Origin of the sequence: Isoptericola luteus, from assembly GCF_020297055.1 — a bacterium.
GTDB lineage: Bacteria > Actinomycetota > Actinomycetes > Actinomycetales > Cellulomonadaceae > Isoptericola > Isoptericola luteus.
In genome coordinates, this window is the sequence record NZ_JAIXCQ010000005.1 from 56,807 (window position 1) to 172,149 (window position 115,343).

97 protein-coding genes and 2 tRNA genes (2 of these 99 running past the window's edge) are annotated in these 115,343 nt (G+C 73.4%); 73 read left to right on the plus strand and 26 right to left on the minus strand.

Annotation, left to right across the window (positions count from 1 at the left end; genetic code table 11):
* The 6 genes from LEP48_RS08945 to LEP48_RS18935 all read left to right on the plus strand — a co-directional run.
* A protein-coding gene (locus LEP48_RS08945; RefSeq protein ID WP_225565247.1) for an ABC transporter ATP-binding protein crosses the window boundary here: on the plus strand, positions 1–326 show its 3' end. Its footprint begins 547 nt before the window's first position; only the last 326 of its 873 coding nucleotides appear in the window; its start codon lies off the left edge, out of view; the stop codon is at positions 324–326.
* A gap of 74 nt (positions 327–400) precedes the next feature.
* Positions 401–1,387, plus strand: a complete 987-nt coding sequence (locus LEP48_RS08950) for an ABC transporter substrate-binding protein (RefSeq protein ID WP_225565248.1) — start codon at positions 401–403, stop codon at positions 1,385–1,387.
* Between the two features lie 60 nt (positions 1,388–1,447).
* Positions 1,448–3,550 (plus strand): iron ABC transporter permease, encoded by a 2,103-nt coding sequence (locus LEP48_RS08955; RefSeq protein ID WP_255641075.1) that lies wholly within the window; start codon positions 1,448–1,450, stop codon positions 3,548–3,550.
* Between the two features lie 52 nt (positions 3,551–3,602).
* On the plus strand, positions 3,603–4,514 hold the full coding sequence (locus LEP48_RS08960) for a universal stress protein (RefSeq protein WP_225565250.1): 912 nt from the start codon (positions 3,603–3,605) through the stop codon (positions 4,512–4,514).
* A gap of 65 nt (positions 4,515–4,579) precedes the next feature.
* Positions 4,580–5,596, plus strand: a complete 1,017-nt coding sequence (locus tag LEP48_RS08965; RefSeq protein ID WP_225565251.1) for a siderophore-interacting protein — start codon at positions 4,580–4,582, stop codon at positions 5,594–5,596.
* Between the two features lie 1,031 nt (positions 5,597–6,627).
* Entirely contained in the window at positions 6,628–7,230 is a 603-nt protein-coding gene (locus LEP48_RS18935; RefSeq protein ID WP_225565405.1) for an RHS repeat-associated core domain-containing protein, read from the plus strand.
* Positions 7,231–7,748: 518 nt separating this feature from the next.
* Here LEP48_RS18935 and LEP48_RS08975 read toward each other — a convergent pair.
* Entirely contained in the window at positions 7,749–8,312 is a 564-nt protein-coding gene (locus tag LEP48_RS08975; RefSeq protein ID WP_225565252.1) for a YbaK/EbsC family protein, read from the minus strand.
* Positions 8,309–8,848 (minus strand): YbhB/YbcL family Raf kinase inhibitor-like protein, encoded by a 540-nt coding sequence (locus tag LEP48_RS08980; protein WP_225565253.1) that lies wholly within the window; start codon positions 8,846–8,848, stop codon positions 8,309–8,311. The genes LEP48_RS08975 and LEP48_RS08980 overlap by 4 nt, the downstream gene beginning before the upstream one ends.
* Before the next feature lie 129 nt (positions 8,849–8,977).
* Between LEP48_RS08980 and LEP48_RS08985 the strand changes: the two genes are divergently transcribed.
* The 9 genes from LEP48_RS08985 (at position 8,978) to LEP48_RS09025 (ending at position 17,288) form a co-directional block, all read left to right on the plus strand.
* Positions 8,978–9,721, plus strand: a complete 744-nt coding sequence (locus LEP48_RS08985) for an SDR family oxidoreductase (RefSeq protein ID WP_225565254.1) — start codon at positions 8,978–8,980, stop codon at positions 9,719–9,721.
* 11 nt (positions 9,722–9,732) lie between these two features.
* On the plus strand, positions 9,733–10,308 hold the full coding sequence (locus LEP48_RS08990; protein ID WP_225565255.1) for a TetR/AcrR family transcriptional regulator: 576 nt from the start codon (positions 9,733–9,735) through the stop codon (positions 10,306–10,308).
* Between the two features lie 71 nt (positions 10,309–10,379).
* Positions 10,380–11,441: an NADPH:quinone oxidoreductase family protein gene (locus LEP48_RS08995; protein WP_225565256.1), complete on the plus strand. Its 1,062-nt coding sequence runs from the start codon at positions 10,380–10,382 to the stop codon at positions 11,439–11,441.
* A 51-nt stretch (positions 11,442–11,492) separates the two neighbouring features.
* Entirely contained in the window at positions 11,493–12,230 is a 738-nt protein-coding gene (locus LEP48_RS09000; protein WP_225565257.1) for an SDR family oxidoreductase, read from the plus strand.
* Positions 12,231–12,401: 171 nt separating this feature from the next.
* Positions 12,402–13,190, plus strand: a complete 789-nt coding sequence (locus LEP48_RS09005) for an ABC transporter ATP-binding protein (RefSeq protein ID WP_225565258.1) — start codon at positions 12,402–12,404, stop codon at positions 13,188–13,190.
* The gene (locus tag LEP48_RS09010; protein ID WP_225565259.1) at positions 13,187–13,906 is read left to right on the plus strand and encodes an ABC transporter ATP-binding protein; all 720 of its coding nucleotides are present in this window, start codon (positions 13,187–13,189) and stop codon (positions 13,904–13,906) included. Before LEP48_RS09005 ends, LEP48_RS09010 begins: the two co-directional genes overlap by 4 nt.
* 9 nt (positions 13,907–13,915) lie before the next feature.
* On the plus strand, positions 13,916–14,794 hold the full coding sequence (locus LEP48_RS09015) for a branched-chain amino acid ABC transporter permease (protein WP_225565260.1): 879 nt from the start codon (positions 13,916–13,918) through the stop codon (positions 14,792–14,794).
* A complete protein-coding gene (locus LEP48_RS09020) occupies positions 14,791–15,978 on the plus strand; it encodes a branched-chain amino acid ABC transporter permease (RefSeq protein ID WP_225565261.1) in 1,188 nt (395 codons plus the stop codon). Before LEP48_RS09015 ends, LEP48_RS09020 begins: the two co-directional genes overlap by 4 nt.
* A gap of 5 nt (positions 15,979–15,983) precedes the next feature.
* The gene (locus LEP48_RS09025; RefSeq protein WP_225565262.1) at positions 15,984–17,288 is read left to right on the plus strand and encodes an ABC transporter substrate-binding protein; all 1,305 of its coding nucleotides are present in this window, start codon (positions 15,984–15,986) and stop codon (positions 17,286–17,288) included.
* Between the two features lie 140 nt (positions 17,289–17,428).
* Here LEP48_RS09025 and LEP48_RS09030 read toward each other — a convergent pair whose 3' ends face one another.
* The 5 genes from LEP48_RS09030 to LEP48_RS09050 all read right to left on the minus strand — a co-directional run bounded on the left by LEP48_RS09030 (position 17,429) and on the right by LEP48_RS09050 (position 22,625).
* Entirely contained in the window at positions 17,429–19,024 is a 1,596-nt protein-coding gene (locus LEP48_RS09030) for a long-chain-fatty-acid--CoA ligase (RefSeq protein WP_225565263.1), read from the minus strand.
* 58 nt (positions 19,025–19,082) lie between these two features.
* A complete protein-coding gene (locus LEP48_RS09035) occupies positions 19,083–20,306 on the minus strand; it encodes an acyl-CoA dehydrogenase family protein (protein WP_225565264.1) in 1,224 nt (407 codons plus the stop codon).
* A 1-nt stretch (position 20,307) separates the two neighbouring features.
* Complete coding sequence (locus LEP48_RS09040) at positions 20,308–21,399, minus strand: phosphotransferase family protein (RefSeq protein ID WP_225565265.1); 1,092 nt, start codon at positions 21,397–21,399, stop codon at positions 20,308–20,310.
* Between the two features lie 128 nt (positions 21,400–21,527).
* A complete protein-coding gene (locus LEP48_RS09045; protein WP_225565266.1) occupies positions 21,528–21,935 on the minus strand; it encodes an acyl-CoA thioesterase in 408 nt (135 codons plus the stop codon).
* A gap of 48 nt (positions 21,936–21,983) precedes the next feature.
* Positions 21,984–22,625, minus strand: coding sequence for a QsdR family transcriptional regulator (locus tag LEP48_RS09050; protein WP_225565267.1), 642 nt, complete (start codon positions 22,623–22,625; stop codon positions 21,984–21,986).
* Between the two features lie 184 nt (positions 22,626–22,809).
* On the opposite strand from LEP48_RS09050, the gene LEP48_RS09055 reads away from it, so the two are divergent.
* Both LEP48_RS09055 and LEP48_RS09060 read left to right on the plus strand, forming a co-directional pair.
* Positions 22,810–24,132, plus strand: coding sequence for an acyl-CoA dehydrogenase family protein (locus LEP48_RS09055; protein WP_225565268.1), 1,323 nt, complete (start codon positions 22,810–22,812; stop codon positions 24,130–24,132).
* Between the two features lie 89 nt (positions 24,133–24,221).
* Positions 24,222–25,445, plus strand: coding sequence for an acetyl-CoA C-acetyltransferase (locus LEP48_RS09060; RefSeq protein ID WP_225565269.1), 1,224 nt, complete (start codon positions 24,222–24,224; stop codon positions 25,443–25,445).
* Positions 25,446–25,566: 121 nt separating this feature from the next.
* Here the strand turns inward: LEP48_RS09060 and LEP48_RS09065 are convergent, their stop codons facing one another.
* Positions 25,567–26,082, minus strand: a complete 516-nt coding sequence (locus tag LEP48_RS09065; RefSeq protein WP_225565270.1) for a MaoC family dehydratase — start codon at positions 26,080–26,082, stop codon at positions 25,567–25,569.
* The gene (fabG, locus tag LEP48_RS09070) at positions 26,079–26,843 is read right to left on the minus strand and encodes a 3-oxoacyl-ACP reductase FabG (protein ID WP_225565271.1); all 765 of its coding nucleotides are present in this window, start codon (positions 26,841–26,843) and stop codon (positions 26,079–26,081) included. The genes LEP48_RS09065 and fabG overlap by 4 nt, the downstream gene beginning before the upstream one ends.
* 406 nt (positions 26,844–27,249) lie before the next feature.
* Between fabG and LEP48_RS09075 the strand changes: the two genes are divergently transcribed.
* The 3 genes from LEP48_RS09075 to LEP48_RS09085 are packed head-to-tail and all read left to right on the plus strand — an operon-like array spanning position 27,250 to position 33,225.
* Positions 27,250–28,104, plus strand: coding sequence for a hypothetical protein (locus LEP48_RS09075; RefSeq protein ID WP_225565272.1), 855 nt, complete (start codon positions 27,250–27,252; stop codon positions 28,102–28,104).
* Positions 28,104–29,747 carry a DNA polymerase Y family protein gene (locus tag LEP48_RS09080; RefSeq protein ID WP_225565273.1) on the plus strand — a complete coding sequence of 548 codons (1,644 nt, stop codon included), beginning with the start codon at positions 28,104–28,106 and terminating at the stop codon, positions 29,745–29,747. Before LEP48_RS09075 ends, LEP48_RS09080 begins: the two co-directional genes overlap by 1 nt.
* Positions 29,740–33,225: an error-prone DNA polymerase gene (locus LEP48_RS09085; protein WP_225565274.1), complete on the plus strand. Its 3,486-nt coding sequence runs from the start codon at positions 29,740–29,742 to the stop codon at positions 33,223–33,225. Before LEP48_RS09080 ends, LEP48_RS09085 begins: the two co-directional genes overlap by 8 nt.
* A gap of 26 nt (positions 33,226–33,251) precedes the next feature.
* Here LEP48_RS09085 and LEP48_RS09090 read toward each other — a convergent pair whose 3' ends face one another.
* The 3 genes from LEP48_RS09090 to LEP48_RS09100 all read right to left on the minus strand — a co-directional run bounded on the left by LEP48_RS09090 (position 33,252) and on the right by LEP48_RS09100 (position 35,208).
* Positions 33,252–33,869 (minus strand): GNAT family N-acetyltransferase, encoded by a 618-nt coding sequence (locus LEP48_RS09090; protein WP_225565275.1) that lies wholly within the window; start codon positions 33,867–33,869, stop codon positions 33,252–33,254.
* Between the two features lie 56 nt (positions 33,870–33,925).
* Positions 33,926–34,330, minus strand: a complete 405-nt coding sequence (locus LEP48_RS09095; RefSeq protein ID WP_225565276.1) for a hypothetical protein — start codon at positions 34,328–34,330, stop codon at positions 33,926–33,928.
* 62 nt (positions 34,331–34,392) lie between these two features.
* On the minus strand, positions 34,393–35,208 hold the full coding sequence (locus LEP48_RS09100; RefSeq protein WP_225565406.1) for a serine protein kinase RIO: 816 nt from the start codon (positions 35,206–35,208) through the stop codon (positions 34,393–34,395).
* 295 nt (positions 35,209–35,503) lie between these two features.
* On the opposite strand from LEP48_RS09100, the gene LEP48_RS09105 reads away from it, so the two are divergent.
* On the plus strand, positions 35,504–36,328 hold the full coding sequence (locus tag LEP48_RS09105; RefSeq protein WP_225565277.1) for an MBL fold metallo-hydrolase: 825 nt from the start codon (positions 35,504–35,506) through the stop codon (positions 36,326–36,328).
* An 18-nt stretch (positions 36,329–36,346) separates the two neighbouring features.
* Here LEP48_RS09105 and LEP48_RS09110 read toward each other — a convergent pair whose 3' ends face one another.
* The 3 genes from LEP48_RS09110 to LEP48_RS09120 form a co-directional block, all read right to left on the minus strand.
* The gene (locus tag LEP48_RS09110) at positions 36,347–37,174 is read right to left on the minus strand and encodes a metal-dependent hydrolase (protein WP_225565278.1); all 828 of its coding nucleotides are present in this window, start codon (positions 37,172–37,174) and stop codon (positions 36,347–36,349) included.
* Between the two features lie 80 nt (positions 37,175–37,254).
* Positions 37,255–38,310 (minus strand): glucose 1-dehydrogenase, encoded by a 1,056-nt coding sequence (locus LEP48_RS09115; protein ID WP_225565279.1) that lies wholly within the window; start codon positions 38,308–38,310, stop codon positions 37,255–37,257.
* A complete protein-coding gene (locus tag LEP48_RS09120; protein ID WP_225565280.1) occupies positions 38,307–40,133 on the minus strand; it encodes a glycoside hydrolase family 15 protein in 1,827 nt (608 codons plus the stop codon). The genes LEP48_RS09115 and LEP48_RS09120 overlap by 4 nt, the downstream gene beginning before the upstream one ends.
* 170 nt (positions 40,134–40,303) lie before the next feature.
* Between LEP48_RS09120 and LEP48_RS09125 the strand changes: the two genes are divergently transcribed.
* From LEP48_RS09125 to LEP48_RS09160, 8 genes are all read left to right on the plus strand, one after another.
* Positions 40,304–40,391, plus strand: a tRNA-Leu gene (locus tag LEP48_RS09125).
* A gap of 260 nt (positions 40,392–40,651) precedes the next feature.
* Positions 40,652–40,924: a hypothetical protein gene (locus LEP48_RS09130; protein WP_225565281.1), complete on the plus strand. Its 273-nt coding sequence runs from the start codon at positions 40,652–40,654 to the stop codon at positions 40,922–40,924.
* Between the two features lie 275 nt (positions 40,925–41,199).
* Complete coding sequence (locus LEP48_RS09135) at positions 41,200–42,351, plus strand: AI-2E family transporter (protein ID WP_308009999.1); 1,152 nt, start codon at positions 41,200–41,202, stop codon at positions 42,349–42,351.
* Positions 42,352–42,392: 41 nt separating this feature from the next.
* Positions 42,393–43,043 carry a GNAT family N-acetyltransferase gene (locus LEP48_RS09140; protein WP_225565282.1) on the plus strand — a complete coding sequence of 217 codons (651 nt, stop codon included), beginning with the start codon at positions 42,393–42,395 and terminating at the stop codon, positions 43,041–43,043.
* A 145-nt stretch (positions 43,044–43,188) separates the two neighbouring features.
* Positions 43,189–44,550 carry a flavin-containing monooxygenase gene (locus LEP48_RS09145; RefSeq protein WP_225565283.1) on the plus strand — a complete coding sequence of 454 codons (1,362 nt, stop codon included), beginning with the start codon at positions 43,189–43,191 and terminating at the stop codon, positions 44,548–44,550.
* Positions 44,547–45,473: a bile acid:sodium symporter family protein gene (locus LEP48_RS09150; protein WP_225565284.1), complete on the plus strand. Its 927-nt coding sequence runs from the start codon at positions 44,547–44,549 to the stop codon at positions 45,471–45,473. Before LEP48_RS09145 ends, LEP48_RS09150 begins: the two co-directional genes overlap by 4 nt.
* Entirely contained in the window at positions 45,470–46,408 is a 939-nt protein-coding gene (locus LEP48_RS09155) for an NAD-dependent epimerase/dehydratase family protein (RefSeq protein WP_225565285.1), read from the plus strand. The genes LEP48_RS09150 and LEP48_RS09155 overlap by 4 nt, the downstream gene beginning before the upstream one ends.
* A gap of 315 nt (positions 46,409–46,723) precedes the next feature.
* On the plus strand, positions 46,724–48,343 hold the full coding sequence (locus LEP48_RS09160) for an ABC-F family ATP-binding cassette domain-containing protein (RefSeq protein ID WP_225565286.1): 1,620 nt from the start codon (positions 46,724–46,726) through the stop codon (positions 48,341–48,343).
* A gap of 32 nt (positions 48,344–48,375) precedes the next feature.
* On the opposite strand, the gene LEP48_RS09165 is transcribed toward LEP48_RS09160, so the two are convergent.
* A complete protein-coding gene (locus LEP48_RS09165; protein WP_225565287.1) occupies positions 48,376–49,743 on the minus strand; it encodes a lytic polysaccharide monooxygenase in 1,368 nt (455 codons plus the stop codon).
* Between the two features lie 206 nt (positions 49,744–49,949).
* On the opposite strand from LEP48_RS09165, the gene LEP48_RS09170 reads away from it, so the two are divergent.
* Positions 49,950–51,260 carry a M20/M25/M40 family metallo-hydrolase gene (locus LEP48_RS09170; protein ID WP_225565408.1) on the plus strand — a complete coding sequence of 437 codons (1,311 nt, stop codon included), beginning with the start codon at positions 49,950–49,952 and terminating at the stop codon, positions 51,258–51,260.
* Positions 51,261–51,267: 7 nt separating this feature from the next.
* On the opposite strand, the gene LEP48_RS09175 is transcribed toward LEP48_RS09170, so the two are convergent.
* Positions 51,268–52,095 (minus strand): fructosamine kinase family protein, encoded by an 828-nt coding sequence (locus tag LEP48_RS09175; protein ID WP_225565288.1) that lies wholly within the window; start codon positions 52,093–52,095, stop codon positions 51,268–51,270.
* Between the two features lie 6 nt (positions 52,096–52,101).
* Positions 52,102–52,341, minus strand: a complete 240-nt coding sequence (locus LEP48_RS09180; RefSeq protein ID WP_225565289.1) for a DUF5703 family protein — start codon at positions 52,339–52,341, stop codon at positions 52,102–52,104.
* A gap of 72 nt (positions 52,342–52,413) precedes the next feature.
* On the opposite strand from LEP48_RS09180, the gene LEP48_RS09185 reads away from it, so the two are divergent.
* Positions 52,414–52,761: a primosomal protein gene (locus tag LEP48_RS09185; RefSeq protein WP_225565290.1), complete on the plus strand. Its 348-nt coding sequence runs from the start codon at positions 52,414–52,416 to the stop codon at positions 52,759–52,761.
* Positions 52,762–52,797: 36 nt separating this feature from the next.
* Here LEP48_RS09185 and LEP48_RS09190 read toward each other — a convergent pair whose 3' ends face one another.
* On the minus strand, positions 52,798–53,772 hold the full coding sequence (locus LEP48_RS09190) for an aldo/keto reductase (protein WP_225565291.1): 975 nt from the start codon (positions 53,770–53,772) through the stop codon (positions 52,798–52,800).
* A 72-nt stretch (positions 53,773–53,844) separates the two neighbouring features.
* Between LEP48_RS09190 and LEP48_RS09195 the strand changes: the two genes are divergently transcribed.
* Together LEP48_RS09195 and mshC are read left to right on the plus strand one after the other, a co-directional pair.
* The gene (locus LEP48_RS09195; RefSeq protein ID WP_225565292.1) at positions 53,845–54,717 is read left to right on the plus strand and encodes an undecaprenyl-diphosphate phosphatase; all 873 of its coding nucleotides are present in this window, start codon (positions 53,845–53,847) and stop codon (positions 54,715–54,717) included.
* 30 nt (positions 54,718–54,747) lie between these two features.
* Complete coding sequence (gene mshC / locus LEP48_RS09200; RefSeq protein WP_225565293.1) at positions 54,748–56,025, plus strand: cysteine--1-D-myo-inosityl 2-amino-2-deoxy-alpha-D-glucopyranoside ligase; 1,278 nt, start codon at positions 54,748–54,750, stop codon at positions 56,023–56,025.
* A gap of 68 nt (positions 56,026–56,093) precedes the next feature.
* On the opposite strand, the gene LEP48_RS09205 is transcribed toward mshC, so the two are convergent.
* The gene (locus tag LEP48_RS09205) at positions 56,094–56,966 is read right to left on the minus strand and encodes a PAC2 family protein (protein ID WP_225565294.1); all 873 of its coding nucleotides are present in this window, start codon (positions 56,964–56,966) and stop codon (positions 56,094–56,096) included.
* 135 nt (positions 56,967–57,101) lie between these two features.
* On the opposite strand from LEP48_RS09205, the gene LEP48_RS09210 reads away from it, so the two are divergent.
* Positions 57,102–57,815: an HAD family hydrolase gene (locus tag LEP48_RS09210; RefSeq protein WP_308010000.1), complete on the plus strand. Its 714-nt coding sequence runs from the start codon at positions 57,102–57,104 to the stop codon at positions 57,813–57,815.
* A 90-nt stretch (positions 57,816–57,905) separates the two neighbouring features.
* On the opposite strand, the gene LEP48_RS09215 is transcribed toward LEP48_RS09210, so the two are convergent.
* Entirely contained in the window at positions 57,906–58,865 is a 960-nt protein-coding gene (locus LEP48_RS09215; protein ID WP_225565295.1) for a RecB family exonuclease, read from the minus strand.
* Between the two features lie 113 nt (positions 58,866–58,978).
* On the opposite strand from LEP48_RS09215, the gene LEP48_RS09220 reads away from it, so the two are divergent.
* The 23 genes from LEP48_RS09220 to pyk all read left to right on the plus strand — a co-directional run bounded on the left by LEP48_RS09220 (position 58,979) and on the right by pyk (position 89,463).
* Entirely contained in the window at positions 58,979–60,097 is a 1,119-nt protein-coding gene (locus LEP48_RS09220) for a site-2 protease family protein (protein ID WP_225565296.1), read from the plus strand.
* Positions 60,098–60,170: 73 nt separating this feature from the next.
* On the plus strand, positions 60,171–61,217 hold the full coding sequence (locus tag LEP48_RS09225) for a tRNA (adenine-N1)-methyltransferase (protein ID WP_422723820.1): 1,047 nt from the start codon (positions 60,171–60,173) through the stop codon (positions 61,215–61,217).
* 242 nt (positions 61,218–61,459) lie between these two features.
* Positions 61,460–63,121, plus strand: a complete 1,662-nt coding sequence (gene arc, locus LEP48_RS09230; protein ID WP_225565297.1) for a proteasome ATPase — start codon at positions 61,460–61,462, stop codon at positions 63,119–63,121.
* Between the two features lie 128 nt (positions 63,122–63,249).
* Entirely contained in the window at positions 63,250–64,929 is a 1,680-nt protein-coding gene (dop, locus tag LEP48_RS09235) for a depupylase/deamidase Dop (RefSeq protein ID WP_225565411.1), read from the plus strand.
* Between the two features lie 159 nt (positions 64,930–65,088).
* Positions 65,089–65,286 carry a ubiquitin-like protein Pup gene (locus LEP48_RS09240; protein WP_225565298.1) on the plus strand — a complete coding sequence of 66 codons (198 nt, stop codon included), beginning with the start codon at positions 65,089–65,091 and terminating at the stop codon, positions 65,284–65,286.
* A gap of 6 nt (positions 65,287–65,292) precedes the next feature.
* The gene (prcB, locus tag LEP48_RS09245; RefSeq protein ID WP_225565299.1) at positions 65,293–66,219 is read left to right on the plus strand and encodes a proteasome subunit beta; all 927 of its coding nucleotides are present in this window, start codon (positions 65,293–65,295) and stop codon (positions 66,217–66,219) included.
* Positions 66,216–66,938: a proteasome subunit alpha gene (gene prcA, locus LEP48_RS09250; RefSeq protein ID WP_225565300.1), complete on the plus strand. Its 723-nt coding sequence runs from the start codon at positions 66,216–66,218 to the stop codon at positions 66,936–66,938. The genes prcB and prcA overlap by 4 nt, the downstream gene beginning before the upstream one ends.
* 40 nt (positions 66,939–66,978) lie before the next feature.
* Positions 66,979–68,340, plus strand: coding sequence for a Pup--protein ligase (pafA, locus tag LEP48_RS09255; RefSeq protein ID WP_225565301.1), 1,362 nt, complete (start codon positions 66,979–66,981; stop codon positions 68,338–68,340).
* Between the two features lie 74 nt (positions 68,341–68,414).
* Positions 68,415–69,413 (plus strand): FKBP-type peptidyl-prolyl cis-trans isomerase, encoded by a 999-nt coding sequence (locus LEP48_RS09260; RefSeq protein ID WP_225565302.1) that lies wholly within the window; start codon positions 68,415–68,417, stop codon positions 69,411–69,413.
* A 123-nt stretch (positions 69,414–69,536) separates the two neighbouring features.
* The gene (hisF, locus tag LEP48_RS09265; protein WP_225565303.1) at positions 69,537–70,310 is read left to right on the plus strand and encodes an imidazole glycerol phosphate synthase subunit HisF; all 774 of its coding nucleotides are present in this window, start codon (positions 69,537–69,539) and stop codon (positions 70,308–70,310) included.
* 28 nt (positions 70,311–70,338) lie between these two features.
* Positions 70,339–72,270 (plus strand): ABC transporter ATP-binding protein, encoded by a 1,932-nt coding sequence (locus LEP48_RS09270; RefSeq protein WP_225565304.1) that lies wholly within the window; start codon positions 70,339–70,341, stop codon positions 72,268–72,270.
* On the plus strand, positions 72,267–74,063 hold the full coding sequence (locus tag LEP48_RS09275) for an ABC transporter ATP-binding protein (protein ID WP_225565305.1): 1,797 nt from the start codon (positions 72,267–72,269) through the stop codon (positions 74,061–74,063). The genes LEP48_RS09270 and LEP48_RS09275 overlap by 4 nt, the downstream gene beginning before the upstream one ends.
* 101 nt (positions 74,064–74,164) lie before the next feature.
* Positions 74,165–74,542 carry a phosphoribosyl-AMP cyclohydrolase gene (gene hisI / locus LEP48_RS09280; RefSeq protein ID WP_225565306.1) on the plus strand — a complete coding sequence of 126 codons (378 nt, stop codon included), beginning with the start codon at positions 74,165–74,167 and terminating at the stop codon, positions 74,540–74,542.
* A 133-nt stretch (positions 74,543–74,675) separates the two neighbouring features.
* Positions 74,676–76,286, plus strand: a complete 1,611-nt coding sequence (locus LEP48_RS09285) for an anthranilate synthase component I (RefSeq protein WP_422723821.1) — start codon at positions 74,676–74,678, stop codon at positions 76,284–76,286.
* Complete coding sequence (locus tag LEP48_RS09290; protein WP_225565307.1) at positions 76,283–77,014, plus strand: Trp biosynthesis-associated membrane protein; 732 nt, start codon at positions 76,283–76,285, stop codon at positions 77,012–77,014. Before LEP48_RS09285 ends, LEP48_RS09290 begins: the two co-directional genes overlap by 4 nt.
* Positions 77,015–77,054: 40 nt before the next feature.
* Positions 77,055–77,333 (plus strand): HGxxPAAW family protein, encoded by a 279-nt coding sequence (locus LEP48_RS09295; RefSeq protein WP_225565308.1) that lies wholly within the window; start codon positions 77,055–77,057, stop codon positions 77,331–77,333.
* A gap of 188 nt (positions 77,334–77,521) precedes the next feature.
* Positions 77,522–78,346 carry an indole-3-glycerol phosphate synthase TrpC gene (trpC, locus tag LEP48_RS09300; protein WP_225565309.1) on the plus strand — a complete coding sequence of 275 codons (825 nt, stop codon included), beginning with the start codon at positions 77,522–77,524 and terminating at the stop codon, positions 78,344–78,346.
* 132 nt (positions 78,347–78,478) lie between these two features.
* Complete coding sequence (gene trpB / locus LEP48_RS09305) at positions 78,479–79,756, plus strand: tryptophan synthase subunit beta (RefSeq protein ID WP_255641085.1); 1,278 nt, start codon at positions 78,479–78,481, stop codon at positions 79,754–79,756.
* A gap of 26 nt (positions 79,757–79,782) precedes the next feature.
* A complete protein-coding gene (trpA, locus tag LEP48_RS09310) occupies positions 79,783–80,688 on the plus strand; it encodes a tryptophan synthase subunit alpha (protein WP_225565414.1) in 906 nt (301 codons plus the stop codon).
* Entirely contained in the window at positions 80,685–81,782 is a 1,098-nt protein-coding gene (gene lgt, locus LEP48_RS09315) for a prolipoprotein diacylglyceryl transferase (protein WP_422723822.1), read from the plus strand. Before trpA ends, lgt begins: the two co-directional genes overlap by 4 nt.
* Positions 81,783–81,901: 119 nt before the next feature.
* Positions 81,902–86,470 carry a glutamate synthase large subunit gene (gene gltB / locus LEP48_RS09320; RefSeq protein WP_225565310.1) on the plus strand — a complete coding sequence of 1,523 codons (4,569 nt, stop codon included), beginning with the start codon at positions 81,902–81,904 and terminating at the stop codon, positions 86,468–86,470.
* Positions 86,463–87,944: a glutamate synthase subunit beta gene (locus tag LEP48_RS09325; protein ID WP_225565311.1), complete on the plus strand. Its 1,482-nt coding sequence runs from the start codon at positions 86,463–86,465 to the stop codon at positions 87,942–87,944. Before gltB ends, LEP48_RS09325 begins: the two co-directional genes overlap by 8 nt.
* Before the next feature lie 79 nt (positions 87,945–88,023).
* Positions 88,024–89,463 carry a pyruvate kinase gene (gene pyk, locus LEP48_RS09330; RefSeq protein WP_225565312.1) on the plus strand — a complete coding sequence of 480 codons (1,440 nt, stop codon included), beginning with the start codon at positions 88,024–88,026 and terminating at the stop codon, positions 89,461–89,463.
* Positions 89,464–89,534: 71 nt separating this feature from the next.
* Here the strand turns inward: pyk and LEP48_RS09335 are convergent.
* Positions 89,535–89,608, minus strand: a tRNA-Leu gene (locus LEP48_RS09335).
* A gap of 178 nt (positions 89,609–89,786) precedes the next feature.
* Here LEP48_RS09335 and LEP48_RS09340 point away from each other — a divergent pair.
* Positions 89,787–90,407, plus strand: coding sequence for an ANTAR domain-containing response regulator (locus LEP48_RS09340; RefSeq protein WP_225565416.1), 621 nt, complete (start codon positions 89,787–89,789; stop codon positions 90,405–90,407).
* A 231-nt stretch (positions 90,408–90,638) separates the two neighbouring features.
* Positions 90,639–91,343, plus strand: a complete 705-nt coding sequence (locus tag LEP48_RS09345; protein WP_225565313.1) for a GNAT family N-acetyltransferase — start codon at positions 90,639–90,641, stop codon at positions 91,341–91,343.
* A 32-nt stretch (positions 91,344–91,375) separates the two neighbouring features.
* Here LEP48_RS09345 and LEP48_RS09350 read toward each other — a convergent pair whose 3' ends face one another.
* On the minus strand, positions 91,376–91,828 hold the full coding sequence (locus tag LEP48_RS09350) for a hotdog fold thioesterase (protein WP_422723823.1): 453 nt from the start codon (positions 91,826–91,828) through the stop codon (positions 91,376–91,378).
* 19 nt (positions 91,829–91,847) lie between these two features.
* Here LEP48_RS09350 and polA point away from each other — a divergent pair, with 19 nt between their 5' ends.
* Positions 91,848–94,571 (plus strand): DNA polymerase I, encoded by a 2,724-nt coding sequence (gene polA / locus LEP48_RS09355; RefSeq protein WP_225565314.1) that lies wholly within the window; start codon positions 91,848–91,850, stop codon positions 94,569–94,571.
* A 40-nt stretch (positions 94,572–94,611) separates the two neighbouring features.
* On the opposite strand, the gene LEP48_RS09360 is transcribed toward polA, so the two are convergent.
* A complete protein-coding gene (locus LEP48_RS09360; protein WP_225565315.1) occupies positions 94,612–95,433 on the minus strand; it encodes a class I SAM-dependent methyltransferase in 822 nt (273 codons plus the stop codon).
* Positions 95,434–95,616: 183 nt separating this feature from the next.
* Between LEP48_RS09360 and rpsA the strand changes: the two genes are divergently transcribed.
* On the plus strand, positions 95,617–97,125 hold the full coding sequence (rpsA, locus tag LEP48_RS09365) for a 30S ribosomal protein S1 (RefSeq protein WP_225565316.1): 1,509 nt from the start codon (positions 95,617–95,619) through the stop codon (positions 97,123–97,125).
* Positions 97,126–97,283: 158 nt separating this feature from the next.
* Here rpsA and LEP48_RS09370 read toward each other — a convergent pair whose 3' ends face one another.
* Positions 97,284–99,182, minus strand: a complete 1,899-nt coding sequence (locus LEP48_RS09370) for an ABC transporter ATP-binding protein (RefSeq protein ID WP_225565317.1) — start codon at positions 99,180–99,182, stop codon at positions 97,284–97,286.
* A 35-nt stretch (positions 99,183–99,217) separates the two neighbouring features.
* Between LEP48_RS09370 and coaE the strand changes: the two genes are divergently transcribed.
* The 4 genes from coaE to LEP48_RS09390 all read left to right on the plus strand — a co-directional run bounded on the left by coaE (position 99,218) and on the right by LEP48_RS09390 (position 104,294).
* Complete coding sequence (coaE, locus tag LEP48_RS09375) at positions 99,218–99,853, plus strand: dephospho-CoA kinase (RefSeq protein ID WP_225565318.1); 636 nt, start codon at positions 99,218–99,220, stop codon at positions 99,851–99,853.
* A 46-nt stretch (positions 99,854–99,899) separates the two neighbouring features.
* Positions 99,900–102,011: an excinuclease ABC subunit UvrB gene (uvrB, locus tag LEP48_RS09380; RefSeq protein ID WP_225565319.1), complete on the plus strand. Its 2,112-nt coding sequence runs from the start codon at positions 99,900–99,902 to the stop codon at positions 102,009–102,011.
* Between the two features lie 223 nt (positions 102,012–102,234).
* Positions 102,235–103,278 carry a TerC family protein gene (locus LEP48_RS09385; RefSeq protein WP_225565320.1) on the plus strand — a complete coding sequence of 348 codons (1,044 nt, stop codon included), beginning with the start codon at positions 102,235–102,237 and terminating at the stop codon, positions 103,276–103,278.
* On the plus strand, positions 103,275–104,294 hold the full coding sequence (locus tag LEP48_RS09390) for a TerC family protein (protein WP_225565321.1): 1,020 nt from the start codon (positions 103,275–103,277) through the stop codon (positions 104,292–104,294). Before LEP48_RS09385 ends, LEP48_RS09390 begins: the two co-directional genes overlap by 4 nt.
* 64 nt (positions 104,295–104,358) lie before the next feature.
* Here LEP48_RS09390 and LEP48_RS09395 read toward each other — a convergent pair whose 3' ends face one another.
* Positions 104,359–104,655 carry a YciI family protein gene (locus tag LEP48_RS09395; protein WP_225565322.1) on the minus strand — a complete coding sequence of 99 codons (297 nt, stop codon included), beginning with the start codon at positions 104,653–104,655 and terminating at the stop codon, positions 104,359–104,361.
* Positions 104,656–104,783: 128 nt separating this feature from the next.
* Between LEP48_RS09395 and uvrA the strand changes: the two genes are divergently transcribed.
* The 8 genes from uvrA to LEP48_RS09435 all read left to right on the plus strand — a co-directional run.
* Positions 104,784–107,729, plus strand: a complete 2,946-nt coding sequence (gene uvrA, locus LEP48_RS09400) for an excinuclease ABC subunit UvrA (protein WP_225565323.1) — start codon at positions 104,784–104,786, stop codon at positions 107,727–107,729.
* A 17-nt stretch (positions 107,730–107,746) separates the two neighbouring features.
* The gene (locus LEP48_RS09405; RefSeq protein ID WP_225565324.1) at positions 107,747–108,250 is read left to right on the plus strand and encodes an OsmC family protein; all 504 of its coding nucleotides are present in this window, start codon (positions 107,747–107,749) and stop codon (positions 108,248–108,250) included.
* 85 nt (positions 108,251–108,335) lie between these two features.
* Positions 108,336–110,477, plus strand: a complete 2,142-nt coding sequence (gene uvrC / locus LEP48_RS09410; protein WP_225565325.1) for an excinuclease ABC subunit UvrC — start codon at positions 108,336–108,338, stop codon at positions 110,475–110,477.
* On the plus strand, positions 110,474–111,409 hold the full coding sequence (gene rapZ / locus LEP48_RS09415) for an RNase adapter RapZ (RefSeq protein ID WP_225565326.1): 936 nt from the start codon (positions 110,474–110,476) through the stop codon (positions 111,407–111,409). Before uvrC ends, rapZ begins: the two co-directional genes overlap by 4 nt.
* Entirely contained in the window at positions 111,409–112,374 is a 966-nt protein-coding gene (locus tag LEP48_RS09420; RefSeq protein WP_225565327.1) for a gluconeogenesis factor YvcK family protein, read from the plus strand. Before rapZ ends, LEP48_RS09420 begins: the two co-directional genes overlap by 1 nt.
* Positions 112,375–112,428: 54 nt before the next feature.
* Complete coding sequence (gene whiA / locus LEP48_RS09425) at positions 112,429–113,409, plus strand: DNA-binding protein WhiA (protein ID WP_225565328.1); 981 nt, start codon at positions 112,429–112,431, stop codon at positions 113,407–113,409.
* Positions 113,410–113,653: 244 nt separating this feature from the next.
* Positions 113,654–114,658, plus strand: coding sequence for a type I glyceraldehyde-3-phosphate dehydrogenase (gene gap / locus LEP48_RS09430; RefSeq protein ID WP_225565329.1), 1,005 nt, complete (start codon positions 113,654–113,656; stop codon positions 114,656–114,658).
* Positions 114,659–114,771: 113 nt separating this feature from the next.
* A protein-coding gene (locus tag LEP48_RS09435) for a phosphoglycerate kinase (protein WP_225565330.1) crosses the window boundary here: on the plus strand, positions 114,772–115,343 show its 5' portion. The gene runs 628 nt beyond the window's last position; only the first 572 of its 1,200 coding nucleotides appear in the window; the start codon lies at positions 114,772–114,774; the stop codon falls past the right edge of the window.

Here is a 115,343-nt window from a genome sequence, read left to right on the forward strand (position 1 = left end):
GCTACCAGGTGGAGCTGCTCGACCTGGTGCGCGACCTCGCGGCCGTGCACGGCGTCGCGGTCGGCGTCGTGCTGCACGACCTCAACCAGGCCGCCCAGGTCGCCGACCACGTCGTGCTCCTGGACTCCGGCGTGGTGCGTGCCGCCGGCAGCGTCGACGACGTCCTGACCGGTGACCTGCTCACCGACGTCTACGGCATCGACGTCGCCGTCTACACCCACCCCGTGACGGGCCGCACCTGCTGCGAGGCCGTCGGCCGGCACGACGTGCGGCGTTCCGCCGACGACGACGTGCGGGTCCTCACGGACCAGGCCGTCGCGGTCTGACGGGCCTGCCGGGGCGCGACGTCCCGGCACCTCGATCCCCCCTGCTCTGCGTCACCACAACCCGAAGGACACCCATGCGCATCACCACCCGTCCCCTGGTCGCCGGCGTCACGGCGGCGCTCGCCGTCGTCGCGCTCGCCGCCTGCGGCACCACCGAGGACCCGGCTGCCGAGGCGGCCGGCGAGACCGCCGCGGCCGCCGGCCCGGTCACGTACACCGACGAGCGTGGCGAGCACACCCTCGACGCCCCGGCCGTGGACGTCGTCTCCCTCGAGTGGGGCCTCACGGAGAACCTCGTGGCGCTCGGCGTCGAGCCCGCCGGCCAGGCCGACGTCGCCGGATACAACACCTGGGACACGGTCGCGCCGATCGATGCCGGCATCCCCGACGTCGGCACGCGCGGCGAGCCGAGCCTCGACGCGATCTCCGCGCTCGAGCCGGACCTCGTCGTCACCACGACGGACATCCCCGAGAACGTCATCGCGCAGATCGAGGAGATCGCCCCCGTGCTGACCCTGCGCGGCTCGGACGGCGAGGACCCGATCGGCTACATGCGCCAGACCGTCACCACGCTGTCCGAGGTGACCGGCACCCAGGACCAGGCCGAGGCCGTCCTGGCGGACTTCGACGCCAAGGTCGTCGAGGCCACCGCGGCCCTGGAGGAGGCCGGCGTCGGCGGCGCCGAGTTCACCATGGCCGACGGCTGGCTCGCGAACGGCACCGTCTCGGTCCGCATGTACACGCCCGGCTCGTTCTTCGGCGCGCTCGGCGAGGAGATCGGGCTCGTCAACGCCTGGACCGAGGGCGGCGACCCCGACTACGGCCTGGCGCAGACCGACGTCGAGGGCCTCACCCAGCTCGGCGACGTGCAGTTCGTCTACGCCGCGAACGCCAGCGAGGCCGACCCGTTCGCCGACGGTCTCAAGGACAACAAGGTGTGGGAGCAGCTGCCCTTCGTGACCGCGGGCGACGTGCACCGCATCCCGGACGGCATCTGGATGTTCGGCGGGCCGCTGTCCGCCCAGGCGTACATCGACGCGCTCGTCGACGCCCTCGCCTGACCGCCCCCCACCCCGCGACACCCTGAGCACCCGAGAGACGGAACCCGCGTGACGGAGCTGATGAACGGTCCGACGACCCCCGGACCGGTGACGTCGGTGTCGCCCGAGCCGGTCGCGCCCGCGCGCGGCCGGCTCGGGGCGGTCTTCGCGGGGACGCTGCTCGCCGTGCTCGTCCTGGGCGCGGTGCACCTGACGCAGGGCACGGCGGACGTCGGGCCGCTCGAGGTGCTCCGGTCCCTGGTCGGCGCGTCGTCCGACGAGACGGCCGCCGTGCTGATCTCCTCCCGGCTCCCGCGCCTGCTGGCGGGGGTGCTGGTCGGTGTCGCGCTGGGCGCGGCCGGTGCGGTGCTGCAGTCAGTGGCGCGCAACCCGCTCGCCTCTCCCGACAACCTCGCCGTCAACGCCGGCGCCTACGTCACGGTGGTCGGCGTGGCGGCGCTGGGCGTGACGGTGCCGTTCTACCTCCAGGGCGGGCTCGCCTTCGCCGGCGGGCTGCTCGCCGCCGGGCTGGTCCTGGTGATCTCCCGCGGCGGCTCCGACGGGCCCACCCGGCTGGTGCTCGCCGGGTCGGCGGTCATGCTGGCGCTGCACGCGCTCACGATGGTGCTGCTCGTGCTCTTCGAGCAGGAGACCACGGGCCTGTTCGCCTGGGGCAGCGGCAGCATCGTCCAGTCCGGTTCACGGACGGTCGCGCTCGCGACCCCCGTCGTAGTGCTCGGGCTCGCCGTCTCGATGCTGCTGGTGCGCCGGCTGGACCTGCTCGCCCTCGGCGACGACGCGGCGAGCGTGCTGGGCATCGACGTGCGCCGCACGCGGGTCGTGTCCGTCGTCGTCGCCGTGCTGCTGGCGGCCGTGGCCGTCACGGTCGCCGGGCCCGTCGGCTTCGTCGGGCTGGCGGCCCCGGTCATCGCGCGCCTCGTCGGGCGCAAGGTGCCCGGCCTGGGGCGGCACGCCCTGCTGCTGCCGTTCTCCGCGCTCGTGGGCGTGGTCGTCGTGCTCGGAGCGGACGTCCTGCTGCGTGCCGTGCTCCCCGCCCAGGCCTCGCTCATCGTGCCCACCGGCGTGGTCACGACCGTCCTGGGCGCGGTGCTGCTCGTGTGGCTCGCGCGCCGCCTGCGGGACTCCGGCGCGGGAGCGCGGGGGGCCAGGGGGGCGCTGGGGCGGCCCCGCAGCCGCGCGCGCGTGGTCGTGGTGGTCGTGGTGCTCGTGGTGGCGCTCGCGGCGGCCGTCGTGGCGGGCCTGCTGCTGGGCGACCGGATCGTGCTACTCGGGGACGTGGCGAACTGGGTGTCCGGCACGGCGGGCCGCCAGGTGGGCTTCGCCCTCGACCTGCGGATGCCGCGGGTGCTGGCCGCGCTGCTCGCCGGGGCCGCGCTGGCCCTCGCCGGCACCGTCGTGCAGGCCGTGTGCCGCAACCCGCTGGCCGAGCCCAGCCTGCTGGGCGTGACGTCCGGCGCCGGGCTCGGCGCGGTGACGATGCTCCTGCTCGTGCCCGGCGTGGGTATCTGGCCGATGTCGGCCGCCGCCGTGGCCGGAGCCGTCGTCGTGTTCGGCGGCGTCTACGCGCTGTCGGCCCGCGGTGGCCTCGCCTCCGAGCGGCTGGTGCTCGTCGGCATCGGCGCGCAGGCGGGGACGACGGCGCTCATCAGCCTCGTCGTGCTGATCGTGGCGCCGTGGGACGTGAATCTCGCGCTCACCTGGCTGTCCGGTTCCACCTACGGGCGCAGCATGGCGCAGCTGCTCCCGGTGGCGCTCGCCCTGCTGGTGCTGACGCCGCTCGTCGCGGTCTCGGGCCGTCAGCTCGACGTGCTCGCGCTCGACGAGGACACCCCCCGGGTGCTCGGGGTGCCCGTGGACCGGGCCCGTCTGGTCCTGCTCGGCGCGGCGGCGCTGACGACCGCGGCCGCGGTGTGCGCCGTCGGCGTCATCGGGTTCGTCGGGCTCGTCGCCCCCCACGCCGCGCGCGCACTGGTGGGGGCGCGCCATCGCCGCGTGCTGCCCGTCGCGATGCTGCTCGGGGCGCTGCTCGTCTCCGTGGCGGACACGCTCGGCAGGGTGGTCATCGCGCCGGGACAGATCCCCGCGGGCCTCGGCACGGCGCTGCTCGGCGCCCCGTACTTCGTCTGGCTGCTGTGGCGCAGCCGGGGCGGCCGCGCCACCTGACCGCCTGGTTCCCTGACTGTCGAGCGGGGGCGCCCGGGGGCACCATGGAGGGGTGGGTGCACCGGTGGTCGTCGGCTACGACGCGTCCGAGCAGGCCGGGGCCGCCCTCCGCTGGGCGGCCCGCGAGGCGCGGGCGCGTGGCGTCACGCTGCGGGTCGTGTACGTCCGCGACGCCCACGACCTCGACGTCGCGGTCCACCCGCACGGCACCACCCTCGGTGAGCGCGGCGACGCCGGCGCCTGGCCCGTCGTCGAGGAGGCGGCCGCGCTCGCGCGGGACGTCGCGCCGGGACTGCAGGCGGAGGCCGCCGTCGAGTATGCGCCGCCGGCCACGGCCCTCGTCGAGATGTCGCGCGACGCCGGCGCGCTCGTCCTGGGTGCCAGCCGGCACGGCGGCCTGTACGAGGCGGTGCACGCCACCGTCGTGACGCAGGCGACGGCGCACGCGCACTGCCCGGTGGTGGTGGTGCCCGCGGTGGAGGAGGTGGACCTGGCTCCCGACGCCCCCGTCGTCGTGGGGTATGACGGCTCGACGCCGGCGACGCTCGCCCTGGACGCGGGCACGGAGTCCGCCTGGCTGCTGGGGCGGCCGCTGCGCGTGGTCGTGGTGTGGCGTCCGGGCGCCGCGGAGTGGGTCGCCTCCCGCGGTCCCTCGGAGCACGAGGCGCACGACGTCACGGAGGCGGACGCCGGGGTGCTCGTCGAGCGTGCGCTCGACCGCATCTCCGAGCGGCTCGGCGAGCTCGGGGCGGCGCCGGGAGCCGTCGAGGTCGCGGGCGTGGTGCACGAGGGGCAGGTCGCCCGGGTGCTGCACCGCGAGTCCGAGGCCGCCGAGCGGCTGGTGGTCGGTACGCGCGGGCGGGGCGGGTTCGCCGCCATGCTGCTGGGGAGCGCGACGCACACGCTGATGCGGACGGCGCAGTGCCCGGTGCTCGTCGTCAGGGCGGCGGCCTCAGGGATGTGACTCGCGTCACGTGAGGTGAGGCTGCCCTTGCCTCGGACCGGTGGGGTGAGGTTAGGCTAACCACCGTGACCCAGACCGTCGAGGCGACCACGCCCTCCCGCGACGCCGGCGCCGCTCCGGCTGCCCAGCCGTACCGCATGTTCGACGTCACGGTCTCCCGGGTGACGCGCCTGTGCCCGTCGTTCATCCGGGTCACGTTCACCGGCGAGGACCTGCACGAGTTCGCCGACAACGGCCGCGACCAGCGGATCAAGTTCCTGCTGCCCGCGCCGTGCGGCGGATGGGAGTACCTCGACCGGCAGAACCCGGACTGGTTCACCTCGTGGCGCTCGCTGCCGGAGGAGCGTCGGAACCCACTGCGCACCTACACGGTCCGCGCCGTCCGCCAGGACCTGCGCGAGGTGGACGTCGACATCGTGCTGCACGGCGACACCGGCCCCGCCTCCCGCTGGGCGAACGCCGCGAAGCCGGGCGCCCCGCTCGTCATCATGGGGCCCAACGCGGCCTACACCGGCGGGCCCCACGGTGGCCTGGAGTTCAAGCCGCCGGCCACGAGCCACGCACTGCTGCTCGCCGGGGACGAGACCGCCGTGCCGGCGATCGCGTCGATCTGCGAGTCGCTGCCCGACGACGCGGTCGGCGAGGTGTTCCTCGAGGTGCCGCACCGCGAGGACCGCTGGACGCTTGCAGCCCCCGCAGGGGTCCGCATCACGTGGCTGCCGCGGGAGGACCGCGAGCACGGCGATGTCCTGGTGCCCGCCGTGCAAGAGGCGGCAGACCGCATGCTCGCCATGGGCGTGCGCCCGTCGGCCGCCGCCGAGGTGCCCGAGGCGCTCGCCGTCGCAGGGCTCGACCCCGAGGGCGAGCTGCCCGACGTCGACATCGACGCGGAGATCCTCTGGGAGGTCCCCGTCGACGCAGCCGGGCACCCGCTCGCCCAGGACACCGTGCTGTACGCCTGGCTGGCGGGCGAGGCAGGGTCGATCAAGACGCTGCGCCGCTACCTCGTCTCCACCAAGGGCGTCGACCGCAAGTCCGTGGCCTTCATGGGCTACTGGCGCCGCGGCCGCGCCGAGTGCTGAGCGCCGTCGCGCACGTCCGCGCATGACCGGCTTGCCCGACGACGCGATCTGAGCGGCGGAGGCCGGCCGCCGCCGGGCTGACGCCTGGCCTTACGGCCGGGCGAGGTGTCTTGCGCCTGGAGAGCCGTGATGAGGCCTTCAGTGTGCGCCGATAAAGTCGCAGGTCACCAAGGGTTTCGGTGCGGACGGGTGAATATTGGTCGCTGCCTCGACGAACGGTCGGGTCTTGGATATCTTCGGCGCACCAGACGCGGAGCGGTAGGGCCGGTGGCACTGGGGTCAGCGTCATGAGGTGGCTGGCTGGTGGTGCCGGGTTGGCCCCCGGTGCTCGGTACGAGGGAGTGCCCGGTGGCTGCTCTGGTGGCGTTTGCTGGTGTGCCTGAGGCGTGGTTCCGTCGCGTGACGGTGACTGCGGCTGTGACTGCGGCGGCGGTAGGGGTGACGGGGACCAGTGTTCCGGTCCCGCGTGCGGTCGCTGAGGTGCCAGCGACGGCCGCGACATCGAAGGCGGTGCCGGGGGTACCGATAGCGCGGGGGCCGCAGGGTGATCTGGTTGCGTCGGATGCGGTGGCGGCGCAGGTGAATGCCCGGCTGGCGGGCGAGCGGGTGGAGGACTTGAGCCAGCGCACGGTGGACTCGTCGACGTTTGCGCTGCCGGACGGCGGCTGGGAGCTGGCGCAGGCTCCTGGGCAGGCGGGACCACCACCACCCTCACGCTCGACCCCGCGGGAAGGCGTGCTCGGGAGATCACCAGCGACGGATATAGCGCTAGTACTGTCGAGCGGCACTACACAGACACCAGCGACAACCCTGGGTGGGCCGCCAGTACACGCGGAACTACCACGACAACCAGCTGGTACGGAGCATCCGTAGGTGGTGACCTCGGCGTCGAAGCGATTCGGACTCAGGACACCTCGAACAACACGGACAGCACGAACGCGAGCCTCACCCTTGCAGACCCGCTGGGCTCGATCGCGACAACGCTCGACATCCCCATTGCCGGCACTCCTTCGCAAATCACTTCAGTCGGGATCTACGACGAGTACGGCAATACGTTCACCGTGAATGCCCCGACGAGCGGAGCGGTGAACTACGCTTGGCTTGGCGCCAAAGAGCGAGCCACGAACGCTAATACAAAGCTCATACTCATGGGCGCCCGACTCTATAGCAGCGCAACGGGCCAGTTCTCCAGCACCGACCCAGTTCGAGATGGCAACACTACTGCCTACACTTATCCTCAAGACAGCATCAACTATCATGACCTCACTGGGACGCAGTGGCAGTGCATGTGCGGTCGTTCCAGCACCTATTGGATCCCGACACGGGTCAATCGAGGCGCCACGAAATCGAAGAACTACAAGGCAAACCCAGGGCCCCGGAAAAGTAATTCGAGTGGCGCTCGTCTTACAAGCAATTCCACGTTCTCGCGGACCTATGGCAAGAACGTCGCGGATATCAAGGGACAGGCCCGGCGTTACGTCCGTCAGATGAGATCGAAGGGATATCGGGCATCCGTCCCCAACGTTCGATATGGTGAGTATGGCCACTGGGCCGATTTCACCGTGCGGGTCTATGACAAGCGAGGCAAGGTCGTCCACACGCGGCATTTCGTAACGTTGCGTTCTTATCGGTGAGGTATCTCATGCACGTCTACTATTTCTGGGAACTGACAGCGAGTTCCGATGGCCACCGGGTCGGAAACCTGCGTCCGAGTACCGCGCTCGTTCGAGCACATAACCTGAGCGACGCTAAAGCCATACTTCGGAGCGCTGGGTTGCACCCAAAGTCAAAGCGGTTTCGTAAGGCGACCACGGGGGAAGCAAAGCGGTTGCCGGAGGCTGGCGGGGCGGTAGCATTCATGTGGAGTACGCAAGATGATGATGACTGGGTCCACAACGAATCGGTCGCGACTTTCCTAGAGCGGCGCCATAGGTGCGGCGTGAGATAGGCGCAATCGGCTTGGCCGACGTGTCAACGAGCGCGGTATCATTTGGGCATGAAAGAAGACGGGTTGGCCGGCGGTGTCATACGGTGCAAGCAACACTCCTGGTCAGCGGGGGTCTGACTGGAGGGTTGCTTGCACCGTATGAGACCGCCCCACTTGAATCCGCCCTCGGCGCTGTTGGCAGGAGCGGGGTTCGCCGCTCGATCATCACCGCGCGACGCCGAGGCCGTCGACCACCTCGACGCCGGGCAGTACGCACAGCACGGTGCCGGGCATGAGCAGCTTGGAGCGCCGTAGCCCCGAGCCCATGAGCGCGAGCGCGCCGGGCTCGACGAAGCGGGCGTCGACGAGGACGCGCCAGCCCTTCGGCAGACCAACGGGTGTGATGCCGCCGTACTCCATGCCCGACTCGGTGGTCGCCCGGTCGGTCGCCATGAACGACGCCTTGCGGGCGTCGAGCAGCTTGCGCACGCGTGTGTTGACGTCGGCGAAGGTCGTGGCCGGCACCACGCACGCGGCGACACGTTCGACGTCACCGCGTCGGCCGGCGACGACGACGCAGTTGGCCGAAGCCTCCGGCGGTAGGCCGTGCACGTCGTTCAGGGTCGCCGTGTCGGCGTGGTCCGGGTCGATCTCGGTGACCGCGACCTGGGCGACGGCCTCCGGGTCGGCCCAGGACCGCAGCGCCTGCAGCACGGCGTCCGCGAGCAGCTCGGGACGGTCGAGCGCCGGTTCCCAGGCGAGGTCCCCCAGGGTGGGCAGCACGCTCATCGGCGGTAGGTGGCGGTGAGCGTGGCGCGCGCGAGCGTGTGGAACCAGGCGTTGAACGCCACGTGCACGTTCGTGTTGTCGGTCGTCAGGCCTAGGGAGGGCACGTCGAGCGCGTGCACGGCGAACACGTACCGGTGCGCGTGGTCGCCCTCGGGTGGTCCGGCGCCCTCGAACCCCTGCCGGCCGCCGTCGCTGGTCACGTGGAAGGCGCCGGCCGGCAGGCCGGAGCCGTCGGGTGCGCCGGCGCCGCGCGGCAGCGACGTCACCGTGGACGGTACGTCGACGAGGTTCCAGTGCCAGTAGCCGGACGGCGTCGGGGCGTCCGGGTCGAAGCAGCTCACGACGAAGGACCTGGTGGCCTCGGGGAAGCCGGACCACGACAGCTGGGGCGAGTCGCCCGCGCCGTCGACGGTGAAGTCGACCGCGAGGGGCTCGCCTTCGGTGACGTCCGTGCTCGTGAGCGTGAAGCCCGGTGCGGGGAGCAGCGAGTAGGGGTCGGGGGGCAGCGGCCGCTCGAAGTTCGTCGCGTCGTCCATGGCGCCATCGTGCCCGACGGTCCCGCCCGTGGCCAGGGCACCGCGCCGTGGTACGGTGCTCGCACAAACCGACTGGCCGGTACGGCTGCGCGGTGCAGCCGGTCGACGACGACGCGGGACGAGGAGCCGATGGTGCACAGGTTCGAGGGCAGGGTCGCCCTGATCACGGGCGGCAGCCGCGGCATCGGGCTGGCGGTGGCGCGGCGGTTCGTCGCCGAGGGCGGCTCGGTCGTGCTCACCGGCCGCAAGCCCGAGGCCCTGGACGCCGCCGTCGCCGAGCTCGGAGCCGAGCACGCGTCCGCCGTCGCGGGCAAGGTCGACGACCCCGCACACCGCGCGGAGGTCTTCGAGCACATCGCCCGCGCGCACGGCAGCCTCGACCACCTGGTCAACAACGCAGGGACCAACCCCGCGTGGGGCCCGGCGCTCGAGATCGACCCCGACGTCGTGCGCAAGATCCTCGAGGTGAACGTCGTCGCCGCGCTCGACTGGACGCGGGACGCCGTCGCCGCGGGCCTGAGTCGGTCGATCGTCAACGTCGCGTCGATCTCGGGGGTGTCCTCGAGCCCGAACATCGCGTTCTACGGGGTCTCCAAGGCCGCGCTCATCAACCTCACCCAGCAGCTCGCCCAGGAGCTCGCGCCCGCGCTGCGGGTCAACGCCGTGGCACCGGCCGTCGTCAAGACGCGCTTCTCGCGGGCGCTCTACGACGGCCACGAGGAGCAGGTCGCCGAGCGCTACCCGCTGGCGCGGCTCGGCGTGCCCGACGACGTCGCCGGGCCGGTCGCGTTCCTGCTGTCCGACGACGCCGCCTGGGTCACCGGCCAGAACCTCCTGATCGACGGCGGCGCGAGCATCGTGCCCGTCGGGTGAAGGATGAGGGCATGAAGACCACCCACGTCGCCGACCAGGTCCTCCAGGCTGCCCTCGAGCTGTTCGCCTCCCAGGGGTACGCCACCACGAGCGTGCAGCAGATCGTCGAGGCCGCCGGGGTCACCAAGGGCGCCATGTACCACTACTTCCAGTCCAAGGACGACCTGCTGTTCGCCATCTACGAGCGGATGCTGACGCTGCAGAAGTCGCACCTCGACGAGATCGTCGCCGTCGGTGGCCCCGTCGAGGACGTGCTGCGGGCGGTGTGCGTCGACGTCGTGGAGACGTCGATCGACTTCCTGCCCGAGGGCACCGTGTTCTTCCGCAGCCTGCACATGCTCACCGAGCCGCGGCGCAAGGAGGTCACGCGTCGTCGGCGCGAGTACCACGACGAGTTCTCCGGGCTCCTCGAGCGGGGCCAGGACGAGGGCAGGTTCCGGACCGACGTCCCGCGGTCCGTGCTGGTCGCGCACTTCTTCAGCGACGTGCACTACCTGTCGCACTGGTACTCGCCACAGGGGCCGGAGACCAAGACCGAAGTGGCCGAGCAGCTCACCGGGCTGTTCCTGCGCAGCATCGCGGCCTAGGGGCCGGTGCGCCCCAGGACCGCGACGACCTTCACGACCTTCACGGCCTTGACGACGAGGATGAGGAGCCGATGACCGAGCAGCAGACGACCGGACGGACCACCGACGCGACCGAGCGCGGGGCGGCGACCCTGCCGCAGACGATGCGCGCGTGGCAGGTGGTCCGGCACGGCGAGCCGGCGCAGGTGCTGGAGCGCGCGGACCTGCCGGTGCCGCAGCCCGCCGCCGACGAGGTGCTGGTGCGCGTGCGTGCCGTCGCCGTGAACTTCCCCGACGCGCTGCTCGCCCGCGGGCAGTACCAGGTGCAGCCCGACCTGCCGTTCGTGCCGGGCATCGAGCTGTGCGGGGACGTCGTGGCGCTCGGCGCCGACGCGCACGGGTCCGGGCTCCAGGTCGGCGACCGGGTCGTGGGGTCCAAGATCGGCGTGCTGGCGCAGTACGCCGCCGTGCCGGTCGCGGCCGTGCGCGAGGCGCCGGAGTCCCTCGACGACGCGCAGGCGTCGGCGCTCACCATCGCCTACCAGACCGCGTGGTTCGGCCTGCACCGGCGGGCGGCGCTCCAGGCGGGGGAGTGGCTGCTCGTGCACGCCGCCGCGGGCGGGGTCGGGACGGCCGCCTGCCAGCTCGGTGCGGCCGCGGGCGCTCGCGTGATCGGCGTCGTGGGCAGCGAGGCGAAGGCCGACGTGGCCCGGGCGGCCGGGGCGGAGCACGTGATCGTGCGCGACGCCGACGGCGGCATCGCCGCACGCGTCAAGGAGCTCACCGCCGGGTCCGGTGCCGACGTGGTCTTCGACCCGGTGGGCGGGGCGTCGTTCGAGCAGTCCACGCGCTGCATCGCCCTGGAGGGGCGGATCGTCGTGGTGGGCTTCGCCAGCGGCGAGATCCCCCCGGTGCGCGCCAACCACGCGCTCGTGAAGAACTACTCCGTCCTCGGGCTGCACTGGGCGCTCTACCAGCAGCGCCGCCCCGAGCTCGTCGACGCCGCCCACGCCGAGCTGGCCCGGCTCGCGGAGGCGGGCCCCGTGCGGCCCGTGATCCAGGACGTCGTGGGGTTCGACGACGCGCCGGGCGCGGTGCAGCGCCTGGCCGACGGCCGGACCACCGGCCGGCTCGTGATCCGCGTCGCCGACTGACCCCCGCACCACCGCCCGTCGACCGCCCGCCCCCGTCCCCGAGGAGTGCCCGTGTCCCACCGCCTGCCCGACCGCGTCGTGATCGTGACGGGCGGCGCCCGCGGCATCGGGGCGGCGTACGTCCGCGCCCTGCACGCCGAGGGCGCGCGCGTCGTCGTCGCCGACCTGCTCGTCGACGAGGGGTCCGCGCTCGCGGCCGAGCTCGGCGAGCGCGCGCGCTTCGAGCCGCTGGACGTGACGGACGCCGACGCGTGGGAACGTGTCGTGGCAGCGACGGTCCGGGCGTGGGGCACGGTCGACGTGCTCGTCAACAACGCGGGCATCGCGAACGCCGGGCCGCTCGAGCACTACACGCGCGCCAAGTGGGACGCGGTGATCGCGGTGAACCTCACCGGCACGTTCCTGGGGTGCCAGGCGGTGGTGCCGACCATGCGCGCCGCAGGGCGGGGGTCGATCGTCAACATCTCCTCGGTCGAGGGCCTGTTCGGCAGCGAGGGCCTGCACGGCTACGTCGCGGCCAAGTTCGGGGTGCGCGGGCTCACCAAGTCGATCGCCGTCGAGCTGGGGCGCGCCGGGATCCGCGCGAACTCCGTGCACCCGGGCTGGATCGACACCGCGATGACGGCGAAGATCGACCCCTCGCGCCTGCCCATCCCGCTGGGGCGTGGCGGCACCCCCGACGACCTCGCCGGTACCGTCGTCTTCCTCGCGAGCGACGACTCGGCCTACCTCACGGGCGCCGAGCTCGTGGTGGACGGCGGCATGACCGCCGGCGTCGGCCACCGCTGACGAACGACCGCTGCTGACGTCCGCTACGGGCGGCCCCTCGGGGCCGCCCGTTCGCCGTCGTGCCCGTCGCGCTGAGCCCTGGATCACGGCCGTGCAACATTCTCCAGAATGACATACCGGCCAGTCGGTTTTTCGGCTATCGTGGGCGTACCCCGACACAAAGAGGTGCCGATGTCCCGCTCGACGACCCCCCTGACCGCCGCCGGCCCGAGGCCGGGCGCCGCTGCGCCCTCAGGTGCGACCCCGCGCCTGGAGGTGGAGGGCCTCACCGTCACGTTCGGTGGGCTCACCGCTCTCGACGACGTGGGGTTCGCCGTGGGCGACGGCGAGGTCGTCGCGCTCATCGGGCCCAACGGCGCAGGCAAGACGACCGTCTTCAACGTCGTCTGCGGCCTGGTGCGGCCGCGCGCGGGCAGCGTGCGGATCGACGGCCGGCCCGCCCCGGCGGCGACGTCGCGGCTCCAGGGGCATGGCGTCGCGCGCACCCTGCAGGGCCTGGGCCTGTTCAGCGGGATGACCGTGGCCGAGAACGTCCTCGTCCCGCTCTCCGGTCGTGAGCGCCGCAGCGAGGACGGTCGCGCCCTGGCCGCGGCGGCGCTGGAACGGCTCGACCTGCTCCACACGGCGGACGCCGTCGTCGACGCGCTGCCGTACCCGGAGCGCAAGCGGGTCGCCCTGGCCCGCGCCCTGGTGACGAACCCCCGGCTGCTGCTGCTCGACGAGCCGGCCGGCGGCCTCGGGGCCGAGGACATCGCGGGCCTCGCCCACGTCGTGCGCGGCGTCGTGGCGAGCGGCAGCTCCGTGCTCCTGGTGGAGCACCACGTCGACTTCGTCATGGAGGTCGCCGACCGCGTGGTCGTCCTGGACTTCGGGCGCGTGGTCGCGTGCGGCACGCCCGACGAGGTCCGGTCCGACCCTGCGGTCGAGGCCGCCTACCTCGGGCTGGAGGCCGCCCGATGAGCCCGGCGCTCGCCGTCGACGGCCTCGTCGTCGGGTACGCCGGCGCGCCGGTGGTGGAGGGTCTGACCCTCGACGTCGCACCGGGCGCCGTCGTCGCGCTCCTCGGTGCGAACGGTGCGGGCAAGACGACGGTGCTGCGCACCCTGTCCGGCCTGCTCACCCCGCGCGCGGGGCGCGTGCTGCTCGACGGCGCCGACCTCGCCGCCGTGCGCGTCGAGGACCGGGTGCGCCGCGGGCTCGCCCAGGTGCCCGAGGGGCGCAGCGTGGTCACCGAGCTCACCGTCGAGGAGAACCTCCAGCTCGGGGCGCTGTGGCGCTGTGCCGGGCGGGCCGAGCGACGGGCCGCCGTCGACGAGATGTACGCCCTGTTCGAGCCGCTGGCGCGGCGCCGCACCAGCGCGGGGCACCAGCTCTCCGGCGGCGAGCGCCAGATGCTCGCCCTGGCGCGCGCCCTGATCTCCCGACCGCGGGTGCTGCTGCTCGACGAGCCGTCGCTCGGCCTGGCCCCGCGCGTCGTGGCTCAGCTGTTCGGCACCCTGCGCGACGCGGCCGACGCCACCGGGCTCACCGTGCTGCTCGCGGAGCAGAACGTCACCAGCGCGCTGTCCATCGCGGACCGCGGTGTCGTCCTCTCCCTCGGGCAGGTCGTCGCCGACGCCCCGGCGGCGGACATCGCCGCCGACCCCGCCCTGCGTCACGCCTACCTGGGCTTCTGAGAGGAACTCATGGACCGCCTCGTCCTTCTCGTCTCGACCGGCGTCGCACGCGGCCTCGTGATCGCGCTCTTCGCCCTGTCGCTCGTCATCATCTGGCGCGCCGCACGGATCGTGAACTTCGCCCAGGCGGCGATGGCGGTCGCGGCCGTCTACGTCGCCTTCGCCGTGCAGCAGGCCACCGGGTCCTACGTCCTCGCGCTCCTGTCCGCGCTCGTCGTCGGGGCGCTGCTCGGCGTCGCCGTGGAACGGGGCCTCATGCGCCACGTCGCGGGGCGCACGCCCATGCCCGGCATGATCGTCGCGATCGGCCTGGTCATGGTGCTCCAGGCGCTGCTGGGCATCTTCTTCGGCCCGAAGCACCGGCCCATGACGCCGGTGCTCTCGGAGGCGCCGCTGTACGTGGGCGACGTCCCGGTGCTGTCCCGGTACGACCTGTTCGTGCTGCTCGTGGCCCTCGTGGTCGTCGTCGGGCTGGGGGTGCTGTTCAACCGCTCCACCCTCGGGCTGCAGCTGCGGGCGTCGGCCGTCGCCCCGGAGGTGTCGCGCCTCCTCGGGGTGCGGGTGCCGCGCATGGTCACCATCGGCTGGATGCTGTCGTCCGCGGTGGCGGCGCTCGCGGTGCTGCTCCTGGTGCCCACGGAGCTCGGCCTCAACGCCCACTCCGGGGACGTGCTGTTCGTGCACGCCTTCACGGTCGCCGTGCTCGGCGGCCTCGACTCGCCCGCGGGGGCGCTCGTGGGCGGCCTCGTCGTCGGCGTCCTCATCAGCCTCGTCACCGGGTACGCGTCGGCGGGCCTGGCGCCCCTGGCCGTGCTCGCCCTGCTCACCTGCGTGCTGCTCGTCCGCCCGGGCGGCATCTTCGCCACGAAGGAGGCCCGGACCGCATGACCCGGAGCCCTGCCCGTCCCGGGACCCGAGCCCCTCGGACCACCCGCGCCATCGTCGTCCGAGCCGTGCTGCTCACGCTGCTCGCGCTCGCCCTCACGTTCGCCCTGGACCCGTTCCGCAACTACCAGCTCGCCGTGATCGCCGCGACGTTCTGCGCGACGGCGGGCCTGACGCTCCTCGTCGGGCTCACCGGCCAGCTCTCCCTGGGTCACGCCGTGCTCATGGCCGCCGGCGGCTACGGGTACGCCCTCGTGGCGGGCCCGGCCGCCGAGGCCGGCCTGGGCGGCACCGCCCGGTTCGCCCTCGGCATCCTCGGTGCTCTGGTGCTGTCCGCGGCGGTCGGAGGGCTGCTGGGGCTCGCCGGGGCACGCCTGCGTGGCCCGTACCTCGCCGGCCTGACCCTCGCCCTCGTGATCGCGCTGCCCGCGCTGACGACCCAGGTGCCCGGGCTCGGCAAGGACCAGGGGCTCGGCGTGCCGTTCGAGGCGGTGCCCGCGCCGCTGGCCGGCCTCATGGTCGTGGAGCAGTGGCACGCGTGGATCGCGGTGGTCGTGGCCGCGCTCGCCGTCACGCCCCTCGTCGTGCTGCGCTCCGGCCGCGCCGGACTGCGCATGCGCGCCACCCACGGCGACGAGGTCGCCGCCCGGCTGGCCGGCATCTCGCCGGCGCGCGTCAAGGTCGGCGCGTTCGTCGTGAGCGCCGTGGCCGCCGGCCTGGGTGGCGCCGTGCTCGCCGTCGTGACGCAGAGCGTCAGCCCCGGCCGGTACTCGCTGGCGTTCTCCCTGCTGCTCCTGGTCGCCGTCGTGGTGGGCGGGCTCGGGAGCATCGGGGGAGCGGCGGCGGGCGCCGCGCTCGTCGTGCTGCTGCCCTGGCTCGTGGAAGCCCTGACGTCCGCGGGCGGGCTGTCCGCCGACCTCGAGCAGCGGCTGTCCGGGAATCTCGCCCTCGCCGTGTTCGGCGCGCTCCTCGTCGCCGTGACCGTGGTGTGGCCGGGCGGGCTCGCCGCGGCCAGCGCCGGCCCGCGCGGCCGGCTGGCCCGCGCCCTGCGCCGAAGCCGTGCCGACGACGGGCCCGGCCCGACGTCCGACGCGGCACCTGCCCCGGCCTCCGACCCGACGTCCGACCAAGCCTCCTACCAAGCCCCCGACCAGACGCCCGACCCGCTACCGATCACAGAGAGGTGACTCCGATGCGGAATCACACGCCCGTCCCCACCCCCCAGCCCGGACGGTCCACGGCGCCGCCCGCGGTCCGGGCCACCGCCGCGGCCTCCGCCGCCGTCGTCGCGCTGACCCTGGCCGCGTGCAGCACGCCCGCCGCCGCGACGCCCGGCATCGACGACGACAGCGTCAAGGTCGGGTCGCACCAGCCCCTGACCGGGCCGGCGGCGGCCGGCTTCTCCTCGATCTCGGCCGCCACGAAGGCGTACTTCGCCTACGTCAACGACAACGGGGGGATCAACGGCCGCACGATCGACTACGTCGTCAAGGACGACGGCTACAACCCCGCCACGACGCAGAGCGTCGTGCGCGAGCTCGTGCAGGAGGACAAGGTCTTCGCGATCCTCAACGGGCTGGGCACGCCCACCCACAGCTCGGTCCTGGACTACCTGGACCAGAACGGCGTGCCGGACCTGTTCGTGGCCTCCGGCAGCACCACCTGGAACCAGCCCGACGAGTACCCGGGCACCTTCGGGTTCAACGCCGACTACGTCGTCGAGGGCGCCGCCCTGGCGCAGTACGCCCGCGACGAGGACCCCGACGCCGTCGTGTGCGTGCTGGGGCAGGACGACGACTTCGGCGAGACGTTCCTCGAGGGCGTCGAGCTCGCGCTCGGCGCGGACGGGGTGGCGAGCTACCAGACGTACACGACGTCGTCCGAGGACGTCACCGCTCAGCTCGGTGCGATGAAGGAGGCCGGCTGCGAGGTCAACCTGCTGGCCACCATCAACGGGTTCACGGCGATGGCGCTCGGCACCGCCGCGCAGATGGGCTGGTCCCCGCAGTGGTACGCCTCGTCGTCGGGCGGCGACTACCCGACGCTCGTCGGCTTCCTGGGCGAGGAGGTCGGCCCGGCGCTCCTCGAGGGCTTCGTGAGCGCGAACTACCTCCAGAACAGCCCGGGCAGCGACTGGTACGAGCTGTTCCAGCAGATCAACGACGAGTACAACGACGGCGCGCCCTTCGACGGGAACACCGTGTACGGGATGAGCGTCGGCTACCTGTTCGCCGAGGCGCTCGCCAAGGCGGGCGACGACCCGACCCGCGAGTCGCTCACCGAGGCGGTGGAGTCCGGCGCGCTCGTCGGCAACGGCATCCTGCCGCTGACCTTCGGCGCGGACGACCACGCCGCGTACGACGGGGTGGGCATCGCCGTCGTCACGGGCGGGGTGCAGGACTTCGTCGGCGCCACCTACCGGGTGGACGGCGACGCCGTCGCGGCGGCCGAGCCCGCCCCCGTGCCGCTGGAGAACGAGGGCATCCCGACCCCCTGAGGCGCGGCGAGACAGAGAGGCGAGCCCACGAGATAGAGAGGGCACGGACCGCACCGGTGCGGTCCGTGCCCTCCGCCCGCCCCCCCCCCCCCCCCCCGGGGGCGCCCCCCCCCCCCCCCCCCCCCCGCCCCCCCGCCTCTCTATCTCGCCGCAGAGGGGGCGAACTGGTCCTGCAGGGAGCGCTTGAGGATCTTGCCGCTCGGGCCGACCGGCAGCTGGTCCACCACGTGGACGACGCGCGGGTACTTGAACGCCGCGACGCGTTCGCGCACGTACTCGCGCAGCGCCTCGCCGTCGACGGAGCGGCCGTCCCTGGCCACGACGGCCGCGTGGATCTCCTGGCCGTGGATCGCGTCGTCGAGCCCGAACACGGCCGCCATCGCGACGTCGGGGTGGTCGACCAGCACCGACTCGACCTCCGTCGGGTACACGTTGTAGCCGTTGCGGATGATCATGTCCTTCTTGCGGTCGACGATCGTGATGATGCCCTCGGCGTCGACGGTGCCCAGGTCGCCCGTGCGGAACCAGCCGTCGTGCACGACGGCTGCCGACGCGTCCGGCCGGCCCAGATAGCCCTTCATGAGGTTGTGGCCCCGCACCACGATCTCGCCGAGCGTGCCCGGCTCGTCGAGCAGGTCGACGCGCCGCTCCTCGAGCGGGTCGGCGACGGCCACGTCCACCCCCCACATGCGGCGGCCCACGGTGCCGGGCCGGATCGGCTCGCCCAGCACGTTGAACGACACCGACGGCGAGGTCTCGGTGAGCCCGTACCCCTCGTGCACCTCGGCGCCGTAAGCCTCCGAGAAGGCCTCGAGCACCGCCGTCGGCAGGGCCGCGCCACCGGAGACGGCGTACCGCAACGGTGGGCGCTCGGCCGTGCGGCCGGCCGCCTCGATCATCCCCACGAACATGGTGGGCACCGCGGTGAACACCGTCGCCCGGTGGGCCACGAGCAGCTTCAGGGCCAGGTCCGGGTCGAACTGGGGCAGCAGGACGACGGAGGCGCCCACCCGGAAGGCCATGTTCATCACGGCCATCTGGCCGAACGCGTGGAACAGCGGCAGCCCGCCGAACACGACGTCGTGCGGCTTGAGGTCAAACGAGTCGATGAGGGAGCAGTGCACCTGCTCGACGGCCGCCAGGTGCGACCCGACCGCGCCCTTCGGGGTGCCTGTGGTGCCGCTCGTGTAAAGGATGGTCGCCGCGTCGGTGGGGTGCACCGGGACGTGCCGCACCAGGGGCTCGGCGGCGGCCGCCTCGTCCTCCAGGCGCGGCAGGTCGGGACCGCCGGCGCTCACGGGCGGCGCGAGCACCGTGACGAGCGGGACGCCCGCGGCACGGGCCGCGGGCAGCGCCTCGCCGAGCAGCGGTGCCGCGACGACGACGAGGTCGGCGCCGCTGTCGCGCAGCACGAACTCGATCTCGCGCGCCTTGAACAGCAGGTGCACCGGGACGACGACGGCGCCGAGCGCCTGGGCGGCGTAGAAGGCGCGCGGGAAGTCCGGCACGTTGGGCACGACGACCGCGACCCGGTCGCCCCGGCCGATGCCGCGGGCCGCCAGGGCGCCGGCGTAGGCGCGGGTCTGCTCCCACAGCTCGCCGTACCGGGTGGTGGCGCCCATGAAGTGCAGGGCGGGGCGCTCGGGGGAGCGCGTCGCCGTCTCGGCCAGGATGCTGGCCAGGGACAGCGTCCCGAAGCCGGGGCCGTCGACGGCCTCGTCGGGGCGGTGCGTCATGTCGGGTCCTCTCGTCGTCGTTGATCGTGGACGGATGCCTGCTGGGGTGGCGCGGTCGTTACCGCGGTGCGCGGAGCTGGGCCTTGCCGAGGGAGCTCAGGTGGACCTCGTCGGGGCCGTCCGCGAGGCGCAGCGACCGCGCCCCGGCGAACATCTCCGCCAGCGGCTGGTCGCCCGAGACGCCGGCGGCGCCGAAGATCTGGATGACGCGGTCGAGGATCGTCTGGACGGCGCGGGGCACGGCGATCTTGATGGCCTGGATCTCGGTCATCGCCGCCCGGTTGCCCACGGTGTCCATGAGCCAGGCGGTCTTGAGCACGAGGAGCCGCAGCGACTCGAGCTCGACGCGCGCGTTCGCGACCCACTCGCGCACCACGCCCTGGTCCGCGAGGGGCCGGCCGAACGCGACCCGGGAGCGGGCGCGCTCGCCCGCGAGCGCCAGGGCGCGCTCCGCCGTGCCGATCGCCCGCATGCAGTGGTGGATCCGGCCTGGCCCGAGCCGTGCCTGCGCGAGGGCGAACCCCTCGCCGGCGCCGCCCAGCATCGACGACGCCGGGACGCGGACGTCGTCGAACACGATCTCGGCGTGCCCGCCGTGGTCGCGGTCGTCGTAGCCGAACACCGTCAGCGGGCGCACGATCGTCACGCCCGGGGTGTCGCGCGGCACCAGCACCATGGACTGCTGCCGGTGCCGGGGCGCATCCGGGTCGGTCTTGCCCATGACGATGAGCAGCTGCGCGTCGGGGCTCATGGCGCCCGTGGACCACCACTTGCGGCCGGAGATCACGAGGTCGTCGCCGTCGCGCCGGATCCGGGTACCGATCTGGGTGGCGTCCGACGACGCGACGTCGGGCTCGGTCATGGAGAACGCCGAGCGGATGCGGGCGTCCAGCAGGGGGGCCAGCCACCGCTCGCGCTGCTCGGGGGTGCCGAAGTGGGCGAGGAGCTCCATGTTCCCGGTGTCGGGGGCCGCGCAGTTGAAGGCGACCGGGGCCAGCCGGGTGCTCCAGCCCGTGAGCTCGGCCAGGGGGGCGTACTGGAGGTTCGTCAGGCCGGCGCCGTACGGCGCGGTCGGACCGCCGGCGGGCAGGAAGAGGTTCCACAGGCCCTGCGCGCGGGCGGCGGAGCGGAGCTCGTCGACGACGGGGCGGAACGTCCAGGCCTCCGGTGCGGCCGCGAGCTGGGCGTCGAGGACGGGTTCGGCGGGCAGGACCCGCTCGTGCAGGAACGTGCGCACCTGCTCCGTGAGCTCGGTGGTGCGGGCGTCGGGGGCGAAGTCCATGTCAGACCACCGTTCCGGTCGGGTGCGAAGGAGGGGTCACGGTGCCGGCCGCGCGGGCACGTGCGAGGCCGTCCGCGGCGAGCGGTGCGACGAGCTCGCCGATGCGGTCGAACCCGTCCCCGACCGTCTCGCCCGCGCGGTAGCGGAAGTGGATGCCCTCGAGGATCACGGCGAGCTTGTACGCGGCGAAGGCGCGGTACCAGCCGAGGTCGGGCAGCGCGGTCCCGGACCGCGCGGCGTACGTGTCCGCGAGCTCGTCGAACTCGGGGTAGCCGGCGCCGGGCACGACCGCGCTCGTGGTGGCGTGGCCCTCGGTGATGGCGTTGATGTCCCAGTACAGGCCCAGCATCCCGAGGTCGACCAGGGGGTCGCCGAGGGTGGCCATCTCCCAGTCGAGGACGGCGGCGACGTACGGGGCGTGGGCCGGGCCGGCGACGATCGCGTTGTCGAGGCGGAAGTCGCCGTGCACGATGCCGGTGCGGCCGCCGTCGCGCCCGGCGGGCAGCCGCGCGGCCAGGGCCTCCTGCAGCTCGTCGAGGACGGGCAGGTCCCGGGACCGGGAGGCGTCGTACTGCCGCCGCCACGTGGACAGCTGGCGGTCCAGGTAGCCGGCGGGCCGGCCGAAGTCGGCGAGGCCGACGGCGGCCGGGTCGACGGCGTGCAGGTCGGCGAGCGTCTCGGCGAGGGAGAGGCCGAGGGCGTGCAGTCCGTCGGCGGTGTACGCGGCGTTCTGCCGTGGTCGGGCGAGGACGGTGCCGTCGACGTGCTCCATGACGAAGAACACGGTGCCGGTCACGTCGCCGGCCGTGGAGTCGTCGACGACGTCGATGGTGCGCGGGACGGGGACCGGGCTGCCGGCGAGCGCCGAGATGACCCGGTGCTCGCGGGTCATGTCGTGGGCGCTGGACAGCACGTGGCCGAGCGGCGGCCGGCGCAGCACGAGGGGCGCCCGGGCGCCGTCGACGCGGTAGGTGAGGTTGCTCCGTCCCCCGGCGATCACCTGGGCGGACAGGTCGCCGTCCGCGAGGTCCGGGTGGGCGCCGGCCAGCCAGCGGGTCAGGCCGGCGAGGTCCAGGCCGGGCACTGCGGTCATCGTCGACCTGCTTTCGTCGTCACGTCGTCGGGATGTGGCGAGCATACCGCGCGGTCGGTATGTTAGCGACCGTGCTCGCCCCCGCGTTCCCGCCCGTGACTCCGCCCGCGACCCCGCCGAGGGGTCGCTCAGTCGGTGAGCTGCGTCGTGACGGCGGCCCTCAGCCGGTCCGGGACCGGCACCGGGCGCCGGGTCGCGTCGTCCACGAAGACGTGCGTGAACCGGCCGAGCGCGATCGGCTCCGCCGGGTGGTCGGCGCGCAGGATGTGCAGGTCCCACGTGAGGCTGGTGCGCCCAAGCTTTGTGACGCCGATCGCGACCTCCAGCTGCTCCGGGTAGGACGCCGGCGCACGGAAGTCGCACGACGAGGCCACGCACAGCCCGATGACGTCGCCGGCCGGGTCCAGGCCGCCGTGGCGGATCATCCAGGCGTTGACGGCCGTGTCCATCGCCTCGTAGTAGACGGTGTTGTTGACGTGGCCGTACTGGTCGTTGTCGTTCCAGCGCAGCGGGAACGGGTGACGGGCGCGGGGCATCGGGTCTCCTTCGACTCGGTGAGGTGGGCGGGCGAGGGCTCAGGCGGCTCAGGCCACGCGCAGCAGGTGGCGGAACGCCGTGCGGGCGGCCTCACCGCTGGGGTCCTCGCCGGCGATGAGGTCGGCGTAGGTGAAGGACTCCGAGACCCGGACGAGCAGGTAGGCAAGCGTCGGCGGGTCGATGGCGCCGTCGAACGGGGCGTCGCCGAGGTGTGTGCGCACCAGCCACTCGGCGGTCGCCGTGTAGCGGCGCTGGATCGGGCTGGCCTTCGTGGTCAGCAGCCGCAGGGCCCGGGCCGGCTCGCGGCGCAGGAAGTCACGGAAGTAGTCGGCGGCGATGAGGTCGGTGGCGAAGTGCGTGAGCAGCGCGGCGACGCGCTCCGCGCCGCCCAGGTGGGCGGTCGCGCGATCGGCCTGCCCCAGCGTGGGCACGGCGAGGGACCACAGCACCTCGGCCAGGAGGTCGTCGCGGTTGCCGACCCACCGGAACACCGACGTGCGGTCCACGCCCAGCGACGACGCGAGCCCGCCCATGTCGATACGGCCGCCGGCGACGAACGTCTCCCGCGCCAGGTCGTAGGCGCGGCGGGCGTCGGGGTGCGCCCCGTCGGCCAGCCGGGCGGACAGCCGCGTCGGCGCCGCGCGCAGCCCGACGGCGCCGATGTCGGTGCCGTGCGTAGTGCTGTCCAAGGCGCCGGCGGACGAAGAGCTGGGCGAGGTGGCGCTGAACGGCGATCCCGGCGGTGGCATGTCCGCAGCCTAGCGCCGAAGCACCCGAGGGGTGCAACATAATCAAAGATGATGCACACTGGCCCGCAGCCAGCGCACCGCCGCGCACCAGCGCTGCGGGATCGACGACGATCGGAGCACAGCGATGACCACGACACCCGTCACGACGACGGTGGCACAGGGCACCCGGCCGGCCGCCGGGACCACTACCGGGACCAGTACCGGGACCAGTACCGGGACCAGTACCGGGACCAGTACCGGGACCAGTACCGGGACCAGTACCGAGACCGGGACGGACCCCGTCCTGGACGCCGACTTCTATGGCTTCCAGAACCTGCTGACGGCCCAGGAGCAGGACAGGATCCTCGCCGTCCGCGAGTTCATGGAGCGCGAGGTGCGGCCCGTCGCGGACGACTACTGGGAGCGCTCGGACTGCCCGGTGCACCTGTTCAAGCCGTTCGCCGAGCTCGGCACGGTGGGCGCGGCCTGGTCGGAGACCGCCGGCTTCGATACCTCCGCGGTGTTCCGGGGCTGGGTCGGCATGGAGCTGGCCCGGGTCGACTCCTCGTTCTGCACGTTCATCGGCGTCTCCAGCGGCCTGGCGATGAGCTCGATCGGCCTGGGCGGCTCGGCCGAGCAGCGCGAGCAGTGGCTGCCCCCGATGGCGCGCGGCGACCTCATCGGGGCGTTCGGCCTCACGGAGCCGCTCTCCGGCTCCGACACCGCCAAGGGCCTGCGGACCACCGCGACCCGGCACGGCGACACCTGGGTGCTCGACGGCGCCAAGCGCTGGATCGGCAACGCCACCTTCGCCGACGTCGTCGTCATCTGGGCGAAAGACACCGCGGACCAGCAGATGAAGGGCTTCCTCGTCCGCAAGGGCACGCCTGGGTTCACCGCCACCAAGATCGAGCGCAAGCAGTCGCTGCGCATCGTGCAGAACGCGGACATCGTGCTCGACGGCGTCGAGGTCGCCGAGGCGGACCGGCTGCAGGGGATCGACAGCTTCCGCGACGTCGCGAAGGTGCTGCGGGTGACGCGCGACGGCGTGGCGTGGCAGTCGCTGGGCACCATGATCGGCGCCTACGAGGCGGCCGTGCGGTACACCAAGCAGCGCGAGCAGTTCGGGCGCCCGATCGCCAGCTACCAGCTCGTCCAGGACAGGCTCGCCACCTGCCTGGCCAACATCACGGCGAGCCTCGCGGTGTGCGTGCGCGTGTCACAGCTGCAGGACGAGGGCACGCAGACCGACGCGCAGGCGGCGCTGGCGAAGTCGTTCGTCACGACCCGGATGCGCGAGACCGTCGCGCTGTGCCGCGAGTCCCTCGGCGGCAACGGCATCCAGCTCGACCACGGTGTGGCCCGCTACTTCGCGGACGCCGAGGCCGTCTACACGTTCGAGGGCACGCGCGACATGAACAACCTCATCGTCGGCCGGGAGATCACCGGTCACGCGGCGTTCGTCTGAGCGGCACGCCGGCCCCGCCCACGGGGACGGTGACAGCACCGCGAGACAGCACCGCGACCACCCACGCTGCACGAACCGAAGGAGACATCATGACCGAGGCGTACATCGTCGCCACCGCGCGATCGCCGATCGGCCGCGCGTACAAGGGGTCGCTGGCCGGCGCGCGCGCCGACGACCTCGCCGCCCAGATGGTGCAGGCCGCCGTGGATGCGGTACCCGGGCTCGACCCGGCCCGCATCGACGACCTGATGCTGGGGTGCGGGCTGCCCGGAGGGCGCCAGGGCATGAACATGGCCCGCGTCGTGGCTGTGCTGGCGGGCTGGGACTCCGTGCCCGGTACCACCGTGACGCGCTACTGCTCGTCCAGCCTGCAGACCACGCGGATGGCGTTCCACGCCATCAAGGCGGGCGAGGGCGACGTGTTCGTCTCGGCCGGCGCGGAGTCGGTCAGCGGCATGGCGGTCGGCTCCAGCGACGACATCCCCGGGGCCGTCCTCACCAACCCGCGGTTCGCCGGCGCCACGGAGCGCACCGTGGAGCGGGCGGAGGGCGGGGCCCCGGTCTGGCACGACCCGCGGGCCGACGGCCTGCTGCCCGACCCGTACATCGCGATGGGCCAGACGGCGGAGAACGTCGCCGCCCTGCACGGCGTCACGCGGGCCGAGCAGGACGAGTTCGCCGCCCGCAGCCAGCAGCGTGCGGCCAAGGCGATCGCCGACGGGTTCTGGGCGCGCGACATCACACCCGTGCGGCTCGACGACGGCACGGTCGTGACGGCCGACGACGGCCCGCGCCCTGACACGACGGTCGAGAGGCTCGCGTCGCTCGAGCCAGTGTTCCGGCCCGACGGCACGGTGACGGCGGGCAATGCGTGCCCGCTCAACGACGGCGCGGCCGCCGTCGTCGTGGTCTCCGAGCGGGTCGTGGACGAGCTGGGCCTGACCCCGCTCGCGCGCATCGTGTCCACCGGGGTGACGGGCCTGTCGCCGGAGATCATGGGCCTCGGCCCCGTCGAGGCCAGCCGGCAGGCCCTCGCCCGCGCCGGGCTGACCATCGAGGACATGGGACTGGTGGAGATCAACGAGGCCTTCGCGGCCCAGGTGATCCCGTCGGCCCGCGAGCTGGGCGTCGACCCGGAGCGGCTCAACGTGCACGGCGGCGCCATCGCCGTCGGGCACCCGTTCGGCATGACCGGCGCGCGCATCACCTCGACGCTGATCAACGGGCTCGAGGTCACCGACCGGCGCTACGGGCTGGAGACCATGTGCGTCGGGGGAGGCCAGGGCATGGCCCTCGTCCTCGAGCGCCCCTGACGCCGAGATAGAGACCCCACCCCGCCGAGATAGAGAGCCGCCGGGGCCGAGATAGAGACCCCACCCCGCTCTCTATCTCGGCGGGGTGGGGTCTCTCTCTCGGCGAGGAGGGGTGGGCGTCTCAGGCGGCCGGGACGTACAGCGCGAGGGTCTGCGCGACGAGCGCCGGCTTGTCGGCGCCCTCGATCTCGACGGTGACGGTCGAGGCGAGGCGTACGCCCTGGGCGACGTCCTGCGCGCCGGTGATCTCGGTCGTGGCGCGCACACGCGACCCGGCGGGCACGGTGGTCAGGAAGCGCACCTTGTCCAGGCCGTAGTTCATCGCCATCGCGACGCCGCCCACCTCGACCAGCGACGACGCCAGGTGGGGGAGCAGGGACAGGGTGAGGAACCCGTGCGCGACGGTGGTCCCGAACGGGCCCGACGCCGCGCGCTCGGCGTCGACGTGGATCCACTGGTGGTCCTCGGTGGCGTCGGCGAAGGCGTCGATGCGCGCCTGGTCGACGGTGAACCACTCGCCGGTGGCACGCTGCCCGACAGCGTCCGCGAGCGCGGCGGGGGAGGCGACGCGGACCGGCGTCCCGGTGGTCGCGGGTCCCGTGATGGAGGGCTCGGTGGTCGTGGGCTCGGTGCTCATGCCTTCGGCCCGCCTGCCACGTACAGGACCTGCCCGGAGACGAACGAGGCCTCGTCGGAGGTGAAGAACGACACCGCGGCGGCGATGTCCTCGGGCTTGCCGGCCCGCCCGACGGGTACCTCCTTGGCGGCAGCCGCGAGGAAGTCGTCGAGCGAGACGCCGACGCGCTCGGCGGTCGCGGCGATCATGTCCGTGGCGATGACGCCGGGCGCGACGGCGTTGGCCGTGATCCCGAACTTGCCGAGCTCGATCGCGAGCGTCTTGGTGAAGCCCTGCATACCGGCCTTCGCGGCGGAGTAGTTCGCCTGGCCGCGGTTGCCGAGCGCGGACGTGCTCGACAGGTTGACGACGCGCCCCCAGCCGGCGGAGACCATGTGGGACTGCACCGCCCGGGTGACGAGGAACGCTCCGCGCAGGTGCACGCCGAGCACGGCGTCCCAGTCGGCCTCGGTCATCTTGAACAGCAGGTTGTCGCGCAGGATGCCGGCGTTGTTGACGAGGATCGTGGGGGCGCCGAGCTCGTCGGCCACGCGGGCCACGGCGTCGGCGACGGCGTCGGCGTCGGTGACGTCCACCCCGAGGCCGAGCGCCCGGCCGCCGTCCGCGGTGATGCTCGCCGCGGTCTCGGCGGCCTGCTCGGCGAGGAGGTCGAGCACGGCGACGGCGTGCCCGTCGGCGGCCAGGCGGCGGGCGGTCGCGGCGCCGATGCCGCGAGCCCCTCCGGTGACGATCGCGGTACGGGGTGCGGTGGTGCGGGTCATGCGGTGTCCTCTCGTCGGAGACGATGCTGGCGCAGCTGCGCCTCGGCCGCGACCCTTGCGGTGCGACCTCCTCGTCGACTGCGAACCGTCAGCATACCGACCACGCGGTATGTCAGCCAGCATCCAGTAGGACTGGACTGTGCCCGACGCCGCGCCGTGCGGCAAACCGCCCGCCTGGCTGGCCGGTGATGAAGGCCCGGCAGGCCGTGCACGGGCGGCCCGTGGGCTCGCCCGTGCGCCTGACCAGCGCGGTTGACAGCGGGGCGGAGCGGGCCAAGACTGGAGGCATTCGAACAGTTGTTCGATGATGTTCCAAGGCCCGCCGGTCGAGGCGCGGACGGCGCGAGCGACGCTCGCACCGCCGTGACCGTGCGGGCCGGCACCACCGCCGGGGGGAGGGAACCGCATGACCGCTGTGGTCCCTGACCTGGGAGAAGCTGGTCCGGCCGATCGGCACGCGCGGGCGTGGGCCGCCCTGCGTGCGGCCGAGCAGCGCACCGGGGCGCAGCCCGCCGCCACCCTGTCCGGCCCGCCGGCTCCCCGGGCCGCGTCAGCACGCGAGGCCGCGGCGGCGCCCGGAAGCCCGGCACCCCGCGAGCGTCGGGCCCCCCGAGGTGGCCATGGGGTCGACGGCCCCGGCCGGCCCGTCCACCCCGACCTCGCGGTGCTCCTGCCCGGCGGGATGCTGCGCGGCGGGTCGGTCCTCTCCGTGCAGGGCTCGGCCACGCTCCTCCTCGCGCTGCTGGCCGCGGCGTCGGCGGACGGCGCCTGGACCGCGTTCGTCGGGGCGCCGACGATCGGCATGCTCGCCGCGGCCGAGGCCGGGTTCGACCTGTCCCGGACCGCGCTCGTGCCGGCTCCGGGTCCGGACGCCCCGCTCGTCCTCGCCGCGCTGCTGGACGGCATGGACGTCGTGGTCGCCGGGCCGCGAGCCGCGCTGTCCGACGCCGACCGGCGCCGTCTGACCGCCCGGGCCCGCGAGCGCGCCACCGTCCTGGTGTCCCAGTCCCGCTGGCCGGGGGCGCACGTCACCCTGGACGCGCGCGGCGGGGCATGGTCCGGCGTCGAGCAGGGGGCGGGCTGGCTGCGCCGCCGCACCCTGAGCGTCCTGCGCACCGGGCGCGGTGCGGTGGCCCGCCCGGTGGAGATCGAGGTCGAGGTACCGGTCCGGGCGGAGGTCGTGGTCCCCTCCCAGAACGTCGGGCAGAGCAACGGGCGGGACGCCGTGCGCGACGGCGCCCCCCGGCTGCGGGTGGCCTGATGCGCACCGCGGTGCTCTGGGTCCCGGACTGGCCGGTGGTCGCGGCGCTCGCCGCCGCCGGCCTGGACGCCCACGTCCCGGCCGCGGTGCTGGGCGCCCGCTCGCGCGGGGGGACGGCGGCCGGGCACAGCGTCGTGGCAGTCTCTGCCGTCGCGCGCTCGGCGGGGGTGCGCCGGGGGATGCGGCGGCGCCAGGCGCAGGAACGCTGCCCCGAGCTCGTGCTCCTGGAGGTCGACGACGTCCGGGACGCCCGGGAGTTCGAACCGGTCGCCGCGGCCGCGGAGACGGTCGTGGCCGGGCTCGAGATCGCCCGTCCGGGCCTGGTCCTGCTGCCCGCCGACGGCGCGGCGCGCTACCACGGCTCGGAGCGCACGCTCGCCCGCGAGCTGGTGGCGGCCGTGGCCCGGGACACCGGGTACGAGTGCCAGGTGGGGGTGGCCGACGGTCTGCTCACGGCGGTCCTCGCGGCCCGGGAGGACGCCGTCGTGCGGGCCGGCGGGTCGCGGGACTACCTGGCGGGCCGACCGGTGGGGGACCTGGTGCACGCCGTCACGGACCCGGCGGGGACCGTCGCGGTGCGCGAGGCCGCGAGCCTGTGGTGGCGCCTCGGCCTGCAGACGCTGGGCGACCTGGCCGCGCTCCCCGCACCGGACGTGCGCGCGCGGTTCGGCGACCTCGGCCTCTGGGCGCACCGGCTGGCCGCCGGCGAAGACGTGCGCCCGCCGGCCCGCCGCCGCATCGAGCCCGAGCTCACGGTCGCCGAGGAGCTGGACCCGCCCGCGCTGCGGGTCGACGTCGCCACGTTCGCCGCGCGCCGGCTCGCCGAGCAGCTGCATGCGCTGCTGGCCGCCCGCGGTCTGGCCTGCGGTCGGCTGCGCATCACGGCCCGTACGGCCACCCAGGAGCTCGAGCGGGTGTGGCGCACCGACGCCGGGGCGGCCGGCGGGATGAACGCGGCCCGGATCACCGACCGTGTGCGGTGGCAGCTCGAGGGCTGGCTCACCGCCTCGGCGGCCGGGCGAGGCAGGCCCGGCCGTGGGCGGGACGGGGCGCTCGACCCGGTGCCCGACGTCGCGCCGATCCTGCACCTGGCGCTCGCTGCCGAGGAGGTGGCCCCCGCGGGGGTGCACCAGCCGCGGCTGTGGGGGCCGGACGCCGGGGAGGACGACCGGGCGCGGCGGGCGCTGGGCCGGGTGCAGGGGCTCCTCGGCGGGGACGCCGTGCTCACCGTCGCCCTGCAGGGCGGCCGGGTGGCGAGCGACCGGGTGCACCTGGTGCCGTTCGGGGAGGACGCCGGCCGTGCACGCGAGGCCGGGCTGCCGTGGCCCGGCGCGCTGCCCAGCCCGGCGCCGGCGACCCTGCTGGCCGCGCCGGTGCCGGCCCGGGTCCTCGACGTCGCCGGCCGGGACGTCGTCGTCGACGTCCGGCTGGCGATGAGCGGCGAGCCCGCCATGATCGCCACGCGGGAGCTCGAGCACACGCCGATCCGGGGCTGGGGCGGGCCGTGGCCGCTCGCCGAGCGGTGGTGGTCCCCGGACGGGGGCGTCCGGCGCGTCTACCTGCAGGCCGTGCTCGACGACGGCCGCGGGCTGCTGCTCGCGGCCGTCGGCGGGGTGTGGCAGGTGGAGGCGGTCTATGACTGACCCGGACCTCACGCCTGCCGCGGGCCGGTACGCCGAGCTGCACGCCCACTCGGCGTTCAGCTTCCTCGACGGCGCCTCGCACCCCGAGGAGCTCGCCGCCGAGGCCGCACGCCTGGGGCTGACGGCGCTCGCCGTCACCGACCACGACGGCTTGTACGGGGTGGTGCGCTTCGCCGAGGCCGCGCGGGTGGTGGGTCTGCCCACCGTGTTCGGGGCGGAGCTGCACCTGGCGGCGCCCGTGCCCGGCGGCGCACCCGTGCTCGACCCGCCCACCGGGGTGCCGGACCCGCGCTCGACCCATCTGCTCGTGCTGGCCAGGGGCGCACAGGGTTACCGCAACCTGTCCCGGGCGATCGCGACCGCGCACCTCGAGGCAGGGGTCAAGGGCAAGGCGCGCTACGACCTCGACGCCCTGGGCGCCGAGGCGGCCGGTGAGTGGCTCGTGCTCACCGGCTGCCGCAAGGGGGCCGTCCGCCGCGCCCTGGTCGCGCCTGGCGGCGGCCGCGGCGCGGCGCGGCGTGAGCTCGACCGGCTCACGGACGCCTTCGGCCGCGACAACGTCGCCGTCGAGGTCACGGCCACCGGCGACCCGCGCGACGCCGACCTGCACGCCGCGCTCGCGGAGCTGGCCGACGGCGCCAGGCTCCCGCTGGTGGCCACCACCAACGCCCACTACGCCCGCCCGCGCGACGCCGACCTGGGCGCCGCGCTCGCGGCCGTGCGCGCCCGCGCGTCGCTGGACGCCATGGACGGCTGGCTCCCGGGCGGCCCGACGGCGCACCTGCGCTCGGCGGCAGAGATGCTCGCCCTGCACCGGGCGCACCCGCAGTCGGTGGGCACCGCCGCCGCGCTGGCGGCGGAGTGCGCGTTCGACCTGCACCTCGTGGCACCCGACCTGCCCCCGTACCCCGTGCCGGAGGGCTACGACGAGGCCTCCTGGCTGCGCGAGCTGGTGCGGCGCGGGGCGACGGAACGCTACGGCCCGCGCGAGGCCGAACGCGTCCCGGGGGCATGGGCGCAGATCGACCACGAGCTGCGGGTCATCACCGACCTGCACTTCCCCGGCTACTTCCTCGTGGTCTACGACCTGGTCGAGTTCTGCCGCACGCAGGGCATCCTGTGCCAGGGGCGGGGGAGCGCCGCGAACTCCGCCGTCTGCTACGCCCTGGGCATCACCGCCGTCGACGCCGTGCGCCACGGGCTGCTCTTCGAGCGGTTCCTCGCGCCGGAGCGGGACGGGCCGCCGGACATCGACATCGACATCGAGTCGGTGCGCCGCGAGGAGGTCATCCAGCACGTCTACGCGACGTTCGGGCGCACGCACGCCGCCCAGGTCGCGAACGTCATCTCCTACCGGCCGCGGTCGGCCGTCCGCGACGCCGCCCGCGCGCTCGGGTACGACACCGGGCAGCAGGACGCCTGGAGCAAGTCGATCGAGCGCTGGGGGTCGCTGCGCGGCCCGGACCCGTCCAGCCCGGCGGCCGACGCCGCGGTCCAGGACGCCCGCGCGACGGCGGGCGCGCCGCCGTCCCGGACCGCCGTGCGGGACGCGGCGAAGGAACGGCTGTGGGGCGGGCGGTTCGCCGACCCGCTCGCGACGGACGAGGATCAGGTCGCGCGCGCCGACGACGCCCACGACGTCGTCCCCGGCCACCGGCCGCCGTCCGCCGAGGAGGAGGGGCGGATCCCCGCGCCCGTGCTCGACCTCGCCGACCGCATGCTGCGGCTGCCGCGGCACCTGGGGATCCACTCGGGCGGCATGGTCATGTGCGACCGGCCCGTCATCGAGGTGTGCCCGGTGGAGTGGGCCCGCATGGAGGGCCGCACGGTGCTGCAGTGGGACAAGGAGGACTGCGCCGACGCGGGGCTGGTGAAGTTCGACCTGCTCGGGCTCGGCATGCTCACCGCGATCCGGTACGCGTTCGAGTCGATCGCCGAGCACACGGGCGAGCACCTCACGCTGCACGGGCTGCCCGCCGAGGACCCCGCGGTCTACGACCTGCTGTGCGCGGCGGACACCGTCGGGGTGTTCCAGGTGGAGTCCCGGGCGCAGATGGCGACCCTGCCGCGCCTGCAGCCCCGCCGGTTCTACGACATCGTCATCGAGGTCGCGCTCATCCGGCCCGGCCCCATCCAGGGTGGGTCCGTCCACCCCTACATCGAACGGGCGCGCGGTCGGTCGGAGGTGACCTACCTGCACCCGCTGCTCGAGCCGTCCCTCAAGCGGACCCTCGGGGTGCCGCTGTTCCAGGAACAGCTCATGCAGATGGCGATCGACGTCGCCGGGTTCAGCCCGGCCGAGTCGGACCAGCTGCGCCGGGCCATGGGGTCGAAACGGTCGGTCGAGCGGATGGAGGCGCTGCGGGCCCGGCTCATGGCGGGGATGGCGGAGAACGACGTCCCGCCCGACGTCGCCGAGCAGGTCTACGACAAGCTCAAGGCGTTTGCCGACTTCGGGTTCCCCGAGTCGCACGCCTACTCGTTCGCGTTCCTCGTCTACGCGAGCTCGTGGCTCAAGGTGCACCACCCGGCGGCGTTCTACGCGGGCCTGCTGGCCGCGCAGCCCATGGGTTTCTACTCGCCGCAGTCGCTGGCCGCCGACGCCCGCCGCCACGGCGTGCGGGTGCTGGGGCCGGACGTCAACGCGTCACGGGCGCTCGCGAGCGTGGAGAGGGTCGAGGGGGCCGGGTCCGCCGTCCCCTCGCGCTCGAATGATTCGGTCGCTTCGCTCCCTCGGCTCTCGCGCGAGGGGGCGCCGGACCCGGACCCGGGGCTCGCGGTGCGGCTCGGGATCGGCGCGGTGCGGGGGATGGGTACGGAGCTCGCGGAGCAGCTCGTCGCCGAGCGGGAGGCGCACGGCCCGTTCCGCGACCTGCGGGACCTGGTGCGCCGAGTGGAGCTGTCCACGTCCCAGCTCGAGGCGCTCGCGACGGCCGGTGCCACCGGGTCCCTGGGGGCGGGACGCCGCGAGGCGCTGTGGGCCGCGGGGGCGCTGGGCCAGGAGGGCCCGGGCACGCTGCCGGGCGTGAGCGTCGGGGTGAGCGCTCCGTCGCTGCCCGGCATGACGCCGCTCGAGATCGACGTGGCGGACGCCTGGGCCACCGGGGTGACGCCGTCCTCCACCTCCCCGCTGGAGCACGTGCGCGACGGGCTCGCGCGGGCCGGGGTGCTCACCGTCGCCGGTGTGGTGGCCACCGAGCCGGGACGCCGGGTGGCGGTCGGCGGCGTCGTCACCCACCGCCAGCGTCCGGGGACGGCGGGCGGCGTGACCTTCCTGTCCCTGGAGGACGAGACCGGGCTGCTCAACGTCATCTGCACACCGGGCCTGTGGCGCCGGTTCGCCGTCGTGGCCCGGGGCGCCCCGGCGATGGTGGTGCGGGGCAGGGTCGAGAGCGCCGACGGCGCGGTCAACCTGCTCGCGGAGCACCTCGCGCCGTTGCGCCTGCCCGTGGCGACCCGGTCGCGGGACTTCCGCTGAGGGGGCCGGCGTGGTTCCGCGGGTGATCAGCTCTCCTCGAGCTCGAGCCGCATCACCCAGCGCGGCAACCGGCCGCTGGTCGCCGACGTCGGACCGACCCGCGTGAAGCCGGCCCCCTCGAACAGCCCGACGGTGCCCACGAACGCGGAGCCGACGGGCACGCGGCCGAACCCCGGGTCGACGGGGTACCCCTCGATCGTCCGCGCGCCATGCGAGCGGGCGTACTCGACGCCGCCGTGCAGCAGGGCACGGGCCACGCCCCGGCGGCGGTGGCCAGGCCGGACGGTGAAGCACATCACCACCCACGTCGTGGGCCACGACTCCGGGTCGCCGGCGGGCAGGACGCGCGAGCGCTGCAGCGTGCGGCTCTGCGACCGCGGGGACAGCCCGAGCCAGCCGACCACCTCGCCAGCAGGCCGGTCGACGGCCCTGCCGCCGGGGGCCGTCTCGTCCTCCGGGCCGAGGTAGGCCAGGAGCCCGGGCGCGGGCTCGCCGGCCGCCAGGCCGCGCAGGTGATCCTGCCGTTCCACCCCCGGGGGCGGTAGCCGCCAGTGCAGGCACCAGCAGGCCTCCTCGCGACCCCGCGGGTTGAGCAGGGTCACGACGTCGTCGAACCGGTCGGCGGTGGCGGGCAGGATCCGCATGTCTGCGACGCTACGGCGCGGGACCGACACGCCGGCCTCGCCCGCCGTCGGCCGGCTCAGTCCGGTAGGGGGACCAGGACGCACACCTCGAAGGTGTCCCGGCCGCGGCGCAGCAGGTAGCGGTAGCGCTCCGCCGTGGTCTCGGCCGCGTACTCGTCGCGGTACGACCAGCGCACGTCCACCCACAGCAGGCCCCAGCCGACCTCCTCGATCGAGACCACCTCGGGGACGGTCGCGACGGCGTCCCGCGCGCGATCCGCACCGGGCCGATCGCGGGAGAGGGCCAGGACCTCCTCGGGTGACGACACGAGGGTCGAGGAGTCCTGCCCCACGACCAGCGCCGGCAGGTTGAACCGCGAGGTGAGCTCCTCGTGGTCGCCCGCGCCCACCGCGAAGCCGTACTCGGCGAGGAACCGCTGGAGCGCGTCCAGGTCGTACCCGCCGGAGGGCTGCGTCGTCATCCCTCCACGGTAGGTCCGTTCGCGGAGGGTCGCCCGGCCCGCCGTCGCCGGCGAAGCGTGGTTCACCACGCCTGGGCGAACACGTCGGCGAACAGCTCGTCGGCGTCGGCCTCCAGCCCGCGTGCCACGAACCACGTGCAGACGTTCACGCAGTCGCGGTGCAGCAGCTCGGTGCCGAACGGGTTCGCGACGAGGTCGACGACCTGCGGAAGGTCGATGATCACCAGCCGCCCGCCGTCGTCGGCGCCGTCCACGAGGATGTTGTACGGCGACAGGTCGCCGTGCGCCCACCCCAGCCGGGCCAGCACGCCCATGGCGCGGGAGAGCTGGTCGAACCAGTCGGCGAGCAGGGCCGCGTCGGGGCGGGTGCGCGCGAGGCGCGGCGCGGCCTCGTACGCGCCGTCGTCGGTGACGTGGCCGACGAACTCCATGAGGAGCTCGGTGCCGTCGATCTGCACCGGGTAGGGCACGGGGGCGCCGGCGTCCCAGAGCGTCGTCAGGGCGGCGAACTCGGCGTCGGCCCACTGCGTGGCGGCGACCGTACGCCCCCACGAGGACTTGCGGTCCTCGATGGCCCGCTGGTCACGGGTCCGCCGCACGCGCCGGCCGTCGGTGTACTCGCCGTCGCGGTGGAACTGCCGGTGGTCGCGGCCGCGGTACCGCTTGGCGGCGAGCAGGCTGTGGCGGCCGGGGTCGCCGGGCACGGCACGCTCGACGAGGAAGACGTCCGCCTCCTTGCCGGTCTTGAGGATGCCGAGCTCGGTGTCCAGGGCGGCGTCGGCGACCACGACCCAGTCGGGACGTGGTTCGGGCCCGCGCTGGCCCTTGGTCACGGAGGTCCAGGTGGACCACCGCTGGTCCGGCCCGGGCTCGACCAGGGGCGACGCGCCCTGGAGGCCGGTGGCGACGAAGAGCTCAGGGGTGGGGAACGAGTCAGGGGTGTGCAGCTGCACGGGGGATCTCCTCAGGGAGGCGAGGAACCGCCAGCCGGGGCTCCTCAGACGAGGGTGGGTTCCGCCCGCCGGGAGGTCTGCTCCGGGAGGGCGCACGAGACGACGACGTCCATTGCTCTGCCCTCCTTCGCCCTGTCGGCACGCCCTGCGCGCGCCGTGCATCGGGATCGTGTCAGGGTGGCGCCGCCGACGTCCACGGTTTATTTCGTACGGTGCACAGATGGAGTTCGTGACGGTCGCCGCGGGCGTGCTGGTGCGCACGAGCCGGCGGGAGCACACGACCACGACGCTCGTCCTGGGACGGCGGGTGGGGCCGCGCCGCGCCGCGCTGCTGGTGGACCCCGCCTGGGAGGCGGACGAGCTCGAGTCTCTCGCCGCGGAGGTGGACGTCCGCGGCTCGCGCGTCGTCGCGGGCTTCTCGACGCACGCCCACGTCGACCACCTGTTGTGGCACCCGGCGCTGGGCGACGTCCCGCGCTGGGCGACGCCCACGGCGGCGGCGGTCGCTGCGGCCGATCACGACAGGTTGCGGGCCGAGCTGCGGGAGGACGCGCTCCGGCACGACGGCGTCGTCCCGCCGGCGATGGAGGCCGTGTTCGGGCGGGTGGCACCGATCGCCGGCCCGGACGCCGGGGTCCCCGACCCGGAGGGTCTGCTGCCGCCGACCGAGGTCGTGTCGCACGACGCGCACGCGCCGGGGCACGGAGCGCTCTGGCTCCCCGAGGTCCGGGTGCTGGTGGTGGGCGACATGCTCAGCGACAGGGAGCTGCCGCTGGTGTTCGACGAGATCACGGGGAGCACCGACGTCGTCGGGTACCTCGCCGGGCTGGAGCGGCTGACGCCGGTCGTGGCCCGGGCGGACGCGCTCGTACCCGGGCACGGCACGCCGTCGCGCAGCCCGCTGGAGCGGCTGGACGCGGACCGGCGCTACCTCGACGCGGTCCTGGCGGGGTCCCCGGTCGACGACCCTCGGCTGAGCGGGCCCGGCATGGCCGCCGAGCACGAGCGGCTGTGCCGCGTCGTGGCCGGCGAGGAGCCGGCCTGATCGCCTGGCGCGACGGGCTCAGCCCGCGGCCCAGGCACCGATCGTCGCCACGGCGGAGTTCCACACGGACAAGGTGTCGTAGCCCATCTGGTCCAGCATGGCCCACCCCACGCCGAGGATCGCGTACGCGCTGACGGGCGTCATGAAGACCCACTCCCGCCAGGAGCCGGCGTCGCCGAGGATCGGGACGGAGAGGTTGCCGCCGTCGCGCCACACGTCGTCGAAGGGCATCCAGCGGTAGCGGCGCACCCATGTGGGGGAGCGGAACTTCAGCGGCCACAGCAGCGGCACCCCGCGCGTGGTGAGCATGTCGCCGACGATGTGCGCGGCGCAGCCGAGCCCCACGCAGAACGGCATCCAGTACCACTCCTCGGGTGCGAAGACGGCGACGGCGGCGCCGAGCGTGACGGAGATCGTCCACGTCCACCAGCGGCGTCCGCCGGTCAGCTTGAGGGCGCGCAGGGCGAACGCGATGAGCAGCACCGCCATGATCCCGGGACCGACGAGCACGTCCCCGAACGCCTCGGTGCGGATCGACACCATGCCCATGACCCAGGCGATCGCAGTGAAGACGGCGATCCCCAGCAGGGAGTGGGTCCCGTTGCGGTGCCCGCCGGACAGGGACGAGACCAGCTTGGTGACGCCCTCCGAGACCGGTGGGAGGGAGTGGGCGATGGTGCCGTTGTGGTGGTCGGCGTCGGGCAGCAGCGCGGCCCCCGCGCACACCAGGGCGCCGGTCATGACCCCGATCTCCGAGACCGGGTACCACCCGAACGCGATCGGTGTCGTCGACGTCACCGCCACCCAGACGGCCGCTCCTGACGCGGCATGGTGCCCACCCATCATGGCGTGCGGTGCTCCTTCGTCCTGATCCTCACCCTTGACCGATTGGTCCGGGCGGGGAGGACGCTACACGGTCAGGGGTGTCACGCGTCGGAGAGCTCGACGACGACCTTCACGTCGTCAGGGGTCGTCTCGAACGCCTCGGTGGCCCGCTCGAGGGGCACCGTGCGCGTGATCAGGCGTTCGAGCCAGTCGTGGTCGGCCCGCGCAAGGGCCTCGGCACCCGTCCGGTAGTGGGACAGGTTGGCGTTGACGGACCCCACGACGACGTCGTTCTCCAGGACGATCTCGCGGTTGACCGCCCCGATGTCGAGGTCCAGCCGGTAGCCGGCCGACGTGACCCCGGTCAGGACGGTGATGCCGTAGGCCGTCGTGGCGGACAGGACGTCGAGGACGACGGAGCCGGCCCCCGTCGCCTCGATGACGAGGTCCGGGCCGACCGCGTCGGCGACGGAGGCGACGTCGTCCGCGTGGTACGTGGCACCGATGTCGGCGACGAGTCCCGGCTTGGGCCCCTCGGTGACGCGGTCGAGGACGTGCACGTCGAGTCCCCGCTGGACGCCGAGGAGCGCCGCGAGCAGGCCGATCGGCCCGGCGCCGGTGACCAGCACCGTGCTCGGCTCGAACCACGCGCGCCCGCCGACCTTGTCGATCTGGTCCCAGGCCTTGGCGACGACCGTCGTCGGCTCCAGGAGCACGCCCGCCCGCCGCAGCGCGGGGTCGAGCCGCACGGCGCGCTCGGGCTCGATGACCCACTGCCGGCTCGCGAAGCCGTCGACCTCCTTGATCCCGTGCTCGGTGTACCGGCCGTTGCGGCACATGTCGAACTCCCCGTGCGCGCAGGCGCCGCACGGCACCGGGTCGGGACGGCGCACCACGCCCACCACGAGGTCGCCGACGGCGAAGCCCGAGCCCTCGGGTGCCGTGCGCACGCGGCCGAGCGACTCGTGCCCCAGCACGAGACGGTCGGAGCCGGGGGGCGGCGCGCCGTGCTCCCCGGCCACGATCTCGTGGTCGGTGCCGCAGATCCCCACCGCGAGCCCGTCGACGAGCAGCTCGGTGGGCCCGGCGACGGCGTCCGGCACGTCCGTGACGGCGAGGCTCCCCTCGCGCGCGGGATCGATCGTCAGCGCCCTCATGGTCCTCCCTCCGGGCTCGCCGTCCGAGCGGCGAAGGCGTCCGCGGCGGACCCGCCGCCGAGCGCGCGCGCCGTGTTGACGAGGCCCACGTGGCTGAACGCCTGCGGTGTGTTCCCGAGCTGGCGCCCCAGCGGGACGTCGTACTCCTCGCTCAGCAGCCCCAGGTCGTTGCGCAGCGCCAGCAGCCGTTCGAAGAGGTCGACCGCCTCGTCGTGGCGGCCGATGCCGTGCAGGGCGTGCGCGAGCCAGAAGCTGCACACCAGGAACGTGCCCTCGCGGCCGGGGAGCCCGTCGACCCGGTCGTCGGCGTGCGTGTGATAGCGCAGCAGGAGACCGTCCACGGAGAGCTCGCGCTGCACCGCGTCGACGGTGCCCACGACGCGAGGGTCGGACCACGGCAGGAATCCGACGCGGGGCAGGAGCAGGAGCGAGGCGTCGAGGCCCTCGGAACCGTAGAACTGGGTGAAGGTGTTCCGTTCGGCGTCGTACCCGTGGCGCAGCACGTCGGCGTGGATCTCGTCGCGCAGCGCGCGCCAGGTGTCGACGGGCCCGTCGAGGCCGAGGCGCTCGATCGCGCGGACCCCGCGGTCGACCCCGGCCCATGCCATCACGCGCGAGTGCACGAACGCCCGGCGGGGGCCGCGCACCTCCCAGAGGCCGTTGTCCAGGTCCTGCCAGTGCCCCTCGAGGAAGTCGAGCAGCGCGACCTGGAGCCGCCAGGCGTCGTCCTCGACCTGGATGCCCGACTCGCGGGCCAGGTCGAGGCAGACGAGCACCTCGCCCCACACGTCGAGCTGGAGCTGACCCGCGGCACCGTTGCCGACGCGCACCGGCCCCGAGCGTTCGTAGCCCGGCAGCCAGTCCAGCGTGTTCTCCGGGATGCGCCGCCGCCCGTCCAGGCCGTACATGATCTGGAGGTCGGACGGGTCGCCGGCCACGGCCCGGAGCAACCACTCGCGCCACGCCTTGGCCTCGGCGGTGTGGCCGGTGCCCATCAGGGCGAGGAGGGTGAAGGCCGCGTCCCGCAGCCAGCAGAACCGGTAGTCCCAGTTCCGGCTCCCGCCGATCTCCTCGGGCAACGACGTCGTCGCCGCCGCCGTGATCCCACCCGTCGGGGCGAAGGTCAGGGCTTTGAGGGTGACGAGCGACCGACGGACAGCGTCGGTCCAGCGGCCCTCGTACCGGGTGCCGGCGACCCAGTCCTCCCAGAAGCGCACGGTGGCCGTCAGGGCCGACTCGGGGTCCGCCGGCTGCGGTGCGGGGCGGTGCGACGGGTGGTGGGTGAGCACGAAGGGCACGCGGTCGCCCGCGGCGACCTCGAACCGCGCCCGCAGGGTGCTGTGGGGTCCTTCCTGCGTGGCCAGCTCGACCGGCGTCGTGATCGTGACCGCGTCGGGTCCCGCGACGGTGCTCGTCACCGCGCCCGTCGACGTGACCCAGGGCACCACGCTGCCGTAGTCGAACCGCAGCCGAAGGTCGCACACCATCGGGACGCGGCCCCGGACCCCCTCGACGATGCGCACGAGGTCGGGTGCCTCGCCGCGGGGTGGCATGAAGTCGGTCACACGCACGACGCCGTCCGGCGTCTCCCACTCCGACTCCAGCACGAGGGTGTCGCCTCGGTATCGCCGCGTCGTGCACGGACCGCCCGTCGCCGGCGCGATCTGCCAGGAGCCGTGGTCCGCGTCGCCGAGGAGCGCGGCGAAACAGGCCGGGGAGTCGAAGTAGGGCAGGCAGAGCCAGTCGATGGAGCCGTCCCGGCCCACGAGGGCCGCCGTCTGGAGGTCTCCGACCAGCCCGTAGTCCTCGATGCGGTGTGCCACCCGGCCACGGTAGGGCGGGCCGCCGATGCCCGCGATTCGCGTCTGATCGGGCACGTCCGGGACCGCCGCGGGTACCGCCGTCGGGGCAGCGGCGGTTTGCAGGACGACGCCCCCACCGTGTTATGTTTTTCCCCGCACCGGAACGGCGGGAACGCCGTGAAGGTCCACTCGTCCGGGTGGCGGAATGGCAGACGCGCTAGCTTGAGGTGCTAGTGCCCTTTATCGGGCGTGGGGGTTCAAGTCCCCCTCCGGACACCACTATCCTCACGGTTCGCCGCGGGGAGGAGCGGGCTCACTGCACAGTGGGTCCGCTCTTGTGCTGCCTGGACCGAGAACCGGAGGGGCGCGGCATCCTGGGTGCTCGACGTCCGCACCGGGCGCCTGCGCCGCGCCGACCTCGCCGCCGGCGGTTGCGGTCCAAAATTTACCTCGTAACCCTATAAAACGGACGCAACGGGCGAATACGATCCGGCCGTGGGGATCTACCTCGGCCGCTTCGCACCTGCCGGCGGCGGCCCGTGACGCCGCCGCTGGAGACGGGCCGCCATCTCGGCCGCCTGGTCGTGTACATGCTGATGGGCGTGGTCATCATCGTCGCCGCCCCGCTCGTCGTGGTGGCGGGCTACGTCCAGCTCGTCCGTCGCCGGTTCGTGTCGGGCGTGCTGCTGGTGCTCGTCGGCACGGCAGTCGTCTGGCTCGCGTGGCCCGCCTACCTGGAGGTCCTTGGCCTCGACGGCCCTCTCGACGACGTCGAACCCGCCGCGGACCGCACCGGGGGCCGGGCCGGCTGACGCTCCGCCGCCCACGCGGCGCTCCCGAAACGCAGCGGTCCCGAAACGACAAGACGCCCCGTCGTGTGGAGCGACGGGGCGTCTCGATCCGCTGTCTCATTCGGATCCCGCCGGCGTTCTCACGCCGGAAGTCTGCGCACCATCCTAGTCGATCCTGACGGTGGACCGGACACCGTGAGCCGACCCGTGAGCCGACGCGACACGGCGAGGTCGGGATCCAGCCGAGCCGCCGCCGGTGCGGCACACTGGGGCGCACGGGACAAGGGGAGGCCAGCGTGGCGAAGAGCTCGAAGGAGAACGTCCCGGCCTGGCTACGCACGTCGGCAGGCTGGTCGTGGCGCCTCATCGCGCTCGTGGCCGGGGTGGCGCTCGTCTTCTGGGCGACGGCGCAGGTGCAGCTCGTGTTCGTCGCCGTGTTCCTGGGGCTCGTCTTCGCGTCCGTGCTGAGCCCGGTCGCGGACTTCTACAGCAAGGTCATGCCGCGCCCGCTCGCGACGGCGCTGGCCATCCTCAGCGCCTTCCTGGTGCTCGGCGGCCTCCTCACGTACGTCATCGCCTCGGTGGCGGGGCAGTGGGAGCAGCTCGCCGGGCAGTTCGACACCGGCATCCAGCAGATCGTCGACTACCTGGAGAGCGGCCCGTTCGGGCTGACGGTCACGCTCGACCAGATCAACCAGGGCCTCGACCAGGGGCGCCAGTGGGTCAGCGACAACGCCGACGCGCTCCTGAGCCAGGCGGCGCAGGGCGCGGGGTCCGTCGCCGAGGGCTTCGCGATCTTCGCCCTGGCCCTGTTCTGCACGGTCTTCTTCGTCGCGTCGGGCGCGAAGATGTGGGCCTGGTTCGTCGGCCAGCTGCCGCTGCAGCACCGCGAGCGCTGGCACACGGCTGCCGGCGCGGGCTGGTACAGCTTCTCGGGGTACGCGCGTGGCACGGTGATCATCGCGTTCGTCGACGGCGTGCTCGCGTTCGTGCTGCTGACCATCCTCGGGGTGCCGCTCGCCGCGCCGCTCGCGGTGCTCGTGTTCATCGGAGCCTTCATCCCGCTCATCGGTGCCCCGCTCGCGATGATCATCGCCGCGGTGGTGGCGCTCGCGACGCAGGGGATCGTCACGGCCCTCATCGTGACCATCGGCATCGCGCTCATCGGCCAGCTCGAGGGACACGTGCTGCAGCCCTGGATCATGGGCAAGCAGGTGTCGCTGCACCCCGTCGTCATCGGTGTCGGGGTGACGACGGGAACGGTCCTGGCGGGGATCCTCGGCGCGATCATCGCGGTGCCGCTCATGGCGGTCGCCTGGACGGTCTTCTCCGTGCTGCGCACCGACGACCCCGCCCCCGTCTCCGCCGAGACCGACCCGGACGACGCGGACGACGCGGAGGTGCCCGGGACGGACGACGCCGTCGTGACCGAGGGCGACGTGGGGTAGGTCCACGGACCTGCGCGTCGTGGCTGTGGCAGCATCCGGCCATGGAACCCTTCGTCCTGGCCACCGACCGCTTCCGTCTGTCCGTCCCGACGCCGGCCGACGTCGACCGGATCGCGCAGGTCTGCGCGGACCCGGAGGTCGCGCGCTGGGTCACGGTGCCGGTCCCGTACACGCGGACCGACGCGGAGGAGTTCGTGAACGGGTTCGTGCCGGACGGCTGGTCGGCCGGGACCGCGTTCACGTGGGCCGTGCGCGCGCCCGGCGCGGAGGACAGCGCGGAGGACAGCGCGGATGACAGCGCGGAGGGCGGCGTCGAGGACGGGCCGGTCCTGGGCATGGTCGGCATGACGAGACAGGGGGCGCCCGGCACGGAGCTGTCGGGCGAGCTCGGCTTCTGGTGCGCACCCGATGCGCGGGGCCGTGGCGTCATCACCGACGCGTCGCGGGTCGTCGTCGACTGGGCGCTCGACCCGGAGGGGCTGGGGCTGTCGGTCGTGCGGTGGCGCGCGAACGTGGGCAACTGGCCCTCGCGCCGCGTCGCGTGGAAGCTGGGGTTCCGCCACGAGGGCACGCTGCGGCGGTTCGGTGCGCAGCGTGGGGTGCTGCAGGACTCATGGGTCGCGTCCGCCGTGCCGGAGGACCCCCGGGAGCCCAACGAGCCGTGGCCGGCAGAGGCGCCCGGCCGGCCCTGACCGTCGGCCCTGACCGTCCGGATCGCCCTGACCAGGGCCTCGACCTGCCCTGCGTCGGCGGATTGCGAGGTCTGCGCGGCCCGGCCGTACACTCCACCGCGGTGACGGACGACACAGTGCCGTCCACGTGCAAGGAGGCATGGCGATGGGGCCGCAAAGACGGGTCGCGGTAGTCGGGGCGGGTCCCTCGGGGCTGGCGGCCGCACGGGCGCTGGACCGGGCAGGTCTGGCGTTCGACGGGTACGAGGCCCACGCCGACGTCGGTGGGCTGTGGGACATCGAGAACCCGCGGTCGACGGTGTACGAGTCCGCACACCTCATCTCGTCGCGCACCACGACCCAGTTCGACGAGCTGCCGATGGAGTCGACGGCCGACTACCCCAGCCACCGGGAGCTGCTGCGCTACTTCCGCGCGTACGCGGACGCCTTCGAGCTGCGGGACCACTTCCGGTTCGGCACCCGCGTGGTCGCGGTCGAGCCCGTCGACGGCGACGACAGCGGGCACAGCGGCTGGGTGGTCCGCTCGGAGCCGACGGACGGCGGCGCCGCCGAGGAGCGCACCTACTCCCACGTCGTCGTGGCCAACGGCACCCTGGCCGAGCCGAACGTGCCCACCTTCGCGGGCACGTTCGACGGCGAGATGGTGCACTCGAGCGCCTACAAGAGCGCCGACGTGTTCGCGGGCAAGCGCGTCCTCGTCGTCGGCGGGGGCAACTCCGGCTGTGACATCGCGGTCGACGCCGTGCACCGGGCCGCGTCGGTCGACCTGTCGGTGCGGCGTGGCTACTGGTTCGTGCCGCGCTACCTGCTGGGCCGTCCGACGGACACCCTCAACCAGGGGCGCCCCCTGCCGGCGCGGATCAAGCAGGCCGTCGACTCGCGCGTCCTGCGGATCCTGGGCGGCGACCCGCAGCGCTTCGGCTTCCCCGTGCCGGACCACAAGATCTACGAGTCCCACCCGGTGGTGAACTCGCTGGTGCTCCAGCACGCGGGGCAGGGCGACCTGCGCGTGCGCGCCGACGTGGCGCGGTTCGACGGGTCCACGGTGCACTTCGCCGACGGCTCCGCCGCCGACTACGACCTCGTGCTGCTCGCGACCGGGTATCGGCTCGACTACCCGTTCCTCGACCCGCGTCACCTCGCCTGGCAGGGTCCGGGCTCGGGCACCGCGCCGCGACTGTTCTGCAACATCGTGCCGCCGTCGTGCAACGGGCTGTTCGTGGTGGGCATGCTCGAGGCGTCCGGCATCGGCTGGCAGGGACGCGCCGAGCAGGCCGAGCTGGTCGCGCGCTACCTCGCGGCGGAGGCGGCCGGTCGCGACGGTGACGCCGCGTCGGCGGACCGGGCGCAGCGCTTCCGTCGCCGCATGTCCGAGCCCTGGCCCGACCTGACAGGCGGCTACCGGTACCTCGGGCTGGAGCGGATGAGCTACTACGTCAACAAGGACGCGTACCGGGGCACCGTGCGGCGCCTGGCCGCCGAGCTCGTCCCGGGTGGTGCGTCGTGAACATCGACGAGGTCGTCCTCAACTTCTCGCCCGGCTCGATGACCGCCCTCAACGTGGTGATCGGGCTCATCATGCTGGGCATCGCGCTCGACACCGCGCCGTCGGACTTCGCCGTGGTCCGCCGCGCGCCCCGGGCGATGCTGCTGGCGCTCGTCGCGCAGCTCGTGCTGCTGCCCGCCGTGACGTTCGGGCTCACCCTCGCGCTGGACCTGCAGGCGTCCCTCGCCCTCGGCCTCATCCTGGTGGCCTGCTGCCCGCCGGGGAACGTCTCGCAGGTGCTCACCTACCGGGCCGGCGGGAACGTGGCGCTGTCGGTGTCGTTCACGGCGGTGGCGAACGTCGTGTACATCGTGGCGATGCCGCTGAGCATCGCGTTCTGGGGCGGCCTGCACCCGACGGCGTCCGCGATCCTGACCGAGGTCAGCCTCGACCCGCTGGAGGTGCTGCGCGACGTGGCGCTCGTGATCGGGCTGCCGTTCGCCGTCGGCGTCGGGGTGCGCGCCCGCTGGCCGCGCCTCGCCGCCCGGGTGCAGAGGCCGGTGCGCTGGTTCTCGCTGCTGGCCCTCGTCGGGTTCATCGTCGCGGCGCTCGCCGGGAACTTCTCCGTCTTCGTCGCGTACATCGGCGTCGTGGCGCTCGCCGTGTTCTGCCACGAGGCGGTCGCGCTCGGCGTCGGGTACGGCGTCGGACGTCTGGGCGGGCTCGGCCCCCGCGAGGTCAAGGCCCTCACGTTCGAGACCGGCATCCGCAACGCGGGGCTCGGCCTCGGCCTGGTGTTCGCGTTCTTCGGCGGGCTGGGCGGCATGGCCGTCGTCGCCGGCTGGTGGGGGATCTGGGACATCATCGCCGGGCTCGCCCTGGCGACCGCGTGGGCGCGATGGTCCCGCTCCCGGGCGGGCGACCGTTCGGAGGCGGCGGCATGACGCGCGTCCTCGTGACCGGCGGGGCCGGCTTCCTCGGCTCCCACGCCGTGGCGGCGCTCGCGGCCCGGGACGACGTCGAGCACGTCGTCGCGGGCGACCTGCGGGAGGCGCAGGTGCCCGCCGGTGCCACGTGGGCCCGGCTGGACGTCACGGACCCGGCGACGGTGCGTGCCGTCCTCGCCGAGCACGCGGTCGACACCGTGGTGCACCTCGCCGCCATCGTGAACCCGGGCACCCTGGACGAGGCGGCCGAGCGTGCCGTCGACGTGGACGGCACCCGGAACGTGCTCGACGCCGCCCTGGCCGCCGGGGTGCGCCGCGTGGTGGTCTCCTCCTCCGGAGCCGCCTACGGGTACCACGCGGACAACCCCATGCCGCTGCGCGAGACCGACGCCGTGCGCGGCAACCCGGAGTTCACCTACTCCCGGCACAAGCGCGAGGTCGAGGAGATGCTGGCCGACTACCGCGAGCGCCGTCCCGAGCTCGGTCAGGTGGTGCTGCGCATCGGGACGATCCTCGGCCCCGGGGTGGACAACCAGATCACGGCGCTGTGGCGGGCGCGGCGGCTGCTGCGCGTGCGCGGCTCGGCCGGCCCGTTCGTGTTCGCCTGGGTCGACGACGTCACGGGCGCCGTCGTCGCCGGCGCGACCGGCTCCGTCACCGGGACGTTCAACGTGTGCGGGGACGGCGTGATGACCGTTGCTGACATCGCGACGGCGCTCGGCCGGGGCACGATCGACGTGCCCGCCGGGGTGCTGGCCGCCGCGCTGCGCGTCGGCAGGGCACTGCGCCTGACGGTGCACGGCCCGGAGCGGGTCGGGTTCCTGCGCTACCGCCCGGTGCTGGACAACTCCCGCCTCAAGGCGGAGCTGTACGTGCCGCGCCTGACGTCCCGCCAGGCGTTCGACGCCTGGCAGCGTGACCGGGCGGCGTGACGTCGTGACCGCTCGGGCAGGCCGGTGCACTCACGGGAGCGCGGTGCCAGGAGACGGCGCCCCCGCGTGCGGCCGCGGGGCGACGTGCGGGTACGGGATGACGGTTGCGTCCCGCCGGGCGATGTGTCAACCTCGACGGCGTCCCCGCGGGCTGGCCGCAGGTGAGAGGGGACGGACGGAAGGACGCACGGTGCTCGGTACGGCGCACGGTCCCACGACCTCGCGCTGACGCCTGCCCACCCGCACCCGGACCGGTGCATCCCACGGTGGTCGCGGGGTCGGCGCACTCCGCAGCGTTCCCCACCGGGAGGCACCATGCCCGCGTCCCCCTCCGTCGTCCTGCACGACCTCACCTTCTCCTGGCCCGACGGGGCCACCCCGATCGCCGGCGTCTGCGGCGCGTTCTCCCGAGGCCGCACCGGCCTGGTGGGACTCAACGGCACGGGGAAGTCCACCCTCCTGCGCCTGATGGCCGGCCGCCTGCGCCCGACGTCGGGCACGGTGAGCGTGTCCGGGACGGCGGACCACCTGCCCCAGCACCTCACCCTCGACGCGGACGCCACCGTCGCCGACCTGCTCGGGGTGCGCGACGTCGTCGACGCGGTCCGCGCCATCACCGACGGCCGTGCTCACGGCGACGAGCTGGGCAGGGCGTTCGACGTCGTCGGCGACGGCTGGGACGTCGAGGAGCGGGCGACCGCCGAGCTCGCCGCGGCGGGACTGCCGTCCGGCGACGGCGTCCTGGACCGGCCGGTGCGCAACCTCTCCGGTGGCGAGACGGTGCTCACCGCCGTCACCGGGATCCGGCTGCGTGGCGCCGACGTCGCCCTGCTGGACGAGCCCACCAACAACCTGGACGGGGCCGCGCGAGAGCGGCTCCACGAGCTGGTGCGCACGTGGCGCGGCGCGCTCGTCGTCGTCTCGCACGACCGGGACCTGCTCGAGCTCGTCGACGAGGTGGCGGAGCTGCGCACCGGGGAGCTGAGCACGTTCGGCGGGACGTACTCGCAGTACGAGCAGTGGCTCGCGGTGCAGCAGGAGGCGGCGCAGTCGGCCCTGCGCGACGCCGAGCAGACGCTCCGGCGCGAGAAGCGGCAGCGGATCGAGCTGCAGGAGCGCGTCGCGCACTCCGAACGGCAGGGACGCAAGGACGCCGCGAACAGCCGGTACGTCAAGGCCGTGGTCAACGACCGCCGCAACTCCGCCGAGAAGGCGCAGGGTGCCCGCCGCGGGCAGGCGGCGGGCCGGGAGGCCGCGGCGCGGGCGGCGGTCGAGGTCGCCGAGCGGGCGGTGCGCGACGACGACGGCATCGTCGTCGACCTCCCCGACCCCCACGTGCCGGCCAGCCGTCGGCTCGCCGTGCTGCGGGGCACCGACGGACGCGAGATCGTGCTCGCCGGCCCGGAACGGGTCGCCCTGACCGGGCCGAACGGCGTCGGCAAGACGACCCTGCTCGCCCAGCTCGTCACGGGCGGCGCCGAGCCGGGGCACGGCTCAGGCGCCTCGGCGCGGGCGCTCACGGACCGCGTCGGCTACCTCACCCAGCGGCTCGACGGCCTCGACGACGACGCCAGCGTGCTCGACGCGGTACGGGCTGGCGCCCCGCACGTCGCCCCGGGCGAGCTGCGCCGCCGTCTCGCGCGGTTCCTCGTGCGCGGCGACCAGGTCGACCGGCCCGTGCGCACGATGTCGGGCGGCGAACGCTTCCGCGTGAGCCTCGCCCGCCTGCTGCTGGCCGACCCGCCGGCCCAGCTCCTGGTGCTGGACGAGCCGACGAACAACCTTGACCTCGCCAGCACCGACCGCCTGGTGCAGGCGCTCGCCGCCTACCGGGGCGGGTTGCTCGTGGTGAGCCACGACCGCGCGTTCCTCGGGCGGCTCGGGCTGGACGCGCGGATCGAGCTGAGCGCGAACGGGGTCCTCGCGTCCGCCTGAAGCGTGCGCGAGGACCCCGTCGCGGGCGGCCGTCAGGCGTCGCAGGCGGCCCCGGCGAGCGTGAAGTCCTGCGGCGCGGGGTGCTGCCCGGCCGACGCGGTGGCGCCGTTGAACCCGAACGTCACGGACTGTCCCGCGGCGACGGTCGTGGACCACGGGGGAGCGGCTGCGGTCACCGTCGTGCCGGACTGGGTGACGGTCGCGCTCCAGCCGGGCTCGTCGACCGTCTGCCCGCCCGGGTACTCGAACGCGACCGACCAGTTCGCGACCGGGGAGTCGGACGTGTTCGTCACCGTCACCGAGGCGGTGTAGCCCCGCTGGCCGTCGCCCCACGACTGGGCCGAGTACGTCACCTCGCAGGCGCCGGCGTCCCCGCCACCGTCGTCCTCGGTCAGCGTGGTGAACGTGGTGGACGCCGTGGCCGTGGAGACCGCGCCGGTGTTGTCGTTGCGGGACCGGACGGCGACGTCGTAGGACGTGCCGGGATCGAGCCCTGTGAGGTCGACCATGGGCGACCCGTCCGTGCTGGCGAGCACGGCGCCGGTCGCGGGGTCGAGCACGTCGTAGCCCGTGACGCACCCGTCCTGCGCCACGCCCCACATCACGTGGGCGCCGGTGGCCGTGATGCTGGACGCCCTCGCGGCGCCGGGCACGCCCGGAGTCTCGTCAGGGCACGCGGCGGGCGGTTCCTCCGTGCCCGGGTCCCCGTCGATGCCGGTGACCTCGCCGTCGCCGCCGTCGAACGCCACGTCCGAGCAGCTGTAGAAGTTCTCGTTGCTGTCCGAGCGCACCCAGTGGGTGAACACGATGTGGCGGCCGGTGCGGTCGGCGGGCAGCGTGACGTCCCAGTAGTAGTAGTTGTCGCCGCCCGGCCCGCCGGTGTCCGGAGGGTCGGTCACGGAGTCGACGAGCTCGAGGTCGGACCACCCGAGCGGCTGCGACGGGTCGAAGCCCTCACGCGTCACGTACACGTCGAACCGGCCTGGGTGCTCGGCCCAGTTGTTGTGCTGGAACTCGTACGTCGCGCCGGCGGTCAGGTGCGTCGTCGGCCAGTCGGTCCGGGCGGCGCTGAACGCGGAGAAGTCGTACGGCCCGCGGTCGCCGCCCGAGCAGATGGTGCCGTCGGGGATGTAGCCCTCCGTGCGGCCGGCACCGTTCGAGTCGAGGTTGCCGAACCAGTTGTAGTACGCGTTGGGGCCGCCCTCGGCGAGGGCGTCGGCGCACGCGGCGTTGGAGGGGCTCAGCGCGCCGGACTCCGTGACCGCGTCCACCCAGCACAGGTACTGGCGGGAACCGGGGAACACCTCGGCGCCGTGGGCGGCGGCGGACTGCCCGACGGCGGCGACGATGCCCGCCGCTCCGAGCGTGACGGCCAGCAGGGATGCCGCGAGTCTTCGCATGATGGTCCTCTCTGGGTCGTGGCACCACGGCGCGTCGCCAGGGGGCGTGCGTCGTCGGCGCCCGTGAGGCGATGGTGGGCCATCGAGGGAGCGTCGTCACCCCGGCCAAACGTTTCGCCCGGGCCCGCCGGTACGGTGTCCGGGTGACGTCACAGCCCACCGCACCACGCCCGACGACCGCCCCGACGACTGCCCCGACACCGCCCGTGCCGACCACGGCCGAGCAGGAGGTCGCCCGGATCTGCCGCGACCTGCTGCGTATCGACACGTCGAACTACGGCGGCGGCGAGGGACCGGGGGAGCGGGAGGCGGCAGAGCTCGTCGCCGGGCTGCTCACCGAGGTGGGCCTGGACGTCGAGGTCTTCGAGCCCGCGCCGCGCCGCACCTCCGTCGTGACGCGCATCGAGGGCACCGACCCGTCGCTACCCGCGCTCGTGCTGCACGGGCACACCGACGTCGTCCCCGCCGCCGCGGACGACTGGCAGGTGCCGCCGTTCGCGGGCGAGGAGATCGACGGCCTGCTGTGGGGCCGCGGTGCGGTCGACATGAAGGACATGGACGCGATGATCCTCGCGACCGTGCGGCAGATGGTCCGCGAGGGCCGGCGCCCGCGGCGCGACGTCGTCGTGGCGTTCTTCGCCGACGAGGAGGCCGGCGGTGTCCAGGGCGCGCAGTGGGCGGTGCGGCACCGGCCCGAGCTCTTTGAGGGGGCCACCGAGGCGATCAGCGAGGTGGGCGGGTTCTCGGTCGAGGTCGGCGGGCGCCGTGCCTATCTGCTCCAGACGGCCGAGAAGGGGCTCGCCTGGCTGCGCCTCGTCGCCGACGGCCGGGCCGGGCACGGCTCCCAGGTCAACGCGGACAACGCGGTGACGGAGCTCGCCGCCGCCGTGGCCCGCATCGGCCGGCACCGGTGGCCCCTGACGCTCACCCCCACCGTGGACCAGCTGCTTCGCGGGGTGGCCGATCTCGCCGGGCTGCCGTTCGACCCCGCCGACCCCGACGTCGTCGACGCCCTCGTGGCGGCGCTGGGGCCGGCGGCGAAGTTCGTCGGCGCCACGGTGCGTCACACCTCGAACCCGACCCAGCTCGACGCCGGCTACAAGGCGAACGTCATCCCCGGCCGGGCGGAGGCCTCCGTCGATGTCCGGCTGCTGCCCGGGCACGAGGAGGAGGGGATGGCGACGCTGCGCGAGCTCGCGGGGCCCGCGGTGCGGATCGAGCCGATCCACCAGGACACCGCGCTCGAGGCGCCGTTCGCGGGGGACCTGGTCGACACGATGGTGGCGTCGCTCGTCGCCGAGGACCCGGGCGCGACGGTCCTGCCGTACACGCTCTCGGGCGGCACCGACAACAAGTCGCTCGCCCGCCTCGGCATCACCGGCTACGGCTTCGCGCCCCTGCGGCTGCCCGGCGACCTCGACTTCGCGGGGATGTTCCACGGCGTCGACGAGCGGGTGCCCACCGACGCCCTGCGCTTCGGCACGCGGGTGCTCGACCGGCTGCTCGGCTCCTGCTGAGCCGCTCTCACGCCCCGGCCAGGGTCGCGAGGAGCGAGCGCGTCGCGCGCACGTACGAGCCGCCGAACAGCACGGCGTGCACCGCGAGCGGGTAGAGCTGGTGCAGCGCCACCCGGTCCTGCCAGCCCGGGGCGAGAGGGTGTTCTTCGGCGTACCCGCCCAGGATCTCCTCGAGGTGCGGGGCGCCGAACAGGGCGAGCATCGCGAGATCCGTCTCGCGGTGCCCGCCGTGCGCGGCCGGGTCGATCAGCACGGCCTCGGTCCCGCCGTCCGGCGTCCGCGCCCACAGGACGTTGCCCGACCACAGGTCGCCGTGCAGCCGGGCCGGGACGTCGTCGGCGGCGGGGCCGGCGAGGTCGTGCAGGCGGGCGCAGACGCGCGCGGCCGCCGCCTCGTCGTCCGCCGTGAGCACGCCGCGCTCCCGGCCGGTGGCGACGACCGGCCCGACCCGCGCGTCCGCGTAGAACGACGGCCAGTCGTCCCAGGCGCCGCCCGCCATCGGCAGCGGGTCGTCCAGCGGGCCGAACCAGGCGTGGTCAGAGGCTCCCGCCCGGGGCGGCAGCGCGCCGAACGCGGGGGCGCCCGCGTCGTGCAGGGCGGCGAGGCGCCGCCCGAGCTCGTGTGCCGCACCCCGCGTCGGGCCGGACCGGTCCACGTGCTCGAGGTCGAGGAACGACTCCCCGGCGGCCACGACGCGCACCACGCGGGGCCCACCGGGCACCGCCAGCCAGCGCAGCCCCGCCGCCTCGGCGGCGAAGAAGCCGGGTGGCGCCCCCGTGCGCGCCTTGCGGAAGGCTCCCGCCGCCGGGCTGCCGGGCGTCTCGGTACCGGGCACGGGACCTCAGAACGTCGGGGCGACCTTGATGATCTTGCGCCGCAGCCACACCTTGCGCTCCCCACCCACGTACAGCCGGGTACGCGCGAGCTCCCACCGGCCGTACTCGGCCTCGTCGGTGAGCAGCTTGCGGGCGTCGGGGACGCTGGTGGTGCGGTCGAAGGTCAGGATGCGGTACTCGTACTGGCCGTGCTGGTGCCACGCGGAGCGTGCACGCGCCGGCGTCGTCGACGTCCTCGTTGCCATCCGATCCCCTCCAGGGTGCTCACGACCGTCTTCGTCCGCCCATTGTGCCCCCGAGGGCGCTACCGTCAGAGCATGACCGCAGACCCGCGTGCCGCGTTGGACCGCTTCGTCGCCGCGTTGGAGGGGCACTACCACGCGGTGTCGACCCGCCGGGGGGAGGACGACCCGGCGGTGGACGACGCCTACGAGGTCCTCGCCGACGCCTTCGAGGTGTACGAGGACTCGCTCGCCAAGGTCTTCGCCGAGGTGACGCCGTTCTTCCTGGACAGCGACGACGACGAGGACGACGAGGACGACGAGGACGACGAGGACGAGGACGACGACCGGGACGACGGGGACGACCGCGACGACGACCTGGAGGTCGTCCGGTTCGACGAGCAGTCCGGCTCCCGGTCCGAGCAGCTCGACGGGACGCGCTAGGGCGACGGTGAGCCCGCGGGCCAGGGGCCCGCGGGCTCACCAGCGCTCGGGGTAGCCCACCTCGGGGGCGGAGACGTCGTCGAGGGCGGCGTGCACCTCGCCGGGCATCTCGAGGTCCAGGGCGGCGAGCGACGTGCGCAGCTGGGCCGGGGTGCGTGCCCCGACGATGGCGCTGGCGACGGTGTCGCGGGCGAGCAGCCACGCCAGCGCGACCTCGAGCGGGGCCCGGCCGAGACCGTCCGCGGCCGTCGCCACCGCCTCCACGACCGCCGAGGACGCGTCGTCGAGGTACGGGTCCACGAACGTCGCCAGGTGCGGCGACGCGGCGCGCGAGTCGGCCGGGAGTGACCGGCGGTACTTCCCCGTGAGCACGCCGCGCCCGAGCGGCGACCAGGCGAGCATCCCGAGCCCGAGCGACGCCGCGGCCGGCACGACGTCACGCTCGACGCCCCGCTGGAGCAGCGAGTACTCCAGCTCGAGGGCGGTCAGCCCGACGCCGTCGCGGGCGCAGCCCTCGAGGAGGGTCGCCGCGCGGGCGGCGACCCAGGCGGGGTGGTTGGCCAGGCCGACGTATCGCGTGCGGCCGGAGGAGACCGCGGTCCGCAGGGCGGAGACCGTCTCCTCGAGAGGCGTCGCGGGGTCGGGGCAGGCCACGAGGAACACGTCGACGTGGTCGGTGCCGAGCCGCTCGAGCGACGCGTCCAGGTCGGCCAGCAGGCCCCCGCGCGAGGCGTCGGCGCGGGCGCCGGACGGGCCGCCGCGCACTCCGCCCTTGGTGCACAGCACGACCTCGTCGCGGCGCACCTTGGTGCCGAGGAGGGACCCGATGAGGCGCTCGGCATCACCGTCGCCGTAGGTGGCCGCCGTGTCCACGAGCGAGCCGCCCGCGTCGACGAAGTCCCGCAGCTGCTCCGCGGCGTCGATCTCGTCCGTGTCGCGCCCCCATGTCATCGTCCCCAGGCCCAGCACGGACACCCGTAGGCCTGACCGGCCCACCGCACGACGCTCCATGGCGGGTCAGGCTACCGGCGCACCCGCCGCTCGTGCGGGGGAACGCGCCGACGCCGGGTAGTGTGACGGCCCGTGAGCGCGTGGGAAGCCATCCTTCTTGGCCTGGTGCAGGGCCTGACCGAGTTCCTCCCGATCTCCTCGAGCGCGCACCTGCGCATCGTGGGTGAGCTGATCGGGTCGAGCGATCCGGGGGCGGCGTTCACCGCCATCACCCAGATCGGCACCGAGGCAGCCGTGCTGCTCTACTACCGGCGGATGATCCGGGACATCTGCGTCGCCTGGTGGCGGTCGGTGACCGGTGCCCACGGGACCGGGTGGCGGGCCCGCCTGGGCGAGCACGACCCCCAGGCCCGCATGGCCTGGTTCATCGCCCTGGGCTCGGTCCCGATCGTCGTCCTCGGCCTGCTGTTCCAGGACGCGATCGAGACGTCCCTGCGCAACCTCTGGATCACGGTGACCACCCTGGTCGTCTTCGGCCTGCTGCTCGGCTGGGCGGACAAGATCGGACGCCGCACCCGCAAGCTCGACCAGCTCACCCCGCGGCGGGCCGTCTACTTCGGGCTCGCGCAGTCGCTCGCCCTGGTGCCGGGCGTGTCCCGCTCGGGCGGCACGATCACCGCCGGCCTGCTCATGGGGTTCTCCCGCAAGGCGGCCGCCGACTACTCGTTCCTGCTCGCGGTGCCGGCCGTGCTCGGCTCGGGGTTCTACCAGCTCGCCAAGTCCGCCGGAGCTGACCCCGTGCCCGGCGCGCCGGGGGGTCTCGCGACGCTGATCGCCACGCTCGTCGCGTTCGTCGTCGGGTACATCGTCATCATCGGCTTCCTCAAGCTCATCACCACGCACTCGTTCATGCCGTTCGTCTGGTACCGGCTCGGCCTGGCCGCGGTCGTGGTGGTGCTGCTGCTCACGGGAGTCCTGGAGCCCATGAGCGGCGCCGTCGTCTGACGATGTCCGCCGGGCCGGTAGCCTGAGGCCGTGCGTTCCTGGCCAGCCCCCCATGTCCCCGAGCTCCCTCGACCTGCCGGCGTGACGCCGGTCCGGGTGCACGACTCCACCACGGGCTCGCTCGTGGAGGCGGCCCCCGGGCCGACGGCGCGGTTCTACGTCTGCGGCATCACCCCGTACGACGCGACGCACCTGGGGCACGCGAACACCTACGTGGCGTTCGACCTGCTGCACCGGGCGTGGCGCGACGCCGGCAAGGAGGTGACGTACGTCTCGAACGTCACCGACGTCGACGACCCGCTGCTGGAGCGCGCGGAGGCGACCGGCGTCGACTGGCGTGACCTCGCCGCCGAGCAGACCGCGCTCTACCGCGAGGACATGGCGACGCTCGGCGTGATCCCGCCCGCGACCTGGACCGGTGCCGTCGAGTCCGTCCCGGCCGTGGTAAAGGCCGTGGAGCGGCTGCTCGAGGAGGGCGCGGCGTACCGCGTGCCGGTCGAGCCCGGGGCGGGCGGGGACGACCCGGGCGTGGGCGACGTCTACGCGGACCTGTCCGCCGACCCGGACTTCGGCGCCGTCTCCCGCTACGACACCGCGACGATGGCCAGGCTGTTCGCCGAGCGCGGCGGCGACCCGCAGCGCGACGGCAAGAAGAACCCGCTCGACCCGCTGCTGTGGCGCCGTGAGCGGCCGGGGGAGCCCGCCTGGGACGGTGGCACGCTCGGCACCGGACGGCCTGGCTGGCACATCGAGTGCGCGGTCATCGCGCGCGACGGGCTCGGCCTGCCGTTCGACGTGCAGGGCGGCGGGGCGGACCTGCTGTTCCCGCACCACGAGATGTCGACGTCGCACGACCGGCTGCTCGGCGCGGGCGGCGCCCGCGTGCACGTGCACGCCGGGCTGGTGGGCTACCAGGGCGAGAAGATGAGCAAGTCGCGGGGCAACCTCGTGTTCGTGTCGGCGCTGCGTCGCGCGGGCGTGGAGCCGATGGCGATCCGCCTGGCCCTGCTGGCCCACCACTACCGCTCCGAGTGGGAGTGGACCGACGCCGATCTCGAGGCGGGCGTCGCCCGGCTCGCGCGGTGGCGGGCGGCCGTGTCCGGCAACGGCGGGCCCGCCGTCGACGGCACGCTCGCGGCCGTGCGTGCCGCACTCGCCGACGACCTGGACGCACCGACGGCGCTCGCCGCCGTGGACGCGTGGGCGCAGGCGTCGCTCGACGGCTCGCGGGACACCTCCGCCGACGCCGAGGGCGCGCCGGGCGTGCTGGCGCGCACGATCGACGCGCTGCTGGGCGTCCGCCTGTGACGCGCGGGCGGTGACGGGCGGCCGGTGACGGCTGCACGTTGCTGGCGGCCCGTGGCGGGCGGTCGCCCTCAGCCCTTGTCGCCGCCCTTGTCGCCGCCCTTGTCGCGGCGCCGCAGGTAGCGCTCGAACTCGCGCGCGATCGCCTCTCCGGAGGCCTCCGGCAGGTCCGCCGTGTCCTTGGCCTCCTCGAGCTGCTGGACGTACTCGGAGATCTCCGCGTCCTCGTTCGCGAGCTCGTCCACGCCGTGCTGCCACGCCTCGGCGTCCTCCGGGAGCTCGCCCAGGGGGACGGGCTCGGCGAGCAGCTCCTCGACCCGGGTGAGGATGGCGAGCGTCGCCTTGGGCGACGGCGGGTTGGCGACGTAGTGCGGGACGGCGGCCCACAGGGAGACCGCCTGGAACCCCCGGGCGGCGGCCTCGTGCTGCAGCACGCCCACGATGCCCGTGGGCCCCTCGTACGTGCTTGGCTCGACGTCCAGCACGGCCTGCAGGCCGACGCTCTCCGTGGTCGCCGTCATGGGGATAGGGCGCGTGTGCGGCACGTCGGCGAGCAGCGCGCCGAGCGTGACCACGGTGCGCACCTCCATCTCGCCGGCCAGGTCCAGGAGCTCGGCGCAGTAGGACTTCCACCGGAACGACGGCTCGATGCCGTGGACGAGGACCACGGTGCGCTCCTCGAGCTCCGCGACCCAGATCGTGGTGGTCGGCCAGGTGATCGTTCGCTCGCCGTCGGGTCCCGTCTCCATGACCGGGCGGTTGACCTGGAAGTCGTGGTAGAGCTCCGGGTCAAGCTCCCGCACCTGCCGGGCGCCCCAGACGTCGGTGAGGTGCATGAGGGCGGAGGTCGCGGCGCTCCCCGCGTCGTTCCACCCCTCGAACGCCGCCACCAGCACGGTCTGTCGTGCGGCGTGGCGCCCGGTGGCGTCGGGGTCGATCGTCATCCGGCCAGCCTATACACGGGACGTTGTGCGGCCGGGCGGCACGCGCCACCGCCGCGACCGGCCACCAGGGCAGGCCGACCGTCCGCGCGACGGGCGGAAGGCGAGGAGCCGCGCACCGGTCCGTACGATGGTCGGGTGCTCGAACCCCTCACCGCCTCCGCCCGCACCACCCTGCCCGCCGCCGTCCTGTGGGACATGGACGGAACTCTCGTGGACACCGAGCCGTACTGGATCGCCGCCGAGCACGAGCTCGTCGCCGAGCACGGTGGCACGTGGTCGCACGAGCAGGCGCTACAGCTGGTGGGCAACGCCCTGACGGTGTCCGCCGAGATCCTGCGCACCAGCGGCGGCGTCGACCTGGAGGTGGACGAGATCGTGAGCCGGCTCCTGGGCCGGGTGGTCGAGCAAGTGCGCGAGTCGGTGCCGTGGCAGCCGGGCGCCCTGGCCCTGCTCGCCGACCTCGCCGCCGCAGGGGTGCCCTGCGCCCTGGTGACCATGAGCTACCGCGAGCTCGCGGACGAGGTGGTCGCGCGGGCGCCCGAGGGCGCGTTCGCCACGGTCGTCACGGGGGACGAGGTGACCCGGGGCAAGCCGGACCCGGAGCCCTACCTCCTGGCCGCCGCCCGCCTCGGCGTCGACCCGGCCGCGTGCGTCGCGATCGAGGACTCGCCCACGGGGATCGCCTCGGCTCGTGCCGCCGGCGTGCCCACGCTGGGCGTGGAGGCCGTCCTTCCGGTGCCCCGCATGGACGGGCTGAGCCGGGCGTCGTCGCTCACCCGCGTGCGGCCCGCGACGCTGGCGCGCATCGGCGCGGGCGAGGTCCTCGACCTCGTGGCGCCGTCGGCCTGACCACCGTCGGCCTGACCACCGTCGGCCTGACCACCGTCGGCCTGACCACCGTCGGCCTGACCACCGTCGGCCTGACCGCCGTCGGCCGGGTCAGGCGGTCGGGCCGTCCACGCCGAGCCGCTCTCTCAGCGCACCCGGCGGGATGACCGGGGGCGTGCCCCCGAACTCCGGGCACACCGCCTGGTGGGCGCACCAGCCGCACAGGCGGCTGCGCCGGGGCTGCCAGTCCCCGGTGCGGGCGGCGGTCTGGACGGCGTCCCACACGGCGACGACCTTCGACTGGGTGGCCTCGAGCTGCTGCCGAGTGGGCTGCGCCCGCAGGACCTGCCCGTCACCGAGGTAGACGAGCTGGAGCATCGCGGGCAGCACCCCGCGCTCGCGCCAGATGACGAGCCCGTAGAACCGCATCTGGAACAGGGCGGCCGACTCGTACGCCGGGCCCGGCGCCCGGCCGCTCTTGTAGTCCACGACGCGGATCGCGCCGTTCGGCGCGACATCGAGCCGGTCGACGATCCCGCGCAGCAGCGGGCCCCCGTCGAGCTGTGTGGACACCTTGAGCTCGCGGGCCTGCGGCTCCAGCCGGTTCGGGTCCTCCAGCCTGAAGTAGGTGCCCAGCAGACGCCCGGCGCCGTCGAGCCAGGACGGCACGTCGGTGCCGGCGGCGTCCCCGCCCGGCTCGAACAGGGTCGCGTACCGGGGCTCGACCTCGACCAGCCGCTCCCACTCGGCGGGCAGCAGGTCGAGCGCGGCGGCCTTGGTACGTTCGCCGGCCGGTGCGTCGTAGAGCCGCTCGAGCACCGCGTGCACCAGGGTGCCGCGGGCGGCGGCGGAGGAGGGCGGCTCCGGCAGCCGGTCCACGACCCGGAAGCGGAACAGCAACGGGCACCGCAGGAAGTCCGCGGCGCGCGACGGTGACAGCCCCGGCGCGCGCGGCGCGACGTCGCGGCCCGCCACGGTGCCGGTGCCGGTGTCGGCATCGGTCGGGGTGGTCGGCTCCGTGGCGGGCGTCGTCCCGGGCTCGGTGGTGTCGAGCCCCGCCGTCGTCGTCATGCCAGCCACCCTACGGGCGGGGCCCGACAGCGCGGCCTCGCCCTCCACAGGCGCCGCCGCACCGGCCCGGCACCGTGCGCGTGCCGTGCCGCCCCGGCGGTTAGCCTGAGCCGGTGACCTCACGTTCCAAGGGCTGGGTCGTCGGCCGGGTCGCCGGCGCGCCCGTCCTGGTGACGCCGTCGTGGTTCCTCGGCGCCGCCGTCCTCACCGTCGTCTTCGCACCCACCGCCAGCAGGTTCGCCCCGGGGCTGGCGACCGGGGGCGTGCTCGTCGTGGCCTTCTCGTTCGTGCTCCTGCTGTTCGTCTCGGTGTTCCTGCACGAGGTGGCCCACGCGCTCGTGGCCAGGGCCCGCGGACAGCGCGTCACCGAGCTCGCCGTCACCCTCTGGGGCGGGCACACCGCGTACTCGGGGGCGGCCGGTCGCCCGCTCGACGGTGCCCTGATCGCCGTCGTGGGCCCGCTGACCAACCTCGTCCTGGCAGCGGGGATGTGGGGTCTCTTCCTGCTGCAGCCGGTGATGTCCCTGCCCACCATGCTGCTCATGGCCGGCGCGTTCGCCAACGCGTTCGTGGGCCTGTTCAACCTGCTGCCCGGGCTGCCGCTCGACGGTGGGCAGATCCTCGAGTCCCTCGTCTGGGGCGCGACGGGGTCGCGTACCCGCGGCACGGTCGCGGCCGGGTGGATCGGCCGTGTCGTCGCGGTCGGGGTGGTCGGCTGGGCGCTGCTGTGGCCGCTGTGGCACGGGCTGGCGCCGTCGTGGGTCGACGTGGCCGTGGCGGCACTCATCGGCGCGTTCCTGTGGTCCGGGGCGGGGGAGGCGATCAAGGGGGCTCGGCGTCGCGAGGAGCTGGGCAGCCTGCGGGTGCGCACGCTCGCCGTGCCCGCGGTGACGGTGAGCACCGCGACGACGGTCGCGGCGCTGCCCGAAACGGTCGCGGCGCGGCCGGGGGCGGTGGTGGTCGTGGTCGGGACGGCGGGGGAGCCGGTCGGCTGGGTGGACCCCTCCGCGGCGAGCGCCGTCCCCGCCGACCAGGCGGGCACGACACCGGTGGAGGCCGTCGTCGTGCCGTTCCCCCCAGGGTCCGCCCTGGACGCCGGCCTGACGGGGACGGACCTGCTCCAGCGGGTCGCCCGCACCTCGGCGGGCGCGCGGGTCCTGCCGGTCGTCGAGGGCGGCACGGTCACGGGCGTGCTCGACGTCGCGCGCGTCGCCGCCGCCCTGCGCCGGTGACGGGATCGGCCGCCGGGAGCGAGACGGTGCGCGCCGAGGAGGCACCGGCGGAGCGTCGGTAGACTCGTCGGTCGTGACTCCCGCCGAGAACGAGCCCGCCGCCGAGCCGACACAGCCCGCCGCCGCCCCCGCACCCACGGACCGGGCGCAGCCCACCGGCACCGGTGCTCACCTGCGCCGCGGGCCGCTGCGCGTCGGTGACAAGGTGCAGCTCACCGACCCGAAGGGCCGGCTGCACACCATCACCCTCCAGCCCGGCGGCACGTTCCACACGCACAAGGGCTACTTCCGCCACGAGGACCTCGTCGGCCGGCCCGAGGGCTGGGTGGTCACGAACACGGCGGGCATCGAGTACCTCGCGCTGCGCCCGCTGCTCAGCGACTACGTGCTGTCGATGCCGCGCGGTGCCGCCGTCGTCTACCCCAAGGACGCCGGGCAGATCGTGCAGATGGCGGACATCTTCCCCGGTGCCCGCGTCGTGGAGGCCGGCGTCGGCTCGGGCGCGCTGACGATGTCCCTGCTGCGCGCCGTCGGCGACGGCGGCGAGCTGCACTCGATCGAGCGGCGGGAGGACTTCGCGGCGATCGCGCGCGGCAACGTGGAGACGTTCTTCGGCGGCGACCACCCGGCCTGGCGCCTGTCGGTCGGGGACCTGGCCGACGTGCTGCCGACCGTCGCCGAGCCCGGCAGCGTGGACCGCGTGGTCCTCGACATGCTGGCCCCCTGGGAGAACATCGACGCGGTGGCGGGCGCGCTGGCTCCCGGCGGCGTCCTCATCTGCTACGTCGCCACCGCGACCCAGCTCTCGCGGACGGCAGAGGACCTGCGCGCGGACGGCCGGTTCGCCGAGCCCAGCGCCTGGGAGTCGATGGTGCGCGGTTGGCACCTGGAGGGCCTGTCCGTGCGCCCGGAGCACCGGATGATCGGGCACACGGGCTTCCTCGTCACGGCGCGTCGGCTCGCCGACGGCATCGCCCCGCCCGAGCGCACCCGCCGGCCCGCGAAGGGCGCCTACCCGGCGACCGACGCCGAGTGGAGCGAGGAGGAGCTGGGCGAGCGGCCCGTGTCGGACAAGAAGATCCGTCGCGTGCGGCGCGAGGTCGGGCAGCCGGAGGACTGACGGGGTCCTTCCGCGGCCGGTCGGGGTTGACGACACCGGGCGGTCCGGGCCGACGGCACCGGGCGGCGTCGCGGGGTACGCCCGGGTCACCGCCCGGTCACGGTCGCGTGACCGTGGCGTGAAGGTCGGGCCGCTCCGTGAAATGAACGTCCCCCCGTCCGCGTTCCGCTCTAGGGTGCTGTACCGGGGCCGCTCTCCCGCCCGGGGGACCCGGCCACCCGCGCCGCACGAGAGGGGATGCGATGACCGAGCCCGTTCGTCCCGAGCTCCACCCGGAGCCGTCCACGCCCGCCGCACCGAGCAGGGACGCCCAGCTCGCGCTCCTCGCCGCGAAGAACGAGCGTCTCGCGGAGGCGCTGCGCGCCGCGCGCGACCAGATCGTCGAGCTCAAGGGCCAGATCGACGACCTCGCCAAGCCCCCGGGCACCTACGCCACCTTCCTCGCCGCGCACGAGGACGGCAGCGTCGACATCTCGTCGGCCGGGCGCAAGATGCACGTGCAGTCCAGCCCGGGTCTCGACACCTCGGAGCTGCGGCCCGGCCAGGAGGTCAAGCTCAACGAGGCCATGACGGTCGTGTCCGCCGGCGGCTACGAGCGCACCGGCGAGCTGGTGACCATCAAGGAGGTCCTCGACGACGAGCGGGTGCTCGTGGTGGGGCGCACGGACGAGGAGCGCGTCGTGCGGCTCGCCGGGTCGGTCGCCGCTGCCGCGCTGCGGGTCGGCGACGCGCTGACGGTCGACGTGCGCAGCGGGTTCGTGTTCGAGGTCGTGCCCAAGTCGGAGGTCGAGGAGCTGGTCCTCGAGGAGGTCCCCGACATCGCGTACGAGGACATCGGCGGCCTGGGGCCCCAGATCGAGCAGATCCGCGACGCCGTCGAGCTGCCGTTCTCTCACCCCGACCTGTTCCGTGAGCACGGGCTGCGCCCGCCCAAGGGGGTGCTGCTCTACGGGCCGCCCGGGTGCGGCAAGACGCTCATCGCCAAGGCTGTCGCCGCCTCGCTCGCCGCCACCGTCGCCGGCACGCGCGGGGGCGATCCGGGCGCCAAGAGCTACTTCCTCAACGTCAAGGGCCCCGAGCTGCTCAACAAGTACGTCGGCGAGACCGAGCGGCACATCCGGCTGATCTTCGCGCGGGCACGCGAGAAGGCGTCGCAGGGCATGCCCGTCGTCGTCTTCTTCGACGAGATGGAGTCGCTCTTCCGCACCCGCGGCACGGGGCTCTCGTCCGACGTCGAGACCACGATCGTGCCGCAGCTGCTCGCCGAGATCGACGGCGTCGAGCGGCTGGACAACGTCATCGTCATCGGGGCCTCGAACCGCGAGGACATGATCGACCCCGCGATCCTGCGCCCGGGCAGGCTCGACGTGAAGATCAAGATCGAGCGGCCGGACGCCGAGGGCGCCACGGAGATCTTCGGCAAGTACCTCACCCCGGACCTGCCGCTGCACCCGGACGACCTCGCCGAGCACGGCGGCAGCCCGGCGGAGGCGGTCGAGGCGATGATCCGCAGCGTCGTCGAGCGGATGTACGCCGAGGACGAGGAGAACCAGTTCCTCGAGGTGACGTACGCGTCGGGGGACAAGGAGACCCTGTACTTCAAGGACTTCAACTCCGGCGCGATGATCCAGAACGTCGTGGACCGGGCCAAGAAGTCCGCCATCAAGGACTTCCTGTCCACCGGCCAGCGAGGCATCCGCGTCGAGCACCTGCTGTCCGCGTGCGTCGACGAGTTCAAGGAGAACGAGGACCTGCCGAACACGACGAACCCCGACGACTGGGCGCGCATCAGCGGCAAGAAGGGCGAGCGCATCGTCTTCATCCGCACGATCGTCCAGAAGAAGGGTGGCGACGGCGCCCCACGCACCATCGACACGGTGACCAGCACGGGGCAGTACCTGTAGCCGGCCGGCACCTCCCGCCAGATCGAGGTACCCGTCTCGAGATCGACCTCCTGAAGGTCGATCTCGAGACGGGTACCTCGATCTCGCGGTGGGGAACCTAGGGTGGTGACGTGAGCGTTCGTCGCGTGATGGGTATCGAGACCGAGTACGGCGTGCTGTCCCCGGGCAAGCCGCTGGCCAACCCCATGCTCATGAGCTCCCAGGTGGTGATGACGTACCGCTCGCTGGCCCCCGGGCCGGGGGCACGGCCGCCGGCGCGCTGGGACTACGACGACGAGGACCCGCTGCAGGACGCGCGCGGGTTCCACCTGCAACGTGCCTCGGCGCACCCGTCGCTGCTCACGGACGACCCGGCGCAGCCCGCACCGTCGGGGCCGGTGGCCGGTGAGGCGCCGGCGGCCGCGACGGGCAGCCCCGCGCGGGCGGCACGCCGCGACCCGCGCCGGTCCGAGCCCGAGGAGGTCGAGCGGGCCTCGGTCGAGGAGTACGACGACCCGAGCGCCGCGAACTGCATCCTCACGAACGGCGCGCGCCTGTACGTGGACCACGCCCACCCCGAGTACTCGTCGCCGGAGGTCACGGGCCCGCTCGACGGCGTGCTGTGGGACGTCGCGGGCGAGCGGGTGATGCTCGAGGCGGTCCGCGCGCTGGCGCAGGTGCCGGGCGGCGAGATCGTCCTGTACAAGAACAACGTCGACGGCAAGGGCGCGAGCTACGGCACCCACGAGAACTTCCTGGTCGACCGAGCCCTCCCGTTCGGCACGCTGGTGGACGTCCTCACCCCGTTCCTCGTGACCCGCCAGGTCTTCGCCGGCTCCGGGCGGGTCGGGCTCGGCCCGACGGGTGCGGAGCCCGGCTTCCAGCTCTCGCAGCGCGCGGACTACATCGAGGCGGAGGTGGGCCTCGAGACGACGCTGCGCCGCCCGATCGTCAACACGCGCGACGAGCCGCACGCCGACAGGTCCCGGTGGCGGCGGCTCCACCTGATCATCGGCGACGCCAACCTGTTCGAGGTGGCGACCTACCTCAAGCTCGGCACGGCCTCGCTGGTGCTGTGGGTGGCCGAGCACCTCGACGAGCTCGCCGCGGCGGGCGTCGAGGCGGGTGCCGAGCTGACGGCCCTGCGGCTGGCCGACCCCGTCGCCGACGTGCAGCGGGTCTCGCGCGACCTCACCCTCGCGGCGCCGCTGGAGCTCGCGGACGGGCGCCGCCTCACGGCCCTGGAGGTCCAGGTGGCGTACGCGGACCTCGTGGCGCGCGCGCTCGACGTGCTCGGTGGCGACCAGGTGGGCGACGACGGCTCGCGCACCGTCGTCGAGCGGTGGCGGTCCGTGCTCGAGCGGCTGGGCAGCGACCCGGCGTCGTGCGCCCGCGAGGTGGAGTGGGTGGCCAAGCGCCGCCTGCTCGAGGGCCTGCGGGCGCGCGACGGGCTCGCGTGGGACCACCCGCGGCTGCGCACCCTCGACCTGCAGTGGACGGACGTGCGCCCCGAGCGGGGCATCTACCACCGGCTGGTGGCCTCGGGGGCCGTGGAGCGGCTCGTCGACGAGCAGCGGGTGGCGGACGCCGTGCACCATCCGCCGGCCGACACCCGCGCGTGGTTCCGGGGTGAGGTGATGGCGCGCTACCCGGACGAGGTCTCCGCCGCGAGCTGGGACTCGGTCATCTTCGACGTGGCCGGCGCGCCCGCTCTCCAGCGGGTGCCGATGCTCGACCCGACGCGCGGGACGCGGCGGCACATCGGCGCGCTCCTCGACGCCAGCCCCGACGCGGCGGCGTTGCTCAAGGGGCTGCGCGGCGACGGCTGAGGCCGCCGCGCGGACGCTGGTCGCGACGCGGATTGCGCCCTGGGCGCAACAGGGGTGGACGTCGCCGCGCATTGTTACCACCAGCGCATAGGCTGGCGACGCGAGACTCTCCCGGAGCCTCCCTCTCCGGGAGCTCCGCAGCAGCGAAGGAGGCGGACCATGGCCGGTCAGGAACGGATCAACCCGCAGCACGAGGACCGCACGCCCGACGACGACGCGGGCGCTCCCGCCCCGGCCGCCCCGCAGGCGACGGAGCGCGACGCCGAGGTCGACGCCCTGCTGGAGGAGATCGACGAGGTGCTGGAGTCGAACGCCGAGTCGTTCGTCCGGGGCTTCGTGCAGAAGGGCGGTCAGTGAGGCTCCATGACAGGTTCCGCTGACACCTCCGGACGGCTCCCGGACGCGTTCCTGCGTCCGGGGTCGTCGTCGTTCGTCGACTTCCTGGCCGCGCACTCGCCGGACCTGCTCCCGGGACGCCGTCCGGCGTCGGGCTCCCCGGCCGGTGCCGGCGACCCGCTCGCACCGCACGCGACCACGATCGTGGCACTGACGTTCGGCACCGACGGGGCGGACGGCGAGGCCGGCCGCGGCGTCGTGATGGCGGGGGACCGCCGCGCCACGATGGGCAACCTCATCGCCAGCCGCGAGATGGAGAAGGTCTTCGCGGCCGACGCCTACTCCGCGGTCGGCATCGCCGGGTCGGCGGGGATCGCCGTCGAGCTGGTCCGCCTCTTCCAGCTCGAGCTGGAGCACTACGAGAAGATCGAGGGCTCGCTGCTGTCGCTGGACGGCAAGGCGAACCGGTTGTCCACGATGATCCGGCAGAACCTGCCGCTGGCGATGCAGGGTCTCGCGGTGGTGCCGCTGTTCGGCGGCTACGACCTGGACCGCCGGGCCGGGCGCATCTTCAGCTATGACGTGACGGGCGGGCGCTACGAGGAGCACGACTACCACTCCGTCGGGTCCGGCTCGGTGTTCGCCCGCGGGGCGCTGAAGAAGCTCTGGCGTCCCGGCCTGGACGCCGACGGGGCGATCGCCACGGCGGTCGAGGCGCTCTACGACGCCGCCGACGACGACAGCGCCACGGGCGGGCCGGACACGGTCCGCCAGGTCTGGCCGGTCGTCGTGACCGTGACCGCGGGCGGCGTGCAGCACGCCCCCGACGACCAGCTCGCCGAGATGGTCGAGGCGATCGTGGCCGAGCGCCGTACCGCGCACGTCGCGGCGCACGGCGACCGCCCGGCGGCCCGTCGCCGCACGGGCCGCGAGCAGGGGGGTGCCCACGCATGACGATGCCGTTCTACGTCTCGCCCGAGCAGCTGATGAAGGACCGGGCCGACTTCGCGCGCAAGGGCATCGCCCGCGGGCGGTCGGTCGTGGTGCTGGTGTACGACGACGGCATCCTGTTCGCGACGGAGAACCCGTCCCGGGCGCTGCACAAGATCTCGGAGATCTACGACCGCATCGCGTTCGCCGCCGTGGGCAAGTACAACGAGTTCGAGAACCTGCGGGTGGCGGGCGTGCGCTACGCCGACCTGCGCGGCTACTCCTACGACCGCACGGACGTCACGGCGCGGGGGCTGGCGAACGCCTACGCCCAGACGCTGGGCACGGTCTTCACCACGGAGTCCAAGCCGCTGGAGGTGGAGCTGGTGGTGGCGGAGGTGGGCGCGACGCCCGCCGACGACCAGATCTACCGGCTGTCCTACGACGGCTCTGTGGCGGACGAGCACGGCTTCGTCGTCATGGGCGGCCGGGCGGAGCAGCTGCACGAGCGGCTGGCGGGCGCCTGGAGCGAGGGCATGACGCTGCCGCAGGTGTTGGGCGTCGCGGTGCGCACCCTGGGCAGCGTCGGCGCGGACGGCGCGCTGGCGACGGAGGGCGCGGAGCGAGAGATCGCCCCGACGGGGCTCGAGGTCGCCGTGCTGGATCGGCACCGTGACCGGCGGGCGTTCCGCCGGCTGCACGGCCCGGCGCTGGCCGGGTTGCTCGACCAGCACGACGAGTAGCGGGTCGACGACGAGGCACGGCTGAGGGAGAGGGGACGGCGTGGACCGCAGGATCTTCGGTCTGGAGACCGAGTACGGCGTCACGTGCGCGGCCGACGACGGGCGCGGCCTGTCCGCGGACGAGGTCGCGCGCTACCTGTTCCGCAAGGTCGTGGCGTGGGGGCGCTCGTCGAACGTGTTCCTGCGCAACGGGTCGCGGCTCTACCTCGACGTCGGATCCCACCCGGAGTACGCGACCGCCGAGTGCGACGACGTGCGCCAGCTCGTGGCGTACGACCGCGGGGGCGAGCGCATCCTCGAGGGGCTCGTGGCCGACGCCCAGCAGCGTCTGGAGCACGAGGGGCTCGCGGGCAAGGTGCACCTGTTCAAGAACAACACCGACTCCGCGGGCAACTCCTACGGCTGCCACGAGAACTACCTCGTGCGGCGCCAGGGCGACTTCTCGCGGCTGTCCGAGGTGCTGGTGCCGTTCTTCATCACCCGGCAGGTGCTGACCGGGGCCGGCAAGGTGCTCGCCACGCCGCGGGGGGCGGTGTACTGCCTGTCCCAGCGCGCGGACCACATCTGGGAGGCGGTCTCCAGCGCCACGACGCGCTCGCGCCCGATCATCAACACCCGCGACGAGCCGCACGCGGACGCCGAGAGCTACCGCCGCCTGCACGTCATCGTGGGCGACTCCTCGATGGCGGAGCCGACCACCATGCTCAAGGTCGGCGCCACCGACCTGGTGCTGCGCCTCATCGAGGCGGGCGTGCCCATGCGCGACCTCAGCCTGGAGAACCCGATCCGCGCGATCCGGGAGATCAGCCACGACTCCACGGGCCTGCACCCCGTCCAGCTCGCGAACGGGCGCACGGCCACGGCGGTCGACATCCAGTTCGAGTACTTCCAGCGGGTGCGCGAGCACGTCGACGCGCACCTCGACCCCACGCCCGTCGTCAAGCAGGTCCTCGACCTGTGGGAGCGGGGCCTGCGGGCCCTCGAGTCCGGCGACCTGACGATGGTCGAGCGGGAGCTCGACTGGGTGATCAAGCTGCGGATCATCGACCGCTACCGCGCCAAGCACGGCCTGGAGCTCGACGACCCGCGCATCGCGCGCCTCGACCTGGCCTACCACGACATCTCCCGCACCGAGGGCCTGTACAACCTGCTGGCCGCCCGCGGGATGGTGGAGCGCGTGGTGACGGACCTGGAGGTCTTCGAGTCGACGGCCGTGCCGCCGCCCACGACGCGGGCCAAGCTGCGCGGCGACTTCGTGCGAGCCGCGCAGGACGCCCGCCGCGACTACACGGTGGACTGGGTGCACCTCAAGCTCAACGACCAGGCGCAGCGCACCGTGCTGTGCAAGGACCCGTTCCGCAGCGTCGACGAGCGGGTGGAACGGCTCATCGAGTCCATGTAGTGGAAGAACCGCCCGGGATGTACGCCCGGCGGCCGTCGCCCGGGCAAGGGTGGTTGCCGTGGCAGAATGTCGCGGTGCCTCGCCGTGCGACCCCCCTGCTGGCCCTCCTTCTCGGCAGCACCCTTGCCCTGACCGGGTGCTCGTCGTCGGTGCTGCGCGAGCTCACGCCCACCCAGACGCCGTCGCAGGCTCCGGTGCAGGTCTCCGGGGCGGTGGGCGAGCCGCCGTCGCTGGACTACGGCGAGCCGTACACGGTGGTGCAGCCGGGGTCGCGCACGATCTGGCCCGGCACAGGCCATCCCGTGGCCGACGGCGAACCGGTGCTGCTCAACATGCACGCCGAGGACGGCACCGACGGCGCCGTGATCTCGAGCACGTTCATGGACGCGCCCGCCTGGTACACGATGTCGCCGGAGTCGCTGGGGTCCAACCTCTACGACACGCTGCGGGGCCAGCGGGTCGGCGCGCGCCTCCTGCTTGTGGAGGAAGACGGTGGCGTCCCGGTGATCCTCGTGATCGACGTGCTGCCCACCCGGGCCGCCGGCAACGAGGTGCCCACGGTGGAGGGCCTTCCCGAGGTCGAGCGCGCCGACGACGGCACGCCGTACGTCAAGATCCCCGAGGACGCGAAGGCTCCCGGGGACCTCGTCGTCCAGCCGCTGGTGCGCGGGAGCGGCCCCCAGGTGCAGGTGGGGCAGGTCGTGACGATGCGGTTCACCGCGGTGCGCTGGAGCGACGGCCGCGCGTTCGACTCGACGTGGGAGGCCGGGGCCCGGCCGCAGTCGGCCACGATCGGCATCGGGCAGCTCATCGAGGGGCTCGACGAGGGCCTGCTCGAGCAGACGGTGGGGTCGCAGGTCATGATCGTCGTCCCGCCGAGCCTCGGCTACGGTGGCACCAGCAGCGACCTCGCGGACCAGACGCTCGTCTACGTCGTCGACATCCTGGACACGCACTTCCAGGTGACCGACGCCGACATCGTCCCAGAGGACGAGACCGAGGAGCAGCCGCCCGAGGAGGACTCGGAGGAAACCTCCGAGGACGAGGCGTCCGACCGCGCGGACGAGGGCTGAGCCCGCAGGTCCGCGACCTCGCAGGCCCGGGTGATCCCGCCCGGGCGAAGACCAGACCACGACCCGCGCAAGACCAGCACCCGCGCAAGACCAGCACCCGCCGAAGACCAGGAGCGTGAGCCCGTGCCTGTGGCCGTCCGTGTGATCCCGTGCCTCGACGTCGACGCCGGCCGGGTGGTCAAGGGGGTCAACTTCACCCGTCTCCGCGACGCCGGCGACCCGGTCGAGCTCGCGGCCCGCTACGACGCGGAGGGTGCGGACGAGGTGACGTTCCTCGACGTGTCCGCGTCGTCGGGGGAGCGGGAGACGATGGTGGACGTCGTGCGCCGCACGGCGGACCAGGTCTTCGTGCCGCTGACGGTGGGTGGCGGCGTGCGCACCACCGACGACGTGGACCGGCTGCTGCGTGCGGGCGCGGACAAGGTGGGTGTCAACACGGCCGCGATCGCACGCCCGGAGCTGATCGCCGAGATCGCGGCGCGCTTCGGGAGCCAGGTGCTCACCCTGTCCGTCGACGCGCGCCGCGTCACCGGGGGCACGACGACGCCGTCGGGCTACGAGGTCACCACCCACGGCGGGCGCCGGGGCACCGGCATCGACGCGGTGGAGTGGGCCGAGCGGGCCGCCGGGCTCGGTGCGGGCGAGATCCTGCTCAACTCGATGGACGCCGACGGGACCACGTCCGGTTTCGACCTCGAGATGCTCACGGCGGTCCGCGCGCGGGTCGACGTGCCGCTGATCGCCTCGGGCGGTGCGGGCACGCCCGCCGACTTCGTGGCGGCGGCCCGGGCGGGGGCGGACGCGGTCCTGGCGGCCAGCGTCTTCCACTTCGGCACCCTGACGGTGGGTCAGGTCAAGGACGCCATGGCCGCGGCAGGCATCGAGGTGCGGCAGTGACCGGCACGCCCCTGACGCGCAGGGCCCGATGACGGACGAACGCACCACCGCGGCCCTGCAGGGGTCGCGGTGGCGCCGCTCCGTGGCGCTCATGTGGCGCGGCCTGCGCGCCGAGCCGCGCCTCTACGTGCTCGCCGTCGGGTCGTCGGCGGTCTTCGGCGCCCTGACGGTGGCGGTGAGCCGAGCCGTCGGCTGGGCGACCGACACCGTCGTGGTCCCGGCGATCGGCGGCGACGTCGAGGCCCAGGACCGGCTGTGGCAGGCGGGCCTCGTGCTTGCCGCCGTCGCCGTGACGCTCGCGCTGAGCGTCGCCGGGCGCAGGATCTGGGCGGGGCTCGGCTTCGCCGCCCTCCAGGCGCGCCACAGGCGGGGCGTCACGGCGCAGTACCTGCGGCTCCCGATGTCCTGGCACCGGGCGCACCCGGCCGGTCAGCTGCTGTCCAACGCGAGCGCCGACGTGGAGGCGGCGACCGGCGTCTTCAACCCGCTGCCGTTCGCGCTCGGTGTCGTGGTGATGATCGGCGTCGCGGCCGGGATGCTGCTGTCGATCGACCTGTGGCTCGCCGCCGCTGCGCTCGTGGTGATCCCCGCGGCAGTGGTGGTCAACCTCGTGTTCCAGCGCTTCATGGCGCCTGCGGCGACGCGGGCCCAACAGCTGCGGGCCGAGGTCGCGGACGTCGCGCACGAGTCCTTCGAGGGCGCGCTGCTCGTCAAGTCGCTCGGCACCGCCGACCGCGAGGAGGCCCGCTTCGCGGACCGTGCCCACGCGCTGCAGGCCGCCAACGTCCGGGTCGGCGTGGTGCGTGCGTTCTTCGACCCGGTGATCGAGCTGCTGCCGTCGCTCGGCACGCTGGTGGTGCTCGGCGTGGGGACCTGGCGCGCGTCGACCGGCGCGGTCGAGGCGGGAGACGTCATCACCGCGGCCTACCTGCTCACGGTGATGGCCGTGCCGGTCCGGGCGTTCGGCTGGGTCCTGGGGGAGCTGCCGAGGGCTCTGGTGGGCTATGAACGGATCGCCCGGGTGCTGGACGCGCGCGGCGTCCTGCCGTCCGGGTCACGGGCCCTGCCGCGCACGGCGGGCGGGCTCGCCGTGCGGCTCGACGGCGTGGGCGTCGACGTCCCCGCCGCGGGCGGTACGGCTCGGCTCCTGGACGACGTCGACCTCGAGGTCGGCCCGGGGCAGACCGTGGCCGTCGTGGGCAGCACCGGGGCGGGCAAGACCACCCTGGTCTCGCTGCTGGCCCGGCTCAGTGACCCGACGCGCGGCCGCGTGCTGCTCGACGGCCTGGACCTGCGGGACCTGCTCGACGGCGAGGTGCCCGCCCAGGTCGCGCTCGTGGCCCAGCAGACGTTCGTCTTCGAGGACACGGTGCGGGCCAACGTGACGTTGGCGGACGTCCCGGACGTCCCGGACGGGGCGGACGTACCGGACGACGCCGCCGTGTGGGACGCGCTGCGCACGGCCCGGCTCGACGACCTGGTGCAGGGCCTGCCGGGCGGGCTCGACGCCTCGCTCGGGGAGCGCGGCGCGAACCTCTCGGGCGGCCAGCGCCAGCGTCTGGCGATCGCGCGGGCCCTGGTGCGTCGTCCGCGGCTGCTGGTGCTCGACGACGCGACCTCCGCCGTCGACCCGCAGGTGGAGTCCGAGATCCTGCGGGCGCTGCGCGGCACGGCGGGCGACGGCTCCGCGGTCACCGTCGTCATGGTCGCCTACCGCATGTCGTCGGTGGCGCTCGCGGACGTCGTCGTGCACCTGGAGGGCGGCCGCGTCGTCGACGTCGGGACGCACCGCGAGCTGCTGGGACGCGATCCGGGATACCGCTCCCTCGCCACGGCCTACGAGCAGGAGACGGCCCGCCGGGCGCGGGAGCGCGCGGACGAGCTCGCCGTCGGCGACGAGACCGAGGCGACGGCGCCAGATGCGCCCGTCGCCGCGACGCCGAAGGGGCGGACCCGATGAGCGACTCACGGATCGCGTCAGCGAGCACCCTCGGCGTGCTCGCGACGCTGCGGCGCGGCGTCCAGCTCTCCCCGCAGATCGTCCAGGGGCTGTGGCTCACCCTCGGGCTGGCGGTGCTCGCCGCGAGCGGTCGGGTGGTGGTCCCCCTCGCGGTGCAGCGGACCGTCGACGAGGGGATCGGCGCCACGGGCGGGCCGGACGCCGGCCGGGTCGCGCTGTTCGTGGCCCTCGCGGCCGGTGCCCTCGTCGTGGCCGGGCTGTGCTCGGCGATGGTCAACGTCCGCCTCTTCCGCAGCACCGAGGCGGGACTGGCCGAGCTGCGCGTGCGGGCCTTCCGGCACGTGCACGACCTGTCCACCCTCTCGCAGGGCACCGAGCGGCGCGGCGCGCTCGTCTCGCGGGTGACCTCCGACGTCGACACGATCTCGCTGTTCGTCCAGTGGGGCGGGATCATGCTGCTCGTCTCGTCGCTGCAGGTGCTCGTCGCCACGGTGCTCATGGCCGTGTACTCGTGGCAGCTCACGGTGCTCGTCTGGCTGTGCTTCGTGCCCCTGGTCCTGGTGCTGCGGCGCGCCCAGCGGCACGTCAACGCGGCCTACACGACGGTGCGCGCCAAGGTCGGGGCGATGCTCGGCGCGATCTCGGAGGCCGTCGTCGGCGCCGAGACGGTCCGGGCCTACGGCGTCGGGCGCCGCACCGGGCGGCGTGTCGACGCCGCGATCGAGGAGACGCGCTCGGCGCAGGCCAGGGCCCAGGTGCTGGTGGCGTCCGTGTTCTCCGGCGGCGTGCTGGTCGCCAACCTCGTCCTCGCGGTCGTCGTGGTGGTCGGCACGCTCCTCGGCGTCGGCGGGGAGCTCACCGCCGGCCAGGTCGTGGCGTTCCTGTTCCTCGTCCAGCTCTTCACCGGGCCAGTCCAGATGGCCACGGAGATCCTCAACGAGCTGCAGAACGCCGTCGCGGGCTGGCGGCGCGTGCTCGCCGTGGTGGAGACGCCCCTGGACGTCGTCGACCCGCCCGACGGCGTCGCCAGCGAGCGAGGGCCGGCGGCCCTGACCCTGCAGGGCGTGCGGTACACGTACCCCGAGGGTCCGGAGGTGCTGCACGGCGTCGACCTGGAGCTCCCCGCCCGGACGCGGGTGGCGGTCGTGGGGCGCACCGGGTCGGGCAAGACGACGATCGCCAAGCTGGTGACCCGCCTCATGGACCCCACCGCGGGGCAGGTGCTGCTCGACGGCGTGGACCTGCGCGACCTGGGCCTCGCCTCGCTGCGCGACCGGGTCGTCCTGGTGCCCCAGGAGGGCTTCCTCATGGAGGGCACGGTCGCGGACAACGTCGCCTACGGCCTGCGCGACGGTACCTCGGGGGCGGACGACGTCGCCGCGCGCGTGTCGGACGCGTTCGAGGCGCTGGGACTCGCGGACTGGGTGGCGGACCTGCCGGCGGGGCTGGGGACCCAGGTCGGCCAGCGCGGCGAGGCGCTGAGCGCGGGGGAGAGGCAGCTCGTCGCGATCGCGCGGGCCTACCTGGCCGCGCCCGACCTGCTCGTGCTGGACGAGGCGACGTCCGCGGTCGACCCCGCCACCGAGGTTCGCATCGCGCGTGCGCTGGACTCCCTGACCGCGGGCCGCTCGACGCTCACGATCGCCCACCGGCTGTCGACGGCGGAGGCGAGCGACCTCGTGGTGGTCGTCGACGACGGCCACGTCGTCGAGGTGGGTCCGCACGACGAGCTCGCCGCGGCCGGCGGGGTGTACGCGCGGATGCACGCGAGCTGGGTGGCGCAGACGAGGTGAGTGCCACGGCGGTGCGCCGCGGCGCCCGTGCGGCCGGCGCCGGGACGGCCCGCGCCGGGACGGCGGGCCCGGGTCCGCGCGGGGCGTGTCAAGATGCTGGGGTGCAGCCAGGTACCAGCCCCCGCTCCGACCTCGACCCCGCCGTGGCCGACCGTCTCAAGCGTGACGAGCACGGCCTCGTCGCCGCGATCGTGCAGCAGCACGACTCCGGCGAGGTGCTCATGCTCGGCTGGATGGACGACGAGGCGCTGCACCGGACGTTGACCACCGGGCGCGTGACGTTCTGGAGCCGGTCGCGCGAGGAGTACTGGCGCAAGGGCGACACCTCCGGGCACGTGCAGCACGTGCGGTCGGTCGCGCTGGACTGCGACGGCGACGCCCTGCTCGTGCGGGTCGACCAGGTCGGGGCCGCCTGCCACACGGGCACCAGGACCTGCTTCGAGGCCGGGGGCGACCTCGGTGCCGTCGTCGGCGACTGAGCCACCGGCCGCCGCCCTCCGCCAACCCTTGGTCCGCACGGCTCCACCCCGCACGGCTCCACCCCGCTCAGCTCCACCCCGCTCAGCTCCACCCCGCACAGCCCGACCCCGCCGACCCGCACAGGAGAGTCCCTTGACCTCGCCCGCCGTCACGCCGAGCGCGCCCCAGGCGCCCACGCCCGCCACGACCCCGGCCGCCCCCACGGCGGCCGAGCTCGCGTGGGGCGCGACGTGGCCGGGCCTGGCGACGTTCCGTGAGCTGGCCCGCGACCGCCGTGTCGTCCCCGTCGTGCGCCGCGTGCTCGCCGACGACGTCACCCCGGTCGGGCTGTATCGCACGCTCGCCCAGGGGCGCCCCGGCACGTTCGTGCTCGAGTCCGCCGAGACGTCCGGCGGCTGGTCGCGCTGGTCGTTCGTCGGCGTGGACTCCCGGGCCACGCTCACCGCGCGGGGCGGCCAGGCCGTCTGGTCAGGAGACGTCCCCGTGGGGATCCCCACGTCGGGCGACGTCGTCGAGGTGCTGGGAGCGGCGCTCGAGGCGCTGCGCACCCCGCCGATCGAGGGCCTCCCGCCGCTGACGGGCGGCCTGACGGGCGCGCTGGGCTGGGACGTCGTGCGGCACTGGGAGCCGACCCTGCCCGCCCGGGCCCCGGACGAGCTGGGCGTGCCGGAGGTGGCGCTGAGCCTGGCGACCGACCTCGTCGCCGTCGACCACCACACCGGCGCCGTGTGGTTGATCGCGAACGCGATCAACGGCGACGGCACCGGCGAGCGTGTCGACGAGGCGCACGCCGACGCCGTCGGCCGGCTCGACGCCATGGCGGCGGGGCTGGCCGCGCCGGTGGCGCCCGTGCGCACGGTGCTGCGCGACCCGGCCGAGGTTCCCGAGCCCGAGCTGGAGTTCCGCTCGACGCGCGCGGAGTTCGAGGCCGCCGTCCGCGCCGGCAAGGAGGCGATCCGCGAGGGCGAGGTGTTCCAGGTGGTGGTGTCCCAGCGCCTCGACCTCGACTGCCCCGCGGACCCGCTCGACGTCTACCGTGCGCTGCGCAGCATCAACCCGAGCCCGTACATGTACTACTTCCGTCTCACCGGCCCCGACGGCGCGGAGTTCTCCGTCGTCGGGTCGAGCCCCGAGACGCTCGTCAAGGTCACCGACGGGCACGTCACGACGTACCCGATCGCGGGGTCGCGGCCGCGCGGTGCCACGGTCGAGGAGGACGTCGCGCTCGGGGAGGAGCTGCTGGAGGACCCCAAGGAGCGGGCCGAGCACCTCATGCTCGTGGACCTCTCCCGCAACGACCTGGTCAAGGTCTGCGAGCCGACCTCGGTCGAGGTGGTCGAGTTCATGGTGACGCGGCGGTTCAGCCACATCATGCACCTGTGCTCCACGGTCGTCGGCCGGCTGCGCCGGGGGGCGACTGCGCTCGACACCCTGCGCGCGACCTTCCCCGCGGGCACGCTCTCGGGTGCGCCCAAGCCGCGCGCGATCGCCCTCATCGACAGCCTCGAGCCCGCCTCGCGCGGCGTCTACGGTGGCACCGTGGGGTACTTCGACTTCGGCGGCAACATGGACATGGCGATCGCCATCCGCACGGCGCACATCCGTGACGGGCGCGCGTCCGTGCAGGCGGGCGGCGGGATCGTCGCCGACTCCGTGCCGGCGCTCGAGTACGAGGAGTCGCGCAACAAGGCGGCCGCGGCCGTGCGGGCCGTGCAGCTCGCCACCCGGTTCGGCACGCTGTGAGCGGCGACCTCGGCCGCGGTCCGTTGCGCGCCCGCTCCCGCGCCGTGTGGGCCGTCGTGGCGCTCGGCGGCCTGCTGCTGGCGACCGCCGGGCCCACCTGGCTGAGCACGACCGTGTCCACGGCCCTGGCGGACGTCGTCCCGGTCGAGGTCACCGGGACGAGCGCGACGCCCGCCGTGGGTGCGGCTGGGCTCGTGGTCGTCGCGGGCGGGCTCGCCCTGGCGATCGCCGGGCGGGTCGCGCGGTGGGTGGCCCTGGTCGTGGTCGCGCTCGCCGGACTGCTGTCCTCCGTCTCGGCCGTGGGGATCCTCGCCGACCCCGTCCCCGCGGCGACGACCGGTGCGTCCGCGGTCGCCGGGGTGACGGACCTGACCTCGCCGGTGTCGCTCACCGCGTGGCCCTGGCTCACCGCCGCGCTGGGGGTGCTCGTCGCCGTCGTCGCGGTGCTCGCGGCGCTCGGTGCGCCGGCGTGGGGGACGACGTCGGGGCGGCACGAGCGCGCGGGCGCCGCCTCCCCGGCAGGCGACGGCGCGCCGACGGCGGCCGCCGTCGGGCCGGCAGCCGGCGCCGGACCGGACGCCGGACCGGACGCCGGACCGGACGCCGGACCGGGTGACGGAGTCCCGGGCGCAGCGGGCGGCGAGCCCGGCCACGCGCACGACGCGCACGACCCGCACGACGCCTGGGACGCGCTGTCCCAGGGCACGGACCCCTCCGCGGACCGCTAGGCTGGACCGCGCGCATCACGTGACGAAAGGCAACGACTCCATGACCGACAACCGCAACGCCGAGGTCGCCTACCTGCCCCCGGCCGTACCGCCCACCAACCACGGTCACACGACCGCCGCGTGGACCGCCATGATCGGTGTCATGGTCGGCACCGTCGTCGCCGCGATCGGGTTCCTGCCGATGGTCTCCACCACGGTGTTCTGGGCGGGACTCGTCGTCGTGGCGGTCTCCCTGGTGGCCGGCCTCGTGCTGCGCAACATGGGCTACGGCCAGCCGAAGCCCGGCGTGACCCCGAAGCGGGCGAGCGCCTCGCACTGAGAGCAGCCCCCCGCACCACCCTCACGGCGCGCCCCGACCACCGCTCGTCGGGGCGCGCTGCGCGTCCGGGCTGCTGCCGGCGGGTGTCTCACGCTCCGGAGCACGTCCGGGGTCACCCGTCGGCGGGCCTACGATGGCTGGCAGGCGTGGGCAGGGACGGATCTGCGCCGGGGGACGGGAGGCACAGCATGACGGTCCTGGAGGACATCATCGCGGGGGTCCGCGAGGACCTCGCCGTGCGCCAGGCGCACACATCTCTGGACGTGCTCAAGGAGCGCGCGGCACGGGTTCCGGGCGCGCTCGAGTGCTGCGGCCGACTCCTGTCGGAGGACCGGGTCGCGGTGATCGCCGAGGTCAAGCGGTCCAGCCCGAGCAAGGGCGACCTGGCGCCGATCGTCGACCCGGCGTCCCTCGCCGAGGAGTACGCCAGGGGCGGCGCGAGCGCGATCTCGGTGCTCACCGAGCAGCGCCGCTTCGGCGGCAGCCTCGACGACCTGGACGCGGTGCGCGCCCGGGTCGACGTCCCGGTCCTGCGCAAGGACTTCGTCGTCACGCCGTACCAGGTGTGGGAGGCGCGCGCCCACGGCGCGGACCTGGTGCTGCTCATCGTGGCGGCGCTCGAGCAGACCGTCCTGACCTCGCTGGTCGAGCGCGTGCACTCCCTCGGCATGACCGCCCTGGTCGAGGCGCACACCGCGGACGAGGTGAAGCGCGCCCTCGACGCCGGTGCCCGGGTGGTGGGCGTCAACGCCCGCGACCTCAAGACCCTCGAGGTGGACCGCAGCACGTTCGCCCGCCTCGCGCCGCTGGTCCCCGACAACGTGGTGCGCGTCGCGGAGTCCGGGGTGCGCGGCCCGCACGACGTGCTCGACTACGCGCGCTCCGGTGCGCACGCCGTGCTCGTCGGCGAGGCGCTCGTCACGGGCGGGACGCCGCGCCGGTCCGTGGCCGACCTCGTGGCCGCAGGGCAGCACCCGGCCCTGTGGTCTGTGCGGCCCGCCGCCCAGCCCTGATCAGCTCTGACCAGCCCTGACCGGCCACGGCGCACCGGCGCCGCGCCGCCCCCGCCACTTCTGCCCACACCCCCGACGACCCGAGAGGGAGGCGCTGTGCCCGACCAGCCCGACCAGCCCGTGCGCGACGCGCTGACCGAGACCCTGGCCCACCAGGTGCTCGGGCGGCTCGCCGACGTGCAGGGCCCGTACTTCGGCGAGTTCGGCGGCCGGTTCGTCCCGGAGGCGCTCATCGCGGCGCTGGACGAGCTCGAGACCGAGTACCGCAAGGCGCTCGGAGACCCCGCCTTCACCGCCGAGCTGGCGCGCCTGCACAGGGAGTACACGGGCCGCCCGTCGCCGCTGACGGAGGTGCCCCGGTTCGCGGAGCACGCGGGCGGCCAGCGGGTCTTCCTCAAGCGCGAGGACCTCAACCACACGGGCTCGCACAAGATCAACAACGTGCTGGGTCAGGCGCTGCTGGTCAAGCGCATGGGCAAGACCCGCGTGATCGCGGAGACCGGTGCCGGGCAGCACGGCGTGGCGACCGCGACGGCGGCCGCGCTGCTGGACCTCGAGTGCGTCGTGTACATGGGCGAGGAGGACACCCGCCGTCAGGCGCTCAACGTGGCGCGGATGCGGCTGCTGGGCGCCGAGGTGGTCCCGGTGCAGATCGGGTCCCGCACCCTCAAGGACGCGATCAACGAGGCGTTGCGGGACTGGGTCGCCAACGTCGAGAGCACCCACTACCTGCTCGGCACCGTCACGGGTCCGCACCCGTTCCCGGAGATGGTCCGCGAGTTCCACCGCATCATCGGCGAGGAGGCCCGCGAGCAGGTCCTCGACCGGGTCGGTCGGCTGCCGGACGCCCTGGCCGCCTGCGTCGGCGGTGGGTCGAACGCGCTCGGGCTCTTCAACGCCTTCCTCGACGACGAGGGCGTGGCGCTGTACGGCTTCGAGGCCGGGGGCGAGGGGATCGACAGCGGGCGGCACGCCGCCCGCTTCTCGGGCGGGGCGCCCGGGGTGCTCCACGGAGCCCGCTCGTACCTGCTGCAGGACGACGACGGCCAGACGTTGCCGAGCCACTCCGTCTCGGCGGGGCTGGACTACCCGAGCGTCGGCCCCGCGCACGCATGGCTGCACGACCTGGGCCGCGCCGTCTACGAGCCGGTGACCGACGACGAGGCCATGGAGGCGTTCCGCCTCCTGTGCTGCACGGAGGGCATCATCCCGGCGATCGAGTCCGCGCACGCGCTCGCAGGCGCGCTGCGCGTCGGGCGTCGTGCGGCGGACGACGGACGCACGGACCAGGTGATCCTCGTCAACCTCTCCGGGCGCGGGGACAAGGACGTGGCGACCGCCGCGACGTGGTTCGGCCTGCTGGACGACGAGGCCGCCCAGGCGGCGCAGGGCACCGAGGGGGACAAGTGAGCGCAGCGACCAGCCCGGTGGGCACCATGCCCGTCGCCTCGGCGACCGGTGACCGGATCGCCGCCCTGCGTGCCGAGGGGCGCGCGGCGCTGGTGGGCTACCTGCCGGTCGGCTTCCCCGACGTCGAGCGGTCCGTCGAGGCGGTCCTCGCGATGGTGGACGCCGGGGCGGACGTCGTCGAGGTGGGCGTGCCGTACACGGACCCCGTGATGGACGGCCCGGTGATCCAGCGCGCGGCCGAGGCCGCGCTCGCGGGCGGCACGCGGGTCCGCGACGTCCTGCGCGTCGCCGAGGCCGTGGCGTCCCACACTGCCGGCCGGGTGCCGACGCTGGTGATGAGCTACTGGAACCCGCTCCTGCGCTACGGCGTGGACGCGTTCGCGCGCGACCTGGCTGCCGCCGGCGGCGCGGGCGTGATCACCCCGGACCTCATCCCGGACGAGGGTGCCGAGTGGATCGCGGCCTCCGACGCCCACGGCCTCGACCGGGTCTTCCTGGTCGCGCCGAGCTCGACGCCCGAGCGGCTGCAGCGCACGGTCCGCGCCACCCGCGGTTTCGTCTACGCCGCCTCGACGATGGGCGTCACCGGCGCGCGCTCCCAGGTGGGCGCCCGCGCGGAGCAGCTCGTGGCGGACACCCGCGCCGCGGGTGCCCGTGACGTCTGCGTCGGCCTCGGCGTCTCGACCGGCGACCACGCCGCCCAGGTGGGCCGGTACGCGGACGGCGTCATCGTGGGGTCGGCGCTCGTGGGTGCGCTCCTCGCCGACGGACCCTGGTCGGCCCGGATCGACGAGCTCCAGCGTCGCACCGCGGACCTGGCCGACGGTGTCCGCCGGGCCCGCGGCGCCGGGCCGGTGGCCGCTGGCCGTACAGTTCTGGCCGTGGACGACTCGACGACCGTGGACCCGACCTCGCAGGAGACCTCCCCGTGACCGGACTGACGAGCGGGCTCCAGGCCTCCCTGGCGACCGCGCTGCACACCGCGATCCCGAGCCCGCCCCAGCACACGTGGTACCTCGGTCCGGTGCCCCTGCGCGCCTACGCGCTGGCGATCCTCGCCGGCATCGTCGTCGCGGTCCTGATCACCATGAAGCGCTGGGTGGCGCGCGGTGGCGTGGCCGACGACGTGCTCGACATCGCCTTCTGGGCGGTGCCGTTCGGCATCGTCGGCGGCCGGCTCTACCACGTCTTCAGCACGCCGGACCCGTACTTCGGGCCGGGCGGTGACCCGGTCCGGGCGCTGTACGTCTGGCAGGGCGGCCTCGGCATCTGGGGAGCCGTGGCGCTCGGCGCCGTCGGCGCCTGGATCGGCTGCCGGCGCAAGGGCGTGCGGCTGAGCAGCTATGCGGACGCCCTCGCGCCAGGTCTGCTCGTCGCGCAGGCGATCGGCCGCCTGGGGAACTGGTTCAACCAGGAGCTCTTCGGCGCCCCCACGACGCTGCCGTGGGGCCTGGAGATCGACACCCCGTACCTGCCGGTGGACCCCGCGACGGGGCTGGTCTACGCGGAAGGTACCCTCTTCCATCCGACATTCCTGTACGAGATGATCTGGAACCTCGCAGCGGCGGCGTTCTTGATCTGGCTCGACCGTCGGTACAGGCTCGGTCATGGGCGGGTATTCTGGGCCTACGTCGCGACCTATACCCTTGGCAGGGTGTGGATCGAGATGCTCCGCATCGACACCGCAGAGCACGTGCTCGGGCTGCGGCTGAACGTCTGGACGTCGATCATCGTCGGCCTTGGTGCCGTCGTGGCGTTCGTCGTCATCGGCCGCAGGTACCCCGAGCGCGAGGACGGGGTGCAGCTGCCCGGCCGTGCTGCGGCGGGCGGTGCGGAGGGCGTCGAGGGCGCCGGGGACACCCGGGGAACGTCCGCGGCGGACGATCATGACAGGACGACCAACGAGCACGGTGGCGACGACACGAACGACGCCGACCGGCCGGACGACCCCGACGAGGGCCGCGGCCGGGACCGTGCTGGAGCGGACGCCGACGGGCCCGACCCGGGGTCGACGGCCCGCGCCTGAGGCGGTACGCGTCCCGGACACCTCCGGGGTCGTGTCGCCGTGTACCGACGGGCCGACGGCGTCCCGACCATCTTGAGCTAGGCGTGCCCGCGTGCGGGCGCGGACGGAGGACGGTGTTGATGACTAGGCCGCAGCATGGGGTCCAGGCACCCCGGGCACAGGGTCTGTACGACCCCACGGCCGAGCACGACGCGTGCGGCGTCGCGTTCGTGGCGACCCTGCGCGGGACGCCCGGGCGCGACATCGTGGACGCGGGGCTCACCGCGCTGCTGAACCTCGACCACCGCGGCGCGGTGGGTGCGGAGGAGAACAGCGGGGACGGCGCAGGGATCCTCACGCAGATCCCGGACGCCTTCGTCCGCGACGTGATCCCTGTCGAGCTGCCCCCCGCGGGCCGCTACGCCATCGGCATGGCGTTCCTCCCGCAAGACGGGGCCGAGGCGGACCGGGTGGTGGCGCGCTTCGACGCGATCGCCGCCGAGGAGAAGCTCGAGGTGCTCGCCTGGCGCGACGTGCCGGTCACGGCCGACCTCGTCGGGCCGACGGCCCGTGCCTCGATGCCGCTGTTCCGCCAGGTCGTCGTGGCGGACCCGTCGCGCGAGCTGTCCGGCCTCGAGCTGGACCGCCGCACGTACCGGCTGCGCAAGCGTGCCCAGAACGAGCTGGACCTGTTCCTGGCGTCGCTGTCGTGCCGCACCCTGACCTACAAGGGCATGCTCACGACGGCTCAGCTCGAGCCGTTCTTCCCCGACCTGTCCGACCCGCGGTACGCGTCGGAGATCGCGCTCGTCCACTCGCGGTTCTCGACCAACACGTTCCCGTCGTGGCCGCTGGCCCAGCCCTTCCGGCTCCTGGCGCACAACGGCGAGATCAACACGGTGCGCGGCAACCGGAACTGGATGGCGGCGCGCGAGGGCACGCTCTCCAGCGACGTGCTGGGCGACCTGTCGCCGCTGCTGCCGGTGTGCACGGAGGGCTCCAGCGACTCCGCGAGCTTCGACGAGGTGCTCGAGCTGCTGCACCTCGGCGGCCGGTCGCTCCCGCACGCGGTGCTCATGATGGTGCCGGAGGCGTGGGAGAACCACGCGGAGATGGACCCGGCACGCCGCGCGTTCTACCAGTACCACGCCAACCTCATGGAGCCCTGGGACGGCCCCGCCTGCCTGACGTTCACCGACGGCACGCTGATTGGCGCGGTGCTGGACCGCAACGGGCTGCGCCCGGGCCGGTACTGGGTCACCGAGGACGGTCTGGTCGTGCTCGCGTCGGAGGCCGGGGTCCTGGACCTCGACCCCGCGACCATCGTGCGCAAGGGCCGCCTGGAGCCGGGGCGCATGTTCCTGGTCGACACGGAGCAGGGCCGGATCGTCGAGGACGACGAGGTCAAGGGCCAGCTCGCCGCGCACCGTCCCTACGGCGAATGGATCGCCGGCAACACGATCACCCTGGACTCGCTGCCGGAGCGTGAGCACGTCGCGCACTCGCCGGCGTCGGTCCAGCGTCGTCAGCGCGCCTTCGGCTACACCACCGAGGAGCTCAAGGTCATCCTGACGCCGATGGCGAACCAGGGTGCGGAGCCGCTGGGGGCGATGGGGTCCGACACCCCGATCGCCGTCCTCTCCAGCCGGCCGCGGCTGCTCTTCGACTACTTCACGCAGATGTTCGCGCAGGTCACCAACCCGCCGCTGGACTCGATCCGTGAACAGCTCGTCACGGCCATCGACAGCACGATCGGGCCCGAGCCGAACCTGCTCGACGAGGTCGCGCAGCACGCCCGCAAGCTGGACCTGCCGTTCCCCGTGATCGACAACGACGAGCTCGCCAAGATCGTGCGCATCGACCGGGACCCGCGCCTGGAGGGCGAGTTCCGGGCGGGCATCGTCCGCGGGCTCTACGAGGTCTCGGGCGGCGGCCGGGCGCTGCAGGCGCGCCTGGAGGAGATCTTCGCCCAGGTCGACGCGGAGATCGCGGACGGCGTGACGCACATCGTGCTGTCCGACCGCGACTCGGACTCCGAGCTCGCGCCGATCCCGTCGCTGCTGCTCACCAGCGCCGTCCACCACCACCTGCTGCGCCGCCACACGCGCACCAAGATCTCCCTGGTGGTCGAGGCCGGCGACGTGCGCGAGGTGCACCACGTCGCGCTGCTCATCGGTTACGGCGCCGCGGCGGTCAACCCGTACCTCGCGATGGAGACGGTCGAGGACCTCGCACGGCACGACTACCTCGACGTCTCGCCCGAGACGGCGGTGGCGAACCTCATCACGGCGCTCGGCAAGGGCGTGCTCAAGGTGATGAGCAAGATGGGCATCTCGACGATCATGTCGTACCGCGGTGCGCAGATCTTCGAGGCCGTGGGCCTGTCCCACGAGCTCGTCGACGACTACTTCACGGGCACCACGAGCCGCCTCGGCGGCATCGGGCTGGACGTGATCGCCGCCGAGGTCGCCGCCCGGCACGCCGAGGCGTACCCGGCGTCGGGCAACCACAAGGCGCACCAGCGCCTCACCAGCGGCGGGGAGTACCAGTGGCGCCGTGACGGCGAGGAGCACCTCTTCGACCCGGAGACGGTGTTCCGTCTCCAGCACGCGACGCGCTCGGGCCGGATGGACATCTTCCGCCAGTACACCCGTCGCGTGGACGAGCAGTCGCGCCGGCTGATGACCCTGCGCGGGCTCCTGCGCTTCGACCCCGACCGTGAGCCCGTCCCGCTGGACGAGGTCGAGCCGGTCAGCGAGATCGTCAAGCGCTTCAACACGGGCGCGATGTCGTACGGCTCGATCTCGGCGGAGGCGCACGAGACTCTCGCGATCGCGATGAACCGCCTCGGCGCCCGGTCGAACACCGGTGAGGGTGGCGAGGACCCCGAGCGCCTCTACGACCCGGAGCGTCGTTCGCGCGTCAAGCAGATCGCGTCGGGCCGCTTCGGCGTCACGAGCGAGTACCTCACCCACGCCGACGACATCCAGATCAAGCTCGCCCAGGGCGCCAAGCCCGGCGAGGGCGGTCAGCTGCCCGGGCCCAAGGTGTACCCGTGGGTCGCCAAGACGCGGCACTCGACGCCCGGCGTCGGGCTGATCTCGCCGCCGCCGCACCACGACATCTACTCCATCGAGGACCTGGCGCAGCTCATCCACGACGCCAAGAACGCGAACCCGTCGGCCCGCGTCCACGTCAAGCTCGTCTCCGAGTTCGGCGTCGGCACCGTGGCGACCGGCGTGTCCAAGGCGCACGCGGACGTCGTCCTGATCTCCGGGCACGACGGCGGCACGGGCGCGAGCCCGCTGACGTCGCTCAAGCACGCGGGCACGCCGTGGGAGATCGGCCTGGCGGAGACCCAGCAGACCCTCGTGCTGAACAACCTGCGCGACCGCATCGTCGTGCAGGTGGACGGGCAGATGAAGACGGGCCGCGACGTGGTCGTGGCCGCCCTGCTGGGTGCCGAGGAGTTCGGCTTCGCGACGGCTCCGATGGTCGTCTCGGGCTGCATCATGATGCGCGTGTGCCACCTGGACACGTGCCCCGTGGGCGTGGCCACGCAGAACCCGGAGCTGCGCAGCCGGTTCACGGGCAAGCCCGAGTTCGTCGTGAACTTCTTCGAGTTCCTCGCCCAGGAGGTGCGCGAGCACCTCGCCTCCCTCGGCTTCCGCTCGATCGCCGAGGCCGTGGGGCACGTCGAGGCGCTCGACACGCGCAAGGCCCTCGACCACTGGAAGGCACAGGGCCTCGACCTCGCGCCGGTGCTCGCCGCCCCGCAGGCGGGGCCGGACGCCGTCCTGCGCCAGGTCGCCACCCAGGACCACGGTCTCGCCAAGGCGCTGGACAACCAGCTCATCGAGTTCGCCCGCGAGGCGCTCGAGGACGCCCGGCCCGTGCAGATCTCCGTGCCGGTGCGCAACGTGAACCGCACGGTCGGCACCATGCTCGGCCACGAGGTCACCAAGCGGTACCGGGGCGAGGGCCTGCCCGACGACACCATCGACGTCACCCTCACCGGGTCCGCGGGCCAGTCGCTCGGCGCCTTCCTGCCGCGGGGTGTCACCCTGCGGCTGTTCGGCGACGCCAACGACTACGTGGGCAAGGGGCTCTCGGGTGGCCGGATCGTCGTCCGGCCGGACCGGGCCGCCGTCCTGGAGGGCGCGGCGAACGTCGTGGCGGGCAACGTCATCGGCTACGGCGCCACCTCGGGCGAGATCTTGCTGCGCGGTCGCGTGGGGGAGCGGTTCGCGGTGCGCAACTCCGGCGCGACGCTCGTCACCGAGGGCGTGGGCGACCACGGCTGCGAGTACATGACGGGCGGCACCGTCCTGGTGCTCGGCCCGACGGGGCGCAACTTCGGCGCGGGCATGTCCGGGGGCGTCGCGTACGTGCTCGGGCTGCGCGACGTCGCGATGAACACGCAGGCGGTCTCCTCGGGCGAGCTCGAGGTCGGCCCTCTGGATGACGCCGACTGGGAGCAGGTCACCGGCCTGCTGCGGCGGCACCTGGAGGAGACGGGATCGCCGGTGGCGGCCGAGCTCCTCGCCGACGACGGCGCGCGCGAGCTGTTCACGCGCGTGCTGCCCCGGGGGTGGGCCCGCGTGCGGGCCGCGCTCGCGGACGCCGAGTCCGAGGGCCGGACGCTGGGCGAGGGCAAGGGCTTCGACCCGACCCTGTGGGAGCACATCATGGAGGTGGCACGTGGCTGACCCGCGCGGATTCCTGAAGGTGCGGGAGCGCGAGCTCCCGCCGAGCCGTCCGGTCGAGGTCCGTCTGCGCGACTGGAAGGACACGCACGCGCAGCGCGAGGACGGCCAGCCCTTCCTCAAGGAGCAGGCGGGCCGCTGCATGGACTGCGGCATCCCGTTCTGCCACCAGGGCTGCCCGCTGGGCAACCTCATCCCCGAGTGGAACGACCTCGTGCGGCGCGGCCAGTGGGCCGACGCCATCGAGCGGCTCCACGCCACGAACAACTTCCCCGAGTTCACGGGCCGGGTGTGCCCGGCCCCGTGCGAGTCGAGCTGCGTGCTGGGCATCAACCAGCCCGCGGTGACGATCAAGAACATCGAGGTCTCGATCATCGACGAGGCGTTCGCCCGGGGCCTCGTCGCACCGCAGGTGCCCCAGCGGCTCACCGGCTCGACGGTCGCGGTCGTCGGGTCCGGCCCGGGCGGCCTGGCCGCCGCGCAGCAGCTCACCCGTGCCGGCCACACCGTGGTCGTGTACGAGCGGGACGACGCCGTCGGCGGCCTGCTGCGCTACGGCATCCCCGACTTCAAGCTCGAGAAGCTGCACATCGAGCGGCGGCTCGAGCAGATGGAGGCCGAGGGGACCCGGTTCCGCCCGGGCGTCGAGATCGGGCGGGACATCACCTGGGACGCCCTGCGCCGCCGGTTCGACGCGGTCGTCGTCGCGACGGGCGCCACCGTGCCGCGCGACCTCGCGCTGCCCGGCCGCGAGCTCGACGGGATCCACTTCGCGATGGACTTCCTGGTGCCAGCCAACAAGGCGGCGGGTGGCGACCCCGTGGAGGGCGCGCCGAGCGCCGAGGGCAAGCACGTCGTCATCATCGGCGGTGGCGACACCGGCTCCGACTGCCTGGGCACGTCTCTGCGTCAGGGTGCGGCCAGCGTCACGACGCTGGCGATCGGCAAGCAGCCGCCGCTCGAACGGCCCGCGCACCAGCCCTGGCCCACCGACCCCATCGTGTTCGAGATCTCCTCGTCTCACGAGGAGGGCGGCGAGCGCACGTATCTCGCCTCGACGGTAGAGTTCGTGGGCGAGGCTGGCACGGACGGTGGGGCACCCGCGGTGCGCGCTCTGCGCGTGGCCGAGACGGAGTACCTGCCGGACGGGCGCCGCGTGCCCAAGCCGGGTACGGAGCACGACATCCCAGCAGACCTGGTCCTGATCGCCATGGGCTTCACCGGCCCGGAGACCGACCAGATCGTCTCGCAGACGGGCATCGAGCTGACGGGCCGAGGCCTCGTGCGCCGCGACGACACCTATGCGTCGAGCGTCCCGAGCGTCTTCGTGACCGGCGACGCGGGCCGGGGCCAGTCCCTGATCGTCTGGGCGATCGCCGAGGGGCGTGCCACGGCGGCCGCCGTCGACGCCTACCTGCAGGGCAGCACCGAGCTGCCCGCCCCGGTGGGCCCACGGACGGTCGCACTGAGAGGATGAGCAAGACCCCGGACGCCGCGGCGGCGCCCGGGCCAGGTCCCGGTTCGCACCGGGGCCGTTCGACGACGAGGCTGGAGACATGCGCAGAGCGAAGATCGTGTGCACCATCGGACCCGCGACGGCGTCCGCAGAGAAGCTGCGGGAGCTGGTCGACGCGGGCATGGACGTGGCCCGCATCAACCGGAGCCACGGTGAGCAGGCGGAGCACGAGGCCGTCTACCAGGGTGTGCGGACCGCGGCGAAGGAGGCCGGCCGCAACGTCGCCGTCCTCGTCGACCTGCAGGGTCCGAAGATCCGGCTGGGCCGGTTCGAGGGCGACCAGAAGCACTTCCTGGCCGAGGGTGACACGTTCACCATCACCACCGAGGACGTCGTGGGCACCAAGGAGCTCGTGTCCACGACGCACAAGGGCCTGCCGTCCGACGCCCGCGTCGGCGACCCGATCCTCATCGACGACGGCAAGGTCCGCGTCCGCGTGACCGCGGTGGACGGCCCGCGCGTCGTCACCACGGTCGAGGTCGCCGGGCCGGTGTCCAACAACAAGGGCCTGAACCTGCCCGGCGTCGCCGTGTCCGTCCCCGCGCTGTCGGAGAAGGACACCGACGACCTGCGCTGGGCCCTGCGCATGGGCGCCGACCTCATCGCGCTGTCGTTCGTCCGGTCCGCCAAGGACTACGACGACGTCGCCGCGATCATGGAGGCCGAGGGGCGCATCGTGCCCGTTATCGCCAAGATCGAGAAGCCGCAGGCGGTGGACAACCTCGAGGAGGTCGTCGCAGCGTTCGACGGCTTCATGGTCGCCCGTGGCGACCTGGCCGTGGAGATGCCCCTCGAGCAGGTGCCGCTGGTCCAGAAGCGGATCGTCGAGCTGGCGCGCCGCAACGCCAAGCCGGTGATCGTCGCGACCCAGGTGCTGGAGTCCATGACGACCAGCCCCACGCCGACGCGCGCGGAGGCCTCCGACTGCGCCAACGCCGTGCTCGACGGCGCGGACGCGGTCATGCTCTCGGGCGAGACCAGCGTGGGCGACTACCCGATCGTCACCGTGCAGACCATGGCCCGGATCATCACCGCGACCGAGGAGATGGGCCGGGAGCGCATCGCGCCGCTCGGGTCGAGCCCTCACACGCGCGGTGGCGTCATCACCCGCGCCGCCGCGGAGATCGGCGAGACGCTCGGGGTGAAGTATCTCGTGACCTTCACCCAGTCGGGCGACTCCGCCAAGCGGATGTCCCGCCTGCGCTCGGGGATCCCCCTGCTGGCCTTCACCCCCGAGGAGAGCGTGCGCAACGTCCTGGCGCTCACCTGGGGCACCAGCACCTACCAGGTGCCGAAGGTCGACAGCGTCGACGCCATGGTCGGGCAGGTCGACTCCACGCTCCAGGCCAACGGCCTGGTGGAGCCCGGTGACCGTGTCGTGATCGTCTCGGGCGCCCCGGTGGGCGTGCCCGGCACGACGAACTCGATCCTGGTCCACAAGGTGGGCAGCCACCAGGACGGTCACGTCATCGCCGAGTGACCTGACCGGGAGCGCCTGGCGTGCGAAGGGCCTGGCACCGTCATGGACGGTGCCAGGCCCTTCGCCGTGCGTGCCCCGGGCGGGATTCGAACCCGCACTGGATCGGGTTTGAGCCGATTGCCTCTGCCGGTTGGGCTACCGGGGCGGTGCGGGCCCATCGAACCACACGCGCAGGTCGGAGCCCAAAGCGCCGGGAGCGGTGCGCGTCGCGCGACTCACACGGGACGCGCACGCGCCCGGGCACCGGTGGCGTCTAGGATGGGCGGGTGACCGACAAGCCCAACGAGAAGCCCGAGGCGACCGCGCCGCTCGACCTGCCGCCCATGATCGACCAGGAGCCCGAGGCTCCCCAGGAGACGAGCGCGCGTCCGGCGCGTCGTGCCGTCGTCGCCGAGGACGAGGCGCTCATCCGGATGGACGTCGTGGAGACGCTCCGTGAGGCCGGCTTCGACGTCGTCGGCGAGGCCGGTGACGGCGAGACCGCCGTCCAGCTCGCGACGAGCCTGAAGCCCGACGTCGTCGTCATGGACGTCAAGATGCCCGAGCTCGACGGCATCTCTGCCGCGGAGCGGATCGGCAAGGCCCACGCGGCCCCGGTCGTGCTGCTCACGGCGTTCTCGCAGACGGAGCTGGTGGAGCGTGCGCGCGACGCCGGCGCGATGGCCTACGTCGTCAAGCCCTTCACCCCTGCGGACCTGCTCCCGGCCGTGGAGATCGCGATCTCCCGCTACCAGCAGATCGGCGCGCTCGAGTCCGAGGTCGCGGACCTCACCGAGCGGTTCGAGACCCGCAAGCGCGTGGACCGCGCCAAGGGCCTGCTCATGACGAAGATGGGCCTGTCGGAGCCTGAGTCGTTCCGCTGGATCCAGAAGACGTCGATGGACCGCCGCCTCACCATGCGCGAGGTCGCGGACGCCGTGATCGAGCAGGTCGGCAGCGCCTGATCGGTCCCGGTCCCCGGTCTGTGGGTGCTGGTAGACGACAGCGTGGATCACAGCCCGGAGACGTTGTGCGGCTCCCAGTCGACGGCTATCGTCGCCTGGGAGCCGTAACCATTCCGTGATGTTCTTGCTTCACCGACCGCGCGCCCCGGGCACCCGCCCGGGCGTGGCCCCGCAGGGTGCGGGCAGTCCCGCGACCAGCGGGGCGGCGGTCCCCGTCGAGGAGAGGTGCCGATGCGTGCAGCCGTCGAGGTCCGTGCGGCAGGTCAGGACGACCTGGTCGCCGTCGCCGCGCTCGCTGCGGAGGCGGTCGACGAGGCACCGACCGCCGTGCAGGCCGGACAGGGCGACTCCGCACGGCTGGCCGAGCACCTCAGCGTGCTGATCGGCGCCGGCGGCAGCGTCCTCGTGGCGACTCTCGACGACACCGTCTGCGGGTTCCTCGTGGTCCGCCTCATCGAGCCTCAGCTCTTCGCGCCCACGGCCAGCGCCTACGTCGACGCCGTGTACGTCCCGGGTCGCGCGCGCCGGCGCGGCGTCGGGCACGCCCTCGTGGCGGCGATGGCGACCCTCGCGGCCGAGCGTGGCGCGGAGCAGGTGTTCTGCGCCCCGGCGCCCGGCGCGCGCGGCATGCACCGGTTCCTCGCCCGGCTCGGCTTCGCGCCGGCCTCTGGGCACCGCGTTGTCGGGATCGCGACGCTGCAGCGCCGCCTGGCCCAGGAGGGGCCGCAGGCACCGCGCGGCGCCAGGGTCAGCCGACGGGACGCCACCCGCGCCGCCATCGAGGACCTGGTCGCACGGCGCCGTCGGGCGCGTGCCGCAGGCCTGCCGACGGGGCCGGTCGACCTGCGCGACTTCCAGGCGCAGCGCGAGGCGATGCTGCGCGACGCCGCTGACGCCGCTCCCGCGCAGGACGTGGTGGCCGACGCCAGGCCGTGACCTGACGCCGGCCGCGCGCCGTCGGCGGTCCGTCAGGCCGCGAGGATCATGCAGGTGAGACGGGCGGTGCAGACGCGCCGCCCGTCGTCGTCGGTCACGACGATCTCGTAGGCGGCGGTGGTGCGGCCCAGGTGTAGCGCCGTCGCCACCCCGTGCACGCTGCCGGAGCGCACGCCCCGGTGATGGGTCGCGTTGACCTCCAGGCCGACGGCCGCACGGTCGGTGCCGGCGTGCAGCTGCGCGGCGATCGAGCCGAGGGTCTCGGCGAGCGTCACCGACGCGCCGCCGTGCAGGAGCCCGGCGGGCTGGGTGTTTCCCTCGACGGGCATGCTGCCCGTGGCGCGCTCGGGGGCGACGTGGGTGAGCTGGATCCCGAGCCGCTCGATGAGCGTGCCGCGGGCGGCCGCCCGCCACTCGTCGTCCGTGCGGGGGAAGCGCTGTGCAGGGGATGCGGTGGGGCGCTCGGGCCCGGGGGTGTCGGTCACGCAGGTTAGGTTGGCATCCGTGACGACCTCTGCGCGAACCGGCACCCGACCGCGGCTCCTGCTCATCGACGGCCACTCCATGGCGTACCGGGCGTTCTTCGCCCTGCCCGACACGCTCGTGACGTCGAGCGGACAGGTGACCAACGCCGTCTACGGCTTCACGTCGATGCTGACGAACCTGCTGCGTGACGAGCAGCCGACGCACGTCGCCGTCGCGTTCGACGCGGGCCGTGTCACGTTCCGCACGGAGCGGTTCGCGGAGTACAAGGGCAACCGCGACGCCACGCCGGAGGTGTTCCGCGGTCAGGTGCCGCTCATCCGGGAGGTGCTGGACGCCCTGCGCATCCCGTTCCTGCAGCGCGAGGGCATCGAGGCCGACGACATCCTCGCCACGCTCGCGCGGCACGGCACGCAGGCCGGGATGGACGTCCTGGTCTGCTCGGGCGACCGCGACGCGCTGCAGCTCGTGGACGCCGACGTGACGGTGCTCTACCCCAAGCGCGGCGTGTCGGAGCTCGCTCGCATGACCCCCGCCGCGGTCCAGGAGAAGTACGGCGTCCCGCCGGAGCGCTACCCGGACCTCGCGGCCCTCGTCGGGGAGTCCAGCGACAACCTGCCGGGTGTCGCCGGGGTGGGGCCCAAGACGGCGGCCAAGTGGGTCACGACGTACGGCGGCCTCGAGGCGCTGCTCGACCACGTGGACGAGCTCAAGGGCAAGGCCGCGGAGAACCTCCGCTCCTCGGTGGAGCAGGTCCGGCTCAACCGGGAGCTCAACGCGCTGCTGCGCGATGTCGAGCTCCCGCTCGGCATCGAGGACTTCCGGCTCGCGGGGTTCGACCGCGAGGCCGTGCACCGCGTGTCCGACACGCTCCAGTTCGGTGCGCTGCGAGACCGGCTCCTCGCCGCCGACCCGGCCGCGGAGCCGCTGGTCGAGGTCGCGGCCGAGGGCGTCGCCGTCGCGGTGGCAGCCCTGGAGCCGGGTCAGCTCGAGGGCTGGTTGGCCGAGCGTGCGGGCCGTCGGCTCGGGCTCGACGTGACCGGTACGGCGATCCTTGCCGCGGGCGACGCGTGGGAGGTCGCGATCGCGGAGGGCTCGGCCCAGGGTCCCGGCGCGGCGGTCGCCCTCGACCTGGCGGACCTGTCGGCCGCCGACGACCGCGCGCTCGGCGCCTGGCTCGCCGACCCGTCGTCCCCCAAGGTCGTGCACGGCAGCAAGACGGCCTGGCACATGCTGGCCTCCCGTGGTCTGGACCTGCACGGCGTCGAGTTCGACACCGAGCTCGCGGCCTATCTGTGCTACCCGGACCAGCGGGGCTACGACCTGGGCGACCTCGTGGTGCGGCACCTCGGGCGCGAGCTCGGCACCGGCGAGGCGGCGGCCACCGGTCAGGGCGCGCTCGACCTGGCGCTGGACGGCGGTGACGACGACGAGCCGCGCGCACGGCAGTCCGCCGCACGGGCGACCGCCGTCGTGGACCTGGCCGACGCCCTCGCGGGGCAGCTCGCGGACCGGGGCGCGACCGGCCTGCTGACCGAGCTCGAGCTCCCGCTGTCCCAGGTCCTGGGGCGCATGGAGTCGACGGGCATCGCGGCGGACGTCGAGTACCTCACCGAGCTCGAGCGGCAGTTCGCCGCGTCGGTCGCCGAGGCGGCCGCGGAGGCGTACGACGTCATCGGCCGGCAGGTGAACCTCGGCAGCCCGAAGCAGCTCCAGGAGGTGCTCTTCGACCAGCTCGGGATGCCGAAGACGAAGAAGATCAAGACGGGCTACACCACCGACGCGGCGTCCCTGCAGGACCTGTACATCAAGACGGAGCACCCGTTCCTGGAGCACCTGCTCGCACACCGCGACGTGACCCGGCTGCGCACCACCGTCGACGGGCTGCTCAAGGCCGTGGCCCCCGACGGCCGGATCCACACCACGTTCCAGCAGACGATCGCGGCGACCGGGCGGCTGAGCTCCACGGACCCGAACCTCCAGAACATCCCGATCCGCACGGAGGAGGGCCGTCGCATCCGGCGCGCCTTCCGCGTGGGCGAGGGGTACGAGTCGCTGCTCACCGCGGACTACAGCCAGATCGAGATGCGGATCATGGCGCACCTGTCGGGCGACGCCGGGCTCATCGACGCGTTCCGCTCGGGGGAGGACCTGCACCGGTACGTCGGGTCGCGGGTGTTCGACGTCGAGCCGCAGGACGTCACGCCCGAGATGCGCTCGAAGATCAAGGCGATGAGCTACGGGCTCGCGTACGGCCTCAGTGCCTTCGGCCTGTCCCAGCAGCTGACGATCCCCACGGGCGAGGCGCAGAAGCTCATGGACGACTACTTCGAGCGGTTCGGAGGGGTGCGGGACTACCTGACGAGCGTCGTGGAGGAGGCCCGGGTCACCGGGTACACCGCGACCATCGAGGGGCGTCGCCGGTACCTGCCCGACCTCACGAGCGACAACCGGCAGCGGCGCCAGATGGCCGAGCGGATGGCCCTGAACGCGCCGATCCAGGGCAGCGCGGCCGACATCATCAAGATCGCGATGCTCAAGGTGCAGGCCGAGCTGGACCGCCGCGAGATGTCCTCCCGGCTGCTGCTCCAGGTGCACGACGAGCTGGTGGTCGAGGTCGCGCCCGGCGAGCGCGAGCAGGCGGAGGACGTGCTGCGCACCCAGATGGGTGCGGCGGTCGAGCTCGACGTGCCGCTCGACGTCTCGGTCGGCGCGGGGGCCACCTGGCACGACGCCGGGCACTGAGCCCGCCCCGAGGACGACGGCGGGCCGCGGCCTGCCCCCGTCAGTCCTTCGTCGTGACGAAGACGGCGGTGCCGGGCAGCAGGGCGCCGCGCTCAGGGCTCCAGCCGCCCCAGACCTGGTCGTTCCAGCCCGGCCACTCGGGCTCGACGACGTCCCGCAGCCGCAGCCCGGCGGCGACGACGTCACGCACGTGGTCGCCGAGGGTGCGGTGGTACTCGGCGTAGGTGACCCGGCCGTCGTCGTCGGACTCGGCGTAGGGGCGACGGTCGAAGTAGGAGCGGTCTGCGATCAACCCGCGGGCCGTGGGGTCGTCGGGGAACGCCCACCGCACCGGGTGCGTCACGGAGAACACCCAACGGCCGCCAGGACGCAGCACGCGCGCGGCCTCGGCGTGGACCCGGCGGGCGTCGGGAACGAACGGGATCGCCCCGAAGGACGTGAAGACGACGTCGAAGGCCTCGTCGGCGAACGGCAGCGCCCGCGCGTCCGCCTGGACACGGGGCACGACCACGCCCGCCGCGGCGTCGAGGCGGTCGCCGCCGGCGAGCATCCCGCCGGACACGTCGCTCGCCACCACGCGGGCGCCGCGGGTGGCGAGCCAGCGCGAGCACTGGGCGGCGCCGGCGCCGACCTCGAGGACGGCGGCGCCCGCCACGTCCCCCAGGAGCCCCGCCTCGTCCTCGGTGAGGCCCTCGGGGCCCCAGCGGAACGTGGCGGCGCCGAGGAAGTCCCCGTGCTCGTCGAGGTACTCCGCGGCGTTCGCGTCCCACCATCCGCGCGCGGCCCCGCCGCCCTGGGCGTCGGGGACGTCCTGGTAGCCCGCCCGGGACAGGGGCGGCGGCACGGGCCCGGAGCTGGTCATCCGGTCATCGTGGCACGCGTTGACCCTCAGGTGCCGCGCCGATAGGATGTCTCGCGGTGCAGTGCGCCTCTGTGCGCCCGTGACCTTCCGCCGGCAGGCCTCGTCCCGTCGGACGGTCGACCCACGGTCCTGTACCACGACCCTGACCGCACTACGTCCTGTCCGCATCGGAGCATCTACTCAATGACCATCTCCACCACGAAGTCCGCCCCGCAGGTTGCCGTCAACGACATCGGCACCGAGGAGGACTTCCTTGCCGCCGTCGACGCCACCATCAAGTACTTCAACGATGGTGACATCGTCGAAGGCACGATCGTCAAGGTCGACCGCGACGAGGTACTCCTCGACATCGGCTACAAGACCGAGGGCGTCATCCCCTCCCGCGAGCTCTCGATCAAGCACGACGTCGACCCCGGCGAGGTCGTCGCCGTCGGCGACGCCGTCGAGGCGCTCGTCCTCCAGAAGGAGGACAAGGAGGGTCGTCTGATCCTGTCCAAGAAGCGCGCCCAGTACGAGCGCGCCTGGGGCACGATCGAGAAGATCAAGGAGGAGGACGGCGTCGTCACCGGCACCGTCATCGAGGTCGTCAAGGGTGGCCTCATCCTCGACATCGGTCTGCGTGGCTTCCTCCCCGCCTCCCTGGTGGAGATGCGTCGCGTCCGCGACCTCGCGCCGTACGTCGGCAAGGAGATCGAGGCCAAGATCATCGAGCTCGACAAGAACCGCAACAACGTGGTCCTGTCGCGCCGTGCCTGGCTCGAGCAGACGCAGTCCGAGGTCCGCTCCACCTTCCTGCAGACCCTGCAGAAGGGCCAGGTGCGCCCCGGTGTCGTCTCGTCGATCGTCAACTTCGGTGCGTTCGTCGACCTGGGCGGCGTGGACGGCCTCGTGCACGTCTCCGAGCTGTCCTGGAAGCACATCGACCACCCGTCCGAGGTCGTCGAGGTCGGCCAGGAGGTCACCGTCGAGGTGCTCGACGTCGACCACGACCGCGAGCGCGTCTCCCTGTCGCTGAAGGCGACGCAGGAGGACCCGTGGCAGGCCTTCGCCCGCACGCACGCCATCGGCCAGGTCGTGCCCGGCAAGGTCACCAAGCTGGTGCCGTTCGGTGCGTTCGTCCGCGTGGAGGACGGCATCGAGGGTCTCGTGCACATCTCGGAGCTGGCCGTGCGCCACGTCGAGCTGCCCGAGCAGGTCGTCAGCGTCGGTGCCGAGGTCTTCGTCAAGGTCATCGACATCGACCTCGAGCGTCGTCGCATCTCGCTGTCGCTCAAGCAGGCCAACGAGGGCGTCGACCCCGAGTCGGAGGACTTCGACCCCGCGCTGTACGGCATGGCGGCCGAGTACGACGAGAACGGCGAGTACAAGTACCCCGAGGGCTTCGACCCGGAGACCAACGAGTGGCTCGAGGGCTTCGAGTCGCAGCGTGAGGCCTGGGAGGCCGAGTACGCCAAGGCCCACGCGCGGTGGGAGTCCCACCGCGAGCAGGTCCGCGCGGCCATCTCGGCCGACGCCGACGCCGCGGTGAGCGACGCCGTGCCGAGCGGGAGCTCCTCCTCCTCCTCGTCCTCGTCGTCCTCCTCGTCGTCCTCGGCGTCGTCGTACTCCTCGGCTCCGGCCCAGGAGGCCACCGGCACCCTGGCCTCGGACGAGGCGCTCGCGGCGCTTCGCGAGAAGCTCACCGGGAACTGATCCCGGCCGGCCGCCGACGCGGCCGGTGAGTGTCTGACGCAGGCCCGTCACCCCTCGGGGTGGCGGGCCTGCGTCGTGCCCGGCGGCGAGCTGTCAGGGCGTGGTGCGTGAATGCGTGCACGTGGCCCTGACCGCAGGGACGGGGCAGGCCTGGGCGGCTACTGCGGGTCCGCGAACTGGGTGCGGTAGAGCTCGGCGTAGAGGCCGCCGCGGGCGAGCAGCTCCGGGTGGGTGCCGCGCTCGACGACACGGCCGGCCTCCAGGACCACGATCGAGTCCGCCGCGCGGACGGTCGACAGCCGGTGCGCGATGACGACAGAGGTGCGTCCTGCGAGGGCCTCGTCGAGAGCTGCCTGGACCGCGGCCTCGGACTCCGAGTCCAGGTGCGCCGTCGCCTCGTCCAGCACGACGACGTCCGGGGCGCGCAGGAGCAGCCGGGCGATCGCCAGCCGCTGGCGCTCGCCTCCGGAGAGGCGGTAGCCACGGTCGCCGACGACGGTCTCGAGCCCTTCGGGCAGGCGGGCGACGAGATCCCAGATGCGGGCCTGGCGCAGCACACGCTCCAGGTCGGCGTCGGAAGCCTCCGGCCGGACGAACCGCAGGTTGGCGGCCACGGTGTCGTGGAACAGGTGCGCCTCCTGGGAGACCACGCCCACGGTGGCGCGCAGGGACGCCGCGGTGACGTCGCGCAGGTCCTGCCCCGCCAGGCGCACGGCGCCGGACGTCGGGTCGTACATGCGCGAGACGAGCTGGGAGACGGTCGTCTTGCCGGCGCCCGACGGCCCGACGAGCGCCACCATCGCCCCGGCCGGGACGGTGAACGAGACGTCCCGGAGGGTGTCCTCGGTGGGATCGGCGCGCAGAGCCGCCACCGACTCGAGCGAGGCGAGCGAGACCTCGTCGGCGCCGGGATACCGGAACGTCACGGCGTCGAGCTCGAGCGACGCCCCGCGGTCGGCCACGGCGGTGCGCAGGTCCGTGGCGCCCGGGCGCTCCGCGACGGTGGGCTCGAGGTCGAGCACCTCGAGCACGCGCTCGAAGCTCACGAGGGCGGTCATGACGTCCACCTGGACGTTCGACATCCCGGCCAGGGGTCCGTAGAGCCGCCCCAGGTAGGCGGTGAGCGCGACGACGGTGCCGACGGTCAGCTGGCCGGAGATCGCCTGGAGCCCACCGAGACCGTAGACGACGGCGATGGCCAGCGATGCCAGTGTGGTGAGCCCGACGCGGAACCAGGTGCCGAGCAGGGCGGTGCGCACCCCGAGGTCGCGCAGGCGGCGCACCTGCCCGGCGTACCGCTCCGACTCCAGCGCCGGGTCGCCGAAGACCTTGACGAGGTGTGCGCCCGCGACGTTGAAGCGCTCGTTCATCATCTGGCCGGCGTCCGCGTTGAGCTCGTAGCCGGTGCGGGCCAGCGAGGCGAGCCGCCGGCCGAACCACCGTGCCGGGAGCACGAACGCGGGCACCAGCACGAGGGACAGGAGGGTGAGCTGCCACGACATCACGAGCATCGCGGCCAGCGTGAAGGCGATCGTCAGGCCGTTGGAGACGACGGTCTGCAGCGTGGAGGTGAAGGCCTGCTGGGCGCCGAGGACGTCGCCGTTGAGGCGCTGCACCAGGGCCCCGGTCCGGGCCCGGGCGAAGAACGCCAGCGGCATCCGCTGGACGTGGTCGAAGACGGCGGTGCGCAGGTCGAGGATGAGTCCCTCGCCGACCTGTGCGGACAACCAGCGTTCCGCGACGGCGAGGCCGGCCGTCGCGAGCGCGATGCCCCCCGCGGCCGCCGCGAGGGCGACGACCAGTCCCCGGTCCCCGGTGGCGATGCCGTCGTCGATGAGGCGGCGGAACAGCAGCGGCGTCACCGCCCCGGCGGCGGCGCTGAGGCCGAGGAGCAGCACGAACACCGTGAGCCGTCCGCGGTAGGGGCGTGCGAAGGCGAGGATCCGGCGCATGGTGCCGCCACCCAGCCGGTGGTCCTTGACGGAGGCGTCGCCGAGGAAGGACCGCATCGTGCGGCCCCCGCCGCCGCCGGGTCTGTGGCCGAGTGGCGTGCTCATGGCGGGAACACTACGCCCGGGGCAGGATGGTCCTCATGCTCCGCATCGGTCTCACCGGCGGCATCGCCGCCGGCAAGTCAGTCGTCGCCCGTCACCTCGCCGAGCGCGGGGCCGTCGTCGTGGACCACGACGTCCTTGCCCGCGAGGTGGTCGGGCCGGGCACCGTGGGCCTCGAGGAGGTCGTCGAGGCGTTCGGCGAGAGCGTGCTCGCGCCGGACGGATCGCTCGACCGTGCGGCGCTCGGCCGGGTCGTCTTCGACGACGCGGACGCCCGCGCCCGGCTGGAGGGGATCCTGCACCCCGAGATCCGCCGGATCGCCGCGGAGCGCGAGGCGCAGGCCGGGGCGGCGGACGACCGCGCCGTGGTGGTGCACGACATCCCGCTCCTGCTCGAGACCGGACAGGCGGACCACTTCCACCTGCTGGTCGTGGTGCACGCACCGGCCGAGCAGCGGGTCGCCCGCCTCGTCGACGGCCGCGGCATGGACGAGAAGTCGGCCCGTGCCAGGGTGGCGGCGCAGGCGTCGGACGACGAGCGGCTCGCCGTCGCGGACGTGACGTTGGACGGCAGCGGCACCGAGGACGAGCTGCGCGGCCGCGTGGACGAGCTGTGGTCGAGGCTCGAGCGGGAGGTCGACGAGGAGTCCGCCGCCGCCGCGGCGCGCGCCTGACGCCTGTCGATCCCGGAGCGTCGGTGGCGGGCCGTACGGTGGTTCCATGCGACCCGTCACCGACCTGCAGCGCGCCGTGGCCCCCTTCGAGGTGGTCTCGGAGTTCCAGCCCTCGGGCGACCAGCCGGGCGCCATCGACCAGCTCTCGTCCCGCATCCAGGCGGGGGAGAAGGACGTGGTGCTGCTGGGCGCGACGGGCACCGGCAAGAGCGCGACCACCGCGTGGCTCATCGAGAAGCTGCAGCGCCCCACGCTGGTCATGGCGCCGAACAAGACCCTCGCCGCCCAGCTGGCGACCGAGTTCCGCGAGCTGCTCCCGAACAACGCCGTCGAGTACTTCGTGTCGTACTACGACTACTACCAGCCCGAGGCGTACATCGCGCAGACGGACACGTACATCGAGAAGGACTCGTCGATCAACGACGAGGTCGAACGACTGCGCCACTCGGCGACGTCGTCCCTGCTCACCCGGCGCGACGTCGTCGTGGTCGCGTCCGTCTCGTGCATCTACGGACTGGGCACGCCGCAGGAGTACGTGGACCGGATGGTCCGCCTGGACGTCGGCGACGTCGTGGACCGGGACGACATGCTGCGCCGGTTCGTCCAGATGCAGTACACGCGCAACGACGTCGCGTTCACGCGGGGCACCTTCCGCGTGCGGGGGGACACCGTCGAGATCATCCCGGTGTACGAGGAGCTCGCGGTACGCATCGAGATGTTCGGCGACGAGATCGAGTCGATCCAGACGCTGCACCCCTTGACGGGCGAGGTCGTCCGCAACGAGCAGAGCGTGTACCTGTTCCCGGCCACCCACTATGTGGCCGGGCCGGAACGCATGGAGCGGGCGATCGGCGGCATCGAGGCGGAGCTGACCGAGCGGCTTGCGGAGCTGGAGCGGCAGAACAAGCTTCTCGAGGCGCAGCGGCTGCGCATGCGCACCACGTACGACATCGAGATGATGCGCCAGATCGGCACCTGCAGCGGGATCGAGAACTACTCGCGGCACATCGACGGGCGCGCCGCGGGCACGGCACCCCACACGCTCCTCGACTACTTCCCCGAGGACTTCCTGCTGGTGATCGACGAGTCGCACGTCACGGTGCCGCAGATCGGGGCGATGTTCGAGGGCGACATGTCGCGCAAGCGGTCCCTCGTCGAGCACGGGTTCCGCCTGCCGAGCGCGATGGACAACCGGCCGTTGCGCTGGGAGGAGTTCGTCGAGCGCATCGGGCAGACGGTCTACCTGTCGGCCACGCCCGGCGCCTACGAGATGTCGATGTCGGACGGCGTGGTGGAGCAGATCATCCGGCCCACGGGCCTGGTGGACCCCCAGGTGGTGGTCAAGCCCACGACGGGGCAGATCGACGACCTGCTGCACGAGATCCGTGAGCGTGTCGAGCGGGACGAGCGCGTGCTGGTCACGACCCTGACGAAGAAGATGGCCGAGGACCTCACCGACTACTTCCTCGAGAAGGACGTGCGGGTGCGCTACCTGCACTCCGAGGTCGACACGCTGCGCCGTGTCGAGCTGCTGCGCGAGCTGCGGCTGGGGGAGTACGACGTCCTGGTCGGCATCAACCTGCTGCGCGAGGGCCTCGACCTGCCGGAGGTCTCCCTGGTGGCGATCCTCGACGCCGACAAGGAGGGGTTCCTGCGCTCGGAGCGCTCGCTCATCCAGACGATCGGGCGCGCGGCCCGTCACGTCACCGGCGAGGTGCACATGTACGCGGACAAGATCACGCCCGCGATGCGGTTCGCCATCGACGAGACCACGCGACGGCGAGAGAAGCAGGTCGCCTACAACCTCGAGCGCGGGCTCGACCCGCAGCCGCTGCGCAAGAAGATCGCGGACGTCACGGACATGCTGGCGCGCGAGGACATCGACACGGCCGAGCTCCTGGCGGGCGGGTACCGCAAGTCGCCGTCGTCGTCGGGCAGGGGGAAGGCCCCGGTGCCCGGCGGGCCCAAGGAGGGCGCCGTCACCGGGAACCGGCTCGCGGGCGTGGCGGCGGGCGAGCTGGCCGAGCTCATCCAGGAGCTCAGCGACCAGATGCACGCCGCCGCGGCCGAGCTGCAGTTCGAGGTGGCCGCGCGGCTCCGGGACGAGATCAGCGGGCTCAAGAAGGAGCTCCGGCAGATGCAGGCCGCCACGTCCTGACCGGCGCGGGCGAGCCTGACCGGTCCCGGACGACGGCGGCGCGGGCGGACCACGAGCGGCGTCCCGTATGCTGTCCCCTCGTTGAGGGGGAGTACTCCGCAAGCGGTGAGGTCGTCATCACGGCCGGCGTCGACGCCGGTCCGGTCCCACCGGCCTGTGCGTCCGTCGGGCGCCAGGTGGAGAAGACCTTCGGTGCTCAGTGCTACGTACCGGAGGACTACCCATGGATGTGCCCGTCTGGGTCTGGATCGCGACCGTCGTCGTGATCGTCGCGATGCTCGCCGTCGACTATGTCGGCCACGTGCGGACGCCGCACGCGCCCTCCCTCCGGGAGTCGGCGCTCTGGTCGGCGGCCTACGTGGCCGTCGCCCTCGTCTTCGGCGTGATCGTGTGGTTGGCCTGGGGCAGTACCTACGGCGGCGAGTACTTCGCCGGGTACATCACCGAGAAGAGCCTGTCGGTCGACAACCTGTTCGTGTTCGTGCTGATCATGACCAGCTTCCGGGTGCCGCGGGAGTTCCAGCAGCGGGTCCTGCTGATCGGCATCACGATCGCGCTCGTGCTGCGCACCGTCTTCATCTTCGCCGGTGCCGCGATCATCGCGAACTTCGCCTGGGTCTTCTACGTGTTCGGCGCGTTCCTCATCTGGACGGCGATCAGCCAGGCGCGGTCCGGCACGAGCCACGACGAGGAGTTCGAGGAGAACAGCGTGCTGCGCCTGACGCGGCGGCTGTTCCCGACCACCGACTCCTACGTCGGCGACAAGCTGACCACGAAGATCGACGGCAAGCGCTACATCACGCCGATGCTCACGGTGATGATCGCGATCGGCAGCGCCGACCTGCTGTTCGCCGTGGACTCCATCCCGGCGATCTTCGGGCTCACCCAGGAGACCTACCTCGTCTTCGCTGCCAACGCCTTCTCGCTGCTGGGCCTGCGCCAGCTGTACTTCCTGGTGGACGGACTCCTCGACCGGCTGGTCTACCTCAACTACGGCCTGGCGGCGATCCTCGGCTTCATCGGCGTGAAGCTCCTCATCCACGCGATGCACACGAACGAGGTCCCGTTCATCAACGGCGGCCAGCACATCGAGGTCGTCCCGGAGATCTCCACGGCCGTCTCCCTGGTGTTCATCGTGGTCGTCCTGGCCATCACCACCGTGGCCTCGCTGCTGCGCGACCGCCACGTCACGCGTGCGAGAGTGGTGGGCGACGCGCCGGACGAGACCTCCACCCCGCAGACCGACTCCCGAGAGGCTGATGCATGATCCACGAGCTGCCCGTCTGGTTCGAGGTGGCGTCGCTGTCCACCCTGATCCTCCTGCTGGTCGCCGACCTGCTGATCGTCGCCCGCCGCCCCCACGTGCCGAGCATGAAGGAGAGCGGCATCTGGGTCGGCTTCTACGTCGGGCTCGCACTCGTCTTCGGCCTGGTCGTGCTCGCGGTCGGCGGCGCGGCGCCCGCGGGGGAGTTCTACGCCGGATGGCTCACCGAGTACTCGCTGAGCGTCGACAACCTCTTCGTCTTCGTCATCATCATGTCGAGGTTCGCCGTGCCGCGGCAGCACCAGCAGATGGTGCTGATGGTCGGCATCATCATCGCCCTGGTGCTGCGGGCGGCGTTCATCGTCGCCGGAGCGGCGATCCTCGAGCAGTTCGTCTGGGTCTTCTACCTGTTCGGCGCGTTCCTCGTCTACACGGCGATCAAGCTGGTCGCCGGAGGCGACGACGAGGAGGAGTTCAAGGAGAACGTCGCGATCCGGCTCCTGCGGCGGGTGCTGCCGGTGAGCAAGGACTACGACGGCGCACGCGTGCGCACGGTGGTGGACGGCAAGAGGATGTTCACCCCGATGGTCGTCGTGTTCGTCGCGATCGGCTCGACCGACCTCCTGTTCGCGCTGGACTCGATCCCGGCGATCTTCGGGCTCACGAAGGACCCGTTCATCGTGTTCACGGCGAACCTGTTCGCCCTCATGGGGCTGCGCCAGCTCTACTTCCTGCTCGGCGGCCTCCTCGAGCGGCTCGTGTACCTGCCGATCGCCCTCGCCGTGATCCTGGGCTTCATCGGGGTCAAGCTCGTCTTCGAGGCGCTGCACACGAACACCGTGCCGTTCATCAACGGCGGGCAGCACGTGCAGTGGGCGCCCGAGATCCCGATCTGGCTGTCGCTGACGGTGATCCTCGGCTCGATCGGCATCGCCACGGTCGCGAGCCTGCTCAAGACGAAGCGGTCGGCGGCCCTCGAGTCCGCGCGGGAGTCTGCGGACGTCTCCGACCAGCCCTGAGGCCGGGCCGTGCCACGACGGCCGGTCCCCGGGCGGTACGCCGCCTGAGGACCGGCCGTCGTGCTCAGCGGGCGAAGCCGCCGATCACCGGCACCCACTCGCGCGCGGAACGGTCCGCGAGGAGGCCAGCTCGGCGGAAGGGGTCCTCGTCGAGCACGCGGAGCGCAGTCGTGACGTCCTCCGCCTCGACGACGAGCAGCGCGCCGGCCGGTGCGCCGTCCGGCGAGGGCGGCAGCGGTCCGGAGACGTGGAGCACGCCCTGGGCGTGCAGCTCGCCCAGGAAGGCCCGGTGATCGGGGCGCACGTCGTCCAGGCGGGCGGCGTCCGACACGTAGACGTAGGTGACTGCGAAGACGGCCATGACCGGCATCAAAGCACGTCGGCCACCGTGGTGCAGGGCTGTCCGGCGAGGCTCGTCGGCCCGCTCCGCGGGAGTGTGACCCATAGAACACGTGTGCGAATGTCGGTCCGGGGCCGTACGATGCTGCGGTGAGCAATCGCCTCGTCATCTCCGGCGCCCGTGAGCACAACCTGCGTAACGTCGAGCTCGATCTCCCGCGGGACCAGCTCATCGTCTTCACGGGTCTGTCAGGCTCCGGCAAGTCGTCCCTGGCCTTCGACACCATCTTCGCCGAGGGGCAGCGCCGCTACGTGGAGTCGCTGTCCGCGTACGCGCGGCAGTTCCTCGGTCAGATGGACAAGCCCGACGTCGACTTCATCGAGGGCCTGTCGCCGGCCGTGTCGATCGACCAGAAGTCGACCAACCGCAACCCGCGCTCGACGGTGGGCACGATCACCGAGGTCTACGACTACCTGCGCCTGCTGTTCGCCCGGGCCGGGACGCAGCACTGCCCGGTCTGCGGTGAGGCCGTGCGCTCGCAGACGCCGCAGCAGATCGTGGACAAGCTGCTCGAGCTGCCCGAGGGCACGCGCTACCAGGTGCTGGCACCCGTGGTGCGCGGGCGCAAGGGCGAGTACGTGGACCTGTTCCACGAGCTGCAGACGCAGGGCTTCGCCCGCGCCCGGGTCGACGGCGAGGTGGTGCAGCTCGCGGAGCCGCCGGCCCTGGAGAAGAAGCTCAAGCACGACATCGAGGTGGTCGTCGACCGGCTCGTGGCCCGGGACGGCGTGCAGCGCCGGCTCACGGACTCCGTGGAGACGGCGCTGTCCCTCGCCGGCGGGCTCGTGCTCGTCGAGCTGGTCGACGCGGACATCGACGACCTCGACCGCGTCCGGAAGTTCTCCGAGAAGCGCGCGTGCCCGAACGACCACCCGCTGACGCTCGACGAGATCGAGCCTCGCACCTTCTCCTTCAACGCGCCCTACGGCGCCTGCCCGGAGTGCACGGGCATCGGCTTCCGCCTCGAGGTGGACCCCGACCTCGTGGTGCCGGACGAGGAGAAGACGCTGCGGGACGGCGCCGTGGTGCCGTGGGCGCTCACGTCGTCCGAGTACTTCACGCGGGTGCTGTCGGCGCTCGCGGACGAGATGAGCTTCTCCATGGACGTCCCGTGGCGGGCCCTGCCGAAGCGGGCACGGGACGCGATCCTGCACGGGCGCGACCACAAGGTGCACGTGCGCTACAAGAACCGGTGGGGTCGCGAGCGGCAGTACTCGACGGGGTTCGAGGGAGCGGTGACGTTCCTCGAGCGCCGGCACCGGGAGACCGAGTCCGACTGGTCGAAGGAGAAGTACGAGGCGTACATGCGGGAGGTCCCGTGTCCGGTGTGCTCCGGCGCGCGCCTCAAGCCCGAGGTGCTCGCGGTCACGGTCGGGGGCAGGTCGATCTGGGACGTGTGCCGCATGCCGATCGACGAGGCGAAGGAGTTCCTCGACGGGCTCGAGCTGGGCCAGCGCGAGCGTGCCATCGCCTCCGAGGTGCTCAAGGAGATCCACGCGCGCCTGGGGTTCCTGGTCGACGTCGGTCTGCACTACCTCTCGCTGGAGCGGCCGGCGGGCACGCTCTCCGGCGGCGAGGCGCAGCGCATCCGGCTCGCGACCCAGATCGGCTCCGGCCTGGTCGGCGTGCTGTACGTGCTCGACGAGCCGTCGATCGGCCTGCACCAGCGCGACAACCGACGCCTGATCGACACGCTCACGCGCCTGCGGGACCTCGGGAACACCCTCATCGTCGTGGAGCACGACGAGGACACGATCCGCGCGGCCGACTGGATCGTGGACGTCGGCCCCGGCGCCGGGGAGCACGGCGGCCAGGTGGTCCACTCGGGCGACTACGCCGGCCTGCTGACCGCCGAGGGCTCCCTGACGGGGGCGTACCTCGCCGGCCGGCGCAGCATCCCCCTCCCGGCCGCGCGCCGCGGCGTCGACCCGGACCGCCAGGTCACGGTGGTCGGGGCGCGCGAGAACAACCTGCGCGGGATCGACGTGTCGTTCCCGCTCGGCGTGCTCACCGCGGTGACGGGCGTCTCGGGCTCCGGCAAGTCCACGTTGGTGAACTCGATCCTGCACACGGTGCTCGCGAACGAGCTCAACGGGGCCCGCCAGGTCGCCGGCCGGCACCGGCGTGTCACGGGGACCGAGCACCTCGACAAGGTCGTGCACGTCGACCAGGGCCCGATCGGGCGCACACCCCGGTCGAACCCTGCCACGTACACGGGCGTGTGGGACCGCATCCGCAAGATCTTCGCGGAGACGGAGGAGGCCAAGGTGCGCGGGTACGGCCCGGGCCGGTTCTCCTTCAACGTCAAGGGCGGCCGGTGCGAGGCCTGCGCGGGAGACGGCACGCTGAAGATCGAGATGAACTTCCTGCCCGACGTGTACGTGCCCTGCGAGGTGTGCCACGGAGCCCGCTACAACCGGGAGACCCTCGAGGTGCACTTCAAGGGGCGCACGGTCGCGGACGTGCTGAACATGCCGATCGAGGAGGCGGCGGAGTTCTTCGCCGCGTTCCCCGCGATCTCCCGCTACCTGGCCACTCTCGTCGACGTCGGCCTGGGGTACGTCCGGCTGGGGCAGCCTGCCCCCACGCTGTCGGGCGGCGAGGCGCAGCGCGTGAAGCTTGCGAGCGAGCTGCAGAAGCGCTCGACCGGCCGCACGATCTACGTCCTCGACGAGCCGACCACGGGCCTGCACTTCGAGGACATCCGGCGCCTTCTCGGGGTGCTGCAGTCGCTGGTCGACAAGGGCAACACCGTGCTCGTGATCGAGCACAACCTGGACGTCGTCAAGAGCGCGGACTGGATCGTCGACATGGGCCCGGAGGGCGGGTCCGGCGGGGGCACCGTGGTGGCGCAGGGGACGCCCGAGGAGGTCGCGAAGGTCGGGTCGAGCCACACAGGGCGCTTCCTCGCGGAGGCACTGGCGGGGCACGCGCCCGTCGCCGTCGCGTCCCCCGCACCGGCGCGTGGCGGGGCGGTCGCGCCGGCGAAGGCGGCCGGCCGGGCCAAGCGCACCGGCAAGCGCAGCGCGGCCTGACCCCATAGCGTGTGGCCATGGGCGCGCATCACAACTACTCCGTGACCGTCTCCTGGCCGGATCCCCCGGTGGGCGAGGGTCCGGCCATGGGCACCACGTCGTACACGGCATACTCCCGGGACCACCGGGTGCAGCTGCCGGGCAAGCCGTGGCTGCCCGGAAGTGCCGACCCGACGTTCCGGGGCGACCCGGCCCGGTACAGCCCCGAGGAGCTGTTCGTCGCGAGCCTGGCCCAGTGCCACATGCTGTGGTTCCTGCACCTCGCGGCAGAGACCGGCCTGGTGGTGCGGGAGTACACGGACGACACCACGGGCACCATGCGCGTCGAGGCCCGGGGCGAGGGGCAGTTCACCGACGTCACGCTGCGTCCTCGCGTCGCGGCGGACCCCGGGCCGTCGAGCACCGACGCGGCGATCGCCGAGCTGCACCGCCGCGCGCACGCCCTGTGCTTCATCGCCCGATCGGTGAACTTCTCCGTCCTGGTCGAGCCCGCCCCGGTGCGGCTGACCGAGGGCGCCTGACCGCGCCGGCGACGGGGCGCTCGTCGGCCGGGACCGGCCCGCGGCGCGCCCTGTCGTGTCACCGGCCTGACCTAGGCTGACGCGCATGGCAGACCCAGCGACGTACCGACCGAAGCCGGGGGAGATCCCGACCTCGCCGGGGGTGTACCGCTTCCGCGACCCGCACGGCCGGGTGATCTATGTCGGCAAGGCCAAGAACCTGCGCTCGCGCCTGTCCAGCTACTTCCAGGACGTCGCGAACCTGCACCACCGCACGCAGACGATGGTCACGACGGCGGCGTCCGTCGAGTGGACCGTGGTCGGCACCGAGGTCGAGGCGCTCGCCCTCGAGTACTCCTGGATCAAGGAGTTCGACCCCCGCTTCAACGTCAAGTACCGCGACGACAAGTCGTACCCGTACCTGGCCGTGACGCTGGGCGAGGAGGTGCCGCGCGCCCAGGTGATGCGTGGTGCCAAGCGCCCCGGCACGCGGTACTTCGGCCCGTACGGCCACGCCTGGGCGATCCGCGAGACGCTCGACCTCCTGCTGCGGGTGTTCCCCGTGCGTACCTGCTCCGCCGGGGTGTACAAGCGTGCGCACCAGACGGGGCGCCCCTGCCTGCTGGGCTACATCGACAAGTGTTCCGCGCCGTGCGTGGGCCGCATCAGCGTGGAGGACCACCAGCAGCTCGCGCGCGACTTCTGCGACTTCATGGCCGGTGACACCGGGCGGTTCGAGCGTCGCCTCACGGCGCGGATGCGCGAGGCTGCCGAGAACATGGAGTACGAGCAGGCCGCCCGGCTGCGCGACGACATCGAGGCGCTGCGCCGCGCGACGGAGAAGAACGCGGTCGTCCTGCCCGACGCCACCGACGTGGACGTGTTCGCCCTCGTGGGCGACGAGCTCGAGGCCGCCATCCAGGTCTTCCACGTGCGCGGCGGCAGGATTCGTGGGCAGCGCGGCTGGGTCGTGGAGAAGGTGGAGGACATCACCGACGCCGAGCTCGTCGAGCACCTCCTCCAGCAGGTGTACGGGGCGGTGGAGGACGCCAGGGGCGCGGCCGAGGACGCGCAGACCAGGGCGACGGAGCGACAGGCGGCGCGCGACGCCGTACCTCGGGAGGTGCTCGTGCCGGTGCTGCCGCCCGACCCGGAGCAGATGGCGACGTGGCTCACGGGCCTGCGCGGAGCCCGGGTGGACCTGCGGGTGCCGCAGCGGGGGGACAAGCGCGAGCTCGCGGCGACCGTGCGGGCGAACGCCGAGCACGCCCTCGTCCTGCACCGGACGCGCCGGGCGGGCGACCTGACGACGCGCAGCCAGGCGCTGCAGGAGATCCAGGAGGGCCTGGGCCTCGACGCGGCCCCGCTGCGCATCGAGTGCTACGACGTCTCGCACACGCAGGGGTCCTACCAGTCCGCGTCGATGGTCGTGTTCGAGGACGGACTGCCGCGCAAGAGCGAGTACCGCACGTTCTCGGTGCGCGGCCCGGAGGGCGACGGCGCCCGCGACGACACCGCCGCGATGCACGAGGTCATCACGCGCCGGTTCCGGCGGTACGTGGCGGACCGGCTCGCGGCCGGGGACGTCGAGCTCGACGACAGGGACACGGCCGATGCCGACGGCGGCGACGGGGGTGCCGCGGCCGGGGTGCCGGCACCGCTGCGCTCGGGCGAGGTGGAGGCCACCACGGAGTCGGAGCCCAAGCGGTTCGCGTACCCCCCGAACCTGGTCGTGGTCGACGGCGGACCGCCCCAGGTAGCGGCGGCGGCGCGGGCGCTGTCCGAGCTCGGGGTCACCGACGTGGCGCTGTGCGGGCTCGCCAAGCGGCTCGAGGAGGTCTGGCTCCCGGGCGAGGAGTACCCGGTGATCCTGCAGCGCGCCTCGGAGGGCCTCTACCTCTTGCAGCGGGTCCGCGACGAGGCCCACCGGTTCGCGATCGCCCAGCACCGGCGCCGGCGCAGCAAGGGGATGACGGCGTCCGTGCTCGACGACGTCCCGGGCCTCGGCCCGGCCCGCCGCCGGGCGCTGCTGGCCGAGTTCGGGTCGGTGAAGCGGCTGCGTGCCGCGACGGTCGAGCAGGTCGCGGCCGTGCCGGGGATGGGCCGCAAGACGGCCGAGACGGTCGTGGCGGCGCTCGCCCGGCCCGACGCCCCGTCCGACACGCCGGAGAACCCCGGGACGTCCGACGCGCCCAGGCCGGCGCGAACACCCCGCGACGGTGCCCGCGCTGGCATGCTGGGCGCATGACCGAGCCGTCGCCGATCACCGTTCCCCAGGGCATCCCCGAGATCGAGGCCGCGACGCCGGCCCCGGAGCGCACGGAGCCCGAGGTCCTCATCATCACCGGCATGTCCGGGGCCGGGCGGTCCCGCGCGGCCGGCGTCCTGGAGGACCTCGACTGGTTCGTGGTCGACAACCTCCCGCCGCTGATGATCGTCCCGCTCGTCGACCTCATGACGCGTGCCGGGTCCTCCGTCGAGCGGCTGGCCGTCGTCGTCGACGTGCGTGGGCGCGAGTACTTCCACGAGCTCGCCCAGGTGCTGGAGCACCTGCGTGACTCCGGCCTGCTGTACCGGATCCTCTTCCTCGACGCGCGTGACGACGTTCTCGTGCGGCGCTACGAGAGCGTGCGCCGCCCGCACCCGCTGCAGGGGGAGGGGCGCATCCTGGACGGCATCGGCGACGAGCGGCGCCGGCTCGCGACGATCGCCGAGCGCGCCGACTTCGTCATCGACACGTCCGAGCTGTCGGTGCACGACCTGGCCCGGGAGGTCCGCGCAGCGGTGTCCGAGGGAGCGCCGGAGGCGCTGCGGGTGAACGTGCTCGCGTTCGGGTTCAAGTACGGGCTGCCCCTCGACGCGGACCATGTGGCGGACGTCCGCTTCCTGGCGAACCCCTACTGGATCACCGAGCTGCGCCACCTCACCGGCCGGGACGCCCCGGTGCGCGACTACGTGCTCGAGCGGCCGGGTGCCCTCGAGTTCGTGGACCGCTACGTCGCCGCGCTGGAGCCCGTGCTGGCGGGCTACCTGAACGAGGAGAAGCGCTACGTGACGATCGCCGTCGGCTGCACGGGCGGCAAGCACCGCTCGGTGGCGATCGCGGGCGAGATCGCCGAGCGCCTGCGCGCGGCCGGCCAGCGGGTGACGGTCACGGCTCGCGACCTCGGGAAGGAGTGATGGCGCTGGGCGTCTCCCCTCGCGTCGTCGCGCTCGGGGGCGGTCACGGCTTGTCCTCGAGCCTGCGTGCGCTGCGCCTGATGTCGGACCAGCTGACGGCCGTCGTGACGGTCGCCGACGACGGGGGGTCGTCGGGCCGGCTGCGCGAGGAGCTGGACGTGCTGCCGCCGGGAGACCTGCGCATGGCGCTCGCCGCGCTGTGCGACGACTCGGAGTGGGGCCGCACCTGGAGCGACATGCTGCAGCACCGGTTCCGTTCGGCGGGCAGCCTCGACAACCACGCCATGGGCAACCTGCTCATCGTGACGCTGTGGCAACAGCTCGGCGACACGGTGCAGGGGCTCGACTGGGTCGGGAGGCTGCTGGGTGCCCGTGGACGGGTGCTGCCCATGGCCTCCGTGCCGCTCGTCGTCGAGGCGGACGTGCGGTGCGGGGCCGATGCGGAGCTGCAGCACGTCGTGGGGCAGAGCAGGGTCGCCAAGACGGAGGGCCGCATCGAGCAGCTGCGGCTCGTGCCGGCCGCACCGCCCGCCTGCCCGGAGTCGGTCGACGCGATCCGCGCCGCGGACTGGGTCGTCCTCGGCCCCGGCTCGTGGTTCTCCTCGGTGCTCGTGCACCTGCTCGTGCCGGACCTGGCGAGGGCGCTGTACGAGACGAGCGCGCGCATCTGCGTGACGCTCAACCTCGCGCCGGAGCGGGGCGAGACCCAGGACCTGACGGCGACCGACCACCTGGAGGCCCTGGCCCGCCACGCCCCGGGCCTGCGGGTCGACGCGGTGCTGGCCGACCCGTCGGCGGTCGAGGACATCGCGGAGCTGGAGGACGCCGCCGCGCAGATGGGCGCCCGCGTGCTCATGCGTCAGGTGCGCCGGGGCGACGGCAGCCCGCTGCACGACCCGCTGCGCCTGGCCGCCGCGTTCCGGGACGTCTTCGAGGGGGTCTACGGCGACGTCCCGGGTGCCTGAGCGGGCGGACGCACCGCGGCCGTCGGGGGCCGTCGCGCGTGGCAGGATGACGCCATGGCGCTGACGGCAGAGGTGAAGGACGAGCTCACGCGGGTCAAGGTGACGCGGACGTCGTGCCGCAAGGCGGAGGTCTCGTCGACGCTGCGGTTCTCCGGGGGCCTGCACATCATCTCGGGCCGCGTCGTCATCGAGGCGGAGCTCGACACGGAGTCGGGGGCGGCGAGGCTGCGGCGCGCCATCACCGACCTGTACGGGCACACGAGCGAGCTGATCGTGGTGCAGGCGGGCGGGCTGCGCAAGCACCACCGGTACGTGGTGCGGGTGGTGCGGGACGGCGAGTCGCTGGCCCGGCAGACGGGCCTGCTGGACTCGCGCGGCCGGCCGGTGCGCGGCCTGGCTCCGGAGGTCGTCTCTGCGGGCGTGGCCGAGGCGGAGGCCGTGTGGCGCGGTGCGTTCCTCGCGCACGGCTCCCTGACGGAGCCGGGGCGGTCGATGGCGCTGGAGGTCACGTGCCCGGGCCCGGAGGCGGCGCTCGCGCTGGTCGGGGCGGCGCGCCGGCTCGGCGTCCAGGCGAAGTCCCGCGAGGTCCGTGGCGTCGACCGGGTGGTGGTCCGCGACGGCGAGGCGATCAGCGAGATCCTGCGCCGGATGGGCGCCCCGGCGACGCGTCAGGTGTGGGACGAGCGTCGTGCCCGGCGCGAGGTGCGGGGCACGGCGAACCGGCTCGCGAACTTCGACGACGCCAACCTGCGGCGCTCGGCCCGGGCGGCCGTGGCGGCGGGGGCGCGGGTGCAGCGGGCGTTCGAGATCCTGGGGGAGGAGGTCCCGGAGCACCTGCAGCAGGCGGGCGAGCTGAGGCTCGCCCACAAGCAGGCGTCGCTCGAGGAGCTGGGCCAGCTCGCCGACCCGCCGCTGTCGAAGGACGCCGTGGCGGGGCGCATCCGGCGCCTGCTCTCGACGGCCGACAAGAAGGCGATGGAGCTGGGCGTGCCCGACACGGAGGCCGGGCTGCCGCCGGACCTCCTGGACCTCTGATGCTGTCGACCGTGTGGTAAGACCACGCGTCTCACGGGTGGCGGCCGGGTCGGCGGACGGTAGGGGTTGGGTATAGGCTCGGCACGTCAGGTGACGACGACGTGGCCCGCGGCAGACCGCCCGAAGCTGTGACGTCGGGGGTGCCAGGGTCTCGACGTTCATCATCAGCACGCCGATGGCGTGCGGAAGTCGGCATCAACCGTGTGCGCCGGTACATCCCCGGCGCGCCCTGAGGAGGGCAATCGTGACCATCCGCGTCGGGATCAACGGCTTCGGTCGTATCGGACGGAACTTCTACCGCGCAATCGTCGAGTCGGGTGCGGACGTCGAGGTCGTGGGCGTCAACGACCTGACGGACAACAAGACCCTGGCCCACCTGCTCAAGTACGACACGGTGCTGGGCCGCCTGGGCAAGACGGTCGAGTTCGACGACGACAACATCATCGTCGGCGGGCACAAGATCCGTGCCCTCGCCGAGCGCGACCCGGCCAACCTCCCCTGGGGCGAGCTGGGCGCCGACATCGTCATCGAGTCGACCGGTTTCTTCACCGACGCGACCAAGGCCAAGGCGCACCTTGACGCGGGCGCGAAGAAGGTCATCATCTCCGCCCCGGCGAAGAACGAGGACGCCACGTTCGTCATGGGCGTGAACAACGACCAGTACGACCCGGCTGCGCACCACATCATCTCGAACGCGTCGTGCACCACGAACTGCCTCGCCCCCCTGGCGAAGGCGCTCAACGACTCGATCGGCATCGAGCGTGGCCTCATGACCACGATCCACGCCTACACCGGTGACCAGAACCTCCAGGACGGTCCGCACAAGGACCTGCGTCGCGCCCGTGCGGCCGCGCAGAACATCGTGCCGACCACGACCGGCGCCGCCAAGGCCGTGGCCCTCGTGCTCCCGGAGCTCAAGGGCAAGCTGGACGGCTACGCGCTGCGCGTGCCCGTGATCACCGGCTCGGCCACCGACCTCACCTTCGAGGCTCCGAAGGAGGTCACGGTCGAGGAGGTCAACGCCGCGGTCAAGGCCGCCGCCGAGGGCCCCCTCAAGGGCGTGCTGTCGTACGTCGAGGACGACATCGTCTCCACGGACATCGTCACCGACCCGCACCAGAGCATCTTCGACGCCAAGCTCACCAAGGTGATCGGCAACCAGGTCAAGGTCGTCTCCTGGTACGACAACGAGTGGGGCTACTCCAACTCGCTCGTCGCGCTGACGGTCTTCGTCGGCGAGAAGCTCTGACGCTCTCCGTCTGAGACGCAGCGTGAACCACGACGTCCGCGTGCGCGCCGCCTGTGCGGCAGCGCACGCGGACGTCGTCATGTGACCGACCCTCCGATCTGGACAAGGTGCCCATGAAGACCATCGACTCCCTCGGCGACCTGCGCGGCAAGCGCGTCCTCGTCCGCTCCGACTTCAACGTGCCGCTCGACGGCACGACCATCACCGACGACGGCCGCATCCGCGCCGCGCTGCCGACGCTGACGCGGCTCGCGGAGGCCGGTGCCCGGGTCGTCGTCACCGCGCACCTGGGGCGCCCCAAGGGCTCCCCGGACCCGCAGTACTCGCTCGCGCCCGTCGCGGCCCGACTCGGTGAGCTCCTGGGCCAGGACGTCGTCCTCGCCGACGACGTGACCGGCGACTCGGCGCGCGCGGTGGTCGCCGACCTCGCCGACGGCCGGGTCGCCCTGCTGGAGAACGTGCGCTTCGACGCGCGCGAGACGTCCAAGGTGGACGGGGAGCGCAAGGAGCTCGCCCGCGAGCTCGCGGACCTGGCGGACGCGTTCGTCTCCGACGGCTTCGGCGTGGTGCACCGCAAGCAGGCGTCGGTGTACGACGTGGCCGAGCTGCTCCCGGCAGCGGCTGGCGACCTCGTGCTCAAGGAGGTCGAGTCGCTCTCGCGCGCCACGACCGACCCGGAGCGCCC

What these genes read in the sequence shown, in the direction of transcription:
- LEP48_RS09275 (WP_225565305.1), top strand. Translation starts at nt 72,267, where the DNA reads ATGAGCGACTCACGGATCGCGTCAGCGAGCACCCTCGGCGTGCTCGCG.
- LEP48_RS09165 (WP_225565287.1), bottom strand. Translation starts at nt 49,743, where the DNA reads ATGCGAAGACTCGCGGCATCCCTGCTGGCCGTCACGCTCGGAGCGGCG.
- LEP48_RS09030 (WP_225565263.1), bottom strand. Translation starts at nt 19,024, where the DNA reads ATGACGCACCGCCCCGACGAGGCCGTCGACGGCCCCGGCTTCGGGACG.
- uvrC (WP_225565325.1), top strand. Translation starts at nt 108,336, where the DNA reads ATGGCAGACCCAGCGACGTACCGACCGAAGCCGGGGGAGATCCCGACC.
- LEP48_RS09060 (WP_225565269.1), top strand. Translation starts at nt 24,222, where the DNA reads ATGACCGAGGCGTACATCGTCGCCACCGCGCGATCGCCGATCGGCCGC.
- arc (WP_225565297.1), top strand. Translation starts at nt 61,460, where the DNA reads ATGACCGAGCCCGTTCGTCCCGAGCTCCACCCGGAGCCGTCCACGCCC.
- LEP48_RS09085 (WP_225565274.1), top strand. Translation starts at nt 29,740, where the DNA reads ATGACTGACCCGGACCTCACGCCTGCCGCGGGCCGGTACGCCGAGCTG.
- LEP48_RS08955 (WP_255641075.1), top strand. Translation starts at nt 1,448, where the DNA reads ATGAACGGTCCGACGACCCCCGGACCGGTGACGTCGGTGTCGCCCGAG.
- LEP48_RS09190 (WP_225565291.1), bottom strand. Translation starts at nt 53,772, where the DNA reads ATGGAGCGTCGTGCGGTGGGCCGGTCAGGCCTACGGGTGTCCGTGCTG.
- uvrB (WP_225565319.1), top strand. Translation starts at nt 99,900, where the DNA reads ATGCGACCCGTCACCGACCTGCAGCGCGCCGTGGCCCCCTTCGAGGTG.
- LEP48_RS09215 (WP_225565295.1), bottom strand. Translation starts at nt 58,865, where the DNA reads ATGACGACGACGGCGGGGCTCGACACCACCGAGCCCGGGACGACGCCC.
- LEP48_RS09340 (WP_225565416.1), top strand. Translation starts at nt 89,787, where the DNA reads ATGATCGACCAGGAGCCCGAGGCTCCCCAGGAGACGAGCGCGCGTCCG.
- prcB (WP_225565299.1), top strand. Translation starts at nt 65,293, where the DNA reads ATGACAGGTTCCGCTGACACCTCCGGACGGCTCCCGGACGCGTTCCTG.
- LEP48_RS09180 (WP_225565289.1), bottom strand. Translation starts at nt 52,341, where the DNA reads ATGGCAACGAGGACGTCGACGACGCCGGCGCGTGCACGCTCCGCGTGG.
- LEP48_RS09390 (WP_225565321.1), top strand. Translation starts at nt 103,275, where the DNA reads ATGATCCACGAGCTGCCCGTCTGGTTCGAGGTGGCGTCGCTGTCCACC.
- LEP48_RS09075 (WP_225565272.1), top strand. Translation starts at nt 27,250, where the DNA reads ATGACCGCTGTGGTCCCTGACCTGGGAGAAGCTGGTCCGGCCGATCGG.
- LEP48_RS09140 (WP_225565282.1), top strand. Translation starts at nt 42,393, where the DNA reads ATGGAACCCTTCGTCCTGGCCACCGACCGCTTCCGTCTGTCCGTCCCG.
- LEP48_RS09110 (WP_225565278.1), bottom strand. Translation starts at nt 37,174, where the DNA reads ATGATGGGTGGGCACCATGCCGCGTCAGGAGCGGCCGTCTGGGTGGCG.
- LEP48_RS09020 (WP_225565261.1), top strand. Translation starts at nt 14,791, where the DNA reads ATGACCCGGAGCCCTGCCCGTCCCGGGACCCGAGCCCCTCGGACCACC.
- LEP48_RS09185 (WP_225565290.1), top strand. Translation starts at nt 52,414, where the DNA reads ATGACCGCAGACCCGCGTGCCGCGTTGGACCGCTTCGTCGCCGCGTTG.
- LEP48_RS09040 (WP_225565265.1), bottom strand. Translation starts at nt 21,399, where the DNA reads ATGACCGCAGTGCCCGGCCTGGACCTCGCCGGCCTGACCCGCTGGCTG.
- whiA (WP_225565328.1), top strand. Translation starts at nt 112,429, where the DNA reads ATGGCGCTGACGGCAGAGGTGAAGGACGAGCTCACGCGGGTCAAGGTG.
- rapZ (WP_225565326.1), top strand. Translation starts at nt 110,474, where the DNA reads ATGACCGAGCCGTCGCCGATCACCGTTCCCCAGGGCATCCCCGAGATC.
- rpsA (WP_225565316.1), top strand. Translation starts at nt 95,617, where the DNA reads ATGACCATCTCCACCACGAAGTCCGCCCCGCAGGTTGCCGTCAACGAC.
- LEP48_RS08980 (WP_225565253.1), bottom strand. Translation starts at nt 8,848, where the DNA reads ATGGACGACGCGACGAACTTCGAGCGGCCGCTGCCCCCCGACCCCTAC.
- LEP48_RS09395 (WP_225565322.1), bottom strand. Translation starts at nt 104,655, where the DNA reads ATGGCCGTCTTCGCAGTCACCTACGTCTACGTGTCGGACGCCGCCCGC.
- dop (WP_225565411.1), top strand. Translation starts at nt 63,250, where the DNA reads ATGGGTATCGAGACCGAGTACGGCGTGCTGTCCCCGGGCAAGCCGCTG.
- LEP48_RS09420 (WP_225565327.1), top strand. Translation starts at nt 111,409, where the DNA reads ATGGCGCTGGGCGTCTCCCCTCGCGTCGTCGCGCTCGGGGGCGGTCAC.
- LEP48_RS09095 (WP_225565276.1), bottom strand. Translation starts at nt 34,330, where the DNA reads ATGACGACGCAGCCCTCCGGCGGGTACGACCTGGACGCGCTCCAGCGG.
- LEP48_RS09385 (WP_225565320.1), top strand. Translation starts at nt 102,235, where the DNA reads ATGGATGTGCCCGTCTGGGTCTGGATCGCGACCGTCGTCGTGATCGTC.
- LEP48_RS09360 (WP_225565315.1), bottom strand. Translation starts at nt 95,433, where the DNA reads ATGACCAGCTCCGGGCCCGTGCCGCCGCCCCTGTCCCGGGCGGGCTAC.
- LEP48_RS09045 (WP_225565266.1), bottom strand. Translation starts at nt 21,935, where the DNA reads ATGCCCCGCGCCCGTCACCCGTTCCCGCTGCGCTGGAACGACAACGAC.
- LEP48_RS09080 (WP_225565273.1), top strand. Translation starts at nt 28,104, where the DNA reads ATGCGCACCGCGGTGCTCTGGGTCCCGGACTGGCCGGTGGTCGCGGCG.
- LEP48_RS09035 (WP_225565264.1), bottom strand. Translation starts at nt 20,306, where the DNA reads ATGGACTTCGCCCCCGACGCCCGCACCACCGAGCTCACGGAGCAGGTG.
- LEP48_RS09155 (WP_225565285.1), top strand. Translation starts at nt 45,470, where the DNA reads ATGACGCGCGTCCTCGTGACCGGCGGGGCCGGCTTCCTCGGCTCCCAC.
- LEP48_RS09205 (WP_225565294.1), bottom strand. Translation starts at nt 56,966, where the DNA reads ATGACGATCGACCCCGACGCCACCGGGCGCCACGCCGCACGACAGACC.
- LEP48_RS09160 (WP_225565286.1), top strand. Translation starts at nt 46,724, where the DNA reads ATGCCCGCGTCCCCCTCCGTCGTCCTGCACGACCTCACCTTCTCCTGG.
- LEP48_RS08950 (WP_225565248.1), top strand. Translation starts at nt 401, where the DNA reads ATGCGCATCACCACCCGTCCCCTGGTCGCCGGCGTCACGGCGGCGCTC.
- trpC (WP_225565309.1), top strand. Translation starts at nt 77,522, where the DNA reads ATGACGGTCCTGGAGGACATCATCGCGGGGGTCCGCGAGGACCTCGCC.
- LEP48_RS09240 (WP_225565298.1), top strand. Translation starts at nt 65,089, where the DNA reads ATGGCCGGTCAGGAACGGATCAACCCGCAGCACGAGGACCGCACGCCC.
- fabG (WP_225565271.1), bottom strand. Translation starts at nt 26,843, where the DNA reads ATGACCCGCACCACCGCACCCCGTACCGCGATCGTCACCGGAGGGGCT.
- LEP48_RS08990 (WP_225565255.1), top strand. Translation starts at nt 9,733, where the DNA reads ATGAAGACCACCCACGTCGCCGACCAGGTCCTCCAGGCTGCCCTCGAG.
- LEP48_RS09055 (WP_225565268.1), top strand. Translation starts at nt 22,810, where the DNA reads ATGACCACGACACCCGTCACGACGACGGTGGCACAGGGCACCCGGCCG.
- pyk (WP_225565312.1), top strand. Translation starts at nt 88,024, where the DNA reads ATGCGCAGAGCGAAGATCGTGTGCACCATCGGACCCGCGACGGCGTCC.
- LEP48_RS08985 (WP_225565254.1), top strand. Translation starts at nt 8,978, where the DNA reads ATGGTGCACAGGTTCGAGGGCAGGGTCGCCCTGATCACGGGCGGCAGC.
- LEP48_RS08975 (WP_225565252.1), bottom strand. Translation starts at nt 8,312, where the DNA reads ATGAGCGTGCTGCCCACCCTGGGGGACCTCGCCTGGGAACCGGCGCTC.
- LEP48_RS09025 (WP_225565262.1), top strand. Translation starts at nt 15,984, where the DNA reads ATGCGGAATCACACGCCCGTCCCCACCCCCCAGCCCGGACGGTCCACG.
- LEP48_RS09370 (WP_225565317.1), bottom strand. Translation starts at nt 99,182, where the DNA reads ATGAGCACGCCACTCGGCCACAGACCCGGCGGCGGCGGGGGCCGCACG.
- gltB (WP_225565310.1), top strand. Translation starts at nt 81,902, where the DNA reads ATGACTAGGCCGCAGCATGGGGTCCAGGCACCCCGGGCACAGGGTCTG.
- LEP48_RS09345 (WP_225565313.1), top strand. Translation starts at nt 90,639, where the DNA reads ATGCGTGCAGCCGTCGAGGTCCGTGCGGCAGGTCAGGACGACCTGGTC.
- trpA (WP_225565414.1), top strand. Translation starts at nt 79,783, where the DNA reads ATGCCCGTCGCCTCGGCGACCGGTGACCGGATCGCCGCCCTGCGTGCC.
- LEP48_RS09065 (WP_225565270.1), bottom strand. Translation starts at nt 26,082, where the DNA reads ATGAGCACCGAGCCCACGACCACCGAGCCCTCCATCACGGGACCCGCG.
- LEP48_RS09145 (WP_225565283.1), top strand. Translation starts at nt 43,189, where the DNA reads ATGGGGCCGCAAAGACGGGTCGCGGTAGTCGGGGCGGGTCCCTCGGGG.
- coaE (WP_225565318.1), top strand. Translation starts at nt 99,218, where the DNA reads ATGCTCCGCATCGGTCTCACCGGCGGCATCGCCGCCGGCAAGTCAGTC.
- LEP48_RS09005 (WP_225565258.1), top strand. Translation starts at nt 12,402, where the DNA reads ATGTCCCGCTCGACGACCCCCCTGACCGCCGCCGGCCCGAGGCCGGGC.
- LEP48_RS09090 (WP_225565275.1), bottom strand. Translation starts at nt 33,869, where the DNA reads ATGCGGATCCTGCCCGCCACCGCCGACCGGTTCGACGACGTCGTGACC.
- LEP48_RS09115 (WP_225565279.1), bottom strand. Translation starts at nt 38,310, where the DNA reads ATGAGGGCGCTGACGATCGATCCCGCGCGCGAGGGGAGCCTCGCCGTC.
- LEP48_RS09405 (WP_225565324.1), top strand. Translation starts at nt 107,747, where the DNA reads ATGGGCGCGCATCACAACTACTCCGTGACCGTCTCCTGGCCGGATCCC.
- LEP48_RS09105 (WP_225565277.1), top strand. Translation starts at nt 35,504, where the DNA reads ATGGAGTTCGTGACGGTCGCCGCGGGCGTGCTGGTGCGCACGAGCCGG.
- LEP48_RS09010 (WP_225565259.1), top strand. Translation starts at nt 13,187, where the DNA reads ATGAGCCCGGCGCTCGCCGTCGACGGCCTCGTCGTCGGGTACGCCGGC.
- LEP48_RS09015 (WP_225565260.1), top strand. Translation starts at nt 13,916, where the DNA reads ATGGACCGCCTCGTCCTTCTCGTCTCGACCGGCGTCGCACGCGGCCTC.
- LEP48_RS08995 (WP_225565256.1), top strand. Translation starts at nt 10,380, where the DNA reads ATGACCGAGCAGCAGACGACCGGACGGACCACCGACGCGACCGAGCGC.
- LEP48_RS09270 (WP_225565304.1), top strand. Translation starts at nt 70,339, where the DNA reads ATGACGGACGAACGCACCACCGCGGCCCTGCAGGGGTCGCGGTGGCGC.
- LEP48_RS09295 (WP_225565308.1), top strand. Translation starts at nt 77,055, where the DNA reads ATGACCGACAACCGCAACGCCGAGGTCGCCTACCTGCCCCCGGCCGTA.
- prcA (WP_225565300.1), top strand. Translation starts at nt 66,216, where the DNA reads ATGACGATGCCGTTCTACGTCTCGCCCGAGCAGCTGATGAAGGACCGG.